This is a genomic window from Marivibrio halodurans (assembly GCF_017963645.1).
GTDB lineage: Bacteria > Pseudomonadota > Alphaproteobacteria > UBA8366 > Aestuariispiraceae > Marivibrio > Marivibrio halodurans.
In genome coordinates this window covers 169,775-284,385 of sequence record NZ_JAGMWN010000006.1, presented here as the reverse complement: position 1 = coordinate 284,385, position 114,611 = coordinate 169,775, and the positions used below count along the sequence as shown (strand labels likewise).

Below are 114,611 nucleotides of genomic sequence, written 5' to 3'. Positions count from 1 at the left end.
GGCAGGCCCAGCACGGTGAAATAATCGCCCCGCACGGATTCGAACAGCTGCGCCCCCAAACCCTCCAGCCGATAGGCCCCGACGGAGCCGAGCGCATCCTCGCCCACAGCGTCGAGATAGCGGGCGATGAAGGCATCGTCGAGCGGCCGGACCGTCAGGTCCGCGCTGTCCGTCATATGCCAGAGCACCCGGTCACCGCGCATCACGGCGACCGCCGCGTGAAGGCGGTGCGTCCGGCCGGAAAAAGCGTGCAGATGGGCCGCCGCGTGGTCGAGATCGACCGGCTTGTCGAACAGCTCACCGCCGAGCTCCAGTGTCTGGTCCGCGCCGATGACCAGTCGATCCGGGTGACGTCCCGCGATGCGGGTCGCCTTCAGTTCGGCCAGCGCCTCGGCGATCTGGGCCGGGGTCGCGCCTTCCGCCTTGAGCGAGCGCTTGGCCGCGTCCTCGTCCACATGGGCCGGAATGCATTCGACAGTCAGACCGGCATTTTCCAGCATCGTCGCGCGTGTCCGGCTGGCCGAGGCCAGGATAATCGTGGGCACCTGGTCCCCCGTCGTTATTGCCGACCCCATCATTTACGACCCGCCGCGCGACCGATATGGCGTTCATAATGTTTCATGATGGTGGCCGCCGTCTCCTCGATCGACCGGCGGGAAACATCGATCACCGGCCAGCGCCGTTCGGAACAGATGCGCCGGCAGGCCGTCACTTCCTGACGCACGGTTTCGAGATCGACGTAATCGGTCTCCTCCGTCTCGGCCAGCATGCGCATGCGATTCTTGCGGATCTGGACGAGCTGCGCCGGGTCCTTCGTGAGCCCGACCACCAGCGGTTCATGCGGTCTGTCGCCGAGGGCCAGCACCTCCCGAGGCAGACCCATCCCGGGTACGAAGGGCACGTTTGCCGCGCGAACACCCCGATTGGCGAGATAGATGCAGGTCGGTGTCTTCGAGGTGCGCGAGACGCCGATCACGACCACATCCGCGTTCGGCAGGTTCCACAGACCCTGCCCGTCATCATGGGCAAGCGCGTACTGCATCGCCTCGATCCGGGCGAAATATTCCGTGTCCATCTCATGCTGGCGGCCGGGCTGATCGCGGCTCGGCCGGCCGAGATAGGTCTCGAAGCTGGTAATGAAGGGATCGAGGACGGAAAGACAGGGAATCCGCAACTCACGGCAGGCTAGCGCCAGCTTCTCCCGCATTTCATCGTTCACCAGCGTGAACATGACGATACCCGGGGCCTTTCGGATACCCTCCAGGACCTTATCGAGTTGGGAGGGTGTTCGGATCAGGGTCCAAAGATGCTCCTCCCCCGCGACATCCTCGAACTGGACGATGCAGGCACGGGCCAGGCCGTGCACCGTCTCGCCCGTGGAATCGGATACGAGGTGAAGATGCACCACCTCCCCCTTCCTTTCGGGCTTGTTGTCTTCCGAGCCGTCGCCGAATTCCACGCTCACCGTCCCACCATCCTTGATCGCGCCGGAGGCCGGGCACGAGCGCGCGGGACCACCAGTCATCCACAGGCTTCGGGGGATATCACAGGGAGAGCCCGGTGGAAAAGCATCCGACCGATCCGCCATGCCCGCTCAGCCGTTTTTTCATGACCTGGTTTTCCCTTGGGGAGAAGAACCATCCCCCTATCCGGAGAACGCGGATAACATCCGGTGGAACGGCATTAATCCCCGACTTTCCATTTTTCCTCCAGCCCGGGGATTATGGGGTGCATCGGCGATTATACCGGATCGATCAACAAGGTTATCGACGCCATCGAAAACCATAGCCGATCCCGGGGACGGAAATGGGGAGGAAAAACAATCCCCGTTCCACCCCCATGCAACCACCACCACATCCTTTTTAATTCTTTTATAAGGGTGGTATGTAGCCGGTCGATCGGAAACGAGGAGTATCGGGAACCGTGCCGAACGACGCGAAACCGGCCAGCCAGGGCATATCCCTTGCCCCGGGGGAGAAGAAATTCCTGCATGCCTTGAAGGGTGGGCTTCAGAAGGTGCCGCCGATATGGCTGATGCGGCAGGCCGGACGCTATCTGCCGGAATATCGCGAAGTGCGGGCGACGACGGAAGGGTTCCTCGACCTCTGCTTCACCCCGGAGAAGGCGTGCGAGGTCACGTTGCAGCCGATCCGGCGCTATGGCTTCGACGCGGCGATCCTGTTCTCGGATATCCTGGTGATCCCCTGGGCGTTGGGTCAGGGATTGCGCTTCGTCGAGGGCGAGGGGCCGAAACTGGATGCCCTGGCGGACGAGAAGGCGCTGGCCGCGCTGGCCGATCCGACGAAGGCGGGCGAGGCGCTGGCGCCGATCGGCGAGACGGTGGCGAAGCTTTCCGCCAGCCTGCCAAGGGAGACCGCGCTGATCGGTTTCGCCGGCGCGCCCTGGACCGTCGCGACCTATATGATCGAGGGCGGGTCGTCCCGCGATTTCACGGCGACCAAGCGCTGGGCCCATATGGCGCCGGAGGCCTTCGGAAAGCTGATCGATATGATCGTGGAAGCCACGGTCTCCTACCTCTCCGTCCAGATCGAGGCGGGGGCGGAGGCGATCCAGCTTTTCGACAGTTGGGCCGGCGCGCTCGACGCGGCCTCCTTCACGCGCTGGGTCACCGAACCGAACCGGGCCGTGGTCGATCGCATCAAGGCGCGCCATCCGGATATCCCGATCATCGGGTTCCCGCGCGCGGCGGGAATGAATCTCTATGGCTATGTCGAGGCGGCGGGCGTGGATGCCGTCAGTCTCGACCAGATGATGCCGCTCGATCTCATCCGGCATACGGTGCAACCGAATATCCCGGTGCAGGGTAATCTGGATCCGGTGTTGCTGTTGACCGGCGGAACGGCATTGGATTCGGCGGTGGATGCGATTCTGGAAAACCTTTCGGCCGGTCCGTTCGTATTCAATCTGGGGCACGGCATCATGAAGGAAACGCCGCCCGAGCATGTGACCCGGCTGGTCGAGCGGATACGCGCCCGATAGACCCGGCGCCGGCACGCGCGGGGGGCGTCGCAAGGGAGGTTCGATCCATGAACGGGACGTCCGACGGGACGGCGACCGTCACGAAACCGGCCGATCATCCGGCGGTGACGACGGAGAATATCGGCGTCCTGCTGATCAATCTCGGCACGCCGGACGGCACCGACTATTGGTCGATGCGCCGCTATCTGAAGGAATTCTTGTCCGATCCCCGCGTGATCGAGGCGCCGAAGCTCCTCTGGTGGCCGATCCTGAACGGGCTGATCCTGACGACGCGCCCGAAACGCTCCGGCGAAGCCTATGCCAAGATCTGGATGGAGGAAGCGGACGAAAGCCCGCTGCGCTTCCACACAAGGGCGCAGGGCGAGGCGCTGGCGGATCGCCTCGGGTCCCTTGACCGGCGCGTGCACGTGGATTGGGCGATGCGCTACGGCACGCCGTCGATCGCGCGGGGGCTGGACCGGCTGACGGCACGCGGATGCCGGCGGATTCTGCTGGCCGCGCTCTATCCGCACTATTCGGCCGCGACGACGGCGACGGCCTATGACAAGGCCTTCGATCACCTGAGGACCATGCGGTGGCAGCCGTCGATCCGCACCCTGCCGCCCTATCACGACGATATGGCCTATATCGGGGCGCTGCGCGACAGCGTGCGCGCGGACCTCGACGCCGCGCGCGCGGCGGAGGGGGAGCCGGAGATGCTGCTTTGCTCCTTCCATGGTTTGCCGAAGGAGAATCTGACGAAGGGCGATCCCTATCACTGCTTCTGCCAGAAGACCGGCCGTCTGCTGCGCGAGGCGCTGGACTGGCCGGCGGATCGGTTCATGACCGTCTTCCAATCGCGCTTCGGGCCGAAGGAATGGCTGCAACCCTATGCCGACGTGACGGTCGCGGATCTGGCGCGCCGGGGGGTGAAGCGCCTCGCCATCCTCTCCCCCGGTTTCGCGGCCGACTGCGTGGAGACGCTGGAGGAAATCGATATCGGCCTGCGCGAGACCTTCCTGGAGAATGGCGGGGAGCATTTCCGCTATATCCCCTGCCTCAATGATAGCGTGGGCGGAACCGACATGCTGGAGAGCCTGATTCGGCGGGAACTGGGCGGCTGGCTTTGACCGGCCGTTGGAATTGAGCCGGGGGAACGGAAGCGATGATCTATGAATGGGTGAAGGCACTGCATGTAATTTCGATCATCGCCTGGATGGCGGGATTGCTCTATCTGCCGCGCCTTTTCGTCTATCATTGCGCGGTGGAGGCGGGCTCGCCCCAGGCCGAGACCTTCAAGGTGATGGAACGCCGCCTGCTGCGCGCCATCATGAATCCGGCGATGATCGCGAGTTGGGGATTCGGCCTCTGGCTCATGATCTTGATCGAGGCCTGGACCCAGCCCTGGTTCCACGCCAAGGCGCTGGCGGTCGTTCTTCTGACCGGCGCGCATATGGCGATGGCCCGCTGGCGCCGGGATTTCGAGGCCGATCGCAACCGGCGGTCCGAGCGGTTCTACCGCGTGGCGAACGAGGTCCCCACCCTGCTGATGAGCGCCATCGTCATCCTGGTGATCGTGAAGCCGTTCTAAGCGGTTCGGCGCGCGGGGGATAGCGCGCGCCGCCGGTCGATTTCCCGGGATCGCGGCAAAACCGCCGATTGACTTGCGGGCTACTTACCTCTATGTGTCTCGGTGAGCGTCGCCGTTACGGGGGCGATCGGCCTTCGGGACCGTCCGCCGCCGAAAACAGCGATCGACCAAACCTTCAAGCCACATCCTGAGACCTTCGCGCACGACGTTAGCGTACGGTACGAAACAGGATGGCGCCGCGCCCCACCGGGGAACGGCGCCGGGGATTTCACCGAACCCGTTTCCAGACCTTGCACCCGCCGGCATCCGCCCACGGAGCGGCTTATACGCACCAGGGGGCGCAGCAAGGGAACGGGTCGAGGCGACGCCCCACATCATCCCGACCCAGAACCATCGGCACCCGTCCCATCCGGAAACGCCCGCCCGAAAGAAAAGCCTGAAAAAAGCGCCATGCACCTGAAAGACCTCAAGCTGAAGACCCCGCAAGACCTTCTCGCCTATGCCGAGGAGCTGGAGATCGAGAACGCCAGCGCGTTGCGCAAGCAGGAGCTGATGTTCGCCTGCCTGAAGCAACTCGCCGCCAACGACGTCGCGATCTATGGCGAGGGCGTTTTGGAGGTGCTGCAGGACGGTTTCGGCTTCCTGCGCTCGCCGGAGGCGAACTACCTCGCCGGGCCCGACGACATCTATGTCAGCCCCAGCCAGGTGCGCCGCTTTTCCCTGCGCACCGGCGACACGGTGGAAGGCCAGATCCGCGCGCCGAAGGACGGGGAGCGGTATTTCGCGCTGCTTAAGGTCAACAAGGTCAATTTCGACGAGCCGGATCAGGTCCGTCACCGCGTCAATTTCGACAATCTGACGCCGCTCTACCCGGACGAGAAGATCGGGCTGGAGTTGGAGGAGCCGCTGGAGAAGAAGGGCGGGCCGAAGCGGGACATGTCCACCCGCATCATCGATCTGATCGCGCCGCTGGGTAAGGGGCAGCGCGCGCTCATCGTCGCCCCGCCGCGCACCGGAAAGACCATGCTGATGCAGAACGTGGCCCATGCCATCAGCAAGAACCATCCGGAATGCTATCTGATCGTCCTGCTGATCGACGAGCGGCCGGAGGAAGTCACGGACATGCAGCGCTCCGTCAATGGGGAGGTCGTCTCCTCCACCTTCGACGAGCCGGCGCAGCGTCACGTCCAGGTCGCCGAAATGGTGATCGAGAAGGCCAAGCGCCTGGTCGAGCATAAGAAGGACGTGGTCATCCTGCTCGATTCCATCACGCGTCTGGCGCGCGCCTACAACACGGTCGTCCCCAGTTCCGGCAAGGTGCTGACGGGCGGCGTGGACGCCAACGCCCTGCAGCGGCCGAAGCGTTTCTTCGGCGCCGCGCGCAATATCGAGGAAGGCGGCTCCCTCACCATCATCTCCACCGCGCTGATCGATACCGGCAGCCGCATGGACGAGGTGATCTTCGAGGAGTTCAAGGGCACCGGCAACTCCGAGATCATTCTGGAGCGTAAGCTCTCCGACAAACGCACCTTCCCCGCGATCGACATCACCAAGTCGGGCACGCGCAAGGAGGAGTTGCTGGTCGACAAGGGCACGCTCTCCAAGATGTGGGTGCTGCGCCGCATCCTGATGCCGATGGGCGTCGTGGACGCGATGGAATTCCTGCTGGAGAAGCTGAAGCACACGAAGAACAACAACGATTTCTTCGACAGCATGAACCAGTAGGCGCCCGCGCCCTGGCCGTCCCCGCCCGCCGCCCCCTCGTCCGGCCGGCCGGCCATGGGCGTGCGTCACCGAATCCGAAACCGGTTCCGCAAGGCCAGCCCGATCAGGAAGATCAGCACGGCGCCGGCGATTCCCTGCCCCGTGCTCAGGATCGCGACGGGCCATTCGGCATGGTGCATCGCCTCGGGAAAAACCTCCCGCCGCGTGCCCAGGATCGCCCCCAGGCTGGCGGCGCTGAAACCCATGGCCTCGTGTTCGTCCCACCGCGCGGGGTCGAGCATCGCATAGCCCAACGCCCCCGCGAACCACAGGACGAACCCGGTCCATAGCGGCCAGAACAGGCTGCGCCCATGATCGCTGACCATGCCGTAGGCCGCGATCAACCAGGCCCGGTGCCAGGGCACGCACCACCGCCGCGCCATCAGTTCGCGGGCGAAGAAATCCAACTCCGCCTCATGCCGGTTCAGCCGGTCCATCTCCAGCTTCAGCCGTTCATAGGCATCCGCCTGCCTCCGCGCGGCGGGGCCGTCCCGGCGGGGAACCTCGGGCCAGATGGCATCGTGGAAAACCGTGCCTTCATGAAGGCTGGCACCGAAATATTCGGGGACATTGGACCGGAAGAGCGCCCCCTGGAAATTCGTGAGGCCGCGGAAGCAGGTATTGGTGAAATCGGCGTGCATTACAAACGCCGCACTGTTGAATCCAACAGCGCTTTCGAATGTCGCGCTGTTGAAGCGGGCGTCGTCTTTGAATGTCGCACTGTTGAAGAAGGCGTCACCTTTGAATGTCGCGCTATAGAAGTCGGCGTCGCCTTTGAATGTCGCACTTTTGAAGAAGGCCTCGTTTTTGAATATCGCGCTGTAGAAGTCGGCGTCGCCTTTGAATGTCGCACTTTTGAAGAAGGCCTCGCCTTTGAATATCGCGCTATAGAAGTTGGCGTCGCCTTTGGATGTAGAGTCTTCAAATGTGACCGGCCCAAAAAAATAAAAATCTGAAAAAGCTGTGCTGTTACGTCTCCAGAAAGAGATGCCCCAATCGATTTCCTCATCAGGAGTTGGTAGCGCGTCGAGCCCTCTGGCCTTGGCGGCTTCCTTGATCGGATCGAGGGATCGGTCGGCGATATTTTCCGCCGCGATGGCGCCTTCGTCGATCAGGGCTTGCAGCGCGTCACCGTCGAGATGGGAGGTCGCCCATCGGTTCCACAGCGCACGGTTCCGGTCATGGAGGTCCCAGTCGATTTCGTCGGCATCGGGGTCCTGCTCCCCCGCCAGGGTGGCGAGGATATAGTGCGGGGTGGTGCGGGCGTCGCGGAGGCCGGGGGGAATTTCGTCGGACATGATGGGGACAGTCTTGGCGGGTGCCGGGGCGTTGTAAAGGCCTTGGGTTGTGTCCGGGGGCTTCATCGCGCCGCCATCGGGTCGTGCGGGGCGATCCGGCGCCGCGTCTCCCGGATTTCACGCAAGATATAGCGGTTTTGGGCACCATCCATACCGGATGAAGGGGTGGATCGGGGGTGTTTTATCCGGTCCGGCCCGTTATCGGTTAGGTCTGGCGCCTAATCCGGGCGGTCGGGATGGGGACCGGACGCTGGATGGGGCTGGATCGCGGGCGGGCGGGCGATTCCAAATACATATGCAGACAGAAATGCGCTAAATTGGGGGTCACCCGGTGGATGACCCCCAAATATTGGTGCGATGGCGTTACGGCAGCAGGATGGTGGAGCCGGTTGTCTTCCGCGCCTCCAGATCGCGATGGGCCTGGGCGGCGTCCTTGAGTGGGTAACGCTGGTTGATTTCGATCTTGAGACCTTTTCCGACCGCCTCGAACAGGGCCGTTGCGCTTTCGACAAGATCGGCGCGCTCGGCCGTGTAGGTCATCAGGGTCGGGCGGCTGATATAGAGTGAGCCCTTCTGCGCCAGGATGCCGAGATTGAAATTCTCGATCGGACCGGAGGCATTGCCGAAGCTGACCAGCATCCCGCGCGGGGCGAGGCTGTCGAGCGATCCGTCGAGCGTATCCTTCCCGACCGCGTCATAGACCACCGGCACGCCCTTGCCGTCGGTCAGGTCGTGGACGCGCTTCGCCACATCCTCGCTGTTATAGAGGATGGTGTGATCGCAGCCATGGGCCTTGGCCAGCTCCGCCTTCTCGGGCGAGCCGACGGTGCCGATGACGGTGGCCCCGATCTGCTTCAGCCATTGGCAGGCGATCAGCCCGACGCCGCCGGCGGCCGCGTGGAACAGGACGGTGTCCCCCGCCTTCACCGGATAGGTCCGGCGGATCAGATATTCCACCGTCATGCCCTGCAGCATCATGGCGCCCGCCATCTCGTCCGGGATGGATTCGGGCAGCTTCACCAGCCGGTGCCAGGGCATGATCCGCTCCGTCGCATAGGCGCCCACGGGTGGGGCGGCATAGGCGACGCGGTCGCCTTCGGCGAATTCGGTGACGCCCTCGCCGACGGCGGTGACGGTCGCGGCGGCCTCCAGCCCGATCGCGCCGGGCAGTTCCATCGGATAGAGGCCGGTGCGGTGATAGACATCGATATAGTTCAGGCCGCAGACATTCTGGGCGAGCTTCACCTCGCCGGGGCCGGGCTCGCCGACGGCGACCTCCTCCCACTGCATCTTGTCGGGGCCGCCATGCTCATGAATGCGGATCGCCATCGCCATTTTCGTCTCATGCTCCTGTTCGCTGTTCTGTTCCGGACTTTCGGGCCCGGGTCGTTAATTCGGTCCCTTGGGTGGGGCTGGGTGGGGCGGCGCCAGCCTACGGCGCGGGCGCGCCCTCCCGCAAGCGTTCGGCGAGGGCGGCCGGATCGCTGATCGGCCGCTCGCACACCGGTCCACGGCAGAGATAGGCCGCCGGCGCGCCGGCGACGAGGCCCTTGCCCGCCGCCGGATGGCCGGGCGGCAAATCCTCCGCCGGATCGATCGCCTGGAGGACAAGCGAGTCCGGCGCGTCCCGCCGCGCGGTGTCGATGAGCGCCATCGTCGCCCGGTCGCCCGGCGGCCCGACGATGGCGAGTTGCAGCCCGCCCGCGCGGTGAAGGGCGGCGGCGATCAGGCTGGGATAGGCGGCGGGCGCCGTCGCGACCTCCCCCGCGAAGCGGCGGATGATGAGATCCGCGCGCTCCGCATGCCGGGCCTCGCCCGTCAGCAGATATAGGGCGGCATGGACCTGGGCGGCGATGCCGTTGCCGGCGGGCGTGGCGCTGTCGCCGGCGCTTTTCGTGCGGGTAATCAGCGCTTCCGCGTCGTCGGCGGTTTGGAAATATGCGCCGCCCCCGTCCTCGAAAGGGCGGTCGTCCCAGAAATGCATGTCCAACACCGCCATCCAGTCCCGCGCGCGGTCGAGCGGCGCGCGCGCCCCCGTCGCCCGATGCAACGCCAGCCCGCCCCAGGCCATGAAGACGTAATCGTCGAGCGTGCCGACATGCCGGGCCCGGCCCGCGCGGTGGCTGTGCAGCAGGCGGTTCGGACCGCGCATGGTATCGGCCATCTCCGCCGTGACGAAATCGAAGGCTTCCTCGGCCGCGGCGATCCAATCCGGCCGCTCCAGACGGCACCCCGCGAGGGCCAGGCCCCGGATCGCCAGCCCGTTCCAATCGGCCAGAAGCTTGTCGTCCTTCAACGGCGCGGGCCGCCCCGTCCGGGCGTCGAGGAGGCGCGCCCGGGCGGCGGCGAGGCGCCGTTCCGCCTCCTCCTGGTCGTGCTCCTGGCTGTGTTCCTGACTGGGCTCCCGGGCGAGGCGGTTCAGGATCGTGCGCCCCTCCCAATTGCCTTCGGGCGTCACGTCATAGGCCTCGGCGAACAGGCGCGCGGTATCTTGGTCGAGAAGATGGCTAATCTCCGTATGAGACCAAGTGTAATAGGCGCCCTCCTCCCCCTCGCTATCGGCGTCGCGGGCGCTGGCGAAGGCGCGGCCTCCGGCCTTGAGGTCCGTCAGCATCCAATGGACGGTTTCCTCCGTCCGCTGGCGGAAGATGGTCCGTCCTCCCGATCGGTACGCTCCGGCCAGTAGCGGCAGCAGAAGGGCATTGTCATAGAGCATCTTCTCGAAATGCGGGACGAGCCAGCGCCGGTCGGTGGCATAGCGTGCGAAGCCACCGCCCAGATGGTCGTAGATGCCGCCGGCGCTCATCCGGCGCAGGCTTAGCAGGACGGCGTCGCGGCAGCGTGGATCGGCATTCCATCGCTCGGCCTCCCATAAAAGATCGAGGATCGCCGGCTGCGGGAATTTCGGCGCGCCGCCGATGCCGCCATTCTTCCAATCGACATGGTCGAGGATCTTGGTGGCGAGCTCGGCCGCGGTCTCCGGCGCGATGGTCTCCCCGCCGCGAGGCAGGTTCAGCTTCCGGAATCCGTCGCGCAGGGCGGTGACGTTCTTCGCCACGCGTTCCGGCGCTTCCTCATGGGTGTCGGCGATGGCGGTCAGAACGTCCTTGAAGCCGGGGCGACCATAGAGCGCCTGCTTCGGGAAATAGGTGCCGCCCCAGAAGGGCTCGCCCTCCGGCGTCAGGAACATGGTCAGCGGCCATCCCCCTTGTTCCCCCAGCATGGCCAGCGCCTGCTGATAGATCGCGTCGATATCCGGCCGCTCCTCCCGGTCGACCTTGATATTGACGAAGCGGGCGTTCATCAGCGCCGCCGTCTCCGGATCCTCGAAACTCTCATGCGCCATGACATGGCACCAATGACAGGCGGCATAGCCGACGGAGAGGAGGATCGGCCGGTTCAGCGTCCTCGCCTCGGCCAGCGCGCCCGGTCCCCAGGCGCGCCAATGGACGGGGTTGTCCGCATGCTGCAAGAGATAGGGGCTGGTCTCGCGGGCAAGCAGATTGTCGGCGGGAAGCGTGCCTGTGTTCATGGTGAGCGACCCTTCGTCTTTTTGGTCTGTCCGATAGATGGGGTCGGGTGGACAGGGCGGAAAGGGCGTAGGATAAGGCGGCGATCGCCGCGTCTTTCCCGTCGAGCCGAAGGAGATTTTCGCGATGCATGCGGAGACGATCTATGCCCCGGCGAGCGGCCTCGCCAAGGCTGGGATCGCGATTATCCGGCTTTCGGGGCCGGAGACGGGCGCGGTGGTGTCGGCATTGACCGGAAGGCCCCTGCCCGCGCCGCGCCGTGCCGTCCGCCGGCAGTTCGTGGATCCGGTGGATGGATCGGCGCTGGATGACGGGCTGCTTCTCTGGTTCCCGGGCCCCGGCAGCTATACGGGCGAGGATCTGGCGGAACTTCACATCCATGGTGGCCCGGCGGTGCGCGCGGCGGTACTGGTGGCGCTCTCCCGTCAGCCGGGGTGTCGGTTGGCGGAACCGGGGGAGTTCACCCGACGGGCCTTTCTCAACGATCGGATGGATCTGAGCCGGGCCGAGGGTGTCGTCGATCTGATCGAGGCGGAGACGGAGGCGCAGCGGCGCCAGGCATTGCGGCAGGCGGAAGGCGCGCTCTTCAAGCGCTGCGAGGCATGGTCGGAACAATTGCTGCGCCTCGCCGCCCATGCGGAGGCCGTGATCGATTTCCCGGACGAGGATCTGCCGGAGGATATCTGGGAGCGGAGCGCGGCCGACATACGGGCGCTGCGGGACGCGCTGTCCCGGGAGATCGATTCGGGACGGCGGGGTGAGCGGCTGCGCGATGGCGTGCGGGTCGCCATTGTCGGCCCGCCCAATGTCGGGAAATCCTCGCTCCTTAATCGTCTGGCGGGACGTGATGCGGCCATCGTCAATGCGCGTGCCGGGACGACGCGCGACGTGGTCGAGGTGGCGCTGGATTTCGAGGGTTATCCGGTGACGCTGTCCGATACGGCCGGTCTGCGCGATGCGGTAGAGGAGATCGAGGCGGAAGGCGTGCGGCGGGCCCTGCGCGCCGCGCGCGCGGCCGACATCGTCATTCGGATGAGCGCGCCGGACGTGTCGGAGACCGTACCCCCGGAGGCGCTGGCCGGGGAAGGCGTTGTCCTCATCGATGTTCGGAACAAGGCGGATATGAAGGGTGACGATATCGCTGGGAATCGTCCGGATATTATGGCGGGCGATCCGGCCGCGCCTCCAACCCGGGCTCCGGCCGGCGGGCCGTTGGCGCTATCCGTTCATAGCGGCGTTGGGTGGGAGGATTTCCTTCAACGTCTTCGGGAGGCCGTGGAGTCCGTCGCGGGCCTGGGGGAAGCGGCGGGCTTGACCCGCGCGCGCCACCGAGAAGCGGTGTCGGAGTCGCGGGACGCCCTGACCCGTGCGCTGGAGGCGCCGCAACCGGATCTCCGCGCGGAGGATATCCGTCTGGCGCTGCGTGCCATCGGCCGGATCACGGGGCGCGTGGATGTCGAGGATTTGCTGGATGTGGTGTTCCGGGATTTCTGCATCGGCAAATGATGGGGCGGTGCGCCGGATGCTACGGTCTCGACATGAGTGTTTCACGTGAAACAGCGGCGGTCGGATCGGTCGTAACGGCACCCCAATGTTTCACGTGAAACAGGGGAGCGAGGCTGTTCGTTTCGGCCCCGCGATGTTTCACGTGAAACACCGGGCGTCCGACCAATCACGGCGACCATAAGTGCCGTATGACCCGGTTCCCCCGCCCCGGCCTTCCGGTGTCACCCGCCCGATTGATCCGGAAAGCACGGGGGCGTATTGTCGGCGCGATTTCCGAAAGGGTCGAGAATGACGACTGAAACCATCTGGGATGTGATCGTCGTGGGCGGCGGCCATGCGGGGTGCGAGGCGGCGGCGGCCGCCGCGCGGCTCGGTGCGCGCACTCTTCTGCTGACGCATAGGCGCGCGACGATTGGCGCCATGTCCTGCAACCCGGCGATCGGGGGCCTAGGCAAGGGGCATCTGGTGCGGGAGATCGATGCGCTCGACGGCATCATGGCCCGCGCGGCCGATGCGGCCGGCATCCAGTTCCGCTTGCTCAATCGCAGCAAGGGACCGGCGGTTCAGGGGCCGCGTGCCCAGGCCGACCGCCGGCTCTATCGGGAGGCGGTGCAGGCGCTGCTGGCGGAGGAGGCGACTCTGACGATCGAGGAGGCGGCGGTCGAGGATCTGATGCTCGACGGGGCCGGCCGTTGCGTCGGGCTCGTCACCGGCACGGGCGAGGCGCGGCGCGCGGGGGCGGTGGTACTGACGACCGGCACCTTCCTGCGTGGCATGATCCATCGGGGGGAAGAGCGCATCCCGGCGGGGCGTGTGGGTGATGCGGCCGCCATGGGACTTTCCGCGACATTGGAGCGGGCGGGCTTCGCGCTCGGCCGGTTGAAGACGGGAACGCCCCCCCGGCTCGACGGCCGCAGTATCGATTATGCGGCGCTAGAGGCACAGCCGGCCGATGCGGTGCCGGAGCCCTTCTCCCTGCTGACGGAACGCATAACCGTTCCGCAGATCGCTTGCCACATCACCTATACGACCCCGGCGACCCACGCGCTGATCCGCGATAATCTCGGCCGGTCGGCGATGTATGCCGGACGGATCGATGGTGTCGGCCCCCGCTACTGCCCCTCCATCGAGGACAAGGTGGTGAAGTTCGCCGACAAGCCCCGGCATCAGATCTTCTTGGAGCCGGAGGGGTTGGACGACCCGACCGTCTATCCGAACGGCATTTCCAATTCCCTACCCGCCGATGTGCAGGATGCGATGCTGCGCACCATCCCCGGCTTGGAGGGCGTGCGGATGACGGAGCCCGGCTATGCCATCGAATATGATCATGTCGACCCGCGCGAACTGCATCCGACGTTGGAGACGCGGCGCCTTCCCGGTCTCTATCTCGCCGGACAGATCAATGGGACGACGGGTTATGAGGAGGCCGCGGCCCAGGGCTTGATGGCCGGCCTGAACGCCGCGCGCGCGGTGGGCGGCGCCGATCCCTTCCTGTTGGACCGGGCGGAAGCCTATATCGGTGTTCTGATCGACGATCTGACAAGCCGGGGCGCGGACGAGCCCTATCGCATGTTCACCTCGCGCGCCGAATATCGGCTGCGCCTGCGGGCCGATAATGCGGATCAGCGGCTGACGGATCGGGGCCTCGCGATCGGGGCCGTTCGCGCGTCCCGGGCGGATATCTGGGGGCGGAAGAAGGCGGGGCTGGATGCGGCCCGCGATCTCTGCGCGCGTCTGTCCGCCAGCCCGGCGGTGTTGGCGCGCCAGGGCTTGGCGGTCAATCAGGACGGGGTCGTGCGGAGCGCGATGGATCTCCTTGCCTATCCCGAAATCGATATGGCGCGCCTCGCCGCTATCTGGCCGGAGCTCTCGGAGATGTCCTCCGGCATTGCCCGGCAGATGGAGATCGAGGCGCTCTATGCCGGCTATCTGGCGCGACAGGATGCGGATATCCGCGCCTATCGGCGGGACGAGGATCTGGCCCTGCCCCCGGATTTGGATTTCGATGCGATCGGTGGCTTATCGACCGAGATGTGCCAGCGATTGCGCGCGGCGCGACCGGCGACGATCGGGGCCGCCGGTCGTTTGCCCGGGATAACGCCGGCGGCATTGGTCGCCCTGCTGCGCCATATCAAGCGCGCCGCCCCGAAACGGGATGGCGTGGCGGCCGACGCCGATGCCGCCTGATCGGGAAGCCCCCGGTGACAAGCCGGCGGCGCGGCGGACCACGGGCGCGGCGATGGATGGGCGCGGCTTCGCGGAATGCACAGGCGTTTCACGTGAAACATTGGACCGGCTGACGGCCTATGCGGCGCTGCTGACCAAATGGCAGCGCCGGATCAATCTGGTCGGGCCGAAGACGGTGCCGGATCTCTGGCGCCGGCATATGCTGGATTCCGCCCAGCTCCTTCCCCGCCTCCCCCCTGGCACGAAGACAGTCGTCGATCTCGGCAGCGGGGCGGGCTTCCCGGGCCTCGTGCTCGCGGCGCTTGGAACCGACCGGGGCGATGGGGGAATTGAACAGGTTCATCTCGTGGAATCGGATCAACGCAAGGCCGTCTTCCTTCGGGAGGCCGCGCGGGCAATGGCGCTTGGTAGCCGCGTGACGGTGCATGCCGCGCGGATAGAATCGCTCGACCCGATCCGGGCGGATTGCGTGACGGCCCGGGCCCTGGCGCCGGTCGGGACACTTCTGGATTACGCGGCACGCCTTGTTGGAGAAAACGTCCCTTGCGTCTTTTTAAAGGGAAAAAGGCTTGAAGATGAATTGACCGATGCGAAATCCTCATGGTATATAAAATACCGAATCGACGCCTCGCAGACCGATGCCGAGGGCGCGATCCTGACCATCGAGGATTTTGCCGATGTTCGCAGAGATTCCAGAATCGATGACCCGCCCCAAGGATAATGGGGAACCGCGGATCGTCGCCATCGCCAATCAAAAGGGTGGGGTCGGCAAGACGACCACCGCTATCAATCTCGCCACCGCGCTCGCCGCGTGCGAGAAGCGGGTGCTGATCCTCGATATCGATGCCCAGGGCAATGCGTCCACGGGCCTTGGTATCGATCGCCGCGCGCGCACGATCACTTCCTACGATCTGTTCGTCGGGCGGGCCAAGGCGGGCGACGCGGTCGTGCCGACCAGCATTCCCAACCTCTCCCTGATTTCCAGCTCGGTCGATCTGGCCGGCGCGGAGATCGAACTGGTCGACATGGACCGGCGGGAGTTCCGGTTGAAGGATGCGCTGGGTGGCCTGAAGGACCGGTTCGATTATGTCCTGATCGATTGCCCGCCGGCGCTGGGCCTTACCACGCTGAACGCGCTGGTCGCCGCCGATGCCGTGCTCGTTCCGCTACAATGCGAGTTCTATGCGCTGGAAGGGCTGAGCCATCTGGTCCGCACGATCGAGCGGGTGAAGCGCGCCTTCAATCCCCGTCTCGATATCCAGGGCCTCGTGCTCACTATGTACGACAAGCGCAATAACCTGTCCGACCAGGTGGCGGCCGATGTCCGCGCGCATTTCGGGGAGAAGGTCTATGAGACCATGATCCCGCGCAATGTCCGCATCTCAGAGGCGCCGAGTTTCGGGAAGCCCGTGTTGCTCTATGACATGCAGTGCCGGGGCTCCCAGGCTTATATCCACCTCGCCAGCGAGGTGCTGAAGCGTGAGCGGAGGGTGCCCGCGTGATGACGGCCGAGAAGCCGAAAAAGCGCGGCCTGGGACGGGGGCTCGATGCCCTCTTCGGAGAGAGCGCGTTGGAGGAAGCCCAGCCTGTCTCCCCCCCTGCCGCATCGGAAGGCGGCGGGACGCCCGCCGCCGCCTCGTCCCTGACCGGGGCTGGCGGCTATGGTGGGGCGACGCCGTTCGGCGCGGGCGATGCGTTGGATGGGGGGCCGCGTGCCTCCAAGCTCGTGCCGATCGAATTGATTCGCCCTAATCCGGATCAGCCCCGTAAACGCTTCGATGACGCGGCGATCGACGGGCTTGTCGAATCGATCAAGAGCCAGGGCGTGTTGCAGCCGCTCCTTGTCCGGCGCGATCCGGGTCAGGCGAACGGCTATCAGATCGTCGCCGGCGAGCGGCGGTGGCGCGCGGCCCAGCGCGCCCAGCTTCACGAGGTGCCGGTCCTCATCAAGGACCTGAGCGATTCCGACGCGCTCGAAATCGCCCTGATCGAGAATATCCATCGCGAGGATCTGACTGTCCTCGAGGAGGCCGAGGGCTATCAGCGGCTGATGGACGAGTTCGGCCATACCCAGGAGGCGCTTGCCAAGGGCGTCGGCAAGAGCCGCAGCCATGTTGCCAACCTGCTGCGGCTTCTCGGCCTGCCCGACGAGCTGAAGAGCATGCTGGACGACGGCCTCATCAGCGCCGGTCATGCGCGCGCCCTGCTTGGCCATTCGGACGCGGTTGCGATCGCGCACGAAGTGGTGAAGAAGGGCCTCAATGTCCGTCAAACCGAGAAGCTGGCCCAGGAGTCGAAGCCCCAATCCGGGATGAAGCGCCTGAAGAAGGCGATCGCGGAAAAGGACCCGGATACCCGCGCGCTGGAGCAGCGCCTGGGCGATAGCCTGGGCCTCAAGGTCGCGATCGATCTCAAGGACGCGGAGAGCGGTGAATCCGGAAAGGTCACCGTTCATTTCGACGATTTCGATCAGCTTGACGACGTGGCCGCACGCCTCTCGCGCGGGCCCGATGGTTCGTCCGACGACACGGAAATGTAGCTCCGGTCGCCGGCAGCGCCCGTGGTGAATACGGTCGTCAGCGGCCGCGACGCGCCCCTCGCCGCGCAAGAGCGGCCACTTGATGCAAGGCGCGGCTCGCCACCAGATGATCGGGCGCACCGGTCCGCTTGCACGCGGCTTCGGCCTCCAACAGAATTCCCAGGGCCTCGGCCAGACGGATTGCATCGAATCCACGCACTTGTTGCGCAATCCTATCCTGAAGCTTGAAGAAGATCGGTGGACGCACGGCCTTCACCGCGGCGAGTGCATCGCGGCCGGCCTCGACTTCCGCCATGAGCTGGCGCAGGCGCAGCACATGGGCGGCGGTCTGACGCAGCATCGGGATCGGCGATAGGCCGAGAGCGAGGCCCTGCTCTATCGCCCGATCGAGCGCGGGGCCGTTTCCATCCGTCGCGGCATGGATCACATCGTCGAGCGCGGTGGCCGCGCTGTCGCCGATGGCGGCACTGACATCCTCTATCGACAAGCGGCCGCCGGGTCCGGCATAGAGCGCGAGTTTGTCGATCTCCGACCGGCTGAGGGCCCTGTCCGACCCGAGATGATCGACCAGATAACGACGGGCGTCGGATTCCAGCGTGATGTCGTCGACCCGCATCCGCTCGTCGATGACGCGATTGATCGTCGCCGCGTCGTCGAGATAGCAGGGAATGGCGGCCGCGCGCTCATCCGCATCCTCGAAAAGTTTGCGAAGCTTTGATCGCGTCGGCAGCTCCCCGCCCCAGGCGATCACCAGCGCGTCACCGGGCAGATCGGAGAGGAAGGAATCGAAGGCCCCGATGGAGCGGTCCGCCGCATCGCGAACAAGCACGACCCGGCGACCGCCCGTCATCGCGATGGCGGCCGCTTCCTCGTTAAGTCGAGCGGGATCGTCGGCCAGTTGCTCGGCGGAGAGTTCGGTGACAAGGAAGGGGTCGTCGAGCGACGGAACGACGGAACGGGCGAGTTGATCGACCCGCTCGCGCACCAAGCCCGCGTCCTGTCCAAAGATCAAGGCGGCACGCAACGCCTCGGGTGGTGCCTTGACAAGACTGTCCAGCGCGCCCGCGCGTGGCTTCATGGGCCCCTATCCATGTAAGTCGGGATCAGCCTTCCTGTTGCCGCGCATTCCGGAAGAAGGCGGCGATTTGGAGGGTTAGGCGATCAGCGAGCACCTCGAGTGCTTTCTCGACCGCATCATCTTCCGCCACGACGGAGCCATAGTCGGACTCCGTGATGTTGAAGCTCGACGTCGCGCTCACCTTGAAGGTCTGCGGCTCCCCAGCGCCGGAGAGGACGGAGGTAACCGTCACCGTCGCTTGCGATCGGCTCGTCGTCGCGTCCGCCTGCACCCCGAGACCGACGATTGATACCACCAATGTGGTGTTCAGATTGTAGAGCGGATCCTGGGGCGGACCATAGGGATTCATGCGATCCAGCAGAAGGTTCCGTAGAATCTGTCCGCGCCGGTTCTGGATGATCTCGATCTTGGTGGCGTAAAGATCCGCCGTCGGGCTCATTTCCCCCGCCGCGGTTGCCTGCCGGGTATAGACCGGCTGAAATCCGCACCCGGCGAGGCCGAGCGACATGGCCAGAAATGCCCCCCCGATCCATGCGCGCCGCGTCTTGTCCCTCATGCTCCAGCCGCCTGTCGTTATTTGTCTAGATCACCACATTGACGATACGGTTCGGGACGACGATTACCTTGCGCGGCGCCTTCCCATCCAGCGCGCGCCGGACATTCTCCTCCGCAAGCGCCGCGTCCTCCGCGACCCGCTTTTCCGCATCGCGCGGCAAGTCGATGGTGGCCCGAAGCTTTCCATTGACCTGAATCGCCACGGTGACCTTGTCCTCAACCAACAACCCGGGGTCGGCCACCGGCCAGTGATGACCGACCAGCGGCTCCGTCCCGCCGAGATGCCGCCATAGCTCCTCCGTCAGGTGCGGCGTCATGGGATTGAGCAGGCGGGCAACTGTTTCCCAGCCGAAGCGACGAGCCCAGATGAAATCCTCCTCAGCACCGGATAGGTCGAGGATCGCGTTGCTCAACTCGCGGATTCGCGCGATGGCGCGATTGAAATGGAATTTCTCCAGATCTCCCGTCACCCCGTCGATCGTCTTATGGGTCTGGCGTTCCAGCGCTTCCGCCGGTGCGGACAAGGTTTTCGGGCGGGGCGCCCTGGCGACACCCAACGGACCGTCCGCCTCATCCATCACCGCGCGCCAGATGCGGTTGACGTAACGCCAAGCACCCTCGACGCCGGATTCCGTCCATTCCAGGTCGCGGTCCGGCGGGCTGTCGGAGAGCATGAACAGACGCGCGGTGTCGGCGCCGTAGGTCTCGATAATGTCGACCGGGTCAACGACGTTCTTGCGCGACTTCGACATTTTCTCCGACCGGCCGACGGTGACCGGCGTCCCGTCGCTGTCGCGGGTCGCGCCCTCGCCGGTACGGGTCACCTCGCTGGGGAACAGCCATTTCCCGTCGGGGGTCTTGAAGGTCTCGTGGCAGACCATCCCTTGCGTGAAGAGGCCGGTGAAGGGCTCGTCGATGTCGAGATAGCCGCAATCGCGCAGCGCGCGCGTGAAAAAGCGGGAATAGAGCAGATGCAGCACCGCATGCTCGACACCGCCGATATATTGATCGACGGGCAGCCAATAGCCGGCGGCATCCTGCGAGAACCCGACCTTTTCGTTCCTCGGATCGCAATAGCGGGCGAAATACCACGAACTCTCGAAGAAGGTATCGAAGGTATCCGTCTCGCGTTCCGCGGGTTCACCGCACTTCGGACAGGCGACATGCTTCCACGTCGGGTGGTGGTCGAGCGGATTGCCGGGCTTGTCGAAGCGCGGATCCTCGGGAAGTTCCACCGGCAGATCGGACTCGGGTACCGGGACGGCGCCGCAGCTGTCGCAATGAATCACCGGAATCGGGCAGCCCCAATAACGCTGGCGGGAAACCCCCCAATCGCGCAGGCGGAAGGTCGTGGTCCCCTGGCCCCGGCCGTCCGCCTCCAGTCGTTCGATCACCGTCTGCTTGCCGGTCTCGACATCGAGGCCGTCGAGGAATTCCGAATTGATCAGCCGGCCCGGCCCGACATAGGCCTCGTTCGCGACGGAGAAGTCCGATGCCGTCGCACCCTCCGGCGCGACCACGGGCACGACGCTCAGATCGTATTTCCGTGCGAAATCCAGATCGCGTTGATCATGCGCGGGGCACCCGAAGACGGCGCCCGTGCCATATTCCATCAGCACGAAATTCGCGACATAAACAGGCAAGCGCGCGCCGGTGAAGGGATGCACGGCCTCAAGTCCGGCGGCGAAACCGCGCTTCTCCGCCCGCTCGATCGTCTCCTCGCTGGTCCCCATCGCGTTGCATTCCGCGACGAAGGCGGCAAGCTCCGGATTATCCGCCGCGAGTTCCTCCGCGATCGGGTGATTCGGCGACAACGCCAGGAAGGACATGCCGAAGATCGTGTCCGGGCGGGTGGTGAAAACCTCCACCCCCTCCTCGCGCCCCGCGATATCGAAACGGATACGCGCGCCGGAGGACTTGCCGATCCAATTGCGCTGCATCAACCGGACCTTGTCGGGCCAGCGTTCCAGCCGGTCAAGCGCGGTCAGCAGGTCGTCCGCGTAATGCGTGATCTTGAGAAACCATTGCGAGAGCTGGCGTTTCTCCACGGGCGCGCCCGTGCGCCATCCCTTGCCGTCGATCACCTGTTCGTTGGCGAGAACCGTATGATCGACCGGGTCCCAATTGACCCAGGCTTCCCGCCGATAGGCGAGTCCCGCCTTCAGGAAATCCAGGAACATCTTCTGTTCGTGCCGGTAATAGTCCGGCTCGCAGGTCGAGACCTCCCGGCTCCAGTCGATGGAAAGGCCGAGGCCCTTCAATTGCTCGCGCATGGCGGCGATGTTCTGACGGGTCCAGTCCGCGGGCGGCACCTTGTTCTCGATCGCCGCGTTCTCCGCCGGTAGACCGAAGGCGTCCCATCCCATCGGATGCAGCACGTTATATCCCCGCGCGGCCTTGAAGCGCGCGACGACATCGCCCAGCGCGTAGTTGCGCACATGTCCCATATGGATGCGCCCCGACGGATAAGGGAACATCTCTAGGACGTAGTACTTCTCGCGCTTCGGGTCCTCGTGCGCGGCGAAGGCGTTCAAATCGTCCCAGACTTGGCGCCATCGGGGCTCGATGCTGCGGAAATCGTACCGGCTCATCTCAGTCACTCGTCAAAACATAAATCCGGGCGGAATGGTCACGCGCGGGTGGGCGAACGCCATCATCCATCGAGCTGCGCGCGGCTGTTGATGCGCATCTGCCGCGCGCGCGTCAGGATCGCGTTCTCCATCTTGGCGGCCGTATCCTCCGCGACCGGCGCGTCGCGCCAGGTTCCGTCGGTGCCTTGCACTTGGCGGAAGGCGGAAACACGCACCCCATCCGCCCGCAATTCACGGCCCAGGATATAGACATTGAGTTTGTAGCGTTCGTCCGGCGCCTCGGGAAGCGAATACCAGTCGGTAATGATCACACCGCCGAAGGCGTCGACCTGCGCCATTGGGAAAAAGCCGATCGTGTCCAGTGACGCCCGCCACAGATAACTGTTCACCGCGATCGCCGGCCCGTCCGTGGAAGGACCTGAATCCCCCCCCAGCGAGAGTGTTCCGCCGAAGAAGTTGCCCTGCTTGGCCCGCGCGCGCTCCAACGCATCGGGTTTCGGCTGGTTGCTGCCCGGATCGGGGGAGAGCCCCTCGCATCCGGCCAGGGTCATCGCGGACAGGATGGCGACACTCAGACCACGGAGAAGATAGGAACGGCTCATGGATCAAGCACTCGACTGTCTGTTGGGCGTCGCCTTCGGATCGCCTTCCCGGACGCGCATCCGGGATGGACCGTCGGCATCATGCTGGGTTTAACGCAGCCACGCCCTTCCGGCAATCGCTAGAGCCGTCGAAGTAAAATCAAACGGCGATACGGCCGATCGGTCGGAAAGGAAAAAAGGCAAAAAGAAAAGGGGCGGTGCCGAAGCACCGCCCCTCTCCGTATCGACTTCCAATCCGAGGATTAGAAGGTGATCCGCGAACCCAGGATCAGGACGTCGGCATCGTTCGACGTCGCGACACCGGCGCCACCACCAGCTTCGTTCTCGACCGAGAAGTTGTAGTAGTTGGCGTAGGTGGAGAGACCCTCGGCGATCGTGTAGCTCACGCCCGCGTGGAAGATCTCGGACTCGTCGGAGAAGCCGTTGCCGTCCGTGTCGTCCTCGGCTTCCTGCCACATGACCGAGACACCGGCCGGGCCGAAGCTGTAGCCGGCGCCGACGTTCCAGCCGTCACCCGCGTCGCAGTTCGGGGTCAGGTCGGGGCAGCTTGAGTCGTCGTTGTCGAGGAACGAACCGGCGACCGAGAAACCGGCGAAGCCGATCATCGCACCGAGCTGGTAGGACTTCACGTCCGCGCGATCGCCACCGACCGTCGGGATCGAGTTGTCCTGACCGATACCATAGGCGCCGTCGACCGTCAGGCTGACATCCCCGAAGGTGTTGCTGTAGCCAGCGGCAACTTCGAGGTTGTTCTGCAGCGAGCCGTTGTTGACGCCAGCGGCCTGGCCGGCATTGCCTTCCGGCGTGAACGAGACACCGGCCTGGAACCCACCGAAGGACGGGGTCGAGTAACCGATCTTGTTCGCGTCACCCGACAGAGCGGCATGCGACTGGTAGTAGTGCAGCTTCGTGTTCAGGCCGAGGAAGTTCACGTGACGCAGCGCGTTGTTGCCGTCCGTGCCCCAGGTGCCGACCTGCAGGGAGTGACCGGCAGTACCGGCGACGAGGTCGGTGATGCCGTCCTCGAAACCGACGAACGCACGACCGAAGCCGCCGCTGAAGTCCATGAAGGCTTCGTCGAAGCCGCCGGCGGCCGAGCCGCCACCGAGCCAACGCCACTGAACCTCGGCGCCGTACTCGAGACCGTTGTCGGCCACGCCCGTGGCGGACCAGATCAGCTCGGACTGCTGCTCGTTACCGGTGATGTTGAAGCCGGTACCGGCGGCCTGCATGTCGCCGTCGTGCAGAACGGCTTCGTAACCCAACGCACCCGAGAAGCTGATCTCCGGCGCCTCGGCCGCCACGGCCGGAGCCGCGGAGAGGGACGCGATGCCGACGAGGGCGGACGCACCCAGAAGAGTCTTTTTCATTCGATCCTCCAAATTCATCGGGCCGTTGCGGTGAAAGACCCTAGAGATGTGACGGCCTGCCCCCCAATTTCTTCCCTCGACAATCGTCTTTGGGTCGTCAGCAGGAGAACCGACCATCGGTTCGTTCGATCCGGGGCCTTTACGAATGCTTTCATCATGCCGTGGCATCGACAAATCGCATCGGAGAGACTGCCCCAAGAGCGTGATTGTGTTGAACCATAGCCCCGGAGCCGCGCGCAATGGCTTTCGACGTGTCGACAAGACATTGCGGCGTGTATGTGGCAAGAATGCAACAACGGGAAAAGCCGGTGTATAGCGCCCGGAAATGCCGCCGGAAAGCGGCCCCGATCCGATCAGGAGCCTGAAGCGTCCTCGCGCAGGACACCCATCTGCTGCATCTGCTGGAGCAGCCGGTCGATCTCCATCGCGCTCATCGCCGGAAAGGCGTCGAGCAGATCGCCGCGCGCGAAGCGCCCGGCCTCGACCACCCAGCGCACCGGCCCGTCGAGGCCCGGCGGAATCGGCACGATTCCCCTGGGGCTGGCCAGCCCGTGACGGCCGTCCTTCGTCACGACCCTGAAATCGCGCGCGGTCAGGGCGAAGGTCCGATCCGCGATCTCGATCGGCAGGTCGAAGCCGCCGCGCGGATAGCGATAGTCCTTCTGGAAGGTCTCGAAGGCCTCGACGAAGCGGGGGTCGCGGGCTACCTCGGCCAATCTGTCGCCCAGGCGCGCGATATGGTCGGCCAGCGCCTTCCGCCCCTCGCGCGGGTGCGGGAAGTTGAGCCGGAACGTCTCGTCCGTCACGACCGAATCGGACAGCGCGCCGATCAGGTCGAGGCCGATCACACCGGTCAGGCCGAAGGCGAGATGGATCGTCCCCCCGCTCGCCGCCAGGGCGTCATGATACCAGCCGCGCGGTATGTAGAGCAGGTCGCCCGGCGTCATCCGGACATCCCGCATGACCTTGCCCTTGCGCTCTTCCGTCTCGGCGTCCGACAGGCCCGCCCAGTTGCGGTGGCGGATCGGATGGGTCTCCCGCCCCTCATAGAGGCGCCAGAGCTTTTCCCCTTCCATGTGGAGGGCGAAGACGTCATGCGTGTCGAAATGGCTCTTGAAGGCCTGCCGCTGGCGCCAGGAGCAATAGAGGTTGCTTTGCGCCTTGCCGCAGAACCCGTCCTCCATCGCGTCGGCGACGGCGCGCAGTTCCGGGGTGAGCGTGTCGATGTCGTTGGCCACCAGGGAGGCGCCCTGGCGCAGCAGCGCCATGACCTTGCCCGCGTCCGGTTGGCGCACGGTCTGGCCGTCGCGGTTCTGTGCCTCGACGCAATAGGCGCCGGGGGGCAGGACCTCGCCGTCGAGCACCAGCATCAGCGAGGCGGACCCCCAGATCGCCGTCATGTCGAGCAGGCCGTTCAGGACCGACCAGTTCATGATCCGGCCGAACTTACCGGGGTCACCGGGGATGTGCAGCGGCTGCTTATCGTAATACTCGGTGAAGAAGGTCTCCGGCGTGATCGGTGCCAGAACCTCCTCGAAGCTGGCGGGCGCGCCGGTCATGGCCCGCGCCGCCGTCGTCGCGTCCGACTTCTTGCCCGCCATCGTCCCGTCCGCTCCATGATCGTCCCGTCACCCTCCTTTACCGGGATCGCGGCGCGAAATAAAGGCCGCCACCCACGGCGCCTGGCATCCGCAATCACCAGGCTTTAGTGATCGCGGGCCGCCAGATAGGCCTTGTAGTCCGCCAGGGGGCCGAGAGCCTCAGCCAGCGGTTTCAACCCCGTCTCGTAGCGCCGCCATTTCTCGACGGAGGTGGTGTAGATCGGTTGGCGCACCTGCAGGCGGCTGGCGGTCAGGACCTCCCGGTCGGTCTTGTGGAAGTCCAGAACCCGGTCGTCCCAGTCGAGCCCCAGCAGCGCGAGCAGCGCGCGGCTCTGCCCCGCCTGATCGGCGATCATCGCTTCGTAGACCACGCGTTGGACACGGACATCCCACCCTTCCCAGAAATCCATCACCCGGCGATAAAGGCCGTAGTAATGCCCGATATCGCCCAGATCGTGATCGTAGAGCAGATCGTTCGAGAAACGCTGGGTGAAGATCGACAGGCCCGTATCCATCGGATCGCGCACCGTGTGCAGGATCGCGGCCTTCGGGAAGAGCAGCCGGATGAAGCCGAGATACCAGAAGTTCGGCGGCAGCTTGTCGACCAGGTGCCGCTTGCCCGAGGCCGCCGCGGGCAAGGCGTCGAGATAGCGCTGGGCGAGATCGCGCCGCCGTTCCGCCGTCAGCGCCCGCGCGCAGTCCGGCCAGTCGCGTCCCGTCTCCGCCACCAGGGATTCGAGGATTTGCGGGATCGTCGCCAATTCGCCCGCGCCGAAGACATCGGCGTGGCTGGAGAGGATCTGCTCGGCCAGCGAGGTGCCGCTGCGCGGCATGCCGAGGATGAAGATGGGCCGGTCGGACGGATGGCCGTCCGGGTCGTCCGGACCGGGCGCCGGGATCGTCGCGAAGATCTCGGCCGTGCGCGCGGCCAGCGATTCCAGCCCGCCGCGATCGTAGAACTTTCCGGCGGCCGATGCCTGCGCCCGCCATCCCGACTGGGCCCTGCGCTGACAGGCGAAGGAGGCGTCATAGCGCTTCGCGACCTCCAGCGCGCGGGCGGCGCGGTGCAGTTCGATCGGTTTCATCGCGTCGAGCGCCTTGCCGTCGCTGGCGATTTCCGCCGCGCGCGCGAAGAAACCATTCGATTCCTCCTGGTCGCCCTCTCCGCCGCGCGCGCGCAGCACGTCGGCCAGATCGACCAGCGGCTCGATCGCCTCCGGGCGGCGGTCCAGGCATTGGCGCAGCACGGCGACGGCCTCGTCCATCCGGTTCTTGTTCACCAGCAGATTGGCGAGATTGCAGGCGATATCCGGGTCGCGGTCACCGCGCGGGCCGTCATGGGCGCGGCGCAGATGCGCGATCGCGGCATCCAGGTCGTTCCGGTCGGCCAGGATGTTCGCCATGCCGTTATGCAGCTCCGGCATGTCGGGATCGACGGACAGACCATGGCGGTAGGCCTGCTCCGCCGCTTCCGCGTCGCCGCCGGACAGCGCCGCGTCCCCCAGATTGAGGGCGGCCGTGGCATAGCGCGGGTCGGCGGACAGCGCCGCGCGGAAACACTCCACCGCCCGGGCCATGTCGCCCGCTCCCTTATGCGCCAACCCCAGATTGTTGAGCAGCTTGGGGTCGTTCTTCTGGCGGTCGAGCGCGCGGCGGAACAGATCGCGCGCTTCCTTGTAGCGGCGCTGGTCGAGCCGCACGATGCCAAGGCCGGACAGCGCGGCGACGCTGCGCGGATCGGCCTTGTGGCTTTTCTCGAAATGTTGGGCGGCGGCCTTCGTGTCGCCACGCTGATGAGCGAGGATGCCGAGGAGATAGAGCGCGTTCGGCTCCTTCGGCGCCATCTTCAGGATGCGCTTCGCCGCCGCCTCCGCCTCGTCGAGGCGGCCCCGCGCCTGCAGCCCGAAGGCCGCCTGAAGCTGTTGTCCGAGGGGGTTGAGCGCGCTGCGGTTCGCCATGACGCGCCGACTATGCCCATCGCCGCGCGCCCATGCAATCGGCCGGATGTCCCACCCCTCCGGGGCTTGCCGGATCATGCGACGCGCCGCACATTAGGGGCATGGAATCCGCCGCAGACCGCCTTTCCGAGGTTCGCCGAAAAATCGCCGATGCCGCGCGCGAGGCCGGCCGCGCGGCCGACGACGTGACGCTGGTCGCCGTCGGCAAGACCTTTCCGGCGGACGCGATCCGCCCCGTCCTGGCGGCGGGGCAGCGCGTCTTCGGCGAGAACAAGGTGCAGGAAGCGGTCGAGAAATGGCCGGGTCTGCGCGTCGATCATCCCGATGTGACATTGCATCTGATCGGGCCGCTGCAATCCAACAAGGTGAAGGATGCCGTCGCGACCTTCGATGTGATCGAGACCGTGGACCGCGACAAGATCGCGCGGCGCATCGCCCACGAGATGGCGGAGCAGGGGCGGACCCTCCAGCTCTTCATCCAGGTCAATACCGGGGAGGAGGCACAGAAGGCGGGCGTCGTCCCGGCCGAGGCGGATGGCTTCATCGCCCGGTGCCGGGAGGAGCACGGCCTCGCCATCGCGGGCCTCATGTGCATCCCGCCCGCGGACCAGTTGCCGGCACCGCATTTCGCCCTGCTGGCCAAGATCGCGGCGCGCAACGGCGTCGCGGGCCTCAGCATGGGGATGAGCGCGGATTACGAGACGGCCGTGCGTTTCGGCGCGACCCATGTGCGGGTCGGGTCGGCTATATTCGGCGCGCGCGACTACGGCTGACGGTCAGGAACGGCTCAGGTGAGGGGCGGTGACGTCTCGGGCCGGTCAGTCGTGCGGCGTGCTGGCCGCGCCGGCACCGATCTGCAGGGCGGAATCCGGTGCGATCTGTTCCAGCAGCATCAACAGGTCCGGCAACGCCAGCGCCACGCACCCTTCCGTCGGGCCGTAATCCGGCCGCGCCACATGCAGGAAGATGGCGCTGCCCCGCCCGGCTTCCGGTGGGTCGTCGTTATAGCCGAGGATTCCCACCAGATCGTAGAGCGCGTCCTCCCGCCACATTTCCTCGTGGCTCGCCTCGTAGGGCAGGGTGATGGGCAGGTTATAGGCGGGATCGGCCGGATCGTCGCACCAGCCGTCCCGCTCCCCGATCGTCGCGACGGGCAGTTTCGTGCGCGGCTTCGCCACGCGGTCCGGACGATAGAGCACCCGGCGGATCGGCCAGATCCCGGCGGGGGTGACGCCGTCGCCCTCCTGCTTGCGGGCACGAATTCCGCCCCGGCCGAGCGCGCAGGTCACCCGGCGCCCATCCGGCATTTCAAGCCCGTCCTCGCTCACTCTTATACGCATGATGGCGGAAGCCTACCGGCCCCGACCGCCGTCGCCAAGGCCCCGGTAGACCCGGTAAGAACCGGAATGCCGCGATTGGGTACTCTAACCCTGGCGCTTCATCGCCTCGTATTTCTCGAGTGCGCGCATCATGGCTTGCGGCACCTGTTCGGGGGCGACGGTTCCCTCCGTGCCGGCCCAAGCGTGGGTGTCCGGGGCCGGATCGGCGGCGGCGGTTTCCATCACGCCTTTGGACGCGCGCGCGGGCGCGGTGGCATTCGAGGGCCCGCCGGCGGTGCCGGCGGGCGGTTCCGTGCCGGATGGGGTGCCGGCGCTGGCCTCCGCCATGCGCATCAGGGCCTGGGCCGCCGCCGGGCTCAACGTGGTGGGGCCGCCGCCGGCCACCCGCGGACCGCTATCCGTCTCGGGTGCCCGCGCGGTTTCGGCGGGCGTCCCCTGGCTGGGGTTGGATTGAGTGGGGCTGGATTGGGCACCGGGCGCGGCGGTTCTCTGGATCGCGGCGCCGGGCGGCAAGCCGCCGGCGGATACCCCCCCGCCATTGGCGCCGATAACGCCGCTGTTGGAATCGGCCTGGATGCTGGCTGCCTTCAGCCCGGCTGACTGTCCCTCGGCGCCGCGTTTGGGAACTTCGCCGGTCTTGGGCGTCTGAAGCGCGAGGAAGAAGTTGGTCGGGCCGCTCCGCGCCGCGTCGGATACTGTTTCCTGGCTGGATTGCGGGGATGCGGTGCCCCCGGCCGCCGGCGCGACGGCGGCGAGTTGCGCGTTGGCGCCATCCTCCGCGCCCCGTAGTGAGCCCCGTATTGCGGCCGGCCCGTCGGTCGTGGACGAGGGGCCGGAGATATTCGCGCCCGCGGCTTCCGTGGCCGATGCGACGGCCGTCCCTGTCGTACCGGCGGGCGCTTCCTCGCCGAACAGGGCGGCATAGGCGCGCTGGCCCAGATCCTGGCCGCTGCTCTCGACGCTGGCGGCGTTGATCGCGGCGCCCAGCACGCCGACCGGCCCACCATAGAGCGCGCCACCGGCAAGCCGCGCGCCGCTCGATATCTCGTCGCCCGTGATCTGACGATAGATGGTCGAGACGACCGGCAAATGCTGCAGGGGGTTAAGGGTGTCGAGGATATCGTCGAAGCTGAGCCCATCCTTGCCGAAGACATTGTCGTAGCGGACGGCTTCCGGCCCCTCGGGCGGACGCATGGTGGCGTGCCGCGCGCCCGCGCCGGCCTTCGTCCCGTCGCCGCGTCCCGCGCCCCGGCTGGCGTCGCCCCGGCCGACATCGCCCCGGTTGGCATCGCCCCGGGTGGCATCAGGAGTCATCAACGACCAGGGCGGGGGGGCCGCGCCGGCCGATGCGGATGGGTTGGTGGCGGTCATGGGCGTCCTCTCCCTCGTCTCCGGGATGACAGGTAATCAAGATTCGTGCCAATTTCGGCGTCGATCCCTCGTCGCGGCCTTCCGGCCTGGTGCCGGGATGCGCGAATGCCGAACGGCGCCGGCCCAGGGACCGTGCACGGATTTTTTAATGGACAGGCCCAGGCCGGGCGGGCTTCCTTGGCGGAACAGGGAGCGGCGAGGGGCATCGGCGTTTTGCAGGAAGGTTCAGGGGATGAGCGACAAGCGGATTCTGATCGTCGACGACGATGAGGCCCTACGGGTGTCGCTGGCCGAGCAACTCGGCCTCTACGAGGAATTCGAGACGACGGAGCGCGCCAATGCCTCCGAGGCGATAGAGACCGCCAAGGCCGATCATTTCGACGCCGTGCTGCTCGATGTCGGCCTGCCCGACATGGATGGGCGGGAGGTTTGCCGCGTGCTGCGCCGTTCCGGCGTGAAATGCCCGATCATCATGCTGACGGCGCATGATTCGGACAGCGACACGATCCTCGGCCTCGACGCGGGCGCCAACGATTATATCGCCAAGCCCTTCCGCCTCAACGTGCTGCTGGCGCGCCTGCGCGCGCAATTGCGCCAGCACGAGCAGTCGGAGGATGCGGTCTTCACCATCGGCCCCTACAGCTTTCGCCCCGCCACCAAGCTGATGCTGGAGGTCGGCACGAACCGGAAGGTACGGCTGACCGAGAAGGAGACGGCGATCCTGAAATATCTTTATCGCGCCGGGGACAAGGTGATTTCCCGCGATGTGCTGCTGGGCGAGGTCTGGGGCTATAACGCCGGGGTCACCACCCATACGTTGGAGACCCATGTCTATCGTCTGCGCCAGAAGATCGAGGCCGACCCGTCCAACGCCGCGATCCTGGTCACGGAATCGGGCGGCTACAAGCTGGTGCCCTGAACGGGCCGAAGTGGGGAAATCCCCTGAGGCCCCTCAGGCCGGCGGCAGCGCGGCGAGGCGCCGGGCCAGCATGCCGGCGACCAGCGCGCTCAACCCCGTTGCCACCGCCATGCCGAGGGCGGCCGCCCCCCAGCCGCCGTCCCATCCCGCGAGCATCGGCAGCCCGATCAACCCCGCCACCATCAGGGGGTCGCACAGAACCCCCAGATTCCGGCCCGTCATCAGGATACCGAAGGCGCCGGCCCCGGTATTGGCGCCACCCAGGATCGCCGCCGGCAGGCCGTAGAGGCAGGCCGGCGTCAGCCCGGCCAGCGCGCCATAGAGCGCCAGCGCCGCGATACCCGTGGCCGGATGGCCCGGGATCGGCGTGAAGGCGACCGCCAGGAACAACACCGCCTGCGCCACCAGCACGACGGTCAGCAGGCCCGCGATCGGCACGCCGCGCCGGAGGATCGGGATCGTCACCAGATTGAAGACGGCGATCAGCCCGACCGGCAGGGCATAGAGTTGCGCCGCCGCCGCGCCGTCGAGGCCATGTCGCTCCGACAGATAGGTCGGCAGCCAGGTCAGCATCGCCATGTTCTGGGTCGACCAGAGGAAGAAGCACGCCCCCGCCAGGATCAGCCCCAATCGACGCGCCGGGTCCGGCGCGGCGGCACCCTTGTGCGCGACCGGCATCTTGAGATCGACGGCGGAGCCCGGCCGCCCGACGGCGAGCGTCGCCGCCGCGACGAGCCCGCAGAACAGAATGCCGAGCCAGAAGACGCCCGGCCAGGCCGCTGCCCCGGGGGTCAGACGGTCGGTCAGGTCGACCACCGCGCTGGCGATCAACCCACCGATCGGAATCCAGGTCGCCGCCAGCGCGCCTGCCAGCGCCAGATGCCGGGGCCCCACGTTCCGCGTCATCAGCGTCGGCCCGGCGACGGCCAGGATCGCCATCGCGATGCCTTCCAGGGCGCGGCCCGCCAGGACCAGCCAACCATTCTCCGGCGCCGCCAGGATGATCCCCGCCCCGCCCGCCGCCAGGGCCGCCGCCCCGATCAGGAAGCGCGCCGCCCCATGGGTCTGCATCATCCGGCCGAGCCCGAAGGAGAGCGTCAGCCCCGCGATGGAGAAGATCGACATGAAGCCACCGGCCAGCACCTTCGGATAGCCGTAGGCCGCCAGCATCTCCGGCAGCACGGGTGGCAGTTTCAGTTGCTGATAGGCCCCCAGCACCGCGACCGCGAGCCCGAAGAACAGACCGACCCAAATGGTTCGGCCGGATGGATGCGCCATGAAACCTCGATCCTCCCCCGGGATGGGCCGCAACCCACGCCGTGCCGCATGACGCGGCATCGTTCCCGCCGAACGCCGCGTTTGGCATTCGGGCCATGCGGCGATAGCATTCTTTCCAGAGGCATAGAGGGACGGCGGCGTTTCGGCAACGGGGTGATGTGTCGGCCATGATATCAAAGGCGGAACGAACCGGCGCGCCGGGCCCGCGACCCTTCACGGTCAAGTTCTGGGGAACCCGTGGCAGCATCGCTTGCGCCGGGCCGGAGACGCTGCGTTACGGCGGCAACACCTCCTGCATTGAGGTGACCTGCGGCGAGCGCCGGCTGATCTTCGACGCGGGCACGGGCCTGCGTAAGCTGGGCAAGGCGATCGCGGCGGAGGGACCAGGGGCTGAAGGGCGGGGGGCGATTGATCTTTACCTGACCCATACGCACCTGGATCACATCATCGGCCTGCCCTTCTTCGCGCCGTTCCATATCGAAGGGTTCAGCCCGCGCCTGTGGGCCGGGCATCTGTTGCCCGACCGCACGCTGCACGGCACCCTGAAGGACATGATGCAGGCGCCGCTCTTCCCCGTGCCGCCGGAGACTTTTCGCGCGGATGTTTCCTTCAACGACTTCCGGGCGGGGGAGACGCTGATACCCGGCCCGGGGATCACGCTGCGCACCGCGCCGCTCAACCATCCGAACGGCGCGGTCGGCTATCGGGTGGAATTCGATGGCCGGGCGATCTGCTATATCACCGATACGGAGCATTTCGCGACCGGCCGCGACCAGACGGTCGTCGACCTGGTGCGCGGCGCGGATATCATGATCTACGACGCCACCTATACGGAGGCGGAATATCCCCGCTTCGTCGGCTTCGGCCATTCCACCTGGCAGGAAGGCTGCCGCGTGGCCGATGCCGCCGATGTCGACCGCCTGGTACTGTTCCATCACGATCCCAGCCATGACGACGAGACGATGGATGAGATCGCGGAGGCCGCGGCGAACGTCCGCCCCGGCACGATCACGGCGCGCGAGGGCATGGTGCTGGAGGCATGAGCGGCCTGGACCCGCCGGATGCCCCACCCCCTTCGATCAAGGCACCGTCGCCGGATCGCCCACCGATCCGCAAGCGTCTGCGGCGGATGGCGATGGGGGCGGCGACGCTCACCGGCTTGGCGCGGCGCGGCTATTTTATCCCCTATCGCTATGCGCCGAGCGACCGGCCGGCGGGGGGATATCCGGCTCTTACCCCCCTTTTCGAGGCTGCGGCGCCCGCCATGCGCGATGTGCTGGCCGAGGCGGAGGCGCACCGTGAGCGGTTCCATGCCTTCGACGGTGCCGCGCCGCCGGAACCCCGCTGGCAGCAGGGGTGGTATCCGCGCCTCGACGGGCTGGCGGCCTATATGATGATCCAACGCCACCGGCCGCGCCGGGTGGTGGAGGTCGGCTCCGGCCACTCGACACGGTTCCTGGCGGCCGCGGCGGGGGATTTGGCGGCGCGGGAGGCGGGGACCGACAGCGCGATCACCGCGATCGACCCGGCGCCGCGCGCCGATCTTTCCCGATTGGCGGGGGTGACGCTCCACCGCGCCGTGGCGCAAGCGGCCGATCCGGCGCTGTTCCGCGCGCTCGGCCCCGGCGATGTGCTGGCGGTGGATTCCAGCCATATCGCCATGCCGGGCACGGATGTGGATTGGCTGATCGGCCATGTTCTGCCCGGCTTGCCGGCGGGGGCCTTGCTGGCGATGCATGATATCTTCCTACCCGACCCCTACCCGCCCGCCTGGGATTGGCGTGGCTATAACGAGCAAGGCGCGATCGCGGCCCTGCTGGCCGGGGGCGGTTGGCGTGTGTTGTGGAGCTCCCACTGGGTGGCCACCCGGATGGCGGCGGCGGTCGCCGCCGGGGTGGCGGGCACGCTGCCGCTTCCGGCGGGGGCGCATGAAAGCGCGCTATGGCTCGAACGGCTGGGCCGCCCGCAGGTCATACCAACTCGCGCTGATTGAGACTCACGGGGGCTTCCCATGGGGCGCAAATCTGATTCACCATGACAAACGATGGAGGTTTGTCATGGCGGCGCCGATTGCGTTTCGGACTGATTTTGACGGCGGGTCGCGGAGCGACGCAGCGAGGGCCGGCGGCATGACGCTGCAGATCACCCGGGACTGGGTCTTGCGGTTCAACGCGAGCGGACCGGAAGGGCTCATCACCCGCAAGGTGCCAGGCCGACAGAAGGCCCTCGATGAAGCGGAGCGGCGGGCTTTGGCGGAACACGTCATGGAGGGTCCCATCCCTGCGGTCCTGCGGTGCACGGCGTCGTTCGCTTCGATGAGATGGCCCGAAACGTCGCCCCTGGCGCTCACGTCCCGCTGATCCGCGACCAGGCGGGCCGGCATATGACGGAGAACCTCACCGTTCCCAGCAACATCACCATCGTCCCGCTACCGCAAAGAGCCCCGGAACCGAACCCGGTCAGAATATCTGGCAGTTCCTGCGCGAGAACGGGCTCTCCAACAGGATATTCAATTCCTACGACGACATCGTCGATATCTGCTGCCACGGTTGGCGACGGTTGCTCGACCAACCGTGGAACATCATGTTCATCGGATCTCGACGCTGGGCCCATGAGACGCTGGGCCCATCAATGGTGATCAGCGCGAAGTGGTATTAGGCGATCAGACGAGAGCGGCGTGATTCATACGAACTGGCCTCCAGCAATCCCGGGGAGGTTCAATCCGATAAACGCGAGGCTCATCAATCCTATAGGGTTGCGGACAGTGCGGGATAGCGTGAGCGGTTATATTGATCATCAGCCATGGCCATGATATCCACGCCCGAACAAGAAAACTCGAAGGGTAACGCGCCTTGCTCTCGCGTCGCATGCACGAATCCTATGATCGCGAAGATCGCACCAAGATGGGTTCGGAGCGCGCCTTCGGCTTAGTATTCGTCGTTGTTTTCACGGTCATAGCGGCAGGCAAATTTTTCGCCGGGAATGTGTCCCTGTTCTGGCCTGCATTCTGGGCGTCATTGGCTGCTATCATGCTGGGTTTGGCTGTGTTTCGCCCCCTGCTTCTGCGGCCGCTCAACCGGATTTGGTTCAAGTTCGGGATGATCCTGCATAAAATCGTCAACCCGATCGTCATGGGGCTGGTGTTTTTCCTGACGATCACGCCAATCGGCTTGGTGATGAGGATTCTCGGCCGACGACCCCTTGATCTCGAATTCGATCCCAAGGCCGATAGCTATTGGATCGACCGCACACCGCCAGGTCCCCCGCCGGGCAGTTTCGATAATCAATACTGATGAAGAGGCGTGATAATGTCGTTCATTATGGAACTTTGGGGCTTCATGAGGGCCCGGAAAAAGTTCTGGCTTCTGCCAATCATGATTATGCTGGTCACTCTCGGCGGTCTGATCGTGCTTACCAAGGGTTCAGCGGTGGCGCCCTTCATCTATACGCTTTTCTAGGGGGCTGCCGCGCCGCGCCGGTGTGATACCATGAAAATTCTTGGACTTTCGGCATTCTATCATGACTCCGCCGCAGCCCTTCTCGTGGACGGGAAACTTATCGCCGCGGCGCAGGAAGAGCGCTTCTCACGAAAGAAGCATGATGCGGAGTTTCCGACGCAGGCACTTAAATATTGCCTCGAAGAGGGAGGGCTGGCGTTAGACGATCTCGACTATATCGCTTTCTATGATAAGCCATTCCTCAAGTTTGAACGTCTTTTGGAAACCTATGTTGCTTTCGCGCCTCGGGGTTTCAATTCATTCCGCATGGCGATGCCGGTATGGCTGGGAGAGAAACTGTTCCAAAGGCATTTGATCGGTTCGCAAGTAAAGGATCAATTCGCTAGCGGTTTCGACACCAAGGAAAAACTTCTATTCAGCGAACATCACCTTAGCCATGCAGCAAGCGCCTTCTACCCTTCGCCCTTCGAAGAGGCGGTGGTGCTGACCATGGACGGGGTCGGCGAGTGGGCCACCACCTCGGTCGCTCGCGGCAGCGGCAACATGCTGGAAGTAATCAAGGAAATACACTTCCCACATTCCATCGGCTTGCTCTATTCAGCCTTCACGTATTACCTCGGATTTAAGGTTAACTCTGGTGAGTACAAGGTGATGGGGTTGGCTCCGTACGGCGAGCCGAAATACGTCCAGTCGATCCTGAACAATATTATCGATGTTAAACCAGACGGCTCCTTTCGACTGAACCAAGACTATTTCAACTACTGCACCGGCCTGACAATGACGAACGATCGGTTCGCGGCACTTTTCGGCGAAGCAGTTCGCGAGCCCGATGAACAATTGACTCAATTCCACATGGATATCGCCGCCTCGGTGCAAGCGGTCACCGAAGAGATCGTTCTCCGACTGGCGCGCAGCCTTCGCGCGGAAACCGGCATTCCCAATCTCTGCCTGGCCGGTGGTGTCGCCCTGAATTGCGTCGCGAATGGCAAGATCGTCAAGGAAGGCATATACGATAACGTTTGGATCCAACCGGCCTCGGGCGATGCAGGCGGTGCGGTAGGCGCGGCGCTTGCCACCCACTACATGAATTTTGGAAACTCGCGCACCGTGCAGAACCAACCCGATGGGATGAGCGGTGCCTATCTGGGTCCAGAATTCGACCAGCCCGATATCATACGCCGACTGACCGAGGCCGGTGCGCATTTCGAAGTGCTTGAGGACGACGATCTTTATGACAGCATCGTCGCAGCCCTGGCGGAGGGAAAAGCGGTAGGCTGGATGCAGGGGCGAATGGAATTCGGACCGCGCGCTTTAGGCGCCCGATCCATCCTGGGAGACCCACGCAGCGAAACCATGCAGAAGACGCTAAACCTCCGGGTAAAGCACCGCGAATCCTTCCGCCCGTTTGCCCCGTCCATACTGCGTGAGCATGTCTCGGACTGGTTCGATATCGACGCCGACTCGCCCTACATGCTTATTGTCGCCGATGTGGCCGACGGCAAGCGCAGGACGATGACCGATGAAGAAGCAGCACTCTTCGGTATCGAAAAACTGAACGTTCCGCGCTCTGAAATCCCAGCCGTCACCCATGTCGACTATTCCGCCCGCGTTCAGACCGTCGATAAACGTACCAACCCTCGCTATCACGCGCTGATCAGCCGCTTCAAGGAGGCAACAGGCTGCCCAGTGCTGGTCAACACTTCCTTCAATGTACGTGGCGAACCGATCGTATGCACGCCGGAGGATGCCTTCCGCTGCTTCATGGGCACGGACATCGAGGTGCTAGTGGTTGGCAACTGCTTATTGCATAAAAATGATCAGAATTCCGCTCTTAAGCTGGATTATAAAAACGCCTTCGAATTGGATTGAGCGTCTTTACCCTTATGTTACCGCAACGCTGCTGTGTTTTCGTGCAGCCACTCGCCCATGCAGCCGGCCCAATGCTCATGCACGGAAGGTATCGGATGACCATTTCCGCCGACCTGATATGCAGTCGGGTTGGTTTGCAGGCCCTCGAAGCGACAGTCGATGACATCGACGCCGACGCTGGCTAGATCCTCCTCGATTCCGAGCGTATAGCTTTCATCAAGGGTGCCCGTTCTAAAGATCGCGACGACGAACGGGATTCCCAAATCAGCCGCCTTCCGTTGAAGCTTTTTCAGGTAAAGCACCGTCAGCCGGCGTGCTTGCCCCATCGGCGTCCCCGAGACCCAGTGCGGTGCCACCCGTCTCTTGAGAGCCGAAATCGCCGCGCTCCATGTTTCCAGCGGCCAGAGACCCAGGGTCCGCGCCTCTTCGACCGCGACGCCGCCCTCCCCGTCCTCGACCAAGTATGGCGGGATGAGAACGCTACCATCCGAGGTCACCAGCGAGCTAATCCAATCAGAGGTGGCGACGTTGCGCGCCAAATGATGGCCAATAAAGCCATATATAATCGCCACGGGCGGCGCGTCGTGCGTCCCATCGATTTCCCGCAGAATTCTCAGGCCCGACTGAACCGTTCCATACCCCCCGGTGCCAAAGTTCCGCACCGCAAACTCCGGAAACCGCTCGGCTAGAACCGCGCCGACGACATTCTCATCCTTAATTCCGTAACCTTGCATGTAACTGCCGCCGGCCAGCAGCAGTACAGGCGCGTTCTCTGGCTCAGAGCCGTTCGTGTAAGTACGTCGGGCACCATTCTCAAGAAAGCTCATCGGCGCCTGCCCTTCTTCAAGCGCGAGAAAAGTACCCTCTTGGTTCGTCCAGGCGAACTCGGCATCGGGACGGCTCCAGTTCGTTCCCGAAAAATGAGGATTGGATACGACAGTTGTTGGCTCCGCTCCTTGAGCGCGTAGATAGACCTCGAACAGAAGAAAGCCGAAAAGCACTGAAACAAGAGTAACGATAAGACTAGCTCGCATCATGTGCTCCTTCGGAGTTTCGCTTTGGACACCGCGCTGGAGTTCGCTCCTGCCACGGCACTTTCAGGTGAAGGGCTCTACAAGGCAAAACGCCGCTTATACCAAATCTTGTTGATCATGCCCCATGGGGACGTCTCTCCCGGGTTCTCGGCTAGGAGCGCGTGTGCCGTGGCGATGCGGGGCATCGCGAGGCACGGGCGACGCCATCCGAGGGCCCGGGCCCCTTCGGTCGCGTTCGGCTTCTGTCGAGGGCGTCAGCGCGGCTTGACGATGCCCCGCGCCACCCTTCCTACCCGCCTCCGTTCGTTCAGAGGAAAGCCGAACGCGATCCGCATGGGGCATGATCAACAAGATTTGGTATTAGGCAAGCAACAACCTCACACCATGATCGCGATCCCGCATTAACCGGAGAACACCGCACCTGATATTACGCGGCGGTCCCGCCGTCATTCAAATCCAACGCGTCCGCCGTCATTGAGACGAACCGTGTCTTAGGGAATGCTGTTTATGAGTTTATGGCCTAGAACCCGGCAGGTTAGAACTTGGTCGAGCGATCGTGAAGCGACGGGCCGCCCGGAATTGGGCATAAGGAACGGGCGATGACGAAACTGCCGCCGTTCCTCAGCCCCTTCACCCCGGACGCGAAACGCATGGCCGGCCTGCCGGCGCGTGCGCGCGCCGCCGTGCACCGGCAGGAGGATCGCAGCGAGCAACTGATCGGCTGGATCCAACTCGGCGTGGTGGCGACCTTCGCCATACTCTATGCCGCCGCGCCGACGACCGATCTGATGACCGGCTTCGCCTCGCTGGTGCCGGCGGCCTTGGCGCTCTATTTCCTGTTCACGATCGTCCGGCTCCGGCTCAGCTATCGCATCCATCTGCCGGATTGGTATCTAGGGTTGTCGGCGGTCACCGATGTGGCGTTGCTATTGACGCTGATCTGGTCGTTCCACCTGCAATATGATCAGCCGGCGCCGTTCTATCTGAAGGCGCCGACCATGCTATACCTCTTCATCTTCATCGCCTTGCGCGCGCTGCGGTTCGATCCGCGCTACGTGCTGCGCACGGGCATCCTGGCGGCGCTCGGCTGGGGGGTGCTGGTGGTCTATGCCATGATGGCGGGCGCGGGCATGCCGGTCACCCGGGACTATGTCGAATATCTGACCTCCAACACGGTGCTGCTGGGGGGTGAGTTCGACAAGATGATCACCATTCTGATGGTGACGGTTATCCTGACGGTGGCGCTGATGCGGGGGCGGCGCCTGTTGCTCCGGGCGATGGCGGAGGAGAGCGCGCATTACGAGCTGTCCCGCTATTTCCCGCCGGAGATCGCGGCGCGCATCACGGCCGCCGACGGCACCGTCGCGGCCGGCGCCGCGGATCAGGTGCGGTGCACCGTGCTGAACGCGGATATCCGGGGCTTTACACCGCTTTCGGAGAGATTGTCGGCCGCCGCCCTGATCGGTCTTCTCAACGATTACCAGGACCGCATGGCCGGTGTGATCGAGGCCCATGGCGGTACCGTCGACCGGGTCTTCGGCGACGGGGTGCTGGCGACCTTCGGGGCCTCGAAGCGGCTGTCGGATCATGCCGCCCGGGCGATCGATTGCGCCGCCGCCATCCCGGCGATGATCGACGCCTGGAATGCGGAGCGCGCGGCGCGCGGGGAACCCCCGATCCGCGTCGGCGTCGCGCTCGCCACCGGGCCGTTGACCGTCGGGGCCATCGGGCGGGGCAAGCGGCTCGACTACACCCTGGTGGGGGAGGCCGTGAACCTCTCCGCCAAGCTGGAGAAACACACCAAGGTGGAGGGCTGCCGCGTGCTGTGCGATACGGCGACGCTGACCGACGCCCGCGCCCAGGGGTGGCGCGGGGAGCCGGCGCGCCATTGCCCGGCGGCCCGGGTCGCGGGCGTGGACCGGCCGCTCGACCTCGCGGTACTGGGATAGCGGGCCGTCCGTGAAGCCGGCGCGGTGCTCCGCCTACTTGTACGGATCGGCCGCGTCGCGCAGGCCGTCGCCCAGGAACTGGAAGGCCAGGACCACCAGGATCACCGGCACCGCCGGATAGAGCAGCCAGGGCGTGTTGACGATGGCGTTGAAGTTCTGCGCCTCGTTCAGCAGCACGCCCCAACTGGTGATCGGCGGCCGCAGGCCGAGGCCGAGGAAACTCAACGCCGTTTCCCCCAGGATCATCGCCGGGATGGTCAGCGTCGCGCTGGCGATCAGATGGCTGGAGAAGCTGGGCAGCAGATGGCGGGCGATGATGCGCCGGGGCCGGGCGCCCATCAGCTCGGCCGCGGTGACGAAATCCTCCTCCCGCAGGGCCAGCAGTTTGGAGCGCACGGCGCGCGCCAACCCGGGCCAGTCCAGCAGGCCCAGGATCACCGAAATCCCCATGAAGACGATGATCGGCGACCAGTTGACCGGCATCGCCGCGGACAAGGCCATCCACAGGGGCAGCGAGGGGAAGGAGCGCACGACCTCGATCGCGCGCTGGACGGTCGAATCGATCAGCCCACCGTAATAGCCCGCCAGCCCGCCCAGCAGGACGCCGAGCGTGAAGGAGATCGCTACCCCGATCAGCCCGACCGTGAGCGATATGCGCGCGCCCTGGATGATCCGGCTTAACATGTCGCGGCCGAGCCGGTCGGTGCCGAGCCAGTAGAAATACCCGCCCTCCGACGGGCAGACGACATGAAAGCTCGATTCCACCAGCCCCCAGAATTCGTAGCGCGCGCCCGGATAATCCCCGCCCGTGCAGAAGAAGCGCAGCGGCATCACCGTTTCGCGGTCGATCGTGTAGCGCCAGGACATGGTCTCCATATCCAGGCTGACATCGTAGCCATGGACATAGGGGCCGGTGAACGCACCGTCCCGGACCCAGTGGATTTCCTGCGGCGGAGCTTTCAGGAAGTCGGTGTTGCGGAAATCGTAGGCGACGGGCGCCAACATCTCCGAGACCAGGATCGAGCCGTAGACCAACAGCAGGAACAGGCCGCTCACCACCGCGAGGCGGTGTTTCTTGAATTTCAGCCACATCAACCGCCATTGGCCGGAGAGATAGAAGCGCTCCTGCTCCGGGCTCAGGCGGACGGCCGCCTCGGGATCGAACGGCGCCGTGTCCACATAGTGGTCGAGCGGGTCGGCCCCGCGCGCCGGAAGGCGGTTTTCGCCGGGCTCGCTTCCACTCATCGCGCGGCCTCCGCGCCGAGGCGGATACGCGGGTCGAGCGCCGCCAACGCCAGGTCGGAAAGCAGGTTCCCGACGACCGTCAGCAGCGCCAGCGCCATCAGAAACGAGCCCGCGAGGTACATGTCCTGGCTCTGCAGCGCGCCGAGCAGCATCGGCCCCGTCGTCTCCAGGCTGAGCACGACGGAGACGATGGCCGCGCCCGAGATGATCTCCGGCAGCAAATTGCCGATATCCGCGATGAAAGGATTGAGCGCCATGCGCAGCGGATATTTCATCAACAGCTTGCGCGGCGGCACGCCCTTGGCCCGGGCGGTCGTCACATATTGCTTGTGCAGCTCGTCCAGCAGATTGGCACGCAGCCGCCGGATCATGCCCGCCGTCCCGGCCGTGCCGATGACGATCACCGGAACCCAGAGATGACCCAGGATATCCAGCAGCTTCTCCAGGCTGAAGGGCGCGTCGCGCAGGGCCGGATCGACCAGCCCGCCGATCGAGATACCGAACCACTGATTGGCCAGATACATCAGGATCAACGCCAGCAGGAAGTTCGGCGTGGCGAGCCCGATGAACCCGATGAAGGTAAGCGTGTAGTCGCCGAGCGAATATTGCCGCACGGCCGAGTAGACGCCGATCGGGAAACTGACCAGATAAATGAAGAGGATGGTTGAGAAGCTGACCAGGATGGTGAGCCAGATGCGGTCGCCCACAACGTCGGCCACCGGCATCTCATATTCGAAGCTATAGCCCATATTGCCCTGGAGAAGACCCCAGAACCACACGGCGAACTGCTTCCAGATCGGCTCCCCCAGCCCGTATTCCTGGCGGTAGAAGGCGATGCGCTCCTGGCTTACCGCCTCTCCCTGGCTTTGCAGTTCGGCCACCAGGGTCTCAAGATAGTCGCCGGGCGGAAGCTGGATGATGACGAAGACCAGAACGCTGATGATGAAGAGCGTCGGGATCATCACCAACAGGCGCCGTGCGATATAGTCGATCATGATCGCCTTACCCCCGCCCTAGTCCCCGGATGGCCCGTCGGGGGCCCAATAGAACCCGTCCAGGCCGTAGAGCCCGAAGTGCGCGCCGGGGTCCCAATTCCAGATACCCGTCTCCGGCACGTTCATCAGCCCGTCGCGCACGACGATCGGCTGCAGCACGCCGGCGACGAGGCCGATGGTGAAGAGGTTGTCGGCATGGATCGACAGCATTTCCGCCCAGATTCGCCGGCGGGCCTCCTTGCCCTCGGCCGCGTACCAGTCATGCAGCAGGTCCATCAGCCGCTTGCCGACCTCCATGTCGGGCGGGCTGCCGGCATTGCCGTTGGTTTCCACATACTGACCCCAGTCGGACCATTGATATTGCACCTGGTGGGCGGGCGCGAGTTCGTCCGGCGTCATGTCCGCGGTCGCGATGCCGTTCTCCAACCCGGAGGATATCGCCATCTGCGTCTCCCCCGCATAGATGCGCCGGCGCATGCTCTCCAGGTTCAACGGCTTGATATAGAGGCGAATTCCAACCTCGTACCAGCTATCCTTGATGAGCTGAAGGACATCGGTTTCCTCCGTCGTCGAGCCGGCGGTCTCGACGATGATCTCCACCGGATCGCCGTTCGGATAGGTGCGCACCCCGTCGATCATCCGGCGCTCCAACCCCATCTCGTCGAGCAGCGCGTTGGCACGGTCCAGGTCGAAATCCGTCCATTTCTCGCGATAATCCGGGCGATAGAGCGGGCTTTCCGGCAGCAGGGTATTCTGTCCCTCGATCGCGAGGCCGTAATAGATCACCCGGTTGATCTCGTGCCGGTTGGTGGCGAGGCTGAGCGCCCGGCGGAAGCGCGGGTCGCGCACCAGCGCGCGATAGCGCGGATCGCCGTGCGTCAGATTGGGGAAGAGCGCCAGATGCGCGCCCTTCGCGATGCGCCAGAGATGGGTCTTGTAGCCGACCCGCTCCTCGTTCCGCTTAAGCAGCGTGTAGTCGTCGAAACCGAGATAACGGCCCTGAAGATCCGCGTCCCCGGTCGCGACCTTGCCGGGGATCAGGCCGGATTCCGTGATATCGAGGATAATCCGGTCGGCATAGGGCAGTTGCCGGCCGTCGAGGTCGATCTTGTGATAATAGGGGTTGCGCTCGAAGATCAGGCGGCTCGCCGTCTGCTCGGTCACCGGATGCCAGGGCTGAAGTACCGGCAGATCCGGATTGTCCATGCGATAGAGGTGGCCCATCTTGGTATGCAGGGCGCCCCAGCTTCGCTGTCCGGATGCCTCCACCTTCGCCGTCAGCGCGACGGGCTCGGCATAGTCCACATGGAACTGCTTCAGGTAATGCGCGGGTGCGTAGATATAGGACGGCGTCGCGCGCGCCAGGCTCGGCAGGAAATCCGGGTTGGGGTTGGACCAAGCGTAACGGACCGTGGTTTCGTCGATCACCGTGACCTCGGGATACTCCCCCTGCACTTTGAGGAAGATCGGCGGGCCGACGGGATAGAGATCCTCGTTATTCGCCATGTCCTCCCAGAAATACCGGAAATCCTCCGTCGTGAAGGGATGGCCGTCGGACCAGCGATGCCCCCGGCGCAGATGCAGGGTGAAGACGCGGTCGCCCTCCACCTCCACGCGCTCCAGGATATCCGGGACGATCTCCAGATCGCGGTCGTACTTCACCAGCCGCGCATAGCCGTAGACGGTAAGCTGGCGGCTGTCCTTCGCCCGGCTCATCAGCATGCGGATATCGCCGCCATGGCGTCCCGGCGTTTGGCCGCGCGCGGCGAAATCGATCAGGGCGGGGCGCCTCGGCGCGCGCTGCTCCACCGGGGGCAGGGTGCCGTCGGCCACCCGGTCGGCGAAATAGGGCACATCCTCCAGCGGCGGGGTGAAATCAACGGCCGGGGCTGGCGCCGACGATAGCCCCACTCCGATCAGCGCCACCGCGATTCCCCGGAAAGCCCTGGCCCCCCCGATCCGTCTCATGCGGCCGTGCCCTCCGTTCGGATCATCGGTGCCCGGCGCACGAAATGGCCGTCCGCCACCTCGACCAGCCTCGGCAGGTGGGCGTCATCCTCCGTGAAGGGTGCGGGCCAGGCCCCGGGGTCCGAGGCGCGCGCGCCCGCCAGGTGATCGAAATCGAGCGGCCGGTCCGGGTTCGGCTCCGGCACCGCCCGCAGAAGGGCCTGGGTATAGGGATGGCGCGGTTCGCGGAACAACGCCGCGCGCGGGGCCATCTCGACCAGCCGTCCCCGGCACATCACCGCGATCCGGTCGGCGACGTAATCCACCACCGCCAGATTGTGGCTGATGAACAGGGTGGTGAGGCCCAGCGCGCGCTGCAGGTCCTTCAGCAGGTTCAGGATCTGCGCCTGGATCGAGACGTCGAGGGCGGAGACCGGCTCGTCGCAGATCAGGATTTCCGGACGCAGCGCCAAGGCCCGCGCGATCCCGATGCGCTGGCGCTGCCCGCCGGAGAAGCTGTGCGGATAGCGGTTGAGATGACGCACGTCGAGACCGACCAGCCCCATCAATTCCTTGGCGAAGGCCTTGCGCTCCGCCGGGCTGCCGATGCCATGGATGTCGAGCGGCTCGGTAACGATGTCCAGCACCGTCATGCGCGGGTCCAGGCTGGAGAACGGGTCCTGGAAGATGAATTGCATCGTCCGGCGGAAGGCTTTCAGCCGATCCCCCTCCAGCGTCAGGACGTCTGTATCCGTCACGCCGTCGGAATAGACGACGCCGCCGCTGTCCGGCCGGATCGCGCGCATCAGCATCTTGCTGACGGTGGTCTTGCCGCACCCGCTTTCCCCGACGAGGCCGAGGCACTCCCCCCGGCGAAGCTGGAAGCTCACCCCGTCCACGGCCACCACCCGGTGCGCCGCCGGGTCGTCGGCACGCGCGAGGAAACCCCGCTTGCGGATGGTGAAGCTCTTGGTCAGGGCGCGCACGTCCAGCACCGGGCGGTTCGGATCGGCCCCCTCCGGTGGCGTCACGCGGCGCGCGGTGAGGCGGGTGGCGTCGGGCTCGATCGCGCGGATCGGCACCAGCCGCTCCCCCGGCTTCATGTCGAAGCGCGGCACCGCGCGCAGCAACGCCTTCAGATAGGGATGGCGCGGGTCGTGAAAGATGTCCGCGCGGCGCCCATGCTCCATGACCCGGCCGTGATACATCACGACCACTTCCTCCGCGACATTGGCGACGACCCCCAGATCGTGGGTGATCATCAGTACCGCCATGCCGAGTTCCGCCTGCAGGTCGCGGATCAGTTTCAGGATTTGGGCCTGTATCGTGACGTCGAGGGCCGTCGTCGGCTCGTCCGCGATCAGCAATGCCGGATGACAGACCAGCGCCATCGCGATCATCGCGCGCTGGCGCAGTCCGCCGGACAGCTCGAACGGATAGGTGCGCAGCGCGCGCGCCGGGTCGGGGAAGCCCACCATGCCCAGCATCTCGCGCGTCAGCGCCGCGATTTCCGCCGCGCTGCCGCCGCGATGGAGTTCCACCGCCTCCCCGATCTGATTGCCGATCGTGTGCAGCGGCGAGAGCGAGGTCATCGGCTCCTGGAAGATGATGGAGATGCGCCCGCCCCGGATGCCACGCATCGCCGTGCCGTCGCGCGGCAGGGCGGCGATATCGACCGGCGGGGCGTCGGGACCGTTGCCGGGATCGCGGAACAGGATATGGCCGCCCATGACCCGCGCGGCCTTCGGCAGGATGCCCATGATAGATTGGGCCACGACCGACTTGCCGGAGCCGCTTTCCCCGACGAGCGCGACGGTGCCGCCGGGCGGCACGCGGAAGCTGACGCCCCGCACCGCCTCCAGCGTCCCGTGGTCGAGCGTGAAGCCGATCCGCAGGTCGCGCACCTCCAGAAGATTGCCCGTCATGGGCCGCGATCCTCCCTTCCGGCGGCGGGTCCGCCGGTCCCCTCGGTCTCGTCCGCCTCGGTCTCGTCAGTTTCCGCGTCGTCCTCCCCGGCCCGGCCGAGTGGCCGACCGGCGGCGGCGAAATTGTGCACGCTGGTCTCGTCGACGTCGACGGTTCCCTCGCGCACCGCGCGGGCCGCGCGGGCCAGAAGATCGTCGAAGCCTTCGATCGTCGATTCAACGGAAATCTTGGTGACGCGGTTCTTTTGCTCGGCCGTGTCGTCGGAACCGGCCCGGCCCTTCAATGTCAGAACCAGCCAGCCCGCGCCCTCGCGCCCACGCTTGGTGGTGTAATAGCGCAGCTTCGCTGCGCGCAGCCCGTCCCAATCGATCGTGCCGGGCAGGAAGCCGTGCTGGCGCACGTGCCCCTCCTCCAGCACCCAGGACGCGCGATAGCGCAGGATCGTGCGCGCCAGATAAACGGCGAAGATCGCCGCGCACAATCCCAGCACGACACCGACCGCCAGCAAGGGCTCGATCATCATCAGCGGTCCCGCCGTCAGGGCGAGGCCAAGCAGCGCGCGCGCCAGATCGCCATGCAGCAGACGGCGTGGATAGCGCAGGACCAGCGGCCCGTCCGCTTGGCTCGATCCGCCGCGTGCCGCGCCGTCCATGCCGGTATCGCCGCGCTCACGCGCGATTTGTCGCAGCCTTTCGCTCATCCCGCCTCCGGTTCCTCATGATCGCGGCCCAAACCGTCGACGGGCGCGACCAGGATCGCGGCCGGATGCGCCGCGACCGTCTCCAGGAAGGCGGCGGTGAAATCCCAGGTGCCGCCGTCATGGTCCCGATGATGGGTAAGGAGGCCGGTCGGCTCCGTCGGGTCCGTTTCATCTCCCGTCTTTCCATCCGTCCCGGCGCTTGCTTCCCATCGGGCCGTCAGATGGGCGACCGCCTGATCCAGCGCCGCTTGCGTGCCGAGGAAGCCGCGCGTCCCTTTCCAGTCGATCGGATCGACATGGGTGTTGAGGCGGCGCCCCCGCTCCGCCCGCGCGCGGGCCTTGAAGGTGGAGACACCGGCCCAGCCGTCCGCGACCAGCCTGTCCGCCAAGTCCGGATTGATCCGGTTCCAGGGCGGCACGAAAAGGGGGAACAGCCGCCCCCCCAGACTCTCGGCCAGCAGGCGGCGGCCGTCCTCCACCTCCGCCCGGCGCGTCGCCAGCGGTCGGTCCGCGCCGAATTCCGCCTTTTTCCGGCCTTCCGGCGCATGGTTCGCGTGGGCGAGGCCGTGGGGCAGTACCGCCACGCCGGGCCCGGCCGCGTTGACGGCCGCCACCGTGTCGTCGTCCAGATCGCGTGGAATGACCGCCAGCCCCAACGGCCGTGCCGTGCCCGCCAGGCTCAGCAGCCGGTCGAGCGCGGGCGCGATCGCGCCCGCATCGTCGTCCCGCCACCAGAAGGTCGCGTGCGCCCCACCCTCGGCCAGCCGGTCGATGGCGGCCGTGAAACGGGCCCAGGCCGCGGCCTCCGCCCCGTCGCGCCGCCCGGAAGCGAGCGGTGCCGCCGCGGTGGGCCGCGTCGCCTGATTGTACGCTCCACCCTGGGATCGCGCCATCGATGGCCCCCCGAAAATCTTCCCTCGAAAGCCCTAGTCAAAGCCTTAGCCGAGCCCGCGCACCCCGGCAAGCGCGGCCAGGATGCGCGCGCTCTCCCCCGCGCCGTCGAGGGACGGCGGCGGGACACGGTCGCGCGGGCCGCCCGCCGCCCGGGCCAGGGCCCTCTCCACCGTCTCGGTCAGCCGTTGGGGGGTGAGCGCGCCCTCCGGCAGCACCAGCGCCTCCCCCCGCGCGGCCATCAGGCGCGCGCGCATGGGCTGCTCGCTTTCCTTGCCGTCCGGCCCGGCGAAGGGGATCAGGATCGCCGGCGGCCCGGCGCACCAGAGATCGACGGCCGTGTTATAGCCCGCCTGACTGATCGACAGCGCGGCGCCAGCCAAGGCCCGCCGGAATGCCGGCCCGTCGAGCGCGGGCTCCAGCGTGATGCCCTCGCGGGTGGCGAGCCGCGCGGTCAGACGCGCCCGCGCCGCGTCCGGCAGCTTCGGCCCGCCCAGCAACCGCCAGGGCCGCCCAGCACCCGCCGGGGCAGCGCCGTGGTGTGATCGGGCTTGGATCGCGGCTTCGACCGCCGCTTCCAGCAGCGTTTCCCCGACCGCCCCGCCGCCGACGGAAACCAGGATGGGCGCGTCCGGTCGATCGCCATGCCATGGCGGCAGATCCTCCATCGGGGCGACATAGCCGGTCGTGGCGATGCGCCCCGCCAGCGCGTCGGCCGGGGGGAAGCTCGCGGAGAGCGGCGCGAAATTCGTGTCCCCATGAACCAGGATGCGGTCGTAAAGGGCTTCGGCGCGGGCCAGCGTCTCCGCGTTGCGCGCCGGGTCGGTCTTCGCCACCAGGATATCGCGCAGGGAACAGGCGACGGCCGCCCCGGCCTGCCGCGCCTGGGCCGCCAGGGGCTCGATCTCCCGGCGCAGGCGCCGCCGGGCGAAGGGATAGCCCTCGATCAACAGGACCGCCGGGGCGCGCTCCGCGATGGCCGTTTCAAGCCGCCGCGCCCGTGCCGCCCAATGCGCGTCATCGACCGGCCGGCCCGCGCCGTCGACCAACGCGCTGAAGGACGCGTCGGCCGCGTGGATCGCCGGCAGCGGCAGGGCGGCGACGCCGTCCGGCACGGCCTCGCCCGGTGTGCCGTCCGGGTCCTCGTTCACCGTCATCTCGACCGCCAACCCAGCCTCCACGCAGGCCCGCGCGATCAATCTGGCCCGGTTCAGATGTCCGACGCCCAGCAGATGCTGGACATGGAAAAGCAGGCGTGGCGGCGCGCTCACGATGCGGGGCCCTCCGGTTTGGGGCTGTCGGTGAGGGGGATGTTCAGCCGCTCGACCGACGGCGTGCCGTCGGGGGCGAGGCGGAAGAGGTGCGCCGTCCCGTCGCGCAGCTTGGCGGGCGGCTTTCCCCGGAAGTCCCAGCCCGCCGCCCGGGCCATCACCACCCGGATGATGCCGTTATGGCAGAGGGCGAGGGTGCCGGGCTCCTGCCCCGCCCGCTCCCGCAGCCAGGGGGCGAGGCGGGCCAGCACCATCGCGGGGCTCTCCCCCTTCGGCGGGGTGAAGTCCCAGCCGCGCGCCTCGTTCGCCGTCATCGCCTCGCCCAGGCGCGCGCGCAGATCGGCCAGCCGCTGCCCCTCCCAGGCGCCATAATGCATCTCGGCCAGACGCGGATCGGTCGGCGGCGGCGCGCCCAGCAGCAGTTCGGCCGTGCGCCGCGCGCGGGCCAGCGGGCTGGCGACCGGCAGCAGGTCCGCCGCCTCCGCCGGCAGGCGCCATGTGGCGACCCACCCCTCGCCCGCCGGGTCCAGCGCGATATCGGTGCGACCCTGCAACAATCCGGCCCGGTTCCAGGGCGTCGGCGCGTGGCGGATCATCATCAGGCGGGTCATGGCTGTACCCGCCCCGATACCCGCCCCGTCAGACCGTCGAGGGCGCGGCGAAGATGGTCCGCCCCCGCCGCCATGCCGTGCCGCCGATCGGCGTGGTCGCGGGCGGCCCGGCCCATCGCGAGGCGTCGATCCGGGTTCGAAACGAGTTGCCGGAGCGCCGCCGCGAAGGCGCCCGCATCCCCTTCCGGCGCGAGCAGGGCCGTTTCTCCAGCCCGTACCAGGGAGCGTGGACCCGGCCGGTCTCCGACGATGGCCGGCAGGCCGGCGGTCTGGGCCTCGATCAGGGCGAAGCCGAATGCCTCCGACACCGCCGGCCAGACGAAGATATCCCCGGCGGCGAAGAGGTCCGCCACCGCCTCCACCCCCACCATGGATAGAAGTCGGGATTCCGGCAGGTCCGTGAACATCGCCGCCACCTCCGCCCGGGCCGGGCCGTCCCCGGCGGCGATCAGGTGCCAGCGGCCCGCATCGGGGGTGAGGGTGCGCAACGCCGCCGCCAGCACGGCGTAGGACCGGCTCTTCGCTCCCGGTCGCATCATCGCCGCCGTGACACACCAGCAGGCGGCCGGGTCCAGCCCGTGCGCCGCCGCCAGCCGCGCCCGCGCCGCCGCCCGGTCGGCGGATCGGAACGGTTCCGTGTCGATGAAGGGCGGCAGGGCTTCCTGCCGTGCGCCGGGCTTGAGAAGCGGGGCGACGGCGGGCGGGTCATCCGGATTGGGTTGCAGGATCAGGTCGGCCGCGCGGATCGCGTCTTCGGCCGCGCGGGCGAAGACGGCATGGGGGCCGTCCCGGCGTCCGGGCGCGTGGCTCGCCTCCACCAGCACATAGGGGATGCCCAGCGCGGCGGCGACACGCGGCCCCAACAGATCCGGCGCCTTGTAATAGCAGTGATAGGTGAGCCAGCAGGCCGGCGGGTCGGCGCGCAGCCGGTCGATCAGCCGCGCGGCCTCCACCTCCGCCGTTTCGATCAGGCGCGTCTGGGCGGCCGGGTCGCCGGCGCCGTCGCGGCTCTTGAAGGAACTGGCCAGGAAGGGGCTGTAGCCCGCGCGCGACAGCCCCTCCATCAGCGCGCGCGCCATGCGGCGGTCGCCGCTCGGCCTCGGGTCGTCGGGCGGTTTCATCGGGGCGTGGAAGGCGACGGGCGGTGATGTGCTGCGCGGCATTCGGATCACGCCACGCGGCGGCCGGCAGGCAGGCCGAAGCGCGCGGCCAGATCGTCGAGGCACCGGCGCGCGTCGAAATCCCGCCGCACCCGGGCCTCCCCCGCCGCGCCCAGACGGCGGCGCAGGGCCATGTCGCCGATCAACGCGGCCAACGCCGCCGAAAGCGCGTCCCGATCGCCGGGCGGGACGAGGCGGCCGGTCTCGCCGTCCGCGATCAACTCCGGTATCGCCGAGACGGCGGTGGACAGCACGGGCAGACGCTGGCTCTGCGCTTCCATCAGGACGTTCGGCATGCCGTCGCGGTCGCCGTCTTGCGCGATCCGGCTGGCCAGCACGAAAAGATCGCTTTCCCGCATGGCGGCCAGCACGGCCTCCTGGGAGCGGGCGCCGCGCCAATCGATCCGATCGGCGATGCCCGCGTCCGCCGCCTGTTCGGTCAGGCGTTCCTTCAAGGCGCCGCCCCCGATATGGACGAGTCGCCAGTCGAGTGCCTGCGGCAGGGCGGCCAGCGCCGCGATCAGATCGTCGTAACCCTTCTTCTCCACCAACCGCCCGACGGAGAGCAGGCGCACCGGGCCTCCGGCTCCGTCTTGAGTCATCGCCGCCGCCGGGGGGCGCGTCGGAGGCGGCGGAAATCGGTCGAGGTCGAGCCCGTGATAGACCAGCGCCACCCGCTCCGGCGCCGGGGCGAGGGCGCGCAGATGGGCGGCGCCGCTGGCCGTGCAGGTCGCGACCCACTCCGCCTCCGCCAGCTTTCCGGCGAGGTCCCAATCGGGCGTCGTCCAGATATCCTTGGCGTGGGCCGAGCCGCTCCACGGCAGGCCCCGCATGATGGCGGCATAGCGCGCGACGCTCGCCGGGGTGTGCAGGAAATGGAAATGCAGTCGCCGGACATCGGCCGGCAGCTCCGCCGCCAGCACGCAGGCCTGACCGAAGCGGCGCAGGCGGTTCGGTGTCGGCTCGCGGCGCAGATCGCGCAGGAAGGCGCGCCGCGCCGCCTTGTAGCCCGGCAGACGTCGTGCCCGCCACCAAGCCGCCAGCACGCGGCCCGGCGCGTCCTTCAGATATTCCGGCAGATAGGTGACGGGCGCCGCGATCTCCTCATGGATCGGATGGCGCGCCCGATCGGTCGGATGGCGCAGGGAGACGATGCGGATATCCAGCCCGCGCCGCTCCAACCCCAGGATTTCCTGGGCGATGAAGGTTTCGGACAGGCGGGGATAGCCCTTCAACACGAACGCGACCGCGCCCACCGATTTCGCGCCCATCGATTCCTCGCCCATCGAGTCCTCATTGTCTCTCGGTTCCGCGCGGGTCAGGCTCGTCGCTCGACCACGTCCAGCGCGTCGGGCTTCCGGGGCGCGTCGATCAGATGGCGGGCCAGACGGTCGACATTGTCCAGCCCGTCGAGCAGCCCGGGCACCACGCGTTCCGACGGCCTGGGCTGTTGCGGCAGGTGGCGCAAGGCGGTCGCCATGCGCGCCGGGTCGATGGCGTCGCGGTCGCGCAGCATGGCGACAAGGCCGAGTTCCTGCGCGCGGCTGGCGCGGATCAACTGTTCCCGTCTCGGTGTGGTGCGCGGGACGATCAACGCGCGTTTGTCGAAGGACAGGATCTCGCAGAAGGTATTGTAGCCGCCCATGGCCACGACCGCGTGCGCCCCGTCCATCAGCGCCTCCAGGTGCGCGTCGAAGGTCAGGCACTCCACGGCCGGCAAATGCTCCACCCGGGCGAGGAACTCGTTCTGCCGGTCGGACTGCATGAAGGGTCCGAAGACGATCAACGCCGGGTGCGGCAAGTCGCGGTCGTGCTCATAGGCGGCGATCACGCGGTCGACCATCTCCTCTCCGTCGCCGCCGCCGCCCGGCGTCACCAGGATATAGGGACGATCGAACAGGGGCGCTTGCGCCGGCGTGGCGCAGTCGCGCGACACCTCGCGCCTGAGATAGCCGGTATAGCTCAGCTTGCGCAGGATTGAGGGCGGGATGTCGAGTCCTTCCAGCGGCTCGTGAATCTGCGGCAGGCCGTAGACCCAGATGTCGTCATAAAGTTCCGCCAGCGCGGGCAGGACGTTCTTGCGCGCCCACTCCGGGGCCAGGAGGTCGGGATCGTCCATCACGTCGCGCAGGCCGAGGACGCGGGGCACGCCGCGTTCCTTCAGCATCCAAAGAGTCTCCTCCACCTCTCCGCGCAGCCCCAGCGGTTCCTTGTCCACGATGAAGAGGTCGGGATCGAAGGTTTCCGCCGTGTGGCGGATGATCGAGGCGCGCAGATCCAGCGTATCCTCGATGTCGATATGCAGCTTCAGCGAGGTGTAATCGCCGTTGCGCAGCTTTATGACCCCCGGGATGCGCACGAAATCGACCCGCGCGCGGAAATCGAAACTGCCGATGATGGGCGAACCGGAGAGGATCAGGACGGAAACGTCCTTGTTCCGCTCGACCAGCGCATGCGCGATCGCCCGGCACCGGCGCAGATGGCCCAGGCCGAATGTGTCGTGGCTGTAGAGCAGGACGCGGCTATGCGCCGCGGCGCCCTCGCGACTCGCCTCGGAGCGCGTGCGTCCAAAACGCCCGAACCGCCGGGTGCCCGGCGGCATCGCGCCTTTCACCCCGTCCGGGCCGGTGTCGTGATCGTTCCTCATGCGTCGGCGCGTGCCGCTCCCACTCCCGTCGCCCCCGTCGGCGAAGTGCGTCGGCCGGGCCCGCAAGGGGGTCCGAGCGCGGCCACTATGGCACAGCCCCGCGTCCGCGCAAATCACGGGATTGCGCGGAGCCGCTCCGCCGGGCACTGTCCGGGGAGGATTTCCCGTCTCGTCTACGAAAAAAAGAGTGCGTGTCATGTCCCGTCTCGATTCCGTGATCCGGCGCCTGACGGCGCAGCGCGCCTGCCTGGATCAGGCGGCCCGGCATATCGCGGATCGCGACGGCGTGGTGCTGGAACTGGGCCTCGGCAATGGGCGCACCTTCGATCATCTGCGCACGATCCTGCCGGACCGGGCGATCTATGTCTTCGAGCGCGAGGTGCGCGCGCATCCCGATTGCATCCCCGCCGAGGAGCGGCTGTTCCTGGGCGACGTGCTGGAGACCCTGGAGCGCGCGGCGGAGACCTTGGCCGGGCGTGCGATCCTGGTCCATAGCGATATCGGCACCGGCGATTCCGCGCGCAACGCCATGCTGGCGGGCGATATCGCCGAACGCCTGCCGCCCCTGCTGGCGCCCGGCGCGATGCTGGTCAGCGACCAGATGCTGCCGCTTGATGCCGCCGTTCCCCTCGACCCGCCGGAAGGCGTGGCGCCCGGGCGCTATCAGATGGCGGTCTGGAATGGGGCCCAGGGTCGGGTCTAGGATCGGACCCGGGACCGGGCTTAGAATCGGGCCTCGGGATCGGGCTCAAACATCCAGATCGACGATGACCGGCGCGTGGTCGGAGGGCTTCTCCCAGCCACGCGCATCCTCCAGCACGGACATGTGGCGCAGCGTGCCGTCGAGCCCGGGCGAGAGCCAGACATGGTCCAGCCGCCGGCCGCGATCGGCCTTGCGCCAGTCCTTCGCGCGATAGCTCCACCAAGTGTAGAGCCGTTCCGGCGCGGGCGTCAGGGTGCGCATCGCGTCGGTCCAGCCGAAGGCTTCCTGCGCGGCGGTCAGCCCCTCGGTCTCCACCGGGGTGTGACTGACCACCTTCAGCAGTTGCTTGTGCGACCAGACGTCCGATTCAAGCGGCGCGATATTGAGGTCGCCGGCCAGCAGGATCGGCCGTTTCGGATCGCGGTTGGCGGGGAACCAGGATTTCATTTCGTCGACGAAATCGAGCTTGTGGCGGAACTTGTCGTTGACCGCCGGGTCCGGCTCGTCGCCGCCGGCGGGGACATAGAGGGAATGAACCTCCACCCCGTTCGGCAGGGTCGCCAGCACATGACGCGCATCCTCCCGGCCGGCCCAGTGATGGCCGCCCGGTTCCGCCAGCGGATGCTTGGACAGGACGGCGACGCCGTTATAGCTCTTGATCCCCCGGAACAGGCTGTGCGTCAGCCCCAGATCCTGCAGGGCCGCGACGGGGAAATCCTTGTCCTGGACCTTGGTTTCCTGAAGCAGCACGACATCCGGGTCGGTCTCCTCCACGAGGTGGCGCAGGAGATCGATACGCAGGCGAACCGAATTGATATTCCAGGTGACGAAGCGCATTGGCGGCTTTCTCTTGTGCTGACATCCATGAAGCCCCCGCCGGTCGAGACAAAAGCCCACGGCTATCGGCGGCAGCGTGGCGGATCGGTTGGGGGAGCATGCCGATATCGGCACCGCACCTCAAGGCTTCGCGGCTCTCGGGTGGTGGTATCGCGATGCGGGGCGGTAAAAGAGGGAACGAGAGCCCTGCGCGTCGCGCGCGGTCATGCGGCCCGCGCCGTCTCCCGACGGCGGGCGTGATCGCGCGCCGCCTCGCCGAAGGCACGGAACATCGCCTGGGACAGCGGCCATTCCAGCGCCGTCGGATGTTCCGGATGCCATTGCACGCCGAGCGCGAAGCCGGGCGCGTCCTTGACGCTCACCGCCTCGATCACGCCGTCGTCGGCGACCGCCTCCACCATCAGACGGTCGGCCGGTCGGTCGATCGCCTGGGAATGCAGGCTGTTCACCATCACCTCCTCGGCGCCACCGTTGATCCGCGCGAGCAGGCCGCCTTCCGCGATCGCGATCGGATGGGCCGCGCCGTAGCGCGCGGAGATCGGCAGGTCGTAGGGTTCGCGGTGGTCACGCTTGCCCGGCAGTTCGTGGACATGCTGGTGCAACGTGCCGCCCAGCGCGACATTGAGTTCCTGATGGCCCCGGCAGACACAGAACAGCGGCAGGCCCCGCGTCAGCACCGCCTCGATCAGCGGCAGGGTCGTGGCGTCGCGGTCGGGGTCGCTCTTCACCCCTTCGCGCGCGGCCGGGCCGTCATAATGATGGGGCTCGACATTGGAGGGGCTGCCGGTCAGGAACAGCCCGTCCAGCCGGTCGAGCAGCGCGGCGACATCCGTCTCCGCCCCCAGCGGCGGCAGCATCACCGGCACCGCCCCCGAGGCGGCATGGATGGCGCGGACATATTTCTCCCCCACCTTGAAGGACCGCACGCCGTCGTCCGATTCCTGCGTACAGGCGATGATGCCGATCAGGGGTTGGGGGGTGAGGGTCGGGCGCTCGCTCATTGGGGTCGCTTTCCTAATTTGAACAATTGCATATGCACAATGGCGCATGCGGTATCGCTCGCGCGTCCTGTCGTCGCGATCACGCGGCTTTGATGGCGCGCGGGCCATCGGCGGCCGGAGGGGTGCTTGCCCAGCCCCGGACGGTCGGCCATATGCTGTCACGATATCCTCGCGGACCGATGACGGGCTAGCCCTAGCGCATGCAACAGATCGTGCAAGAGCTTTTGGCCTTCAAGGGCCTTGTGGTCGCATTCTGGCTCGCGCTCTTCTTCGTGGGGGAGCGCCTGTTCCCCGCCGACCCGGACGCGCCACGCGGATCGGCCGGGCGGGCCAGGCTGATCCGCAACGGAGGGCTTTTCCTGGTCAATATGGGCCTGTCGCTTTCCGTCGTGATTCCGGTCAGCGTGTGGGCGGCACAGACGGCGCCGGATTGGCGGGCGGCGGTCGCGCCCTGGTGGAGCGGCTGGGTGGGGCTGGTGCTCGATCTGCTGCTGCTCGATTTCCTGATCTATTGGTGGCACCGCGCGAACCACGAGATTCCCGCCCTGTGGCGCTTTCACGAGGTGCATCACCTCGACGCGCATCTCGACAGCAGTTCGGCCGTGCGCTTTCATTTCGGGGAGGTGCTGCTCTCCGCCCTGGTGCGGGCCTGCGTGATCCTGCTGCTCGACATCCCGCTCGCCAGTGTTCTGGTGTTCGAGGCGCTGGTGCTGTTGGCGGCGATCTTCCACCATTCGAATCTGCGGCTGCCGGCGGGCGTCGAGACCGCGCTCGGCCCCGTCATCATCACGCCCGCGCAGCATTGGGTGCATCACCACAAGATCCGCCGCGATACGGATTCGACCTACGGCACGGTGCTCAGCCTATGGGACCGTCTGTTCCGCACGCGCAGCGCCACGAAACGCCGGGCCGGCATGCCGATCGGCGTCGAGGGCCGGGAGGAACGCGGCTGGATTCGTCTGATCCTGACCCCCTTCATGCGCGGAGGTTAGCGATTACCCCCCTGCCCCGGGCCGTAGGGGTTTTGGAAGGTGAAGAGGGAGTCCTCGAGCGTGACGCCGAACCGTGGGTCGAGCAGCGTCACGCGGGTGCGCTGGCCCTGGGCGTCGCGGATTTCCCATTGCCGGAGCGTCATCGGATCGGCATTGAGCGTCACCGTGACGGAGCCGATATCCTCCTCTCCCGCATGGGTCAGTTCGAGGCGGACGAGACCCGCGCCGTGATCGACGCGGGCGACCGCGATCTCCCCGCCCAGCTCGAAATCCTCGCGCAGCAGCAGATAGGCGGGCGTGGTCTCCAGCGGCAGATAGGTCACCTCCTCCAGCCGGTGATCGACCAGGATGAAGAAGGTGCCGTTGGCGATCACCTCGATCGGGCTGGATTCGCCGTAATCGATATGCATGTGGCCCGGCCGCTTCATGGCGATGGTGCCGTCGAGATAGCTGCCGTCCGGGTTCGTCTGGATGAAGCGCGATTGCAGCGTGCCGATGCCGTTGAAATAGCGCTCGGCCGCCTCGATCAGGGCCTGGTCGCCTTCGCTCGCGCCTGACGCGGCGCGCGCCGTCGCGGGGATGCCGAAGGGCACCGCAGACAGGCCCGCGAACGCCAGCAGGCCCAATCCCGCCCGCCGCCGGGTCAGAACCGGGATGGCGTCTCCGCCACTATCGCGCGCCGTCTCATGCGCTGTGGTCGCCGACCAGGACCGCGCGCTTGCCCACATGGTTCGCCGCACTGACGACACCCTCCTTCTCCATTTGCTCGACGATCCGGGCCGCGCGGTTATAGCCGATCTGCAAGTGGCGCTGGATGAAGCTCGTGGAGCATTTTCCTTCGCGCGCCACCAGGGCAACGGCCTGATCGTAGAGCGACTCGTCGCCGCCGCCACCACCGCCGGACCCGCCGAAGGACTGGGAGGCGCCGCTGACGTCGGTGTCGAAACCTCCTGTCATGTCGTCCTCGTCGGTCACCGCGTCAAGATAGTCGGGCTCTCCCTGGTGCCGCAGATAGCCGCAGACGGCCTCGACCTCGCTGTCGTCGACGAAGGGGCCGTGGATGCGCGTGATCCGCCCGCCGCCGGCCATGTAGAGCATATCGCCCTTGCCGAGCAGCTGTTCCGCCCCCTGTTCGCCCAGGATCGTGCGGCTGTCGATCTTGCTGGTCACCATGAAGCTGATGCGGGTCGGGAAGTTCGCCTTGATGGTGCCGGTGATGACGTCGACCGACGGGCGCTGGGTCGCCATGATCAGATGGATGCCGGCGGCACGGGCCATCTGGGCCAGCCGTTGGATGGAGGCCTCGATCTCCTTGCCGGCGACCAGCATCAGGTCGGCCATCTCGTCCACGATCACGACGATATAGGGCATCGGGGTGAGGTCGAGCGGCTCCTCCTCGAAGATCGGCTTGCCGGTATCGGGGTCGAAGCCGGTCTGGACCGTGCGGTTGATGACCTCGCCCTTCTTGGCGGCGTCGGTCACGCGCTTGTTGTAGCCTTCGATATTGCGCACCGAGAGCTTGGACATCGCGCGGTAGCGGTCCTCCATCTCCCGCACCGTCCATTTCAGGGCGACGACGGCTTTCTTCGGGTCCGTGACGACCGGCGACAGCAGATGCGGGATGTCGTCATAGACGCTGAGTTCCAGCATCTTCGGATCGATCATGATGAAGCGGCACTGATCCGGCGTCAGCTTGTAGAGCAGCGAGAGGATCATGGCGTTGAGCCCGACCGACTTGCCCGAGCCCGTGGTGCCCGCGACCAGCAGATGCGGCATGCCGGCCAGATCCGCGATTTCCGGCGCGCCGCCGATATCCTTGCCCAGCACCATCGGCAGCTTCGCCTTCGAGCCGTCATAGGTGGTCGAGCCCAGAAGCTCCCGCAGGCCCACCATCTCGCGCCGTGCATTGGGCAATTCGATGCCGATCACGGATCGCCCGGGGACGGTCGCGATACGCACCGATATCGCGCTCATCGAGCGCGCGATATCGTCGGCCAGCCCGATCACCCGGCTGGTCTTCGTTCCGGGGGCCGGCTCCAGCTCGTAGAGCGTCACCACCGGCCCGGGGCGGACCTTCACGATCTCGCCCTTGATGCCGAAATCCTCCAGCACGCCTTCCAGCATCCGCGCGTTCTGCTCCAGCCCCTCGCGGTTCTGGCTCTGCGCGGCGGCGTCGACCTCGACATCCTCCAGCAGATCGAGCGTCGGCAGGTAGAAGGCGCCGTCCGTCGGCGGCAGGTCCAGCTTGCGCTGCCGGTCGGCGGCCGCGCGCTTGGCGGGGGCGGTCTTGGTCGGGGTCTCCACGCGGTCGGCGCGGGTTGGGCGCGCCTCCGGCGCGGGGCGTGGCGGCGTTCTTGGCCTGGCGCTCTTGGCGGGGCGGTTCAGATCGGGGCGGCTGAGGGCGGGCTCGACGCGTCCATCACCGCGCCCCACCAGACCGCGCATGGCGGGAACGAGGCCGCCCGCCTCGCGCACCGCGCCGCGCACCGCCCCATGGGTGGCGCCGACACCGCCGACCGTGCGCCGCCCCAGGCTGAGCCATTCGCCGAGCGTGATACCCATGACGAACAGCGTGAGGCCGAGGCCGAGCACGCCGAGCCCCAACGCCGTCCACCCCATCGGCAGATGTGGCAGAAGCGTCGTCCCATGTTGCACGCCAAGGGTACCGATCACTCCGCCGGCCCCCGCCGGTGTCGGTCCGGCGAGGGCGAGGGTGCCGCTCGCCCCGACCGCTTCGAGCGTGCCGAGCGCCAGGGCGGAGACGACGAGCGCCACCAGCGCGAGCACGGCGCGCCAACCGGCGCGGGCGAGCACCCGGTCCGCCACCAGCCGCCAGCCCCAGGCGGCCAGGATCGGCGCGCCAAGGGCGCTGGCCCAGCCGAGCCATTGCAACGCCAGGTCGGCGACGATCGCGCCGGGCAGGCCAAGCAGATTGCGCGCGCCGCCGCCGGAGGCGGTGTTGAGCGACGGGTCGCGCGCATCGAAGGTCAGCAGGGCCGCCAGATAGGCAAGCGCCAGCGCGATCAATAGAATCCCCGCGAGCTCGATCGCCCGGCGCTTCAGCATGTCGGCCATGCCGTCGGGGAGGAAGGTGGTGTTCCGTTCGCCGTTAACGCTCATCCGCTGACGTCCGTTCCGGTGCGCCCCTGAAAGTCATTCCGGTCCCGCATTCGGGCGTGAAGAAGGCGCCGTGGAATCCAGGATTCCACGCCACCCAGATCCGGCCCAACCAGACCCCGCCCAAGCTAGACCTTACCCATCCATGCAAGACGCGATCCGCGCGCAGGCATCGCGTGTCACCGCCGGGGCGTGGACGAGCGCGATGCGGACATGGGCATCCCCCGGGGTCGGGCCGGAGCATGCGTCTCCGCCCGCATGATTACCCGATTCGGCGCGCGCCATATAGCGTCCCGGCATCACCTTCACACCGTGCCGCTCCCACAGCGCGCGGGCCGCCGTCTCGCCGTCCGGGAAGGCGGGCCGCACGTCGAGCCACAGGAAGAAGGCCGCCTCCGGTCGCCGATAGCCCGGCAGATGGCCGAGCGCGCTCTCCGCGATATCGACAAGCTCGCCATAGCGCGCGCGGTTCGCCGCGACATGCGTCTCCTCGCCCCAGAGATGGGCGCCGGCATGCATCAGCGGCCCCGGCAGGGTGGCGCCGCCATAGCTGCGAACCCGCGCGATATCGGCGATCCGGCCCGCGTCGCCCGCGATGAAACCGCAGCGCAGCCCCGGTGCCCCCGACCGTTTCGAAAGCGAATTGAAGGTCAGCACATGGGAGAAGATGTCGGCCAGATTAGTCCCGGCCTCATCCATCCCCGCCGCGACCTCCAGCCCGCCCGGCGGGGGCCGGTCGAACCAGATCTCGGAATAGCATTCATCGACGGCCAGCGTGAAATCATGCGCGCGGGCCAGCTGGATCATCGCGGCGATCGCCCCGGCCTTGGCGACGGCGCCGGTCGGATTGCCGGGCGTGCACAGGAAACAGATGGCCGTGCGCGCCAGCACTTCCTCCGGCAGGCCGGCATAGTCCGGCGTGAAATCGTTCTCCGGCGTCGTGGCGACCGGGATCAGGTCGCAATCGGCCATATAGGCCCCGCCGGCATAGACGTGATAGAGCGGATTGGGCACGAGCACGGCCGGGCGCACGCCGTCCGGCAGGCGCGCCTGCTTGCGCGCGGCGGCGGCCAATGCCGCCTGGAACAGCGCTTCCCGGCTGCCGCTGGTGGCGATCACCTGCGTGGCCGGGTCGACCGACCCCGGTGCCAGGGCATAGCGCCGGACGAGCCAGTCGGCCACCGCGCCGCGATAGGCGTCGCTGCCCGGCGGCGGGGGGTAACGGCCGAAGAGGTCGGCTCGCGCCGCGATATCCGCCATGACATGGTCGGGGACGGCCGCCTGCGGCTCGCCGATCTGCATCGCGATGGGGACGAGGCCGTCCGGCGGCGTCACCCCGTCCACAAGGCGGTTCAGCCGCGCGAAGGGGAAATCCCCCATGGCTTCCAGCTTGTCCTGACCCATGACCGGCCCGCGTTCCCTTGTTCGAGGATCGGGGAAGCTATGCCGGGTTCGCCCCGGCCGTGCAAGCGATCGCGCGCCGGAGAGGATTGGGGCGGGATGACCGAAACCGGCATCTGAAAAGAAAAAGCCCGGAGGGACGAGCCCTCCGGGCGAAGTTTGCGGGGTGGAACCTTTACGGGGTTCCGGTTTCTCGTTGCGCGGAAGGTATTACATCCGCTGCGAACCGGTCCCGAATTCCGGATAGGCCTCCATGCCGCAATCGGCCTTGTCGAGGCCCTCCATCTCGGATTCCTCATCGACGCGCACGCCGATGATGGCCTTGATGATGAACCAGACGACGAGGCTGGCGACGAAGGTGAAGACGCCGACCGCGACGATACCGACGATCTGCGAGCCGAAGGATGCGCCGTCGTTCGACAGCGGCACCGCCAGCGTGCCCCAGATACCCGCGAACAGGTGAACCGGGATCGCGCCGACGACGTCGTCGACCTTCAGCTTGTCGAGCAGCGGCACCGCGAAGACCACGATCACGCCGCCGATCGCGCCGATGATGATGGCGAGGCCGGGCGTCGGGGCCAGCGGCTCGGCCGTGATCGAGACGAGGCCGGCCAGCGCGCCGTTGAGCGCCATGGTCAGGTCGATCTTCTTGTAGAGGATCTGCGTCAGGATGCAGGCGACGACCACGCCCCCGGCCGCGGCCAGGTTGGTGTTGATGTAGATCGTGCCGATATCGCTGACGTCGGCCATCGTGCCCATGGCGAGCTGCGAGCCGCCATTGAAGCCGAACCAACCGAACCACAGGACGAAGGTACCCAGCGTGGCCAGCGGCAGGTTCGCGCCCGGCATCGGGTTGATCTTGCCGTCGGAGCCGTACTTGCCCTTGCGCGCGCCGATCACGAGACAGCCCGCCAGCGCGGCCCAGCCACCGACCGAGTGCACGATCGTCGAGCCCGCGAAGTCGGAGAAGCCCATCTCGCTGAGCCAGCCGCCACCCCAGCTCCAGGAACCCTGGATCGGGTAGATCAGCGCGGTCAGCACGACGACGAAGAGGAAGAAGCTCCAGAGCTTCGCGCGCTCCGCCACGGCCCCGGACACGATCGAGGCGGTGGCCGCCACGAACACCATCTGGAAGAACCAGTCGGACCCGGCGGAATACTCGCCACCTTCCAGGATCTCGGCCGCGGGAACCTCGCCCGCGCTCCAGAAGAAGGTGAAGCCGCCGAAATACGGGCTCGCTCCGCCATAGAGCATGTCATAGCCGAGCACGTAGAACATGATGCCGGCGATGGAATAGAGGACGATGTTCTTCAGGCACTGCGCGGCCGTGTTCTTGGAGCGCACCAGGCCCGCCTCCAGCATCGCGAAGCCGGCGGCCATCAGCATGACCAGGAAGCCGTGCATCAGGAAGGAGAGCGTGTTGAAGATGTACTGCGATTCGAGCGACGGGGCGGCCAGCGCCGGCGTCGCCATCAGCGCGACCGAGCCCGTGCCGCCGCCAAGCAGCAGGACCCGCTTGAGCGCGGTCATGGAAAGCATGGATTTCATCTGAAGGACCCTCCTCAAAGCGCTTCGCCGTCGGTCTCGCCGGTGCGGATACGCACCGCCGAAGCCACGTCGACGACGAAAATCTTGCCGTCGCCGATGCGCCCGGTGGCGCCGGCTTTCTGAACGGCCTCGACGACCTTGTCGGCCATGCCGTCATCGACAACGACCTCGATTTTCACCTTGGGCAGGAAGTTCACCGAATACTCCGCCCCTCGATAGATTTCGGTCTGTCCCTTCTGGCGGCCGAAGCCTTTGACTTCGCTGACCGTCAGGCCCTGGACGCCAAGGCCGGTGAGGGCCTCGCGCACGTCGTCGAGCTTGAAGGGCTTGATGATCGCCATAACGAGTTTCATCGCATGGGCTCCCCTTTCGTTGCATCAACCGCGAAACATTCCGTCACGCAGCTCTCCATGTGCATGCCCGCCTCGATCGAGGCTTCGCGCAAGAGCTGGCCGACGCGCGGCTCCCCAGCGCCGCGTTCCGGCCGGAGGTCATGCTCTTGTGCAATGCACACACACCCGGGGCTGGTTAGATCAAGATGCATGCCAAGTGCCCATGAGGTAATATTATTCATGAAAATCAGCCAGTTATCCCGATTTTCTGAATCAGGGAGACAGCCCGTGCCTGATTTTTGTGCACAAAATTTCATCACAGAAGAAAGATTGATACAATTTTAGGCATCATGAGGGCGTAACGCGGCGAGAGGCCACCTACCCCCCGCGAATGGCTGGACAGTATCGCCGCGACGTCCGATCTTCCCAGATGGACGGTGGCCAACGGAGCCCTACGAGAAACGGCCGAAACGAAGGATAGGGAGGTGAGCGCGTGACGGAGGACCGGGTCGAGGTTGTGTTCGCCGGTGGCGGCATGGTGGGGCTGACGCTCGCCGTGGCGTTGGCGCGCGCCGGGCTGTCGGTCGCCGTGGTCGACCGGGAGACGCCGGCGGAGGTCGCGGCGCTGGACTATGACGGGCGCGCCTCGGCGATCGCGCTTGGCTCGAAGCGGGTGTTCGACGGAATCGGCCTGTGGCCGCGCATCGCGGCGGAGGCCTCCCCGATCCACGATATCCGGGTGGCGGACGGTCATCCGCTGCGCGGGGTCTCCCCCCTCTTCCTGCATTATGATCACCGCGCGGTCGGCGACGAGCCCTTCGGCTGGATCCTGGAGAACCGGGTCATTCGCCAGGGGCTGCATGCGCTGGCCGAGGAGGTCGCGGCGGAAACCGGACGGCTGCGTCTTATCGCGCCGGCTTCGGTGGAGCGGATCGAACGCCCCGGCGAGCGATTCGATGCCGCCCAGTCCGATGCCGGCCCAGCCAATGCCGGACGGGCCAATGCCGGTTTGGCGAGTGCCCATTTGAATGACGGGCGGCGGATCGACGCCAATCTCGCCATCGCGGCCGACGGCAAGTTCTCCCGCCAGCGCGAGGCGGCGGGCATCCGCGTCACCGGTTGGCGCTATGACCAGGTGTCGATCGTGTGCACCGTGCGCCATGCGCGCGATCATCGGGGCACGGCGGTCGAGCTGTTCCTGCCCGGCGGGCCCTTCGCCATGCTGCCGATGACCGGCAATCGCTCCAACGTCGTCTGGTCGGAACGGGCCGATCTGGCGGAACGCTATCTCGCCATGGACGAGGCGGATTTCATGGCCGAGCTATCGCGCCGCTTCGGCGATTGGCTGGGCGATATCGAGCTGGTGGGCCCGCGCTTCTCCTATCCGCTCAGCCTCGGCCATGCGGAACGCTATGTGGCGCATCGCTTCGCGCTGATCGGCGACGCGGCGCATGCGATCCACCCGATCGCGGGCCAGGGCCTCAATATGGGGCTGCGCGACGTGGCGGCGATGGCGGAAGTGCTGGTGGATGCGCGCCGCCTGGGCCTGGATATCGGGGCGTTGGACGTGCTGGCGGGTTATGAACGCTGGCGGCGTTTCGACAATGTGCTGCTGGCCGCCGTGACGGACGGGCTGACGCGCCTGTTCTCGAACGACTCCGCGCCCCTGCGCGCGGCGCGCGACCTGGGTCTCGCGGCCGTCAACCGCACGCCGCCGGCGAAGCGCTTCCTGATGCGCCATGCCATGGGGCTGGTCGGCGATCTGCCGCGGCTGGTGCGGGGCGAGGCGCTTTAGAGCATGCCGATATCATATGGCATGCTCTAGACGACCCTTCGCGCCTCCCCCGGTTCCCCCGATCAGTGCCGGAAATGCCGCATGCCGGTGAAGACCATGGCGATGCCGGCGTCGTCGGCGGCCTTGATCACCTCCTCGTCGCGCATGGAGCCGCCCGGCTGTATCGCCGCCGTGGCGCCCGCGCCGACGGCCGTCATCAGCCCGTCCGCGAAGGGGAAGAAGGCGTCGGAGGCAACGACGCTGCCGGCCGTCCCCTGCTGATCGGCGGATTTCGAGGCGGCGATGCGCGCGGAATCGACCCGGCTCATCTGGCCCGCGCCGATCCCGACGGTGGCGTTGCCCCGAGCATAGACGATGGCGTTCGACTTCACGTGCTTGGCGACCCGCCAGGCGAACAGCATGTCGCGCATCTCCTCGTCGCTCGGCGCGCGCTTGGTCACGACCTTGAGGTCGGAGTCGGCCAGCACCCCATTATCGCGCCCCTGAATCAGCAGACCGCCGGAGATCGAGCGCACGATCGTGCCCGCGTCCGCCGGGTCGGGCATGCCGCCGGTGGCCAGAACGCGCAGATTCTGCTTGGCCTTGAGGACGGCCTGCGCCTCCTCGCTTACCTCCGGGGCGACGACGACCTCCAGGAACAGCTCGGTCAGCTTCTCCGCCGTCTTGGCGTCGAGCGGCCGGTTGACCGCCACGATGCCGCCGAAGGCCGAGACCGGATCGCAGGTCAGCGCCGGCTCCCATGCCTCCACCAGCTTTTCCGCGCTGGCGACGCCGCAGGGATTGGCATGCTTGACGATGACGACGGTCGGCTCCTTGAACTCCGACACCAGTTCGAAGGCCGCGTCGGCGTCGTTCAGATTGTTGAAGCTGAGTTCCTTGCCCTGGATCTGCTCCGCCCGGGCGACACCCTTCCGGCGGTCGCCGGCGCGGTAATAGATCGCGGCCTTCTGATGCGGGTTCTCGCCATAGCGCAGCACGGATTTCCGGCGCGAGGCGACGGTGATGCGCTTCGGCCATTCCTCGCCCTGCTGCTCGGCCAGCCAATCGCTGATGGCGCTGTCATAGGCCGCCGTGCGGGCATAGGCCTCGCGCGCCAGGAAGCCGCGCAACTCGCCCGTCGTCGCGCCGCCATTTGCGTCCATCGCTTCCAGCACGGAGCCGTATTCCGCCGGGTCGGTCACAACGGTGACGTTGGCATGGTTCTTCGCCGCCGCGCGGATCAGGGCCGGGCCGCCGATATCGATATTCTCGATACAGTCGTCATAGCCCTTGCCGGAGGCGACCGTCTCCACGAACGGGTAGAGATTGACCACCACCATGTCGATCGGATCGATGCCGTGGGTCTCCATCGCCATGCGGTGCTTGTTGTCGTCGCGCTTGGCCAGCACGCCGCCATGGATGGTCGGATGTAGGGTCTTCACCCGGCCGTCCATGATTTCCGGGAACCCGGTATGGTCGGAGACCTCGGTCACCGCGATGCCGGCCTCCTTCAAGGCCTTGGCGGAACCGCCGGTCGAGAGAATCCGTACCTTGTGGCGCGCCAATCCCTTGGCGAACTCGATAAGGCCGGTCTTGTCGGAAACCGAGATCAGGGCACGCGCTATCGGCTGGTCGGCCATGGTGTCGCTTCTTCCTTCATCCTAGACGAATCCGATGCGCCCCGGTGTCGTCTCGCGTAGGTGTCGTCTCGCGTAGGTGTCGTCTCGCGTCGGTGTCGGCGACGCCGCTACTCCTACTCCGCGACCCGGGTCGTGGGCGCGTTATCGGCGATCGGACCCGCCGGGTCCAGCCCGTCGGTGGCGCCGCCCGCCGTGCCTCCGTCAGAAAGCGCCGCCGAGGCGTCCGCCCGGGCGAGCGTGCCGGGGTCGGGCTCGTACTCCGGCACCAGGGCCGTGAGATGGTCCAGCGCCGCGCGTCGGCGTCGCCCGCGCGCCAAGGTTTCCAGCCGGTCCAGCGACTCGGACAGCGCCGTCAGATCGCCCGCGCGCGGCGCGGCGAGCGTCATGCCCGGCGCCCGGGTCGGCAGGCGCGATTCCTGATCGTGCAGCAGTTCCTCATAGAGCTTCTCGCCCGGGCGCAGGCCGGTGAATTCGATCCGGATATCGCGGTCGGGCTCCAGCCCGGCCAGATGGATCATCTGACGGGCGAGATCGACGACCTTCACCGGATCGCCCATGTCGAGGACGAAGATGCGGCCCGCCGCCTCCGAATCCTCGGTGCCGACGACGGAGGCCTGGAGCACCAACTCCACCGCCTCGCGCACGGTCATGAAATAGCGCGTCACCTCCGGATGGGTGACGGTCAGCGGCCCCCCGGCGGCGAGTTGGCGCTGGAACAACGGCACCACCGAGCCGGTCGAGCCCAGCACATTGCCGAAACGCACCACGACGTAGCGCGTCTCCCCCGCCGCCCGGCTGACCGGGTCGAGGGCCTGGATATAGGCTTCCGCCAGACGTTTCGTCGCGCCCATGACATTGCTGGGATTGACCACCTTGTCGGTTGAGATCTGCACCATGCAGTCGACCCCGGCCTTGCGGCAGGCATCGGCGACGATGCGGCTGCCGACGACATTGGTCAGCAAGCCTTCCAGCGGATTGTCCTCGACCATCGGGACGTGCTTCAGGGCGGCGGCATGGAAAACGAGTTGCGGGCGGAATCGCAGCATGACGTCGTCGATCCGCCCGCGATCGCGGATATCGCCCAGGATCGCCGTGCGCTTGAGGTCCAGCGCGCGCTCGCGGATTTCCAGGTCGATCAGGTAGAGTTGGTATTCCGATGCGTCGAGCAGCACGATCTCCGCCGGACCGAAGGCGACGATCTGGCGCACCAGTTCGGAGCCGATCGTCCCCCCGGCCCCGGTCACCAGGACCCGGCGCCCCGCGACCAGCGCGCGCATCGCCGCGCGGTCGAGCGGGGTCTGCGGCCGGCCCAGCAGATCCTCCACCGCGATCGGGCGGATGGCGGAACGCTCCCGCTCCAGCCCGCTCTTAAGTTCGGACAGCTTCGGCAACCGGGAGAGAGAGAGGCCGTGCGCCTCCCCGATCTCCAGCAGCCGCCGCACGGTGGCGCCGTCCATCCGCTCGCGGGTCAGGATCAGGCGCTCCGGCGGTTCGCCCCGCCAGCGGCGCTTCTCCAGCAGGCCGTCCAGCGCGTCCACCGTGCCCAGAACCGGCACGCCGTGGATTTCCCGGCCGACACGCCCGCCCTTCTCGTCGATGATGCCGACGGCGATATAGGGCGCGCCCGCGTCGCGCTGCTGCTCGCGGATGAAAAGCTCCGCCTCGTCCGCCGCCCCGACCAGCAGCACCGGTACGCGGCGGCGCGCCTGCTTGGCCAGCACGTTCTCGAAATGCCGGTCCTTCATCACGCGATAAAGGAAACGTGGCCCCCCCAGCATGGCGATGACCAGGAACCACTGGATCACCGGGACGGAGCGCGGCACCAGCTCCAACCGCGTCAGCAGGAACAGCAGCGGCACGAACAGCAGTATCGCCAGCGTCACCGCCTTGGTGATCGCCACCAGGTCGTTCAGCGAGGCATAGCGCCAGATGCCGCGATACATCGGCACCGTGGAGAAGGCGATCGCGGCGCACAGCGCGAACAGCGCCGTTCCCTCCCACAGATAATCCGCCGCGATATAGCCCGTCGATTCGCCGAGGCGCAGATAAAGCGCCAAGGGAAAGGATATCGCCGCCATCGCCACGTCGTGCAGGAAGGCGACGCGCGCGCGGCGGACGCGGAGGAATGCGGGAAGCGCGATCCGTTTCATGCCTGCTGTTTAATCCCGCGATGAAACAGGCGCAAGCGACGGGCGGCGCGAGGCCCCGCCGCATTCAGCCCGCGACGGTGCGGCGCAGCCCCTCTTCCGTGTCGAGCGGGGGGCGCCAGCCGTCCATCTCGCCGTCGACGGTCAGGCTGTGGACCAGCCGTTCGATCTCCGGATAGCGGCCGGTGGCGAGGCCCGCCGCCTTCAATGCCCAGACCGGCATGGGGAAGAGCCGCGCCGGACGATCCATCGCCTGGGCGAGATAGTGCAGCAATTCCGGGGTCGAGAGGTCCCGTTCGTCCTTCGGATGATAGGTATCCGGCCGGCAGGCGAGCGCGTGACGCACCGCGTCGGCCAGATTCTCCACCTGGATCAGCGAACGCGCATTGTCGACCGAGGCCAGCGGCAACGGCAGGCCCCGCGCCACCAGCCGCATCAGGCGCGCGAAGTTCCCGCCGACGCCGGGCCCATGGACCAGCGGCGGACGCAGCACGACGGCATCCATGTCGGGGCCCTTCAGGTCGCGCAGCGCCAATTCCGCCTCGATCTTACTGACGGCATAGGGGTCTTCCGGCATCGGTTCGGCATGGGGGTCGAGGTTCCGCCCCCGGTCGCCCAGGACCTTGATGCTGCTCATGAAAACGAAGCGGCGGACCCCGGCTTCACGCGCTTGGGCGATGAGCCCGGCGGTGCCGTAGAGATTGACTTCCCGGAAGGCGGCGGCCGGATCGGGCGCGCGCTCGCGCATGACATGAACCCGGGCGGCCAGATGGACGACCGCCGTCACCCCCTCCAGATGCGGGCCCCAGTCGGTGCCGCGATGGATTTCCCCCACCTCGGCGCGGCCGACGGGACGCACCCGATAGCCCGCGCGCTCCAGCGCCGGCACCACGGCGCGGCCGACGAAACCGCCGGCGCCGGTCACCAGCACCGGCCCGTCCCCGACCGGCCGCCCCGCCCCTTCATGTCGGGGTTCGGGCCGGGCTTCGGGCCGGGGGCCGGATGATGGGTCGGGCGCGGGCCCGTCGCTCATGCGCGTGTCATCCACAGCACTATCCCCGCCACGATCAGCGCCGCCGCGCACAGCGCGGCGACCGGCATCAGCAGCGCCGCCCAGGCAGCCAGCACGAGCCCCAGATTGGCCAATGCGACCGCCTTCGAAACGACCGCGTGGTCGCCGCGCGCGCGCGCCGCCCGCTGATAGAAATGACTGCGGTGAGGCTGCCAGATTCGCTCTCCCCGCGCCAGCCGGCGCAGCAGGGTCAGCCCGGCGTCCGTCAGGTAATAGGCCGGCAGGATCAGCGCGCTGGCCCAGAAGCCGGCGGCGGCCAGCATCAGCAGCAGCCCCCCCAGCAGGAAGCCCAGCGGCACGCTGCCGACATCTCCCAGGAAGATGCGCGCCGGGTGCCAGTTCCACAGCAGGAACCCGGCCGCCGCCCCCGCCAGCACCATGCCCGGCCCGAACCATGCCCACAGGCCGGTGGCGACGCCGACGCCCGCGATGCCGAGGCCGATCGCCACGGTCTCGACCCCGGCGATGCCGTCGATCCCGTCCATGAAATTGAAGAAATTGATGAAGGCGACCCAGGCCAGCACCGCGACGGTCGCGTCGAGCCATACCGGCAGCCAGCCCTGCGTCACCGGGCCGATCGCCAGGATCGGCGGCAGGGCCGCCAGCGCCGCCACGATCTGCACCCCGAAACGGAGCCCCGCCGGCAGGGGTCGCACATCGTCGCGAAAAGAGACGATGGCCAGCACCAGCGCGGCCGCCATCCAGATGGCCGGCGTCACCGGCGGCGCGAGGCCGAATGCCGCCGCGCCCGTCATCGCCGCGAGCAGCATCAGCACGACCGAAACCACCGCGAGCCCGCCGCCGCGCGGTGTCGGAACCTCATGGCTGGAACGTGCGTTCGGCCGGTCCAGGACCCCGGAGCCCAGCAAAAGCCGCCGCGCGATGCCGGTTCCGGCCCAGGCGGCGAATGCGGCCAACGTCGCGGCGAGCACGCCCCAGGGGACGAGAAGCGCGGGGATATGGATCAGGGCGTCGAACGACAGGTCAGGAAGGCGCACGACCCCGCCCTTCCGCCTGGACGCGCCGGCCCGTCGTCGCGCGCGCCGGTGCGCGCATCAGCGCCCCTCCGCCACCGTGGCGGCCGGGCGGAAGGGGGATGCACCGCTGGGAACGGTCCGGCCCATATCGGCCCGGCCCATATCGACGGACCGGTCGTCGGCGGTTCGGTGGTCCGTGGATTGACCTTGGGGCCGACCGAAGGATACCGCCTGCCCGGCGGATGCCGGGGGGGTCACGGTCGGGGCGGGGGCATGGACGACCATGCGGTGGTTGGGGTCCGATACATGCAGCATGGGGGGCGCGAAAACCCGATTGGCGCCGTAGCGCGCGACCAGTCGCTCATGTACTTGCTGCGCGCGCTTGATGTCGGTCACCAGCAAGGCGTCGTGTTTCGGCAGGCCGGCCGCATCGGGCACGACCTGCAGACCCGCGAACATGCGCGGGCGCATCGACGGCTCCAGAATGCCGACGAACTCGATCCGCGCCTCGTGTTGGGCGAGGACGGCGATCTCCGTCAATTCACTGACACCGACCAGCGCCATGCGGCGGTAGCCGCGCTCGATCGCGCGGCGCAATTCGGCCACGCATTGCGCGCGGGCGAGGCGGAAGAAGGAAAAGGAACCGCTCAGATATTCGGCCGTGAGGCGGGCCTTCTCGGCCGCGCCATGGGCGGTCAGATAATAGCTGTATCGGTTTGGCGGCGCCTGATCGACGCGGATCAAGCCCTTGCGCACACAACGCTTGAGATAGGAATTCGCCAATCCGAGCGCGATTCCGAGTTCGTTCGCCAAGCCGCGTTGGGTGATATGATCGCCCCGTTCGACCGCGCTCAACAGTCCGAGCGTGATCGCCGTCTCCGAATTCACCGAATCCTCGTCCTTGCCGTCGCCGGCCATGATACCCCTCCCCTATGGGGGCGGCACCGACCGCCCCACAACATCCCGTTCAGCCAGCGAACACTAAGACGTTCAGAGTGTGAACGTCAAGTGAAACAATGAATTCAATTAAAATGCTGGAGAAATACGCGAGGTATGGGAAGAGAGTGACTCAAGGCGCCGCCAGGAGCAACTCCAGGAAATCCCCCAAATCCTCGGTGACATGATGGACATAGGCGGCGGGCGCCGCGCCTTCGTCCGCCACGCCGGGATGGGACCAGGCGTGATCCGTGCGTACCCAGACCGTCCGCATGCCCAGTTGGGCCGGAATTTCGAGGTTCTGGGCGATATCCTCCACCATGACCGCGCGCTCCGGCGCGATCCCTTCGCGCGCGAGAAGGGCGTGGTAAGGCTCGGGGCGTGGCTTGGGCACATAGCCGGCGGCTTCTATATCGAAAATCGCGTCGAAATGTCGCGCGATGCCCAAACGCTCCACAACCGCCTCGGCATGGGCCACGGTGCCGTTGGTGAGGATCACCTTGCGCGCGGCGATGCGGTCCAAAGCCCCGGCCAATCGGGGGTCGCCGGTGATCGGTGAATAGTCGATATCATGCACGAAGCCGAGGAACTCCGCGGGATTCACGCCGTGACGATCCATCAAGCCGGAGAGTGTGGTGCCGTACTCTCGGAAGTATTTCTTCTGTATCGCGCGGGCTTCCACCTGAGGAATATCCAGCGTACGCGAGATGAACGCGCTCATCCGCCGGTCGACCTGATCGAACAGATTGCACCGGGCGGGATAGAGCGTGTTGTCGAGATCGAAAATCCAGGTCTCCGCCGAGCGGAGCGCCGACGGATGCGCCCTCTCGATGTCGGACGTCGTCATCGTCGTCCCGTTCGAGGCGGTATCGCGTCTTGGCAAGGTGGATGGATCGGACATGGAGCACGCTTCGACTTATCGGGATCAACGGAGCAAGACCGGAATTCCGGGAGGATCGCGAGGGGAGGCATCGCTCCACCGCCCTTCACGTCATCGCCCCAAGGTTTGGTCGCCCCAAGGTTTGGTCGCCCCAAGGTTTGGTCGCCCCAAGGGTTCGTCGCCATGGGTGGCGCCCGGCGGGATACGAACCCGCCCGATCGCCCCGGACAATGCGCCGGAACCTATCGGGCGACGTCCCCTCCATCGCGCCTTGCCGGTGAGGATGGCCGAGGGCCGCCGTCACGGCAAGTCCTGTCGGACATTCGGCCGGGTGGCGCGTCGCAATTCCGGGTAAATCCCCGCGTGTCCACACGGAGTGCATTTTCCGATATGCGGGTTTCCGGGATGTTTAGAGGGGATTAAGGTGCCTGTGCGAGACTTTTCATTCGTGATGGAAGGCGGGCCCGCGAATGCTCGTACAGAAAGGGATCGCGGGGATGGAGATCCGGGATGAGAACGGGTTCGAGCAAGGTCGACGATACGCCTACCGACTCCCCCGCCCAGGAAGATAGGGCCACGGAACCCGGCCCCCGCGATGGTGAATCCCATGAGGGCGGGGTATCCGGCGCGGATGCTTCGCGGACGGTCGCGCTGGCCGGCGGCGAGGCGCTGACCGGCGTCTTCGCGGGCTATCCCGGTCCCGCCCTGCTGCTCGACCGGTCCGCCAATCCTCTAGGATTGAACCCGGCCGGCAAGACGTTGGCGCGCCATCTCGGCGGGGATGGCGGCGTGACGGTCATGCCTCAACTCGTCCAACTCGCCGTGAAGGCGCGGATCGCCCGGGAGGGGCTGACCCGGGAGCTTCCGGCGCCGAACGGGCGGGGGCGGCTCGAAATCACCATCCTGCCGCAGGCCGACGGGACAATGCTGGTGCTGGGCCGGGATTTCACGTTGGATGCGAGCATCCGCACCGCGCTCGCGGAATCGCGAACGCGCTTCAAGGATTTGGTCGATCTGGCGGCGGATTTCGCCTGGGAGACCGATATCGACGGCTGCTTCACCTTCGTCTCCGCGCGCGGGGCTCTCGGCTACCCGCCGGAAAACCTGGCCGGTCAGCCCGCGCGCGACCTGATCATCGACCCGGATAGCGCGCCGGCGATGCTGCCTTTCGAGGCCCGCGAAGCCGTCCGCAATGTCGAGCTTTGGATGCGCGCGGGCAATGGCGAGGCGCGGTGCCTGGCGATCTCGGCCGCGCCGATGCGCGATGGCGTGGGTGTGCGGGCCGGGGCGCGGGGCATCGCCATCGATATAACGCGCGAGCGTCGGCAGCAGGCGGAACTCGCCGAGATGAAATCGCGCGAGCGATTGGTTCAATACATACTCTCGGCCCTGCGCGGCGCGGTCGAGCCGGAACAGATGCTGGCGGCGGCCGCCGCCGCCGTCGCCCGCGCGGCGAGTGCGCCCGGGGCGGCCTTGCGCATCTTCGACCACGACCAGGTCCTGCTCGAGGCAAGCTATGGCGCGGCGCCGGAAGCGGAGACCCTGGAAGCCGCCGGCGCGCGCATCATCGCCGCCGACAAGGTGGTGGAAGGGTCGACGCGGACCCATCGATGGATCGGTATCGCGGGCCGCCACAGCGGCGAGACGGTCGGGATCATCTCGCTCTGGCGCGAAAGCCTCGCCGGTGATTGGAGCGGCGAGGAGAGACGGCTGCTGGAGGCGGTCGAGCAACATTTCGCGATCGCCTTTCGGCAGATCGCCGATCAGATTCAGTTGGAGAAGCTGTCGCGGACGGACGACCTGACGGGGCTGTTGAACCGCCGCGCCTTCTTCGAGGATCTGGCGATCGGGCTCCAGCGGTGCTGGCGGCGCGGCGAGGGCGGGGCGTTGCTCTATATCGATTTGGACAATTTCAAACCGATCAACGACCGCCATGGGCACGAGACCGGCGACCGGGTCCTATGTTCCCTGGGTGAATGTCTGCGAAAGGGTACGCGCGGATACGATTTGACGGCGCGTCTCGGCGGTGACGAGTTCGCGATATGGCTCGAAGGGGCGGCCGCGGATATCGCCCGCCACCGGGCGGAAGCCTTCATCGCGGAGATCACCGCCCTCGACACGGGGATGGCCGCGGATGGCGGCGGTCTCGGCGCGTCGGTTGGAATCGTCATGGTCTCCCCCGACCCCTCGCTCTCCGAGGCGATCGGCGGGGTGGAGCCGCCGAACGTGGCGACGATCCTGGCTGCCGCGGATTCCGCCATGTATAGGGCCAAGGAAGAAGGCAAGCGCGGTACCCGGTTCGCCGATGGGACCATCTCTCGGGGCGCGCGGGACGGAAGTCGGCGGGACAGGGATCGAGCCGGCGGGGCAAACAAGCACAAGGAACCGGACGAGGGGGAAGGATGAGCAAAAAGGATGCGACGGTGCCGGCCGGACTCGATCCCACCCGTCCGATCATATTGCCCGACCGCTTGAGCTACGAACAGATGCGTGAACTCGCCGGCAACGAGAACGCCGCCGTGCGGGTCGCGCTCGCGCGGCACCCGGACACCCAGCCCGAGGTCCTGTATTTCCTGGCCGAGGACACCGATCCCGATGTACGGCGCGCCGTCGCGCGGAACGATCGGACGCCCCGCCAGGCCGATTTGGTCCTGACCAAGGATCACGAGGTCGGGGTGCGCGGCGATCTGGCCGCGAAGATCGCACGCCTAACGCCCGACATGGCGGAGGACCAGCGGTCCACCCTTTACCGTTTGACGGTCGAGGCGTTGGAGGTCCTGGCGGAGGATCAACTGGTCCAGGTGCGACGTATCCTGGCCGACGCGCTCAAGGACGTCGCGAACGCGCCGGCCAGCGTCATTCGCTTGCTGGCGCATGATTCCGAGCTGTCCGTCGCGCAGCCGGTGCTCGAATTCTCGCCGGTATTGAGCGACGACGATCTCCTCTCGATTATCCGATCCAGTCCGATCCAGGGCGCGCTCGCGGCGATCTCCCGGCGGGGGGGTGTCGCGCCCGGTCTCTCGGAAGCGATCGTGCAGAGTGGTGACGAGCAGGCGATCTCGGCCTTGCTCGCCAACCCCTCCGCGCAGCTTCGCGAGGAAACGTTGGACATCATCCTCGATAAGGCGCCCGGAGTGGAGAGTTGGCACGAGCCCCTGGTCGTGCGGCCCAAGCTCTCGCCCAAGGCGGCGCGCCGGATCGCGAGCTTCGTCGCGATGCATCTGCTTGACCGGCTGCAGAAGCGGGTAGACCTCGATGACGAGACCCTGATCGCCGTGGCCCAGGCGGTGGAGCGCCGGATCGAGTCCGAGAACAAGGAGCGGCCGGAGCCTGAATGGGCCGATCAGGACGATGTCGAGGATCGGGTCGATCAACTCGCCAAGGCTGGAAAGCTGGACGCCAAGGCGATCGAGATGGCGCTCGCCAAGGGCGAGAAGCGCTTCGTCGTGCTGGCGCTCGCCATGCTTGCCGACCTGCCGAGCGAGATGGTCGGAGAGATTGTCGCACGCCGCGTGCCCAAGGCGCTCGTCGCCTTGACCTGGCGGGCGTCGCTCCGCCCTCATCTGGCCAATCAGCTTCAGATTCAATTGGCGGGCATTCCCCCGGAGACGATGATTCGCGTGGATGGCCCGGACTGGCCGATGAAACCCGAGGACATGGCCTGGCAGATCGATTTCTACCGGGAACCGCTCGTTAAGCGGGATTAGCGCATGATGATTTCATATCGACCTGGCGGGAGCGGGAATCCTTTCCCCCCGTCTGATTCCCCGGTCTGATTTCCCGGTCTTGGTCCGGTCTGGGGTATCCGGTTCGGGGGTCGGTAAGGACGGTTGAAGGGGGCGTTCGGGCCGGCTTCATATGAAGCCATCATTGCGCCAGGGATCAGGCGTGGGGTGCGCGATTCACCATCACGACGCGCCACATGCGCCGGTCGCGGTGGCCGTCCGGTGCCGAGCCGCGTTCCACGATGCGGTCCAGGCGCGTGACCGACAGATTATCGATGGTGAAGGCGAGCGCCCCTTCCGCATCCAGGCCGAGCGCCAGCGCGAGCGCCGCGCGGATGGTGCCGCCATGGCCGACGGCCACGATATCGCCGTCCGGGTGGTCGTCCGACAACCGTTCGATCGCTGGCGCCGTCCGCGCGATCAGATCGGCGAAGCTTTCCCCGCCCGGCGGCCGGAAATGACCGGGGCAGAGCCAGAAATGATGGCCGGTAAAGGCCTCCTCGGTTTGCAGTTCCGCATGATGCTTGCCCTGCCAGTCGCCGAAGCTCTGCTCGCCGATATCGGGTTCGACCAGCGGTTCCGGCAGGGCAAGGCCGGCGGCCCGGATCGCGTCCGCCGTCTGCCGGGTGCGCTTCAGATGGCTGGTCACCAGCCGCGCCTTCTCCGGCAGTAGGTCCGCGAGACCCGAGAAGGCGGCCGCGTCGTCGGTCACGCAATTCAGATCGGCCGCGCCATAGATCCGGCCCTCATTCTCCGTCACGGGGGCATGACGTACCCACCACCATCGGGTCACGATCGCCGTCATTCACCGTCCTCCCGTTTATCCTATTCTTTTCAAACCGGATCGATCGCCGCGGCCGCGCACAGCAGCACCGTGATTTCCACCGCCTGCTCGATCGCGCCCAGCACGTCGCCCGTCTGCCCGCCCAGCTTCCACCGCGCCACGAACGCCAGCTTCGCCGCGACGAGCGCCGCCAGCAATCCGGCCACGACGCCCGCGCCGGGGCCAAGCAGCAGCGGCAGCGCGATGATGCCGATCGCGGCGGCGATCCCCGTCCGCCGCGCGTCGGGACGGCCGGCCATGGCGGCCAACCCCGTCTCCCGCGCGTGACCAAGGCCGTGCATCACCGCGGGCAGCGCCCCCCGCCCCACCATGGCCGCCGCGATCAAGGCCAGCCATGCGGCTTCCGCGCCCGCCCCGCCGATCAGATGGGCAAGGCAGGCGGCCTTGATCCCGGTCGCGATCACCAGGCCCAGCGCGCCATAGCCGCCGATCCGGCTGTCGCGCATGATCGCCAGCCGCCGTGCGCGGTCCATTCCGCCCCACGCCCCGTCCAGCATGTCGGCCAGACCGTCCTCATGCAGCGCGCCGGTCACGAAGGCGGAAAGCGCGAGCCCAAGAAGCGCCGCCGCCAGCGCCGGAACCCCCAATGCGTCGGCCAGCGCCATCGCGGCGCCCGCCGCCAGCCCCACCGGCAGCCCGACCAGCGGAAAGGCCCAGGCCGCGCCGGAAAGCGGACGGGCATGCGCCGCCGAGCCCGCCGGAACCGGCAGGCGGGTCAGGAAGGCGATGGCACAGAGCAGATCGGCCGTCGCCGTGCCGAGGTGGCTCGACGCGAAGGCCCGTGCGCGGTCTTGTCGCTTGCCCGTCATGGTGGGAGTCTCTAAGCCTCGGGCGCGGCGGGTGCAATTGATTTGGCGCCTCGCCCGCCCGGCCGGGACGGAATTCCGGGAATCGTTTCCAGGATCGACCCGGGGCCAACCCGGGGCCAAAAAGGAAGAGACGAACCATGAGCGCGGAGAGCCAGCCCGATCGTGACCCGGCGGCTGAAACCGGACCCGAAGCCAGTCTCGACGAGATTCGGGGGCTGATGCGCGGCCTGCCGGGCCCGGACGAGGCGGCGGCGGAGAAGGCCCGCGCGCGTGAAGCGGAACTGACCAAGCCGGCGGGCGCGCTCGGCCGGTTGGAGACGCTCGCGGAATGGGCCGCCGCCTGGCAGGGCCGCCACCCGGCCCGGGCCGAGCGTCCCCGCGTCGCCGTCTTCGCCGCCAATCACGGCATCGCCGCGCGCGGCGTCTCCGCCTATCCGTCGACCGTGACGGCCCAGATGGTCGCGAATTTCCAGCGCGGCGGCGCGGCGGTCAATCAGCTCTGCCTTACCCATGACGCGGAATTGCGTGTCTATGAGATGGCGCTGGACCATCCGACCAACGATTTCACGACCGAACCGGCGATGGGCGAGGCGGATGTCGCCACCGCGCTGGCCTATGGCATGATGGCGGTGGAGGAAGGGGTCGATATCCTCTGTCTCGGCGAGATGGGGATCGGCAATTCGACCAGCGCGGCCGCCCTCGCCCAGGCGTTGTTCGGTGGGGAGGCCCGGGATTGGACCGGCCCCGGCACCGGCGTCGAGGGCGCGGCCATGGCCGCCAAGATCGCGGCGGTGGAGGCCGGCGTCGCCCTGCACGGCCCCGCCATCGCCGATCCGTTCGATGCGCTGCGCCGGTTGGGCGGGCTGGAACTCGCCGCCATCACGGGCGCGGTCATCGCGGCGCGCATGGGGCGGGTGCCGGTGATCCTGGACGGCTATGCGGCGACGGTCGCCGCCGCCGTCCTGCATGCGGTGGACGCGCGCGCGCTCGACCATTGCGTCGTCGCCCACCGCTCGGCCGAGCCGGGCCATGCCCGCCTCCTCGAGGTGTTGGACAAGCAACCGCTGCTGGATCTCGGCATGCGGCTCGGCGAAGGGTCGGGCGCGGCGGTCGCGCTCGGCATCGTCAAATCCGCGCTCGCCTGCCATGCCGGCATGGCGACCTTCGCGGAAGCGTCGGTAAGCGGGCCGGCGGGCTGACCCGCCCTTCCCTCGGGCCGCCCCGACCGGCCATCCAGGAGACGTCATGGCCGAAACCGCCGCCTTCGTCACCGAGGACCAGTCGCGCCAGCTCGCCCTGCTGGCCGCCCCCGCGACGCACGGCCTCGGCCCGGACGGCACGGTGGATCGGATCGATACCCATGCCAGCGCCGTTTTCCTCGGGCCCGATCGGGTGTTGAAGCTGAAGCGCGCGGTCCGGTTCGATTTCATGGACCTCTCCACCGTCGGGAAACGCCGCGCCGCCGTCGCGGCGGAAGTGACGCTCAACCGCCGAACGGCGCCCGACCTCTATCTCGGCATGGCACCGATCGAGGCTGTAAACGGGACCCTGACCCTTGGCCCCGTGATCGAGGACCCGGCCGACATCGACCACGCCGCGCCGGGGAATGTGGTCGATTGGGTCACGGTAATGCGCCGTTTCGATACCGATACATTATTCGACCGGCAGGCGGAAGCCGGGTCGCTGGATGACGGCAAGCTCGCCGATCTGGCGGGCATCATCGCGGCCTTCCATGCGGCCGCGGCGCCGGTCGCCGATATCGATTGGCCGGCCGCGGCCGCCGGGATCGCGCGTGGCAATGTCTCGGACATGGTGGGACGGGATGGATTGCCGCCGGAAAGGGTCGAGGCGCTGGAAGTGGCGACGGAGGCGCGGCTGGCGGCGGATACGGCCGCGCTCGCCGCGCGGGGGGGCGCGGTAAGGCGCTGTCACGGCGATCTGCATCTGCGCAATATCTGCGAAATCGACGGGCGCCCGACGCTTTTCGACTGCATCGACTTCAACGAGGCGTTCTCGGCGATCGACCCGCTCTACGATCTCGCCTTCCTGTTGATGGATCTGGAGCATCGGGGCCTGCGCGCCTCGGCCGCTCTGGTCCGCGACCGCTATCTTGAGGCGGCGGACGAGGTGGCCGGTACTATTGTGGGCCAGGGGTTGATGCCGCTTTATCTTTCCATGCGCGCGGCGGTGCGCGCGAAGGTGACGGCCGCCGGCGCGGCGGTGCAGGACGATCCCGACCGCGCCGAGGCGATGCGCGCGGAGGCGCGCGGCTATCTGGAGGCGGCGATCGCCTATCCGGCGCCGCCCGCTCCGCGATTGATCGCCGTCGGCGGTTTCTCCGGAACGGGGAAATCGACGCTGGCCCGCGCGATCGCGCCCGCGCTCGGCGGGGCGCCCGGCGCGGCGGTGCTGCGCAGCGACCGGCTGCGCAAGGCGCGCTTCGGCGTGGATGAGGCGGAACGCCTGCCGGGCGCGGCCTATGCCACGGCGGTCAGCCGGGCGGTCTATGCCGATATGGAGGCGCGGGCCCGCGACCTCCTCGACCAGGGGGTTTCGGTCATCGCGGATGCGACCTTCACCCATCCGGACAGCCGCGCGCGGATCGCGGCGGTGGCGGCGGACGCGGGCGTCCCCTTCGCGGGTTTGTGGCTGGAGGCGCCGGCGTCGGTGCTGGAAGCGCGCGTCGCCGCCCGGCGCGGCGATGCCTCCGACGCCGATGCCGCCGTGGTGCGCGCGCAGCGCGCGGCGGGCGCGGGCGACGTCGCCTGGCCGACGCTCGCCACCGGCGAACCGGTCGAGGTTCTGGCGCGGCGCGCCTTGGAAAGGCTCGGCGGTGCCGATGGGGCGGAGGAATCGCGATGATTCCGCCCTTCCGTAACCGCCGCCGTCGGGTTGCCCTGTCGGAGGACGAGGAGGACCCGGTTCCGCCCCGGCGGCTGCCCGGCCGGGGCGGCGCGGCGGTGCCGCAGGATTCCGCGGCCACCGGCGCCGCGCGCCGGGTCGCGATTCATCCCCGCACCCTGCTGCTGATCCGCTGGATCGCGGTGGTGGGACAGGTGGTGGCGGTATTGACCGTCCACGACGCCCTGGATTTCCCGGTGGCCCTGATCGAATGTTTCGCGACCATCGGGGCGCTGGCGCTGGCCAATATCTGGCTGTGGGTCACGGCGCCGGCGGGGCCGGGGCGGATTTCGGAGGCGCGCGCCGCCCGCATCATGGCTTTCGATCTGGTGCAGCTCGGCACGTTGCTGGCCTTCACGGGCGGGCTCGCCAACCCGTTCTCGATCCTGATCCTGGGGCCGGTGACGGTGGCGGCGACGATCCTCAGCCGCCGCGCGGCCGCCGGCATCATCCTGTTGGCGCTCGTCATCGCGGCGCTGCTGGCGCTGTGGCATTACCCCCTGCCGTGGAGCGCGGGCGGCGTCACCCTGCCGCGCACCTATCTGTTGGGGCTGTGGACGGCGGGGTCGGTCGCGCTGGTCTTCATCGGCATCTATGTCTGGTCGGTGACCGACGATACGCGGCGCCTGACGGCGGCGCTGGCGGAGAGCGAGGCGGCGCTGGCCAAGGAGCGGGAAATGTCCTCTGTCGGCGCGCTGGCGGCGGCGGCGGCGCATGAGCTGGGCTCGCCGCTCGCCACCATCGCGGTGGTGACCAGGGAGCTGCAGGCCGAGGTGCATCCCGACGACCCGCTGCGCGAGGATATCGACCTGCTGCACGAGCAGAGCCAGCGCTGCCGCGACATCCTGGTCGGCCTGGAGCGGCGGCCGGTGTCGTCGACCGGGGGTGGTCCCGGCGGGGCGGGCGCGGTCCGGCCGGGCGAGAGCGACCCCTATGAGCGTCTCAGCCTGACGGCGCTGGTCGAGGCGGCGGCGGCAAACCACGTTCCCGACGGCATCGCGCTCACGATCGAGGAGGCGCCGCCGACCGAGGGACCGCAACCCGACCTGATGCGCCGGCCGGAGGTTCTGCATGGTCTCGGCAATCTGATCGCCAATGCGGGACAGTTCGCGCGCGCGCGCGTCACCATCCGCCTGTCCTGGCGAGCGGATCACGTGACGGTGCGGATCAAGGACGACGGACCCGGTTTCGCCCCGCATATCCTCCAACTGCTGGGGGAACCCTATATATCGAGCCGGGCCGGACGCCAGGGTCATCTCGGGCTCGGCGTCTTCATCGCCTCCACCCTGCTGGAATCGATCGGTGGTCAGCTCACCTTCCGGAACCGGCGTGGCGCGGAGGTCGAGGTAACCTTGCCGCGCGCGGTGCTGGAAGGGCCGGCATAATGCGTTAGATTGCCGAGTGGACGGCGCATTTTCAAAAGATGAGGTCGATCGTCATGACACCCGAAGGATTGCCGAACCCGGTGCGCGAGCGCACGCTGCTCATCGTCGACGACGACGCGCCGCTGCGCCGCCGTTTGGCCCGCGCCATGGAAGGGCGCGGTTTCACGGTAAGCGAGGCGGAGAGCGTCGCGCACGGGCTGGAGATCGCGGCCGATCATCCGCCCGCCTTCGCGCTGGTCGACATGCGGCTCGCCGACGGCAACGGGCTGGAGGTGGTGGATGCGCTGCGCCAGGCGCGGGGCGACATGCGCATCGTCATGCTGACCGGCTATGGCAACATCGCCAGCGCGGTGACGGCCATCAAGCGCGGCGCCGTCGATTATCTGGCGAAACCGGCGGACGCGGATCAGATCGCCTCGGCACTGCTGGGCGAGGGGCAGGGCGACCTGCCGCCCCCGCCGGCGGAGCCGATGTCCGCCGACCGCGTGCGCTGGGAGCATATCCAGCGGGTCTTCGAGCAGTGCGAGCGCAATGTTTCCGAGACCGCGCGGCGCCTGAAGATGCACCGCCGCACCCTGCAACGCATCCTGAACAAGCACGCGCCGCGCCCCTGAGGGGTTCGCCTTTCCGGCACCTACATGGTCGATCGTCGCACGGTCGCCAGGAAACGCACGCCCGCCGCGCCGCCGCGTTCGATATGGTCGGTGCCGCCAGGCACCTCGATCGTATCGCCGGGACCGCACCAGGTGGGCTCGGCCTTCGCGCCGCCCGCCATGCCGCCCTCCAGGATCAGCAGAAACAAATCCTCGTCATGAGTGTGGCTGTCATTCAGATGACCCGGCGCCCAATGTTTCTCCAACGGTGCGTCATATCCCTTTTCCGCCGCCATTCTCAGGTAATCCCGCAGGTGCATGGGCCGTGTCTCCTCGCCATGATAATGACAACCTAATCGAGCGCTTGAAATAAGGTAACCGTTATAGGATAGGTTTCAGCCGGGTGGGGCGCTCAACAGCGCGCGCGGCGCGATCCATGGAGGCATGCCATGGCGACCGAAGCCGATTCCGTGTCGAGTATCTTCTCAACCTCACCTTTCTACGCGCATGGCTATTGCCTTAGCTGGGACCCGCGACTGCTCGGCCTGCATGTTTTCTCCGATGCGATCATCGCTTTTTCCTACTATTCGATTCCCTTCGCCATCGCCTATTTTGCCGTCAAGCGCCTGGATCTCAAGCATCGCTGGCTCGTTTGGCTGGGGGCCGCCTTCATCCTGCTCTGCGGTACGACGCATCTGATCGGGGCGATCACGATCTGGGAGCCGATCTATCTGACCGAAGGGTGGGTCAAGGCAGCCACGGCCGGGGTGTCCTTCGTGACGGCGGTGGCGCTCTGGCCCATGCTGCCGCGCGCGCTGGCGCTGCCGAGCCCGACGGCGCTGGCGGCGGCGAACGCGGAGATCAACGCCCTCAACGCCGATCTGGAGGATCGGGTGGCGGCCCGCACGGCCGAACTCGAAAAGGCCAATGCGCGCTTGCGAGAGGAGATCGCCCGGCGCGAGCGGGTGCAGGGAGAGTTGATCGAGGCCCGGACGCAAGCCGAGCACGCCTCGCGCGCGAAGTCCGATTTCCTGGCCCATATGAGTCACGAGCTGCGCACCCCCCTCAATGTCATCCTGGCCTATTCCGAGATCATTTCGGAGGAAACGCTGGGTCCCGGGATGCGTGCCCGCTATCGCGATTACGCACGGGACATTCACACCAGCGGGACCCATCTGCTCGGCATTATCGGCGATGTGCTGGATCTGAGCCGGATCGAGGCCGGCGTCTTCGAATTGCGGGAGGAGGATATCGATCCGGCGGACCTCGCCGAGAAGGCGGTTCGAATGGTGAAGTCCCGCCCCGACGGCCAGAGCGCGCGCATCGAGAATGATCTGCCGGATGCGCGGCCGGTCCTGCGTGCCGACCCCAGGGTGGTGACCCAGGCGTTGATCAATCTGCTTACCAACGCGATGAAGTACGGTGGAACGAATAGCCCGCTTACCATGAGCCTCGCACGGTCGCCGGAAGGGGGAATCGATATCGCGGTGACCGATTACGGACCCGGCATGTCGGCGCGGCAGGTCGAGGAGGCGCTGACGCCCTTCCACCGGCTGGATGGCCATGCCGGCGGCGCCCAGGACGGAGTCGGCCTCGGCTTGCCGCTCTGCGCCCGTTTCATGGAGAAGCACGGTGGCCGGTTGATTCTGGAAAGCGCGCCGGGCGAGGGGACGTGCGCGATCCTGCGCTTCCCGCCCGAACGGTTGATGGCCTGATCGAGGTCGAAACCCTATACCGATCCCGGTTCTTGCGCGCGCCGGGGATGGATTTCCGCGCCCGGGGCCTCCGGTTCGTCGTCGACCATCTGGTCGGGGAAGCCGGGCGCGCGCACGTCGGCGCCCGTCGCCTCCTCCAGCCGGCGGATAATGCTGGGCGACCAGGCCCGCGCGCCGTAGCGCGCCGCGCCGTCGGTGAAGATGCGCGACAGCAGCGGGGCGATTTCCAGCGGTACGCCGGCGCGCTTCGCCACCCCCTCGAACAGGCCGAGATCCTTTAGCACCAGATCCATGGTGAAATTGATATCCCGGCTGCCGTTCAGGATGACCTGGCTTTCGGTTTCGTGGACGAAGGAGTTTCCGGAGGAAATTCGGATACCCTCATAGGCGGTGGCGAGGTCGAGGCCCGCGCGTTCCGAGGTGACCAGCGCCTCGCAGAGCGAAAGCAGATTGGCCGTCGCCAGATAGTTGGTGACGACCTTCAGCACGGATGCGCTGCCGAGTGGCCCGGTGTGAAGCAATTGCCGGCCCATGGCGGAGAGCGCGGGCAACGCGCGATCGAACGCCTCGCGCTCGCACCCGGCGAAGATGGCGATATTCCCCGTCGCCGCGCGATGGCATCCGCCGGAGACCGGGCAGTCGATCGGCAGCCCGCCCCTGGCCGTGACCGCCGCGCCCAGGCGCTGGACCTCGGCGGCGTCGGTGGTGCTCATCTCCGCCCAGAGCGTTCCGGGAGTCAGCCCCTCCAGCAGGCCGCCCGGCCCCTCGACCACGGCCGCGCTGGCGGCGGGCGATGGCAGGCAGGTGATCACCATCTCGCAATCGCGGGCGAGCGCCGCAGCACCTTCCCCGACCCGCGCGCCGGCCGCCACCAGCCGCGCGACGGCGGCCGGGTCGAGATCGAGCACCGTCACCTCGAACCCGTTCCGCGCGAGGCTGCCGGCGAGTTTCCCACCGACATTGCCGAGCCCGATGAAACCGATCGTCCGCATGAAGCCCATCCCGGTCCCTGAGACTATCCTGGCGAGAACGCTACCGTCGAAATCTGGCGCGGTTCCAGGGAAAGCGCTTGGGCCAGGGCGCCGCGCGCCGGCCGTGACCCCCGGCATCGGCCCCTTGCCCCTTGCGATTGCCGGGATTCCTGGCTATGTGCAACGCAACGAAAGCCGGGCGCGTCCGGCGGTGCCGTGCGCGGGGGTTTCACCCCGCGACCCAACCCGGCACCGATCCCCCCAGCGGGACGCGCGGAACAAACCAGTGCGGCGGCGCCCGCCCTTCCCAAGCCGGGCCGGAACGCCGCGCACGATTGCTTGAGAGGGGTTCCTAGATCGCCATGACACAGGTAGGCCAGGACACGCTGAAGACCCGCAAGACACTCGATGTCGAGGGTGAGTCTTACGAATATTTCTCCATCGCCGAGGCCGAGAAGCATATCGGTTCCGTCGCCAAGCTGCCCTTCTCGCTGAAGGTGCTGCTGGAAAACCTGCTGCGCTTCGAGGACGGCCGCTCGGTCACGACCGAGGATATCCAGGCGATGGCGGATTGGCTGAAGGAGAAGAAGTCCACCCGCGAGATCGCCTATCGGCCCGCGCGGGTGTTGATGCAGGACTTCACCGGCGTGCCGGCGGTGGTCGATCTGGCCGCCATGCGCGACGCCATGGTCGACCTCAAGGGCGATCCGCAGAAGATCAACCCGCTCTCGCCGGTCGATCTGGTCATCGACCACTCCGTCATGGTGGATTATTTCGGCGGTCCGGACGCCTTCAAGAAGAATGTCGAGAAGGAGTTCGAGCGCAACCGAGAGCGCTATGAGTTCCTGCGCTGGGGTCAGACCGCCTTCGACAATTTCCGTGTCGTGCCGCCGGGCACCGGCATCTGCCACCAGGTCAATCTGGAATATCTCGCCAAGACCGTGTGGGCGAGCGAGGACAAGCGCGACGGCACGCGCTACGCCTATCCCGACACGTTGGTCGGCACCGACAGTCACACCACGATGATCAACGGCTTGGGCGTTCTCGGCTGGGGCGTCGGCGGTATCGAGGCGGAGGCCGCCATGCTGGGCCAGCCTGTCTCGATGCTGATTCCCGAGGTGGTCGGCTTCAAGTTGACCGGCCGGCTGGCCGAGGGCATGACCGCGACCGATCTGGTGCTGACCGTCACCCAGATGCTTCGCAATAAGGGCGTGGTCGGCAAGTTCGTCGAATTCTTCGGCGACGGTCTCGCCCATCTGACGCTCGCCGACCGGGCCACGATCGCCAACATGGCGCCTGAATACGGCGCGACCTGCGGCATCTTCCCGATCGATGCGGAGACGATCGACTATCTGCGCTTCTCCGGCCGCGAGGAAGCCGACATCAAGCGCGCCGAGGCCTATGCCAAGGCGCAGGGCATGTGGCGCGAGGCCGGTGATCCCGATCCGGAATATACCGACACGCTGGAACTCGATCTCGGCTCCGTCGAGCCCTCGCTCGCCGGGCCGAAGCGCCCGCAGGACCGGATCGGCCTCAGTCAGGCGGCCGTCGCCTTCGACCGGCTGCTCGCGGACAGCCTCGGCCAGCCGGCGACCGAGGAGGAAAGCCGCCTCGCCTCCGAAGGCGGGCCGGTCAAGGCCTCGCCCAAGGGCTATTCCACCCAGGTCCAGGTCGAGGGCGAGGATTACACCCTCGGCCATGGCGATGTGGTGATCGCGGCGATCACTTCCTGCACCAACACCTCGAACCCCAGCGTTCTGATCGGCGCCGGCCTCGTCGCCCGCAAGGCGCGCGAGAAGGGCATCGCGGTCAAGCCGTGGGTGAAGACCTCGCTGGCGCCGGGCTCGCAGGTCGTGACCGACTATCTGGAGGCCGCGGGCCTGCAGGAGGATCTCGACGCGCTCGGCTTCAACCTCGTCGGCTATGGCTGCACCACCTGTATCGGTAATTCGGGACCGCTGCCGGAAAATATCTCCAAGGCGGTGGACGAGGGCGAGCTGGTCGTCACCTCGGTGCTTTCGGGCAACCGTAATTTCGAGGGCCGGGTGAACCCGCAGACCCGGGGCAACTATCTCGCCTCGCCGCCGCTGGTGGTGGCCTATGCGCTCGCCGGCAATATGTGCATCGACATCACCAAGGACCCGCTCGGCCACGACAAGGACGGCAATGATGTCTATCTCAAGGACGTCTGGCCGACCGCGCACGAGATCGAGCAGGTGATGCGCGAGAGCCTGAACCGCGAAATGTATCAATCGCGCTACGCCAACGTCTTCGAGGGGCCGGAAGCCTGGCGCGAGATCAAGGTCGAGGGCGGCGAAACCTACAAGTGGAATTCCGGTTCCACTTACGTCCAGAACCCGCCCTATTTCGAGGAGATGAGCCTGGAGCCGGGCGAGGTAACGGACGTCGAGGGCGCCCGCCCGCTGCTGATCCTGGGCGACTCGGTCACCACCGACCACATCTCGCCCGCCGGTGCCTTCAAGCCGGAAACGCCGGCCGGCCAGTATCTGATGGAGCGTCAGGTGCGGCCCGCCGATTTCAACTCCTACGGCTCGCGCCGCGGCAACCACGAGGTGATGATGCGGGGCACCTTCGCCAATATCCGCATCCGCAACGAGATGGTGCCGGGCGTCGAGGGCGGCTTCACCAAGCATCAGCCCTCCGGCGAGCAGATGCCGGTCTATGACGCGGCCATGAAGTACCAGTCCGAGGGCGTGCCCCTGGTCGTCATCGGCGGCAAGGAATACGGCACGGGTTCCTCGCGCGATTGGGCGGCGAAGGGCACCAAGCTGCTCGGCGTGAAGGCGGTGATCGCGGAGAGCTTCGAGCGTATCCACCGCTCCAACCTGGTCGGCATGGGCGTGCTGCCGCTTCAGTTCAAGGAAGGCGTGAACCGCGAGAGCCTGAAGCTCGACGGCACGGAAGTCTTCGATCTGAGCGGTATCGCGGGCGACCCGAAGCCGGGCCAGGACGTGGCGCTCAAGATCACGCGCGCCGACGGCTCGGTCGAGGAGATCACGCTGAAAAGCCGCATCGACACGCTGACCGAGGTGGATTACTACCGCCATGGGGGCGTCCTGAACTACGTGCTGCGCGACCTCGCCAAGGGCAAGGCGGCGTAAGTCGACGGGACAGGCCGGGGCACTTCGGCCCCGGTGATACTGGAGAACGGCCCCCGGCCCGCGCAGGCGGCGGGGGCCGTTTTCTTGGACCCGACCGCGAAAGGATGAGCGAGGAATGAGCGAGGATCGGTTCTCGACCCAGGCCTGGCCGACGGAGATCACCTTGCGCAAGGCGGACAAGCGCCTGATCGTCGCCTTCGACGACGGCAAGCGCTTCGAGTTGCCGGCGGAATATCTACGCGTCGAAAGCCCTTCGGCCGAGGTTCAGGGTCACAGCCCCGATCAGAAGAAGCTGGTGCCCGGTCGCCGGCATGTCGGCATCATGGAATTGGAGCCGGTCGGTAATTACGCCGTCCGGATCACCTTCGACGACCTGCACGATACCGGCATCTATAGTTGGAAGTATTTGCACCAACTTGGCCTCGAATATGAGGAGCGCTGGGCGAAATATCTCTCGGAGCTGGAGGCGCGGGGCCTGAGCCGGGAGCCGTGACGCCCATCGGATAAGGGCGCACGAGAAAACCCCCGGCGGTCTCACCGCGCCGGGGGTTTCCACGAACCGATGGATTTCCGGGCGCTTTCGCGCCCGCGCAGCCGCTAAAGCTGGCTGCGCACCCATTCATTCAGCGCGCCCTTCGGGACCGCGCCGATCTTGGTGGCGACAACCTGGCCGTCCTTGAACAGCATCAGCGTCGGGATGCCGCGCACGCCATATTTCGACGGCGTCTGCGGATTCTCGTCGATATTGAGCTTGGCGACGGTCAAATCCTCATGCTCGCTCGCCAGCTCCTCCAGAGCCGGGGCGATCATCTTGCAGGGCCCGCACCATTCGGCCCAGTAGTCGACAAGCACCGGCTTGTCAGACTTCAACACCGACTCCTCGAAGTCCGAATCAGAGATCGCTACAGTGCTCATCGTGGTCACCTCTCTCGTCCCGTCCGGCCGGATCGCCGGGCGCGGAGTCTGGGGTTGCTTGTCGGAAACGCCGTTCCGGGCCGGTTTCGCCAGCCTACCGTTACCCGAATCTAGGAAGCACCCGGTTGAGGGTCAAGCAAGACCGACCAGCATCGCACTTTTGCCGGGCAGGACAAACCGGGTGGACGGGTGGCATGCAATACCATTCGCACCATGGTGGCGGCCGGTCGCGGGGTGTAGCATCGGCCCGCGCGGCCACCCGGCGCGTCCCCTTATCAGCACGGATCGAACGTCTTGACTGCTTCCCGATCCCCCACGGCGGACAAGCCCCTGGCGAAGGGCTGGACCACCGGCGCCTGCGCCGCCGCGGCGGCGAAGGCGGCCTTCACGGCGCTGCTGGGCGGGGGGTTCCCCGACCCGGTGCGCATTCGTTTGCCCAAGGGGGAGTTGCCGGATTTCCCGCTCGCCGAGACGCATCTGGAAGGGGGCGTCGCGACGGCGGCCGTGATCAAGGATGCGGGCGACGATCCGGACATCACGCACGGCGCGACGATCCGGGCGATGGTCCGCGCGCTGGCCCCCGGGGCGGGGCTGCGCTTCGTCGCGGGCGAGGGGGTGGGCACCGTCACCCGCCCCGGCCTGCCCGTGCCGGTGGGCGAGCCCGCGATCAATCCCAAGCCGAGAGAGATCATCCGCGACAATCTGGCGGAGGTGGCGGAGGGGTTCGAGGTGCCGCTCGACCTGGAGGTCCGCCTGTCGATCCCGGGCGGTGAGGCGCTGGCCGCCAAGACCTGGAATCCGCGCCTCGGCATCGTCGGGGGGCTCTCGGTGCTGGGAACCACGGGAATCGTGCATCCCTTTTCCTGCAGCGCCTGGATTCATTCGATCCATCGCGGCATCGACGTCGCGCGCGCCAACGGCTTCGCGCATATCGCGGGCTCGACCGGCAGCACGTCGGAGGACGCGGTGCAACGACACTACGACCTGCCGCTGGAGGCGTTGATCGACATGGGCGATTTCGCCGGGGGAATGCTGAAATATCTGCGCCGCCATCCGGTCCCGCACGTCACCGTCGCGGGCGGTTTCGCCAAGATGGTGAAGCTTTCCCAGGGGAATCTGGACCTGCACAGCGCGCGCAGTCAGGTCGATCTGGCGCGTCTTGCCCGGCGGGCCGCGCGGCTCGGCGCGGCGGCGGATCTGGCGGAGCGGATCGCCGCGTCGAACACGGCGGCCGAGGCGCTCGGCCATGCCCGGGACGCCGGCTTGCCGCTGGCCGAGGCCGTCGCGGCGCAGGCGCGGGACGTGGCGCTCGCCACCCTGGCGGGCGCGGCCGTGGCGCCGGAGGTGATGATCGTCGATCGTGCCGGGGCGATTCTGGCCGTCGCCGACGGGGGGGCGCCGTCATGAGCGGACCCGGAGGCGTGCTTCGGATAGTGATCCTCGGCGGCACGGGCGAGGCACGGTCCTTCGTGGAGACGGCCTTGGCCCGGCACGGCCCGGCGATCGATCCGATCACCTCGCTCGCCGGGCGGACGCAGGCACCCGCCGCCCTGCCGGGGCGGGTGCGGATCGGCGGTTTCGGCGGGCCGGCGGGCCTCGCCGGCTATCTGCGGGCGGAGGCGGTCGATCTGCTGGTCGACGCGACCCACCCCTTCGCGCGCCACATGCCTCACCACGCGGCCGAGGCGGCGGCGGAGAGCGGGATTCCGCGCTTGCGGCTGGAGCGCGCGCCCTGGCGCCCCGGGATCGGGGATCGCTGGCATTCGCTCAAGTCGGTCGAGGCCGCGGCGGAATGCTTGCCGGACCACGGCCGCCGCGCGCTCGTCACCGTCGGCGCGCAGGAAGCCACGCGTTTCGCCGCGATCGAGGGTGCTCAGATCTATCTGCGGGCGATCGACGCGGCCGGCCTGCCGCCGGAGCGGGCGGATCTGCGCCATATCCTGGCGCGCGGGCCGTTCGACCTGGAGGCCGAACGCGCGCTCCTCGCCCAGTACCGTATCGACCTGCTGGTCACGAAGAACAGTGGCGGCGCGGCGACGGTGGCGAAGCTGGAGGCGGCGCGCGCGGTGGGGATTCCGGTCCTGATGGTGGATCGGCCCACGCCGCCCGTGCCCGGCCCCCGGGTCGAAACGGTGGCGGCGGCGCTGGACTGGCTCGCGAAGCGGTTGGAAGAACGCCGCCGAGACGTTATGAATTGAATGGTAGACCAAGATCGGCGGGAGGTCGGCCGCCGGCCTCAAGCCCTGTTCGAGGATATCCATGCGCGAGCGTTCCTATCCGCTTCTTCTTGCCGGCTTGCTGGCGATCGCGACGCTGCTGCCGGCGACGGCCGGGGCGCAAACCGTCCTGGGCGCCGCCCCACCGTTGATCCAGGCCGTGGAGGCGGGAGACCTCGAAGCCGCGCGCGGCGAGCTGTTGCGGGGCGAGAATCCCAACATGACGGATACGGATGGCCAGAACCCGGTCATCATCGCCGCGCGGAACGGCGATGTGGAGATGATCGAGACGCTGATCCAGCGGGGCTCCAGCCCGAATTGGCAGGATGAGATCGGCAACAGCCCGCTGCATTGGGCGGTCGAGACGGGCGATTGGGTCGTGCTCGACATTCTGCTCAAGAACGGGGCGAACCCGAACCTGACGAACCGCCAGGGACTGACCCCGGTGATGACCGCGACACGCGACGGCTATCGTGATCTGGTGGAGCGTCTGCTGGAAGCGGAGCCCGATCTCGGCATTCGCGACTATACCGGACGCGACGTGCTCGACTATGCCCGCACGAGCCGGGCGCCCGGGCTGGAGCAGACCCTGATGGACGCCGGGGCGCGGTAGCGCCGACACGGGCCTCAGGCGGATGCGCTCCGCCCCGATCGTTTCGATGAGAAAAGCCGGTCGTTTCGGTTCGGCAACTATGCGCGGCCCTGCCAAACGGGCCGCTTTCGGCCGCCGGCCGCCTCGAAGGTTCCGACATTGATCGGCAGGTTCGGCGGCGGTACGTCATAGGGACCGCCGAGCACCGAACCGGTCATCAGGGCGAAGCCGGCATAGCTCCATTGCAGCGCTCGGTTCATGCGCTCGACGCGCGAAATGCCGGGCATGATTCCGATATCCGCGCATAGCCGCGTGAACCGTCCACCATAGGCGAGCGGGTCGTTGCTTACCTCGCCCGGGTCACGCAGGAAGGCGACCCGGATGCGCGCGGCGCGAAGCCGGCGCAATTGGCGCGCCTGCACCTGCATCGGCTCGACATATTCGACGATGGAGGTCAGGGTCTCGATCCGGGGAGCGAGTTGCGCGGTCAATTCCGCCAGACGTCCTTCGGGCGCGCCGGGCGGGATATCGCTGATGCGGCAGGACAGCCGGTCGCGCAGGGCCTTCGGTGTTTCGTTCAAAAGGGACATCAGGCCCTCCCGCCCCGGGGCGGAGGCCAAGGTCTCGAAATGAAGATTGATCGATAGACGCATGCGCGGCTGCTTGCGCACGCCCCCTGCCAGCGCCAACAAGCTGTGCTCCATCGCAGCCAGATCGAGTTCGATGATGCGACGGCGGGGCGGGTTCTGACCGAGCACATCATAGGATTTGGCCGGGGGCGCGCCCAGGGTGCCGTCGCGCATCGGCATGCAGTGGAAATAGGTCGCATCCGGCTTCCCGACGCGCCAGATGGGGATGAACTTGAAGGTGATGGGCGCGCTGTCGAAGCCATGCATGGCGGCGATCAACTGGTCCCGGCAATGCGGTATCGGATCGGGGTCGATATCGGCCTTCTTGCCGGAGCCGGCGATCGTCTCCGGCGCGGGCGCTTCCTCGTTCCCGGCCTTCACCGTGCGCTTGGTGACCGTCTCGGCCTTCTCGAGTTCCGGCGCGGTGACGCGTTCCGGCATCAATTCCCGACGCGCCGCGCGTTCGGTCATCTCCGTCAGGACCTCGGCGGCGCTGCGCCCTTGATCGACGCTGTATCCGTCCGCCGTTTCCACCGCGCTATGGATCGTCACGCCATCCATATGCTCCATGCCGAAAAGCGCCTGATTGACGATTTCCGCGATCTTGACCGAGCGCGCCTTGGCGATCGTCTCGTTGCAACTGGCGAAGACGATCACGAAGGAGCCGTCGCTGCAGCGCAGATAGGTGTCGGCGGGCGCGCAGACCCTCTGAATCGCCTTACGAACCAATTGCGCGACGAGATTCTCGGTATGTGCCCAGTTGGCCTCGCCGATGCGCCGGCGAACCGCTTCCAGGCCGAGACAGACCACCTCGCCCATGGCGATCCGCTTACGTTCCGGCGCATCGGCCAGACTCGTCAGCAAGTCGTCCAGGTTCGGGGCTTCACGACACTGAGTCACGAGTCCGGGCCTCCTACGCGTCGCATTTTACGAGATCGTCGCGCCGGCTCAAACCTCGCGCCCAATTTTTTAGCGAACCGATCCAGGTGTCGAAATACGTTTCTGTACGTAACGCAATCTTGACGATTTGTTAATATGTTTGTTTCATAAAACATTTAAGTAAAATTTAATTATAATAGTGTTTTTAACAACTTCGGATGTCCGGATGGCGAGAGCGACTCTACGTTGAATCGGTTCCGTTCCTTTCGATACGTATCATTACGCAGCACTTTCTTGACAATTTGTTAACGAGAAACCCCTTATCCATAAAAGGATTGAGAAAATTGTCCGTGTCCGGTTGGGACCACAATTCTTTCATGGGGGCAGGTGTGCTTGTGAATATGGAGCGACCGATCGTCGCCGAGGCGAATGCCTCGCCGGCGTTCGACACAGATACATGGCGTGAAACCATTCGCGCCTTTCGTCAGCCGGTGCTGATCATTCGGTTTCCGGACCGAACGGTTTTGGGGGCCAACATGGCTGCCTGCCGTGCACTGGGTTATCGTGAATCCGAACTCGTGGGCCAGGATGCGGCGATCCTACATACGGATTATGGGCGCTTCCTGCGTTTCGGTCAGAGTGGCCAGACCTTCGGCGAGGTGGGAGAGCCGTTCTCCTCCTGTGGCTGGGTCAAGAGACGGGATGGCGGCATCCTGTCCAGCGAGCATCTGGTGACGCCCGTCGCGACCAGCGACGACAGCGGAATCCATCTTTCCTTCCTGAAGCTCGACGATTGTCCGGAATGGGTGGCGCTCTATCATAAGATGCGCTCCCTGACGGCGCGGGAGGAGGAGATTCTGCGGCATACGCTGCGCGGCCAGGGCGCCAAGACGATCGCGATCGAACTCGATATCAGCTATCGCACGGTCGAAAGCCACAGGGCCAATCTGCTTCGGAAGCTCGGTGTGCGGACGACGACGGCGCTATTCTCTCTCTTCACCCGACCGGAACTGCGGCATTAACCGAGGTCATCGGTCGCGGTTTCGGTCCGGGCGCCCGTGTTGCGTCGTCCTCCGCTTCGCCCCCTGCTCCGCTCCTGGGGCACCCTTTGGCGTGGCACCCTTCGGCATGGTGCCCGCCGGGGGCGGGTCAGTTCCCGTTCTCGGTCCTGGGAAGGGACGTCGTGGGCGCGGCTGCCGGGCGCGTGGTGTTGTTCCCGGAGGGGTCCTTCGGTCCGTTCTCCTCATCGACCTCCTCCAGGGCCTGCCGGGCGGAAAGCAGCAGCTTTCCGATCGGCCCTTGTTCCTCGTTCGCCGGTACCGGCGGGCTGGGAAGGGGCTGCGCCGGAACGCCGTCCAAGGCGCGGGTCATGAAGGCTTTCCACAACATCGCCGGATAAAGCCCGCCGAACAGGTCGTCCATCGGCGCATTGTCGTCATTGCCCATCCAGATGCCGGCGGTCAGTTGACGCGTCGCGCCCATGAACCAGGCATCCCTGTAATCCTGCGTCGTGCCGGTCTTGCCGACCGCCTCCCGGCCGGGCAGGGCCGCGCGTTTCGACGTGCCCCAGGCCATGCTGGCGCGCAGCACGTCCTTCATGCCGGCGAGAGCGCGCGGCGGCACCACCTGTGGCGGCCAGGTAACGGGCCGTTCGTAGAGCACCGATCCGTCGTCGCTGACGATACGACTGATGGCGAAGGGGGTGACCGCGCGTCCGCCGTTGGACAGCGCGGCATAGGCCGCCGTCAGTTCGAGCGGGCTGACCTCGTAGGCGCCGAGCGCCAGCGCCGGTTCCGGCGCCAGGTCGGCGGTGATACCGAGGCGCCGCGCCATCTCGATCACCCGTTCGCGCCCGGCGCGTTCGGCGACAGCCACCGCGACGGTGTTGATGGAGCGCGCCACGCCCTCGCGCACCGTCACCGGCCCGCGATGACCCTGCCCCGCATTGCGTGGGGTCCAGCCCTCGACCGTGATGGCGCGGTCGTCGATCATGTCGTCCGGCGACAACCCTTGTGCGAAACCGGCCAGATAGACGAAGAGCTTGAAGGTCGATCCCGGTTGGCGCCGGGCCTGGACGGCGCGGTTGAAGGCGCTTTCCCGCCGGTCGTACCCGCCGAGCAGCGCGGCCACCGACCCGTCGGGCCGCAGCGCGACGAGCGCCATCTGGCCCGCCCCCTTGGCCCGCGCCGCGGGGCCGATCTCCGCCGCGGCTGCTTCGGCCGCGCGCTGGGCGGCGGGCTCCAGCGTGGTGATGACCCGGATATCCCGGTCGATCCCCCCCAGCAGGTCGCCGGCGCGGTCCATGGCCCATTCGGAGAACCAGCGGCTGTTCCGGCCGGCGTCGTCGGTGCGCCGCGTTTCCACGCTGGGCCGCGCGGCGGCCTCGGCCTCCGCCGGGGCGAGCCAGCCGGCCTGGACCATGTTCTCCAACACCTCCCGGCCCCGCGCGGCCGCGCGTTCGGGCGCGACGAAGGGGTTGAGGGCGGAAGGCGCCTTCGGCAGACCGGCGATTACCGCCGATTGCCAAAGCGTCAGGTTCCGCGCGTCGATCCCGAAATAACGCCGTGCCGCGGCGTCCACGCCATAGGTTCCGGCGCCGAGATAGACGCGATTCAGGTAGGTTTCCAGAATCTGCCGCTTGGTGAAGACATGTTCCAACCAGAAGGCGAGCATGACTTCCTGTACCTTGCGCCGGATCGTGCGTTCGCGAGACAGGAACAGGTTCTTGGCGAGCTGCTGGGTGATCGTGCTGCCGCCCTGGCGGATGCCGCCGGCCGTGATGTTGGCCCAAAGCGCGCGCGCCAGCCCGATCGGATCGATCCCCGGATGGTCGTAGAAGCGCCGATCCTCGGTCGCCAGCAGGGCCTTGGGCAGATGCGGCGAGACCTCGGCGAGCGTCAGCGCCTCGCCATAGATCTGGCCCTGGCGCAGCAGCGGCGTGCCGTCGGCGGCCTCCACGGTCACGATCGGCGTCCGCTCGGTCCGGGCGGCCAGCTTCTCCGGGTCGGGCAAGTCCCAACCGAACCAGACGAGGGCGCCGACGGCGAACAGGACGAGCCAGATCGAGGCCGCGACGGCCGCGCGCATCCAATGCCAACGCCGCGTGCCGGCCGGCCTCCCGCCTCCACCACCATTGCCGATGCCGCCCCGGCCCCGAGGGCGCCGGCCCGGGGGATGGTCCCCGGCCGAACGTGCCTTGCCGGCGCCGTTCCGGCGGGAAGCCGGTTTCGAGGCAGCTTTCGGAGAAGATCTCTTCGCGGTCATTGGTGACGGGCTTTCTGCCGGTCGCGGGAAACGAGTGTGAGGGACGAACTATGCCACAATATCTTGCGGTTAGCAGCCGGAACTTAATCTAAATAGCCGATCGCGCAATCATGCCGTTTCGGGCTTCCGGGATGGCTTCGTTGCTTCAACCGTTTCTAAAGTATGGGCTATCGGACTGAAAAGACCCTTTAATTTTTGCATTGGCGTGGCTATATAGGCGATTGGGATGATGGAAGAAGACCGTGACGGATCGTCCCGGCGATGCGGCGGGATTGCCCCGGAAGCGCAGAAGACGCCGACGGCCCCGCGCGGTACAGGCAAGAAAGCAGGCGATCTATATGACCGCGAGCACCGAGAAGCCCTATGCCGACGCCCTGGCCCGCCTAAAGACGGTGGGGCTGCGGCCGACCCGTCAGCGTCTGTCGCTGGCGAAACTGCTGTTCGACAAGGGCGACCACCATGTGACGGCCGAGCAGTTGCATGCCGGCGCGCGCGAGGCGGGGGTGAAGGTTTCGCTGGCGACCGTCTACAACACCCTGCATCAGTTCAAGGAGGCCGGACTGCTGCGCGAGGTCGTGGTCGAGCCGGGCCGGTCCTATTTTGATACCAATACGCGTCCGCACCATCATTTCTTCCATGAGGAGCGCGCGCATCTCGTCGATATTCCCGGCGAGGAATTCGATCTGCGCGGCCTGCCGAGCCCGCCCGAAGGGACCGAAATCTCGCAAGTGGACGTGATCATCCGTCTCGGCGACGCGAAGCGCTGACAAGCTCTTCCAAGAGCTAGTTGCGAACGATTTTCGCTCGCGATTGCAAAGCCTTCTGGCTTTGTTTAGAACCTTTATAAACAATTGACAGCGATAGCGGCCCGGGGCATAGTTCCCTTGTTCCGGGCCGGTCGTGCTGTTCGCGCCGCAGGGCCGAATTCGGACACCCGTTCGTGGCGGTCGAGCCGCCGCGTACCACGAAATACCATCGGGCTTCGCCAAGGAAGCCGTGTCACAGAACGGATGGAGAGACCCCAATGTCGCTGAAGGGCAGCAAGACCGAGCAGAATCTGAAGGACGCCTTCTCCGGCGAGAGCCAGGCGAACCGCCGCTACCTCTATTTCGCCCAGAAGGCGGACGTCGAGGGCTATAACGACGTCGCCGCCGTGTTCCGCTCGACCGCGGAAGGCGAGACGGGCCACGCGCATGGCCACCTGGAGTTCCTGGAAGAGGTCGGCGACCCCGCCACGGGCGAGCCGATCGGCGAGACCGGCGCCAATCTGAAGGCGGCGATCGCGGGCGAGACCCATGAGTACACGGACATGTATCCGGGCATGGCCCGTACGGCCCGTGACGAAGGCTTCGACGAGATCGCCGACTGGTTCGAGACGCTGGCGAAGGCCGAGAAGAGCCACGCCGGCCGTTTCCAAAAGGCTCTCGACAGCCTGGACGGCTAAGGCGCGACCGCGCCGATCGGCGCGGCCGGCTTCCCGCGCGGCGGACGAGGCCCGGTTGATTCCGGCCGGCCCGTTCACCGCGCGTCGCCGCCCCATCGGCCAACCGTCCGGCCAGGGCCCATAGTCGAGAGTCCCGACCGCCCCCATGCCTGCCCGCCTTCCAATGGGGCCGGCGCGAAGGGGTGCGCCACCGCCCCGCGCGACGACCACCCGGGAACGGGCATGTCGCGAAGCGGGATGGCGGGAGACGCCGATGCTCCTCGGTGTCTTTACGCCGGGTTGGAAGCGATCCGACCCGGTCGCGGCGATCCGATTGAATTGGCCCTGACCGGTCCGTGCGAGAATGCCGGCGACGGCCGGTCAGCCATGAAGGATGTCGTTCCATGAGCGAAGGCAGTCTCGAGGCGCCGGTGCGCCACCCGATCGACTGGCGGAACCCCGAATTTTTCGACGAGGCGAAGCTCGACGAGGAATTGCGGCGCGTCTTCGACATCTGTCACGGATGCCGCCGCTGCTTCAATCTGTGCGACAGCTTCCCGCGCCTCTTCGATCTGATCGACGAGAGCGAGTCGGGCGAGCTGGATACCGTCGACAGCAAGGATTTCAAGCCGGTCGTGGATGCCTGCACGCTCTGCGACATGTGCTTCATGGTGAAGTGCCCCTACGTGCCGCCGCACGAGTTCAACCTGGACTTCCCGCATCTGATGCTGCGCTATCGCGCGGTGGAGCATGCCAAGAAGGGCAGCGGTTTCGCGGAGAAGCAGCTCACCGATACCGACCGCAACGGTAAGCTCGCCACCGGCGCCCTTTCCGGCATCGCCAATTGGGCGACGCGGCGCGGCAACGCCGTGACCCGGCCGATGATGGAGAAGATCGCCGACGTCCATCGCGACGCCGTCCTGCCGCCCTATACCGGCAAGACACTGGTCGCGCGAGCCAAGGCGAACCCGCCGGTGGTGAACGAGTCCGCCCCGGCCGCGGGCAAGCGCAAGGCGGTGGTCTATGCCACCTGCTATGGCAACTACAACACGCCGGAGGTCGGGGAGGCGCTGCTCGGCGTGCTGGCCAAGAACGGCATCGCGGCCGAGGTGGTCTATCCCGAATGCTGCGGCATGCCCCAGATGGAACAGGGCGCCGTCCAGGATGTGGCCGAGAAGGCGAAGCGCGTCGCCGCCTTCATGGAGAAGTATGTCGATGACGGCTACGAGGTGATCGCGCTGGTCCCCTCCTGCGCGCTGATGCTGAAATTCGAATGGCCGCTGGTCGTGCCGGACGACGATAAGATCAGGAAGCTCTCCGCCGCGACGCGCGATGCCAGCGAATATATCGTCGCTCTCGCCAAGTCGGAGGGGTTGGCCGAGGGGCTGAAGCCCCTCGACGGGCCGGTCGCCATCCATATCGCCTGCCACGCCCGCGCCCAGAACATGGGCCAGAAGGCGAGCGAGATGATGCGCCTGATCCCCGAGATCGATTTGACCGTGGTCGAGCGTTGCTCCGGCCATGGCGGAAGCTGGGGCGTGATGAAGGAGAATTTCGAGGTCGGGATGAAGGTCGGCCGCCCCGTCTTCCGTCAGGCCAAGGCGAACGGCAAGGCGAAATATGTCGCCTCCGAATGCCCGCTGGCGGGGCTGCACATCGCGCAGGGGATGGAGGCTTCCGCCAAGGACGAGGCGGAGAAAGCCGCCCTGCCGGAAACCTCGCCCCATCCGATCACGATCTTCGCCAAGGCCTATGGCCTTTGACCCGACCAAAGCCTATGGCCTTTGATCCGACCAAAGCCTATGGCCTTTGATCCGACCAAGGCCTATGGCCTTTGATCTGGCAAAGACCTATGGCCTTTAGCCCGACCAAGGCCCCTATGGCCCTTGAGTCCGATCGGACGGCGACCGAGTAGGAAAGAGACGACGTCATGGAAGTCACCCAACCGCAGCGATCCGCCAAGCGCAGCCTGGACCGCGGGGACCTGACCCTGCCCGACGCCTATGCGCCGGTTCGCAAGGAGAAGCGCGCGCAACTGCTCGCCATCAAGCGGCCCCGCCGTGTCGAGGTCGGCCCCGTCGCCACCTGCTATTTCGAATGCTTCGAGACGATGGTGCATCAGATCAACGAGATGCTCTATATCGAGCGGGGCGGCGAGGAGCAGATCGAGGATGAGTTGCGTGCCTATGCCGGCATGGTGCCGAACGGCCGCGAACTGGTCGTCACCGTGATGTTCGAGATCGACGACCCTGTCCGCCGTCATGCCTTCCTGGCCAAGCTGGGCGGGATCGAGGAGACGATGTTCCTGCGTTTCGGCGATCACGAGATCGTCGGCAAGCCGGAGGAGGATGTCGACCGTACGACCGCCGACGGCAAGGCCTCCAGCGTGCAATTCATCCATTTCCCCTTCACCGACGCGCAGGCCGCAGCGCTCAAGACACCGGACCAGGATCTGGTGATCGGCTTCAGCCACCCGCAATATGGCCATATGGTCAAGGTGCAGGAGGCGACGCGGGCTTCCCTGGCGGCCGATTTGGATTGAGGGCGCGCGGCGCGGCGGGGCGCCTCAGCTCATCGTCTTCTTGTCGAGGGCGGCATTGCCGCGCCGACGCAGCAAATCCGCCTCGTCCGAATTGGTGATCAGTTCGATCAGCCGCACCGCGCAGGCCAGGTGCGCGCGCGCGTTGCCGCGTTCATGGTCCTCCGTCTTCGGCAGGCGGGCGATAATGCGCGCGGCGTAGTTATTGAGGTCCTTGCGCAATTCGTTGACGGTGCTGGCACAGGCCGATTGCAGGCCGATCTCCTCCGCGATGCCCATCGCCTCGCCGATGGCGCGCGCGCGGCGCTCGGAGCGTTCGAAGCGGTTCTCGTCCGGTTCCTTGCTGAAATCGGCGGTCGCGCGGGTGCCGCTCTTCGGCAGCACGGACAGGACGACCTGGGTGGCATCGGACAGGATCATATGTTCCACCGCCTCGGAGACCATGGTGCGGCAGGCATACATCCGCTTGCCCCAATCCCCATCCCGGCGAATGCCGATATCCGTCGTTATCCCCTTGAAGGCGGCGGCGAAGCGCCGGGTACGGCTCATCAGTTCTTCCTCGGTGCTGTCGGTCTCCTCGGCGACCCGGGCGACCTTCTCCGCGTCCTCCTCCAGCGCGCGGATCACCTTATTGCCGACGGTCGCCAGATCGGACCGGCTGGCGAGCGTGTCGTCGAGTTTGCGCGTGATGGCGCGCACCAGCTTCAGGATCGGGAAGGGTTGCAGCAGCCGGCCCATGATCGCCAACATGAAATAAAGCTCGCGGCCCGGATTCTGCTCGACCACCTGATCGTAATACCGCTTCAGGATCACGACTTGCTCCTGACTCAGGTTCAGGATCGGCTTGCGCGGGAGCCCCGCCTTGGCCGCCTCGAGCGTGTCGGCGATCTCCAGGGTATAGGCCATCTCCTTGATGTCCTCGATCACGCGGGTACCGCCCAGCTTCTTGATCGCCCGGCGCAGGACCTCCGGATCGGCCTCCTGTTCCGCGACCCACGCGCCGAGTGCCTCGGCGGCCGAATGCCAGATCGCGGATGCGGATGCGTCGCGCCGGTCCTCCTGGTCCGCCTTCTGGGATTCCGCGAATTCCTCCGCCAGCGCCGGCCAATCCTCGGGAATCAGTTCCTCGGTCAGCAGGCTCCACATCGGCATGATCGAGGCGCGCAGGATGTGGCCCGTCTCCTTGTATCCCTCGTCCTTGATGACCAGCATGTCCTCGAAGGGCACGCATAGGATACGCTGCGGGGTGAAGATGCGCGGCGCGCGGATCTCCGCCAGGCGGGGGCGCAGGATTCGCATGATCGCGTCATGCGGCAGGCCGTAGCGGTTCTCGCCCCGGTCGAGTTCGATCGTCGCCGCGAGCTTCTTGAGCGAGGCTTCGGGCAAATCCCTTACGAACTGGGTCAACTGCGCGGCGGCGTCGACGCTCATACCGCCTCCGTGCGGAAATTGCCGAGCTTCTCGCGCACGGTGTCGTCGATCTCGGAATCGAGCCGGTTGCGGCTGGTCTTGACCCAGCGCGCCTGGCTGCGGCGCAATTCGATCCAGCCCGTATCGGCGCCCACCGCCTCGACCGGCAGGATCGGGATATGCTGGGCGAAGGTTTCCAGGACGTCGCGCTGCTGGTGGCGGTCGGCGCGCTGGGCGGCGTCCCACATATCCAGGATACGCTGCCACCCGTCGAGCAGATAGCTGATCCGCTCCACCCGTCGATTGATCTGAACCCGCGCCTTGTCCCAACCCTGCAACGGCTCGCTCATGGCGTTCGCGCTGCCGACGAGCCGGTCGAGCACGGCACGGGCCTCCTTCGCCACCATCCGGGCGGCCATGGCGGTGCGTTGGGCCATTTCGGCGGTATCCGGCGGTTCGGGCCCCAGCCATTGGGCCAGCGCCTCGGCCAGCGCCTCGATCTGCTCGATCATGGCGGTAAGCGGACCCTTCATCGGCGCGCCGCTCGGTGGGCCGATGACGACGGTCAGATCGGCCCAGATCTCCAGTCGCTGAATAATTTCCCCGGCGCTGACCTGTGCTTGACTGGCGAAGCCCTTGAGGGCGTTGCGCGCCGCGCTCAATCCTTCCGGGGTCATCATGGTGCGCTCGTCCATCGCATGCGCGGCCGCGTCCTTGCCGCCGAGTTGCGCGACGGCCGATTTGATGAGTTCGAACAGGATCTTGTTGCGCAGGGCCTCCTGTTCATCGCGCCATTGCCGGGCGCGACGCATCGGGCGGGGACCGCCCAGGCCGGTCTCCGCCACCTGCAAGGCCACCTTGCGCATGGTAAGCGGGGTGACGACATGAATCGCGGTCAGTTGCTCATGCACCGCGCGATCATAGACCGTCATCGAGAAGACCGACGGCAGCGCCTTGAAGGGAATGACATAAACGGCCGTCCCGCCGCCGAGACCAGGCACCAGGACATCGGCCGCGCCATGCGCACGCCGATACCGCGCGAAACTCAGCACGCGCGTGGTGAAGGGCGCCGCGATGCCGCGTTGCTGGAAGGTTTCCGGCAAGGCGCTCACGCCAGATTGCTGCTCCCCGTCGGCCATCGCCGCCGCGTCCGCCTCCATTGGACAACAGAAAACCGCCCTGGCCCCCAAAGACCCGGGTGTTTCCCTTGTTTCCGCCCGCCCCCACGGATCAATCTCTCGGGCACGATACTGCCCGAAGGGGGCACGCGCCACGATAACTTCCTCCGGGCGGAAAATCGCATTGGATCACGCCCCGGTCGACTATTCGAAAGAAAATTCAAATGTAAGAAAAAATTATGATATACATTACGAATGGAATGTATTCTCGATGAAATGGATCATATGATAGCGCGTGCCTTGCGGGAGGATGCGCGGCAAAGCTTCCGGGCGCTTGGCCGGAATGTCGGGCTCTCCACGCCGGCGGCGGCGGAACGGGTGCGGCGGCTGGAGCGTATGGGCGTGCTGCGCGGCTACCGCGCGCAGGTGGATCGCGCGGCCCTCGGCCGGCCGGTGACGGCCTATCTGACGCTGACCTGTCCGGGGGACCGGGCGGCCGCCGCGCTCTCCGCCGCGCGCGCTTCGCCCGATATCCTGGAATATCATCGCGTCGCGGGCACCGCCTCGGTGATGATGAAGGCGGCGGTACGCGACCTCGCGGCGCTCGACGCGCTGGCGGAGCGCTTCCGGCTGATCGCGCCGACCGAGGTGAGCGTGGTGCTTTCCAGTGCCTTCGAGCAGGAGGACCGGCCGTGACCTCCGGCGTCGGGACGGCGGACGACAGCCTGCCCGACGGCTATGTCATCCGCCCGGCCGATCCGGCGGAGGCGGAGGCGCTGCGGCGGTTCGGCGCGCAACTTCTGGGGGAGACGGAATTCTTCCTGCGCGAACCGGCGGAGCGCGCCCGTGACGCGGCGGAAATGGCGGGGGTTATCCGTACCTTCGCGCGAACCGACGGCGCCTTGATGGTGAACGGTTGGTATCGTGCCCCGGCGGATGGGGACGGCCGCGATGCGGACGAGGTGCCGGTGGCGGAGGCGGTGATGATCCCCGGCCGCCTGCGCCGGACCCGCGCGGTCGCGACCGTCGGGGTCGGGGTGTTGCGGGCCCATTGGGGACGTGGCCTCGCCCGGGCCCTGATGCGGCGGATCGAGGCGGCGGCGCGCGCGGCCGGGCACCGGCGCCTGGAACTCAGCGTCTTCGCGCCGAACATGCGGGCGCGCCGGCTCTATGAGGGGCTCGGCTATGATCATGAGGGAATCAAGCGCCGTTCCGTCGATCTGCCCGGCCACGGGCCCGTGGATGAATGGTTGATGGCGAAGTTGCTGTGATGGAAAGCGGTACGAAAGCGCTATAGACTGGATCGCATGATCGGGAAGCTGCTGCGTTTCGCTCTGATGGAAAAGGATGCCCGCCGGAAATGGGAGGCGGAGCAGGCGGCCAAGGCCGACCGGCGCCCGGGCCGCGTGGCGCCCAAGACGGATGCCCCCAAAGCGGGCGCACCCGATAAGGGGGGCCGTCGCGGGGCCGCGCCCGCCGCTGCCCCCAAAACGGTGGCGGAGGCCGACGAGGACCCGGCCGAGACCGTGCGCGCGGCGATCGCGGCGGCCGAACGCGAGATGCTGGAGGATGTCGGCCCGGCCCCGTCTTCGTCATCGACAGCGCCCCGATCCGTGACCTCGGCGTCCACCGCCACCAGCGACGCGGATCGCGAGCGGTTGATCCGAAGCGCGCTCGCGGTGCATAAGCTGAAGCAATCGGCCTTCGCGGATCTCGATGCCGAGACCCGCGCGCGCCTGCGCGTCGTGGCGGAACGCATGTTGGGGGTCGATAAACCCCGCTGAGGATCGCCGCCCGCCGCTTTATCGTCCCGCCTTCCGTCAGACAGTCCGGATCATCCCCGCCCGTGCCCCGCCCGCTTCCCACCGCCGATGCCCTCGCCGACCGCCTGCTGGCGGGCGACCGCCGCACGCTGGCCCGCGCGATCACGCTGGTGGAAAGCACGCGCGCCGACCATCGGGCGGTGGCGGAGACGCTGTTGGAAAAGGTGATGCCGGAGACCGGGCGGTCCCTGCGCGTCGGGCTTTCCGGCGTGCCGGGCGTGGGGAAATCCACCTTCATCGAGGCGTTCGGCCGCCATGTGACGGAGGCCGCGCACAATCTCGCCGTGCTGGCGGTCGATCCGTCCTCCAAGCGTTCCGGCGGTTCGATCCTGGGCGACAAGACACGGATGGAGGAACTGGCCCGCAACCCCCGCGCCTTCATCCGCCCTTCGCCCGCGGGCGAGACGCTGGGCGGCGTGGCGCGGCGCACGCGCGAGACGCTGCTGCTGTGCGAGGCGGCGGGCTTCGACGTCATCCTGGTGGAGACCGTCGGCGTCGGGCAGAGCGAGACGGCGGTCGCCGACATGACGGACCTGTTCGTCCTGATGCTGCTGCCCGGCGGCGGGGACGAGCTTCAGGGGCTGAAGAAAGGGATCGTCGAACTCGCCGACATGATCCTGGTGAACAAGGCGGATGGTGAGTTGGAGCGCGCGGCCCGCCGCTCGGCCGCCGAATATCATGGCGCGCTCAATCTCCTGTCGCACGGGCCGGGGGATGGCTGGCGGGTGCCGGTCAAGACCTGCTCCGCCGCCACCGGCGCGGGCATTCCGGAGGCCTGGTCGCTGATGGAGCGGTTCCGGGAACAGGCGGTGGAAAGCGGCACCTTCGACCGCCGCCGCGCGGAACAGGCGCGAAGCTGGCTGCGCGAGGAACTGGCCGCCGGCCTGATCCAGGCGCTGCGCGAGGACCCGGAACTGGGCCGCGACCTGCCCGATATCGAACGTCAGGTGATGGCGCGCGAGCGCCCGGCGACGGTGGCGGCGCGCGATTTGGTCGACGCCTTCCTGCGCCGTCGGCGGGGCGCCTGAGCCGCCGTCGCGCATCAGGTGCCGGCTTCCTCCGCCTCGCGCAGATCCTCCAGGCGCAGCCATTCCTCCTCGGCGGCGGCCAGTGCCTCCTCGGCCTTGGCCAATGCCTCGCTCGCCTTGGCGAAGGCCCGTGGATCGCGGGCATAGAGGTTGGGATCGGCGATGGTCTCGCGCAACGGGGCGATCTTGGCCTCCAGCGCCTCGATCTCGCCCGGCAGGGCCTCCAGCCGATGCCGCTCGGTGAAGCTGAGGCGCGCTTGCTTCGTCTTCGCCTTCGGTTTCTCCGCCGCGCCGCCATTGGCGGCTTTCGGTTTCGCGGCCGGTTTGGGCGTCTCCGCCGCGCCTTCGCGTGTCAGCAGGATGCCGCCCTGCGCGCGCATGTCGGCGAAACCGCCGGCATAGACCCGCCAATGCCCCTCGCCTTCCGCGTTGACGGTCGCCGTCACCGTCCGGTCGAGGAAATCGCGGTCGTGACTGACCAGCAGCACGGTGCCCGGATGGTCGGCGATCATCTCCTGCAGGAGGTCGAGCGTCTCCAGATCCAGATCGTTCGTCGGCTCGTCCAGCACCAGCAGGTTCGCGGGCTGGGCCAGCGCGCGGGCCAGCATCAGGCGCCCGCGCTCCCCGCCCGACAGCTTGCCGATCGGCGTGCCGGCCTGGTTCGGCTGGAACAGGAAATCCTGCATGTAGCTGCGAACATGCTTGCGCTCGCCGCCGATCTCGACCCATTCCCCCTCCCCGGCGAGCGCTTCCTGAAGCGTTACTGTGGGTTTCAGGCTGGCCCGCATCTGGTCGAGCGTCGCGATGGACAGCTTGCTGCCATGGGTCACCCGGCCCGAATCGGGGGCGAGCGCGCCGGTCAGCATGTTGAGCAGCGTCGTCTTCCCCGCCCCGTTCGGCCCGACGATGCCGATCCGGTCGCCGCGCAGGATGCGGATCGAGAAATCCGCGACCACCGCGCGGCCGTCATAGCGCTTGGCGAGGCCCTCCGCCTCGATCACCCGCTTGCCGGAGCTTTGCGTCTCGCCGACCGTCAGGGTGACGGTTCCGCTCGGCCCGATGGCCTCGCGCCGTTGCGCGCGCAGCGCCTGGAGATTGCGCAGCCGGCCCATATTGCGCTTGCGCCGGGCGGTGACGCCCTTGTGCAGCCATTCCGTCTCGCGCTCGATCTTCTTGGCGAGGCGGCGGCGCTCCTCCTCCTCCTCGGCGATGATGAGCTCGCGCCAATCCTCGAACCCGGCGAAGCCGCCCTCCATCCGGCGCGCCCGCCCCCGGTCGAGCCAGACGACGGCGCGCGCCAATCCATCCAGGAAGCGCCGGTCGTGGCTGACCACCACCAGCGCGCCGTCCAGCCGCTTCAACTCCCCTTCCAGCCATTCGATGGTCGGGAGGTCGAGATGGTTCGTCGGCTCGTCCAGCAACAGGATATCCGGGCGCGGCGCCAAGGCACGGGCCAGTGCCGCGCGCCGCGTCTCCCCGCCGGAAAGCGGCGCGGGATCGGCCTCCGGGTCGAGGCCCAGTTTCTCCAGCAGGCGCCGCGCGCGGTGCGGCCCGTCGGTCGGGTCCAGCCCCTCGGCGACGAAGTCGATCAGGCTCTCGTGCCCGCTCAAATCCGGTTCCTGCGCCAGATAGCGCACGGTCTTGCCCGGCTGGACGAAACGCTCGCCGCGGTCGGCCTCGATCGCGCCCGCGGCGATCTTGAGCAGCGTCGACTTGCCCGAGCCGTTGCGTCCCACGAGGCACAGCCGGTCGCCCGGGCCGACGGACAGCTCCGCCCCGTCGAGCAACGGCGCGCCGCCGAGGCTGAGGTGAATATCGGAAAGGGTCAGGACCGGCGTCGCCATGGTGCCCCGATCTACTGCCTGCGCGGGCGCGCGGCAAGGGGCGGTTGGCGTCACGGGTCTTTACGATAACGGCCGGCGAATGGACATCGCCGTGACATCATCCCGTCATGGAACGGGGGTAGGAAGCGCGCCAGGGAACCGGGGGGCGGTGTTGCAGGGAGAACGATCCATATGTCGGCAATCCATCCCATCCGTTTCGATTTCGGCCCCGCATCGGGTGTCGCCGGTTCCGAGCCGGAGGTCGATCTCCCCACGATCGCTCGCCGGGCGCTATGGCGGGCGGCGCGTCTCGGACGCGGGCCGGCCGATCGGCGCCGGCACGCGGTCCTGGCCCTGATCGCCGCGCGCCCTCGTCTCGCGCCCGCCGTCGCCCTGCGTCTCGTGAAACGGGTCGAGGGCGTGGCGATGGACGGTGGTCTTCCCCGCACCGCCTGAGGCCCAGTGCCGAGGCTTGTTGCATGGCGGGCCGCCGGATAGGGTCCGCGCCATGCCTGTCACCGCGCGATACCGGCCCGACCCCCGGCACCTCGATCTCGGCGAAAGCTTCTACGATCCCGTGGAGGCGGCCGCCTTTCCGAAACATGTCCTGCGGTTTCGCAACGACCGCTGGGCCGCGTCCGTCGGTCTGGATGGGTTGGGCGAGGCGGAATGGATCGATCATTTCGGCCGTTTCGCCCCCCTGCCCGACAATCTTCCGCAGCCACTGGCCCTGCGCTATCACGGCCATCAGTTCCGGGTCTACAACCCCGACCTCGGCGACGGGCGCGGGTTCCTTTTCGCCCAGATGCGCGAAGGGGGGGAGCCGGAGGGTCGGCTTCTCGACCTCGGCACCAAGGGGTCGGGGCAAACGCCCTGGTCGCGCGGGGCGGACGGGCGCCTGACGCTGAAGGGCGGGGTGCGGGAGATTCTGGCGACGGAGATGCTGGAGGCGCGCGGCGTCCCCACCTCGAAGAGCTTCAGCCTGATCGAGACGGGCGAGAATCTGATGCGGGGGGACGAGCCCTCGCCGACCCGCTCCGCCGTGCTGGTCCGGTTGAGCCACGGCCATATCCGCATCGGCAGCTTCCAGCGCCTGATCGCGCTGGAAGACGCGGCGGGGCTGCGCCGCCTCGCCGATTACGTGATCGAGACCTATTGGCCCGGGGCGTTGGAGGAAGCGGACCCGATCGCCGGGCTCTACCGCCGGGTGGTGGAGGCGGTGGCGGAGACCGGGGCTGCCTGGCATGCCGCCGGCTTCGTCCATGGCGTGCTCAATACCGACAATATCGCGATCACGGGCGAGAGTTTCGATTACGGCCCCTGGCGCTTTCTTGAGCGGTACGACCTGAATCGCGTGGCCGCCTATTTCGATCATGGCGGCCTCTATGCCTATGGCCGGCAGGCGGAAAGCCTGCATTGGAACCTGGCGCGGCTGGCGGAATGCCTGGTCCCGCTCTCCGATCTGGAACGGCTGGAGCCGATCTTCCGCGATTTTCCCCGCATCTTCGACCGGGCGCTCGCCCGGCGGACGGCGTTCCGCCTGGGCCTCGCCATGTCCGACTCCGGCCACGACCCAGGGCGCGAGCCGGGGGGCGATGACGAGGCGGCGGTGCGCCTCGCCGGCGATTTCTGGACCGCCATGGCCGCCGACACGCCGTCCTTCGAGCAGGTGTTCCACGACCTGCTGGCCGGCGCGCCGGCGGATCGCGTGGCGGCCAGCCCGCAAGCCGACATCTACGCCACCGGCGCCTGGCCCGATATCCTGGCGCGCCTGCGCGCGGCGGATCTGCGCCTCGATTCCGAAGCGGCCCGGCCCGGAAGCCCGCCCGAAAGCCCCCCCGAAAGCCCGGTGGATATGCCGATCGGGCGGGTGGAGGACATCTGGTCCGCCATCGACGGGGCGGACGACTGGTCCATGCTGGAAGACGCGGTGGCGGATATCCGCGCGGCGGGGCGGCGCCTTCGGTCCGGGGGCTGATCGTCGCCGTCCTCGCGATCAGCCACCCCCTCGCAAAAGGTTCGACGGCGCGCTACATTCCCCGGCATGGCGGAAAGCGATCAGATGACGAGCGAACGACCGGCGGCGCGGACCCGTGCGACTCCCGCCGCTTCCGGGTCCGCCCTTGGCACGGCCCCGGGGAAGTCCTCTGGGGCGGCGCAGGGCCAATTGCCCAACCGGCGGCGCATCATAAACCGCTTGGCCCTGACCCAGGCGCTGGACGCGGCGGTGGAGAGCGCGGCCTCCGCCGACGCGCGGCGCACGGCATGGCTCGGCATTCTGAAGGACGCGTTGAGCGCCGGCCGGGGCGAGGTCGAGCGGCGCTTCTTCGAGGACCAGGACGGCGCCGCCGCCGTCGCCGGCAATTGCTTCCTGATCGATCAACTGCTGCGCGTTCTCTATGACGCGACCGCCCAGCATCTCTATCCCGCCGCCAACCCGACCGAGGCGGAGAAGATCTGCCTCGTCGCCGTCGGCGGCTATGGGCGGGGGGAACTCGCGCCCTATTCCGATGTCGATATCCTGTTCCTTCACCATTACAAGCCCTCGGCGCGGATCGAGCAGATGGTGGAGGAAATCCTCTACATGCTCTGGGATCTCGGGCTGACGGTTGGGCAATCCACGCGCTCGATCGACGAATGCCTGCGTCAGGCGAAGTCCGACTGGACCATCGCGACGGCCCTGCTGGAAGCGCGCTATGTCTGGGGCGAGAAGGGCTTCTTCGGTGAATTGAAGCGCCGCTTCCGCCGTCAGTTCATGGAGACGAGCGGCCCGGATTTCCTCGACGCCAAGCTGACGGAGCGGGACGAGCGGCATGCCCGGCTCGGCGATTCGCGCTATGTCATGGAGCCGAACATCAAGGACGGCAAGGGGGGCTTGCGCGATCTCCACACCCTCTTCTGGGCGGCGAAGTTCCTCTACAAGACGGAAACGATCGAGGAGTTGGCGCCGCTCGGCGTGCTGACCTCGGCCGAGATCGAGCGGTTCCGAAAGGCGCAGCAGTTCCTCTGGACCCTGCGCTGCCATCTGCACTATCTCGCCCGCCGGGCGGAGGAGCGCCTGACCTTCGATGTGCAGCCGGAACTCGCGCGCCGCATGCTCTATACCGACCATGCCGGCGCGTCGGGAGTCGAGCGCTTCATGAAGCATTACTTCCTGATCGCCAAGGAAGTGGGCGACCTGACCCGCATCTTTCTCGCCGCCTTCGAGGCGCAGCACAAGCGGCGCGGCCTCTTCCGCCTGCCGGCCAACCTGTTCAAGCGCGAGATCGAGGGGTTCCCGCTGGAGAGTGGCCGGCTCTCCATCACCGGGCGGCAGCATTTCGCGGAGCGGCCGGTCGATATGCTGCGCCTCTTCCTGGTCGCGCACGAACATGATGTGGCGATTCATCCCGACGCGCTGGCCCAGGTGACGCGGTCGCTGCGCCGGGTGGCGAAGCTGCGCGACGATCCAGAGGCGAACCGGATCTTCCTCGATATCCTGGCGCATCGGCGCGATCCCGAGGCGACGCTTCGCCTGATGAACGAGTGCGATCTGTTCGGGAAGTTCCTGCCGGATTTCGGGCGCGTCGTGGCCCAGATGCAGTACGATATGTACCATGTCTACACCACGGACGAGCATACGATCCGCGCCATCGGCATCCTGAACCGGATCGAGAACGGTGTCCTCAAGGAGGATCATCCGCTCTCCAGCGAGGTGATCCACCAGTTGAGCGCCCGCCGGGTGCTTTATGTCGCGCTGCTGCTGCACGATATCGCCAAGGGGCGCGGCGGCGACCATTCGGAACTGGGCGCCAAGGTGGCCAAGCGCGTCTGTCCCCGCCTCGGCCTGGACGCGGCGGAGACGGAGACGGTCGCCTGGTTGGTTCTCCACCATCTCGCCATGTCGATGACGGCCTTCAAGCGCGATCTGGAAGACCCGAAGACGGTGCGCGACTTCGTCGATCTGGTGAAGTCGCCGGAACGGCTGCGCCTGCTGCTGTGTCTCACGGTCTGCGACATCCGCGCGGTGGGGCCCAGTGTGTGGAACAATTGGAAGGCGACGCTGCTGCGCGAGCTCTATTACCGCGTGGAGGAGATGATGACCGGCTCCTCCTATCAGGAGGGACGGCGCAAGCGCGCGGGTGTCGCGCGCGCCAAGCTGGCCGACGCGTTGGAGGAGGCCGGCTGGCCCCAGGCGGACATCGAAAGCCATCTGGACCGTGGACCGGACAGCTATTTCCTCTCCCTCGACCCCGACACGCTGGTGCGCCATGCGCGCATCGTGCGCGATGCGGTCGGCCGCGACGCGGAACTGACGCTGGAGACGCGGGTGGACGAGGACCGCGCGGTGACGGAACTCACCATCTATTGCGTCGATCATCCTGGGCTTTTCTCGCGCCTGACCGGGGCCATGGCGGTGGCCGGGGCCAGCGTCGTGGACGCCAAGATCGCGACGCTCACCAACGGCATGGCGCTCGACACCTTCCTGATCCAGGACGCGGAGGGTGGTGCCTTCTCGCGGCCCGACCGGTTGGCCAAGCTCTCCGTCCATGTGGATCGCGCGCTCAGCGGCAAGATGAAGCCGGTGGAGGAGTTGCGGAACCGCACCATCCGGGGCTTCGCCAAGCGCGCGCGGGTGTTGAGCGTCCCGCCGCGCGTCATCGTCGATAACAAGGCCTCCAATACCCACACGGTGGTGGAGGTGAACGGCCGCGACCGGCCGGGATTGCTGCACCGGCTGGCCTATGCGCTGACCGGCCTCGGTCTGCAGATTTCGACCGCCAAGATTTCGACCTATGGCGAGCAGGTGGTGGACGTCTTCTATGTGAAGGACGTCTTCGGCATGAAGGTCGATCATCGCGGCAAGCTGGAAAGCCTGCGCACCACCCTGATGGGTGTGCTGATCGATCCGGAGGAGAAGGACGGCGCCCCGTCCGGCCCGGCGACGCCGATAACCGGGCGCGCGCCGAAGCTCGCCACCGGCAAGGCGCGGCGCTCCGCCTCCAAAGCGCGGGCCGCGAAGGCGGGCGCCGCCGCGCCGGCCGCCAAGAATTCCGATTCCGCGTCACCCAAGACCGGCAAGGCCGGCCGTGCGCCCGCCAAGGCCGCCGGCGCGAAGAAAACCGCGACCAAGCGCGCACGCCGCACCGACTGATAACCTTCGGCCGGGGGCGTTTCCCATCACGCCCGCCCGTGCAGCTTGACGCGGCGCGCGCGAGACGGCTCAACTGCCCACCATCATGGGACCCGGCATCATGGAAACGGAGACGGATATCGCGCTGGAAGCGCGCGCGCTGACCTGCCTGCGCGGCCGGCGCCTCGTCTTCGAGGGGGTGGACCTCGCGCTCGGGGCCGGGGGCGCGCTCGTGCTGACCGGGCCGAACGGCGCGGGGAAGTCCAGCCTGCTGCGCGTGCTGGCCGGGTTGATCGAGCCCCTGGCCGGTGAAATCCGCTGGCGCGGCACGCCGGTCGCTGGGGATCGGGAGGCCTACCGCGCGCGGCTCGCCTTCCTCGGCCATCTCGACGCCGTGAAACCGGCGGCCACCGTGCGGGAGAGCTTGCGTTTCTGGGCCGACCTCTCCGGCGGCGCGGCGGCACGGGTGGCGGATGCGTTGGCCGCGCTGGCGCTGGAGCCGCTGGCGGAGGTACGCGGCGCGGAATTGTCGGCCGGGCAGAAGCGGCGCGTGGCGCTCGCCCGGCTGCTGGTCGCGGATCGTCCGCTCTGGCTGCTGGATGAACCGGTGACGGGCCTCGACGCGGCCTCCGTCGCGCGGTTGGAGGCGATGATCGC

General features: G+C 67.1%; 96 protein-coding genes and 1 pseudogene (2 of these 97 running past the window's edge). 47 read left to right on the top strand and 50 right to left on the bottom strand.

The window, feature by feature from the left end:
- Nucleotides 1–545, bottom strand: the 5' portion of a protein-coding gene (locus tag KAJ83_RS14180) for a Maf family nucleotide pyrophosphatase (protein WP_343222012.1). 52 nt of this gene lie to the left of the window's left edge; the window shows 545 of its 597 coding nt (coding positions 1–545); its start codon is at nt 543–545; its stop codon lies off the left edge, out of view.
- A gap of 29 nt (nt 546–574) precedes the next feature.
- Entirely contained in the window at nt 575–1,465 is an 891-nt protein-coding gene (locus KAJ83_RS14175) for a pyruvate, water dikinase regulatory protein (RefSeq protein ID WP_343222011.1), read from the bottom strand.
- A gap of 458 nt (nt 1,466–1,923) precedes the next feature.
- Between KAJ83_RS14175 and hemE the strand changes: the two genes are divergently transcribed.
- From hemE to rho, 4 genes are all read left to right on the top strand, one after another.
- Nucleotides 1,924–3,000, top strand: a complete 1,077-nt coding sequence (gene hemE / locus KAJ83_RS14170) for a uroporphyrinogen decarboxylase (protein ID WP_379786763.1) — start codon at nt 1,924–1,926, stop codon at nt 2,998–3,000.
- 47 nt (nt 3,001–3,047) lie between these two features.
- Complete coding sequence (gene hemH, locus KAJ83_RS14165; protein WP_210682732.1) at nt 3,048–4,109, top strand: ferrochelatase; 1,062 nt, start codon at nt 3,048–3,050, stop codon at nt 4,107–4,109.
- Between the two features lie 35 nt (nt 4,110–4,144).
- On the top strand, nt 4,145–4,570 hold the full coding sequence (gene hemJ, locus KAJ83_RS14160; protein WP_210682731.1) for a protoporphyrinogen oxidase HemJ: 426 nt from the start codon (nt 4,145–4,147) through the stop codon (nt 4,568–4,570).
- A 450-nt stretch (nt 4,571–5,020) separates the two neighbouring features.
- Nucleotides 5,021–6,295 (top strand): transcription termination factor Rho, encoded by a 1,275-nt coding sequence (rho, locus tag KAJ83_RS14155; protein WP_210682730.1) that lies wholly within the window; start codon nt 5,021–5,023, stop codon nt 6,293–6,295.
- A 65-nt stretch (nt 6,296–6,360) separates the two neighbouring features.
- Here the strand turns inward: rho and KAJ83_RS14150 are convergent, their stop codons facing one another.
- The 3 genes from KAJ83_RS14150 to KAJ83_RS14140 form a co-directional block, all read right to left on the bottom strand.
- Nucleotides 6,361–7,632 carry a pentapeptide repeat-containing protein gene (locus KAJ83_RS14150; RefSeq protein ID WP_210682729.1) on the bottom strand — a complete coding sequence of 424 codons (1,272 nt, stop codon included), beginning with the start codon at nt 7,630–7,632 and terminating at the stop codon, nt 6,361–6,363.
- A gap of 363 nt (nt 7,633–7,995) precedes the next feature.
- The gene (locus KAJ83_RS14145) at nt 7,996–8,967 is read right to left on the bottom strand and encodes a quinone oxidoreductase family protein (RefSeq protein WP_210682728.1); all 972 of its coding nucleotides are present in this window, start codon (nt 8,965–8,967) and stop codon (nt 7,996–7,998) included.
- A gap of 97 nt (nt 8,968–9,064) precedes the next feature.
- Nucleotides 9,065–11,164, bottom strand: coding sequence for a thioredoxin domain-containing protein (locus KAJ83_RS14140; protein WP_210682727.1), 2,100 nt, complete (start codon nt 11,162–11,164; stop codon nt 9,065–9,067).
- 124 nt (nt 11,165–11,288) lie between these two features.
- On the opposite strand from KAJ83_RS14140, the gene mnmE reads away from it, so the two are divergent.
- The 5 genes from mnmE (at nt 11,289) to KAJ83_RS14115 (ending at nt 17,394) form a co-directional block, all read left to right on the top strand.
- Complete coding sequence (mnmE, locus tag KAJ83_RS14135; protein WP_210682726.1) at nt 11,289–12,668, top strand: tRNA uridine-5-carboxymethylaminomethyl(34) synthesis GTPase MnmE; 1,380 nt, start codon at nt 11,289–11,291, stop codon at nt 12,666–12,668.
- 288 nt (nt 12,669–12,956) lie between these two features.
- Entirely contained in the window at nt 12,957–14,855 is a 1,899-nt protein-coding gene (mnmG, locus tag KAJ83_RS14130; RefSeq protein WP_210682725.1) for a tRNA uridine-5-carboxymethylaminomethyl(34) synthesis enzyme MnmG, read from the top strand.
- A 52-nt stretch (nt 14,856–14,907) separates the two neighbouring features.
- Nucleotides 14,908–15,576: a 16S rRNA (guanine(527)-N(7))-methyltransferase RsmG gene (rsmG, locus tag KAJ83_RS14125; RefSeq protein ID WP_210682826.1), complete on the top strand. Its 669-nt coding sequence runs from the start codon at nt 14,908–14,910 to the stop codon at nt 15,574–15,576.
- Complete coding sequence (locus KAJ83_RS14120) at nt 15,557–16,357, top strand: ParA family protein (protein ID WP_210682724.1); 801 nt, start codon at nt 15,557–15,559, stop codon at nt 16,355–16,357. The genes rsmG and KAJ83_RS14120 overlap by 20 nt, the downstream gene beginning before the upstream one ends.
- Nucleotides 16,357–17,394, top strand: a complete 1,038-nt coding sequence (locus KAJ83_RS14115) for a ParB/RepB/Spo0J family partition protein (RefSeq protein WP_210682723.1) — start codon at nt 16,357–16,359, stop codon at nt 17,392–17,394. The genes KAJ83_RS14120 and KAJ83_RS14115 overlap by 1 nt, the downstream gene beginning before the upstream one ends.
- Before the next feature lie 37 nt (nt 17,395–17,431).
- Here the strand turns inward: KAJ83_RS14115 and holA are convergent, their stop codons facing one another.
- The 7 genes from holA to KAJ83_RS14080 form a co-directional block, all read right to left on the bottom strand.
- A complete protein-coding gene (holA, locus tag KAJ83_RS14110) occupies nt 17,432–18,472 on the bottom strand; it encodes a DNA polymerase III subunit delta (RefSeq protein WP_210682722.1) in 1,041 nt (346 codons plus the stop codon).
- Nucleotides 18,473–18,497: 25 nt separating this feature from the next.
- Nucleotides 18,498–19,028, bottom strand: coding sequence for an LPS assembly lipoprotein LptE (lptE, locus tag KAJ83_RS14105; protein WP_210682721.1), 531 nt, complete (start codon nt 19,026–19,028; stop codon nt 18,498–18,500).
- Nucleotides 19,029–19,053: 25 nt separating this feature from the next.
- Nucleotides 19,054–21,618 carry a leucine--tRNA ligase gene (gene leuS / locus KAJ83_RS14100; RefSeq protein WP_210682720.1) on the bottom strand — a complete coding sequence of 855 codons (2,565 nt, stop codon included), beginning with the start codon at nt 21,616–21,618 and terminating at the stop codon, nt 19,054–19,056.
- A 62-nt stretch (nt 21,619–21,680) separates the two neighbouring features.
- Nucleotides 21,681–22,220, bottom strand: coding sequence for a DUF3576 domain-containing protein (locus tag KAJ83_RS14095; protein ID WP_246484567.1), 540 nt, complete (start codon nt 22,218–22,220; stop codon nt 21,681–21,683).
- Nucleotides 22,221–22,462: 242 nt separating this feature from the next.
- The gene (locus KAJ83_RS14090) at nt 22,463–23,590 is read right to left on the bottom strand and encodes a porin (RefSeq protein ID WP_210682719.1); all 1,128 of its coding nucleotides are present in this window, start codon (nt 23,588–23,590) and stop codon (nt 22,463–22,465) included.
- Between the two features lie 353 nt (nt 23,591–23,943).
- Entirely contained in the window at nt 23,944–25,191 is a 1,248-nt protein-coding gene (locus KAJ83_RS14085; protein ID WP_210682718.1) for a cupin domain-containing protein, read from the bottom strand.
- A gap of 104 nt (nt 25,192–25,295) precedes the next feature.
- Nucleotides 25,296–27,149: a tetratricopeptide repeat-containing sulfotransferase family protein gene (locus KAJ83_RS14080; RefSeq protein ID WP_210682717.1), complete on the bottom strand. Its 1,854-nt coding sequence runs from the start codon at nt 27,147–27,149 to the stop codon at nt 25,296–25,298.
- A gap of 101 nt (nt 27,150–27,250) precedes the next feature.
- Between KAJ83_RS14080 and KAJ83_RS14075 the strand changes: the two genes are divergently transcribed.
- Nucleotides 27,251–27,922: a YggS family pyridoxal phosphate-dependent enzyme gene (locus KAJ83_RS14075; RefSeq protein ID WP_210682716.1), complete on the top strand. Its 672-nt coding sequence runs from the start codon at nt 27,251–27,253 to the stop codon at nt 27,920–27,922.
- A 45-nt stretch (nt 27,923–27,967) separates the two neighbouring features.
- Here KAJ83_RS14075 and KAJ83_RS14070 read toward each other — a convergent pair whose 3' ends face one another.
- Both KAJ83_RS14070 and KAJ83_RS14065 read right to left on the bottom strand, forming a co-directional pair.
- On the bottom strand, nt 27,968–28,489 hold the full coding sequence (locus KAJ83_RS14070) for a L,D-transpeptidase family protein (RefSeq protein WP_210682715.1): 522 nt from the start codon (nt 28,487–28,489) through the stop codon (nt 27,968–27,970).
- A gap of 84 nt (nt 28,490–28,573) precedes the next feature.
- Nucleotides 28,574–29,860, bottom strand: coding sequence for a hypothetical protein (locus tag KAJ83_RS14065; RefSeq protein WP_210682714.1), 1,287 nt, complete (start codon nt 29,858–29,860; stop codon nt 28,574–28,576).
- 232 nt (nt 29,861–30,092) lie between these two features.
- Between KAJ83_RS14065 and KAJ83_RS14060 the strand changes: the two genes are divergently transcribed.
- Nucleotides 30,093–30,779 (top strand): response regulator transcription factor, encoded by a 687-nt coding sequence (locus KAJ83_RS14060; RefSeq protein WP_210682713.1) that lies wholly within the window; start codon nt 30,093–30,095, stop codon nt 30,777–30,779.
- Nucleotides 30,780–30,812: 33 nt separating this feature from the next.
- On the opposite strand, the gene KAJ83_RS14055 is transcribed toward KAJ83_RS14060, so the two are convergent.
- A complete protein-coding gene (locus KAJ83_RS14055) occupies nt 30,813–32,057 on the bottom strand; it encodes an MFS transporter (RefSeq protein ID WP_210682712.1) in 1,245 nt (414 codons plus the stop codon).
- 167 nt (nt 32,058–32,224) lie between these two features.
- On the opposite strand from KAJ83_RS14055, the gene KAJ83_RS14050 reads away from it, so the two are divergent.
- The 7 genes and pseudogenes from KAJ83_RS14050 (at nt 32,225) to KAJ83_RS14030 (ending at nt 37,384) form a co-directional block, all read left to right on the top strand.
- Complete coding sequence (locus tag KAJ83_RS14050) at nt 32,225–33,100, top strand: MBL fold metallo-hydrolase (protein ID WP_210682711.1); 876 nt, start codon at nt 32,225–32,227, stop codon at nt 33,098–33,100.
- Nucleotides 33,097–34,050 (top strand): class I SAM-dependent methyltransferase, encoded by a 954-nt coding sequence (locus tag KAJ83_RS14045; protein ID WP_246484566.1) that lies wholly within the window; start codon nt 33,097–33,099, stop codon nt 34,048–34,050. Before KAJ83_RS14050 ends, KAJ83_RS14045 begins: the two co-directional genes overlap by 4 nt.
- Nucleotides 33,986–34,417 carry a helix-turn-helix domain-containing protein gene (locus KAJ83_RS19775; protein ID WP_425515479.1) on the top strand — a complete coding sequence of 144 codons (432 nt, stop codon included), beginning with the start codon at nt 33,986–33,988 and terminating at the stop codon, nt 34,415–34,417. The genes KAJ83_RS14045 and KAJ83_RS19775 overlap by 65 nt, the downstream gene beginning before the upstream one ends.
- A pseudogene (locus KAJ83_RS19770) lies at nt 34,372–34,715 on the top strand (hypothetical protein); the annotation flags it as partial. The gene KAJ83_RS19775 and the pseudogene KAJ83_RS19770, both read left to right, overlap by 46 nt.
- Nucleotides 34,716–34,924: 209 nt before the next feature.
- Nucleotides 34,925–35,350, top strand: a complete 426-nt coding sequence (locus tag KAJ83_RS14035; RefSeq protein WP_210682709.1) for an SxtJ family membrane protein — start codon at nt 34,925–34,927, stop codon at nt 35,348–35,350.
- A 15-nt stretch (nt 35,351–35,365) separates the two neighbouring features.
- The gene (locus KAJ83_RS19380) at nt 35,366–35,515 is read left to right on the top strand and encodes a DUF5989 family protein (RefSeq protein WP_343222010.1); all 150 of its coding nucleotides are present in this window, start codon (nt 35,366–35,368) and stop codon (nt 35,513–35,515) included.
- Between the two features lie 30 nt (nt 35,516–35,545).
- The gene (locus KAJ83_RS14030) at nt 35,546–37,384 is read left to right on the top strand and encodes a carbamoyltransferase family protein (protein ID WP_210682708.1); all 1,839 of its coding nucleotides are present in this window, start codon (nt 35,546–35,548) and stop codon (nt 37,382–37,384) included.
- Nucleotides 37,385–37,401: 17 nt separating this feature from the next.
- Here the strand turns inward: KAJ83_RS14030 and KAJ83_RS14025 are convergent, their stop codons facing one another.
- Nucleotides 37,402–38,421, bottom strand: a complete 1,020-nt coding sequence (locus KAJ83_RS14025) for an SGNH/GDSL hydrolase family protein (protein ID WP_210682707.1) — start codon at nt 38,419–38,421, stop codon at nt 37,402–37,404.
- A gap of 596 nt (nt 38,422–39,017) precedes the next feature.
- On the opposite strand from KAJ83_RS14025, the gene KAJ83_RS14020 reads away from it, so the two are divergent.
- Entirely contained in the window at nt 39,018–40,367 is a 1,350-nt protein-coding gene (locus KAJ83_RS14020; RefSeq protein WP_210682706.1) for an adenylate/guanylate cyclase domain-containing protein, read from the top strand.
- Between the two features lie 33 nt (nt 40,368–40,400).
- Here KAJ83_RS14020 and KAJ83_RS14015 read toward each other — a convergent pair whose 3' ends face one another.
- The 11 genes from KAJ83_RS14015 to KAJ83_RS13965 are packed head-to-tail and all read right to left on the bottom strand — an operon-like array spanning nt 40,401 to nt 53,760.
- Nucleotides 40,401–41,612, bottom strand: a complete 1,212-nt coding sequence (locus KAJ83_RS14015) for an ABC transporter permease (protein ID WP_210682705.1) — start codon at nt 41,610–41,612, stop codon at nt 40,401–40,403.
- Nucleotides 41,609–42,607, bottom strand: a complete 999-nt coding sequence (locus KAJ83_RS14010; RefSeq protein ID WP_210682704.1) for an ABC transporter permease — start codon at nt 42,605–42,607, stop codon at nt 41,609–41,611. The genes KAJ83_RS14015 and KAJ83_RS14010 overlap by 4 nt, the downstream gene beginning before the upstream one ends.
- Nucleotides 42,608–42,625: 18 nt before the next feature.
- On the bottom strand, nt 42,626–44,575 hold the full coding sequence (locus KAJ83_RS14005) for an ABC transporter substrate-binding protein (protein WP_210682703.1): 1,950 nt from the start codon (nt 44,573–44,575) through the stop codon (nt 42,626–42,628).
- Complete coding sequence (locus KAJ83_RS14000; protein WP_210682702.1) at nt 44,572–46,479, bottom strand: ABC transporter ATP-binding protein; 1,908 nt, start codon at nt 46,477–46,479, stop codon at nt 44,572–44,574. Before KAJ83_RS14000 ends, KAJ83_RS14005 begins: the two co-directional genes overlap by 4 nt.
- Entirely contained in the window at nt 46,476–47,180 is a 705-nt protein-coding gene (locus KAJ83_RS13995) for a hypothetical protein (protein ID WP_210682701.1), read from the bottom strand. The genes KAJ83_RS14000 and KAJ83_RS13995 overlap by 4 nt, the downstream gene beginning before the upstream one ends.
- The gene (locus tag KAJ83_RS13990; RefSeq protein WP_210682700.1) at nt 47,177–48,073 is read right to left on the bottom strand and encodes a polysaccharide deacetylase family protein; all 897 of its coding nucleotides are present in this window, start codon (nt 48,071–48,073) and stop codon (nt 47,177–47,179) included. Before KAJ83_RS13990 ends, KAJ83_RS13995 begins: the two co-directional genes overlap by 4 nt.
- A gap of 45 nt (nt 48,074–48,118) precedes the next feature.
- Nucleotides 48,119–49,342: a glycosyltransferase family protein gene (locus tag KAJ83_RS19675; RefSeq protein WP_210682699.1), complete on the bottom strand. Its 1,224-nt coding sequence runs from the start codon at nt 49,340–49,342 to the stop codon at nt 48,119–48,121.
- Nucleotides 49,339–49,953: a histidine phosphatase family protein gene (locus KAJ83_RS13980; RefSeq protein WP_210682698.1), complete on the bottom strand. Its 615-nt coding sequence runs from the start codon at nt 49,951–49,953 to the stop codon at nt 49,339–49,341. The genes KAJ83_RS19675 and KAJ83_RS13980 overlap by 4 nt, the downstream gene beginning before the upstream one ends.
- Nucleotides 49,950–51,116, bottom strand: a complete 1,167-nt coding sequence (locus KAJ83_RS13975; RefSeq protein WP_210682697.1) for a glycosyltransferase family 4 protein — start codon at nt 51,114–51,116, stop codon at nt 49,950–49,952. The genes KAJ83_RS13980 and KAJ83_RS13975 overlap by 4 nt, the downstream gene beginning before the upstream one ends.
- Nucleotides 51,117–51,121: 5 nt before the next feature.
- A complete protein-coding gene (locus KAJ83_RS13970) occupies nt 51,122–52,399 on the bottom strand; it encodes a glycosyltransferase (RefSeq protein WP_210682696.1) in 1,278 nt (425 codons plus the stop codon).
- Nucleotides 52,400–52,431: 32 nt separating this feature from the next.
- Nucleotides 52,432–53,760: a glycosyltransferase family protein gene (locus tag KAJ83_RS13965; RefSeq protein WP_246484564.1), complete on the bottom strand. Its 1,329-nt coding sequence runs from the start codon at nt 53,758–53,760 to the stop codon at nt 52,432–52,434.
- 196 nt (nt 53,761–53,956) lie between these two features.
- Between KAJ83_RS13965 and KAJ83_RS13960 the strand changes: the two genes are divergently transcribed.
- Entirely contained in the window at nt 53,957–54,463 is a 507-nt protein-coding gene (locus KAJ83_RS13960) for a class I SAM-dependent methyltransferase (RefSeq protein WP_210682695.1), read from the top strand.
- A 45-nt stretch (nt 54,464–54,508) separates the two neighbouring features.
- Here KAJ83_RS13960 and xth read toward each other — a convergent pair whose 3' ends face one another.
- Nucleotides 54,509–55,300, bottom strand: coding sequence for an exodeoxyribonuclease III (gene xth, locus KAJ83_RS13955; protein ID WP_210682694.1), 792 nt, complete (start codon nt 55,298–55,300; stop codon nt 54,509–54,511).
- 203 nt (nt 55,301–55,503) lie between these two features.
- A complete protein-coding gene (locus tag KAJ83_RS13950) occupies nt 55,504–56,301 on the bottom strand; it encodes a gamma-glutamyl-gamma-aminobutyrate hydrolase family protein (protein ID WP_210682693.1) in 798 nt (265 codons plus the stop codon).
- Between the two features lie 200 nt (nt 56,302–56,501).
- On the opposite strand from KAJ83_RS13950, the gene KAJ83_RS13945 reads away from it, so the two are divergent.
- The gene (locus KAJ83_RS13945; protein WP_210682692.1) at nt 56,502–57,293 is read left to right on the top strand and encodes a sterol desaturase family protein; all 792 of its coding nucleotides are present in this window, start codon (nt 56,502–56,504) and stop codon (nt 57,291–57,293) included.
- Here the strand turns inward: KAJ83_RS13945 and KAJ83_RS13940 are convergent.
- The 5 genes from KAJ83_RS13940 to KAJ83_RS13920 form a co-directional block, all read right to left on the bottom strand.
- Entirely contained in the window at nt 57,290–58,033 is a 744-nt protein-coding gene (locus KAJ83_RS13940) for a LolA family protein (RefSeq protein ID WP_210682691.1), read from the bottom strand. The two genes, KAJ83_RS13945 and KAJ83_RS13940, sit on opposite strands and share 4 nt — an antisense overlap.
- Nucleotides 57,978–60,413 carry an FtsK/SpoIIIE family DNA translocase gene (locus KAJ83_RS13935; protein ID WP_210682690.1) on the bottom strand — a complete coding sequence of 812 codons (2,436 nt, stop codon included), beginning with the start codon at nt 60,411–60,413 and terminating at the stop codon, nt 57,978–57,980. The genes KAJ83_RS13940 and KAJ83_RS13935 overlap by 56 nt, the downstream gene beginning before the upstream one ends.
- Before the next feature lie 132 nt (nt 60,414–60,545).
- A complete protein-coding gene (locus KAJ83_RS13930; RefSeq protein WP_210682689.1) occupies nt 60,546–61,814 on the bottom strand; it encodes an aminotransferase class I/II-fold pyridoxal phosphate-dependent enzyme in 1,269 nt (422 codons plus the stop codon).
- Between the two features lie 207 nt (nt 61,815–62,021).
- Nucleotides 62,022–63,359: an ammonium transporter gene (locus KAJ83_RS13925; RefSeq protein WP_343222009.1), complete on the bottom strand. Its 1,338-nt coding sequence runs from the start codon at nt 63,357–63,359 to the stop codon at nt 62,022–62,024.
- Nucleotides 63,360–63,373: 14 nt separating this feature from the next.
- The gene (locus KAJ83_RS13920) at nt 63,374–63,712 is read right to left on the bottom strand and encodes a P-II family nitrogen regulator (RefSeq protein WP_210682688.1); all 339 of its coding nucleotides are present in this window, start codon (nt 63,710–63,712) and stop codon (nt 63,374–63,376) included.
- A gap of 472 nt (nt 63,713–64,184) precedes the next feature.
- Between KAJ83_RS13920 and KAJ83_RS13915 the strand changes: the two genes are divergently transcribed.
- Nucleotides 64,185–65,486, top strand: coding sequence for a UbiH/UbiF/VisC/COQ6 family ubiquinone biosynthesis hydroxylase (locus KAJ83_RS13915; protein ID WP_343222008.1), 1,302 nt, complete (start codon nt 64,185–64,187; stop codon nt 65,484–65,486).
- A 62-nt stretch (nt 65,487–65,548) separates the two neighbouring features.
- Here KAJ83_RS13915 and purH read toward each other — a convergent pair whose 3' ends face one another.
- From purH to KAJ83_RS13885, 6 genes are all read right to left on the bottom strand, one after another.
- Nucleotides 65,549–67,105, bottom strand: a complete 1,557-nt coding sequence (gene purH / locus KAJ83_RS13910) for a bifunctional phosphoribosylaminoimidazolecarboxamide formyltransferase/IMP cyclohydrolase (RefSeq protein WP_210682687.1) — start codon at nt 67,103–67,105, stop codon at nt 65,549–65,551.
- A 113-nt stretch (nt 67,106–67,218) separates the two neighbouring features.
- Nucleotides 67,219–69,255 (bottom strand): polysaccharide biosynthesis protein, encoded by a 2,037-nt coding sequence (locus KAJ83_RS13905; protein ID WP_210682686.1) that lies wholly within the window; start codon nt 69,253–69,255, stop codon nt 67,219–67,221.
- Nucleotides 69,256–69,319: 64 nt separating this feature from the next.
- On the bottom strand, nt 69,320–70,285 hold the full coding sequence (locus KAJ83_RS13900; protein ID WP_210682685.1) for an NAD-dependent epimerase/dehydratase family protein: 966 nt from the start codon (nt 70,283–70,285) through the stop codon (nt 69,320–69,322).
- On the bottom strand, nt 70,282–71,322 hold the full coding sequence (locus KAJ83_RS13895; RefSeq protein ID WP_343222007.1) for an MraY family glycosyltransferase: 1,041 nt from the start codon (nt 71,320–71,322) through the stop codon (nt 70,282–70,284). Before KAJ83_RS13895 ends, KAJ83_RS13900 begins: the two co-directional genes overlap by 4 nt.
- A 57-nt stretch (nt 71,323–71,379) precedes the next feature.
- The gene (locus KAJ83_RS13890; RefSeq protein WP_210682684.1) at nt 71,380–72,219 is read right to left on the bottom strand and encodes a winged helix-turn-helix transcriptional regulator; all 840 of its coding nucleotides are present in this window, start codon (nt 72,217–72,219) and stop codon (nt 71,380–71,382) included.
- Nucleotides 72,220–72,370: 151 nt separating this feature from the next.
- A complete protein-coding gene (locus tag KAJ83_RS13885; protein WP_210682683.1) occupies nt 72,371–73,084 on the bottom strand; it encodes a pyrimidine 5'-nucleotidase in 714 nt (237 codons plus the stop codon).
- A gap of 543 nt (nt 73,085–73,627) precedes the next feature.
- On the opposite strand from KAJ83_RS13885, the gene KAJ83_RS13880 reads away from it, so the two are divergent.
- Together KAJ83_RS13880 and KAJ83_RS13875 are read left to right on the top strand one after the other, a co-directional pair.
- Nucleotides 73,628–75,523, top strand: coding sequence for a sensor domain-containing diguanylate cyclase (locus tag KAJ83_RS13880; RefSeq protein ID WP_210682682.1), 1,896 nt, complete (start codon nt 73,628–73,630; stop codon nt 75,521–75,523).
- On the top strand, nt 75,520–76,824 hold the full coding sequence (locus KAJ83_RS13875; RefSeq protein WP_210682681.1) for a DUF2336 domain-containing protein: 1,305 nt from the start codon (nt 75,520–75,522) through the stop codon (nt 76,822–76,824). The genes KAJ83_RS13880 and KAJ83_RS13875 overlap by 4 nt, the downstream gene beginning before the upstream one ends.
- A gap of 175 nt (nt 76,825–76,999) precedes the next feature.
- On the opposite strand, the gene KAJ83_RS13870 is transcribed toward KAJ83_RS13875, so the two are convergent.
- On the bottom strand, nt 77,000–77,647 hold the full coding sequence (locus KAJ83_RS13870) for a histidine phosphatase family protein (RefSeq protein ID WP_210682680.1): 648 nt from the start codon (nt 77,645–77,647) through the stop codon (nt 77,000–77,002).
- A 29-nt stretch (nt 77,648–77,676) separates the two neighbouring features.
- Nucleotides 77,677–78,495, bottom strand: coding sequence for an adenosylcobinamide-GDP ribazoletransferase (locus KAJ83_RS13865; protein ID WP_210682679.1), 819 nt, complete (start codon nt 78,493–78,495; stop codon nt 77,677–77,679).
- A gap of 137 nt (nt 78,496–78,632) precedes the next feature.
- Between KAJ83_RS13865 and cobT the strand changes: the two genes are divergently transcribed.
- From cobT to KAJ83_RS13845, 4 genes are read left to right on the top strand one after another with little or no spacing between them, the layout of a single operon-like run.
- Nucleotides 78,633–79,694, top strand: a complete 1,062-nt coding sequence (cobT, locus tag KAJ83_RS13860; RefSeq protein WP_210682678.1) for a nicotinate-nucleotide--dimethylbenzimidazole phosphoribosyltransferase — start codon at nt 78,633–78,635, stop codon at nt 79,692–79,694.
- Nucleotides 79,695–79,740: 46 nt separating this feature from the next.
- Nucleotides 79,741–81,357 (top strand): bifunctional aminoglycoside phosphotransferase/ATP-binding protein, encoded by a 1,617-nt coding sequence (locus KAJ83_RS13855; RefSeq protein WP_210682677.1) that lies wholly within the window; start codon nt 79,741–79,743, stop codon nt 81,355–81,357.
- Nucleotides 81,354–82,781 (top strand): ActS/PrrB/RegB family redox-sensitive histidine kinase, encoded by a 1,428-nt coding sequence (locus KAJ83_RS13850; RefSeq protein WP_210682676.1) that lies wholly within the window; start codon nt 81,354–81,356, stop codon nt 82,779–82,781. Before KAJ83_RS13855 ends, KAJ83_RS13850 begins: the two co-directional genes overlap by 4 nt.
- Before the next feature lie 53 nt (nt 82,782–82,834).
- A complete protein-coding gene (locus KAJ83_RS13845; protein ID WP_210682675.1) occupies nt 82,835–83,395 on the top strand; it encodes an ActR/PrrA/RegA family redox response regulator transcription factor in 561 nt (186 codons plus the stop codon).
- Between the two features lie 20 nt (nt 83,396–83,415).
- On the opposite strand, the gene KAJ83_RS13840 is transcribed toward KAJ83_RS13845, so the two are convergent.
- Entirely contained in the window at nt 83,416–83,694 is a 279-nt protein-coding gene (locus KAJ83_RS13840; RefSeq protein WP_210682674.1) for a cupin domain-containing protein, read from the bottom strand.
- A 129-nt stretch (nt 83,695–83,823) separates the two neighbouring features.
- Between KAJ83_RS13840 and KAJ83_RS13835 the strand changes: the two genes are divergently transcribed.
- A complete protein-coding gene (locus KAJ83_RS13835; RefSeq protein ID WP_210682673.1) occupies nt 83,824–85,089 on the top strand; it encodes a sensor histidine kinase in 1,266 nt (421 codons plus the stop codon).
- 14 nt (nt 85,090–85,103) lie between these two features.
- On the opposite strand, the gene KAJ83_RS13830 is transcribed toward KAJ83_RS13835, so the two are convergent.
- Nucleotides 85,104–86,081, bottom strand: coding sequence for an NAD(P)-dependent oxidoreductase (locus KAJ83_RS13830; RefSeq protein WP_210682672.1), 978 nt, complete (start codon nt 86,079–86,081; stop codon nt 85,104–85,106).
- A gap of 341 nt (nt 86,082–86,422) precedes the next feature.
- Here KAJ83_RS13830 and acnA point away from each other — a divergent pair, with 341 nt between their 5' ends.
- The gene (acnA, locus tag KAJ83_RS13825; RefSeq protein WP_210682671.1) at nt 86,423–89,182 is read left to right on the top strand and encodes an aconitate hydratase AcnA; all 2,760 of its coding nucleotides are present in this window, start codon (nt 86,423–86,425) and stop codon (nt 89,180–89,182) included.
- 115 nt (nt 89,183–89,297) lie between these two features.
- On the top strand, nt 89,298–89,675 hold the full coding sequence (locus KAJ83_RS13820; RefSeq protein ID WP_210682670.1) for a gamma-butyrobetaine hydroxylase family protein: 378 nt from the start codon (nt 89,298–89,300) through the stop codon (nt 89,673–89,675).
- A gap of 104 nt (nt 89,676–89,779) precedes the next feature.
- Here the strand turns inward: KAJ83_RS13820 and trxA are convergent, their stop codons facing one another.
- Nucleotides 89,780–90,097: a thioredoxin TrxA gene (trxA, locus tag KAJ83_RS13815; RefSeq protein ID WP_210682669.1), complete on the bottom strand. Its 318-nt coding sequence runs from the start codon at nt 90,095–90,097 to the stop codon at nt 89,780–89,782.
- A gap of 294 nt (nt 90,098–90,391) precedes the next feature.
- Here trxA and KAJ83_RS13810 point away from each other — a divergent pair, with 294 nt between their 5' ends.
- The 3 genes from KAJ83_RS13810 to KAJ83_RS13800 all read left to right on the top strand — a co-directional run bounded on the left by KAJ83_RS13810 (nt 90,392) and on the right by KAJ83_RS13800 (nt 92,926).
- Nucleotides 90,392–91,504, top strand: a complete 1,113-nt coding sequence (locus KAJ83_RS13810; RefSeq protein ID WP_210682668.1) for a cobalt-precorrin-5B (C(1))-methyltransferase — start codon at nt 90,392–90,394, stop codon at nt 91,502–91,504.
- Nucleotides 91,501–92,295 carry a cobalt-precorrin-6A reductase gene (locus KAJ83_RS13805; protein WP_210682667.1) on the top strand — a complete coding sequence of 265 codons (795 nt, stop codon included), beginning with the start codon at nt 91,501–91,503 and terminating at the stop codon, nt 92,293–92,295. Before KAJ83_RS13810 ends, KAJ83_RS13805 begins: the two co-directional genes overlap by 4 nt.
- Nucleotides 92,296–92,356: 61 nt before the next feature.
- Nucleotides 92,357–92,926 (top strand): ankyrin repeat domain-containing protein, encoded by a 570-nt coding sequence (locus tag KAJ83_RS13800; protein ID WP_210682666.1) that lies wholly within the window; start codon nt 92,357–92,359, stop codon nt 92,924–92,926.
- 77 nt (nt 92,927–93,003) lie between these two features.
- On the opposite strand, the gene KAJ83_RS13795 is transcribed toward KAJ83_RS13800, so the two are convergent.
- Nucleotides 93,004–94,434, bottom strand: coding sequence for a hypothetical protein (locus KAJ83_RS13795; RefSeq protein WP_210682665.1), 1,431 nt, complete (start codon nt 94,432–94,434; stop codon nt 93,004–93,006).
- Nucleotides 94,435–94,949: 515 nt separating this feature from the next.
- On the opposite strand from KAJ83_RS13795, the gene KAJ83_RS13790 reads away from it, so the two are divergent.
- Nucleotides 94,950–95,435 carry a helix-turn-helix domain-containing protein gene (locus KAJ83_RS13790; protein WP_210682664.1) on the top strand — a complete coding sequence of 162 codons (486 nt, stop codon included), beginning with the start codon at nt 94,950–94,952 and terminating at the stop codon, nt 95,433–95,435.
- Between the two features lie 127 nt (nt 95,436–95,562).
- Here KAJ83_RS13790 and KAJ83_RS13785 read toward each other — a convergent pair whose 3' ends face one another.
- Nucleotides 95,563–97,500, bottom strand: a complete 1,938-nt coding sequence (locus KAJ83_RS13785) for a transglycosylase domain-containing protein (RefSeq protein ID WP_210682663.1) — start codon at nt 97,498–97,500, stop codon at nt 95,563–95,565.
- A gap of 515 nt (nt 97,501–98,015) precedes the next feature.
- On the opposite strand from KAJ83_RS13785, the gene irrA reads away from it, so the two are divergent.
- The 4 genes from irrA to KAJ83_RS13765 all read left to right on the top strand — a co-directional run bounded on the left by irrA (nt 98,016) and on the right by KAJ83_RS13765 (nt 101,642).
- Entirely contained in the window at nt 98,016–98,444 is a 429-nt protein-coding gene (irrA, locus tag KAJ83_RS13780; RefSeq protein WP_210682662.1) for an iron response transcriptional regulator IrrA, read from the top strand.
- Nucleotides 98,445–98,701: 257 nt separating this feature from the next.
- Nucleotides 98,702–99,121: a rubrerythrin family protein gene (locus KAJ83_RS13775; RefSeq protein ID WP_210682661.1), complete on the top strand. Its 420-nt coding sequence runs from the start codon at nt 98,702–98,704 to the stop codon at nt 99,119–99,121.
- Between the two features lie 383 nt (nt 99,122–99,504).
- Nucleotides 99,505–100,863, top strand: a complete 1,359-nt coding sequence (locus KAJ83_RS13770; RefSeq protein WP_210682660.1) for a heterodisulfide reductase-related iron-sulfur binding cluster — start codon at nt 99,505–99,507, stop codon at nt 100,861–100,863.
- Nucleotides 100,864–101,030: 167 nt separating this feature from the next.
- Complete coding sequence (locus tag KAJ83_RS13765) at nt 101,031–101,642, top strand: DUF3501 family protein (RefSeq protein ID WP_210682659.1); 612 nt, start codon at nt 101,031–101,033, stop codon at nt 101,640–101,642.
- 24 nt (nt 101,643–101,666) lie between these two features.
- Here the strand turns inward: KAJ83_RS13765 and KAJ83_RS13760 are convergent, their stop codons facing one another.
- Together KAJ83_RS13760 and KAJ83_RS13755 are read right to left on the bottom strand one after the other, a co-directional pair.
- Nucleotides 101,667–103,070: a hypothetical protein gene (locus KAJ83_RS13760; RefSeq protein WP_210682658.1), complete on the bottom strand. Its 1,404-nt coding sequence runs from the start codon at nt 103,068–103,070 to the stop codon at nt 101,667–101,669.
- On the bottom strand, nt 103,067–104,188 hold the full coding sequence (locus tag KAJ83_RS13755) for a hypothetical protein (RefSeq protein WP_210682657.1): 1,122 nt from the start codon (nt 104,186–104,188) through the stop codon (nt 103,067–103,069). The genes KAJ83_RS13760 and KAJ83_RS13755 overlap by 4 nt, the downstream gene beginning before the upstream one ends.
- Before the next feature lie 255 nt (nt 104,189–104,443).
- Here KAJ83_RS13755 and KAJ83_RS13750 point away from each other — a divergent pair, with 255 nt between their 5' ends.
- The 4 genes from KAJ83_RS13750 to meaB all read left to right on the top strand — a co-directional run bounded on the left by KAJ83_RS13750 (nt 104,444) and on the right by meaB (nt 107,018).
- Complete coding sequence (locus KAJ83_RS13750) at nt 104,444–104,863, top strand: Lrp/AsnC family transcriptional regulator (protein WP_210682656.1); 420 nt, start codon at nt 104,444–104,446, stop codon at nt 104,861–104,863.
- On the top strand, nt 104,860–105,438 hold the full coding sequence (locus KAJ83_RS19670) for a GNAT family N-acetyltransferase (RefSeq protein WP_210682655.1): 579 nt from the start codon (nt 104,860–104,862) through the stop codon (nt 105,436–105,438). Before KAJ83_RS13750 ends, KAJ83_RS19670 begins: the two co-directional genes overlap by 4 nt.
- Nucleotides 105,439–105,474: 36 nt before the next feature.
- Nucleotides 105,475–105,951 carry a hypothetical protein gene (locus tag KAJ83_RS13740; RefSeq protein ID WP_210682654.1) on the top strand — a complete coding sequence of 159 codons (477 nt, stop codon included), beginning with the start codon at nt 105,475–105,477 and terminating at the stop codon, nt 105,949–105,951.
- A gap of 62 nt (nt 105,952–106,013) precedes the next feature.
- Entirely contained in the window at nt 106,014–107,018 is a 1,005-nt protein-coding gene (gene meaB / locus KAJ83_RS13735; RefSeq protein ID WP_210682653.1) for a methylmalonyl Co-A mutase-associated GTPase MeaB, read from the top strand.
- Between the two features lie 14 nt (nt 107,019–107,032).
- Here meaB and KAJ83_RS13730 read toward each other — a convergent pair whose 3' ends face one another.
- Entirely contained in the window at nt 107,033–108,862 is a 1,830-nt protein-coding gene (locus KAJ83_RS13730; RefSeq protein ID WP_210682652.1) for an ABC-F family ATP-binding cassette domain-containing protein, read from the bottom strand.
- 171 nt (nt 108,863–109,033) lie between these two features.
- On the opposite strand from KAJ83_RS13730, the gene KAJ83_RS13725 reads away from it, so the two are divergent.
- The 4 genes from KAJ83_RS13725 to ccmA form a co-directional block, all read left to right on the top strand.
- On the top strand, nt 109,034–109,297 hold the full coding sequence (locus tag KAJ83_RS13725) for a hypothetical protein (protein ID WP_210682651.1): 264 nt from the start codon (nt 109,034–109,036) through the stop codon (nt 109,295–109,297).
- Nucleotides 109,298–109,349: 52 nt separating this feature from the next.
- Nucleotides 109,350–110,819, top strand: coding sequence for a protein adenylyltransferase SelO family protein (locus KAJ83_RS13720; RefSeq protein WP_210682650.1), 1,470 nt, complete (start codon nt 109,350–109,352; stop codon nt 110,817–110,819).
- A gap of 84 nt (nt 110,820–110,903) precedes the next feature.
- Nucleotides 110,904–113,975, top strand: a complete 3,072-nt coding sequence (locus KAJ83_RS13715) for a [protein-PII] uridylyltransferase (protein WP_210682649.1) — start codon at nt 110,904–110,906, stop codon at nt 113,973–113,975.
- Between the two features lie 85 nt (nt 113,976–114,060).
- Nucleotides 114,061–114,611, top strand: the 5' portion of a protein-coding gene (gene ccmA / locus KAJ83_RS13710; protein ID WP_425515476.1) for a heme ABC exporter ATP-binding protein CcmA. Its footprint extends 112 nt past the window's final position; the window shows 551 of its 663 coding nt (coding positions 1–551); its start codon is at nt 114,061–114,063; its stop codon lies beyond the right edge, outside the window.

Excerpts from the sequence above, each read along its gene's own strand:
- hemH (WP_210682732.1), top strand. The coding sequence starts at position 3,048 with ATGAACGGGACGTCCGACGGGACGGCGACCGTCACGAAACCGGCCGAT.
- hemJ (WP_210682731.1), top strand. The coding sequence starts at position 4,145 with ATGATCTATGAATGGGTGAAGGCACTGCATGTAATTTCGATCATCGCC.
- rho (WP_210682730.1), top strand. The coding sequence starts at position 5,021 with ATGCACCTGAAAGACCTCAAGCTGAAGACCCCGCAAGACCTTCTCGCC.
- KAJ83_RS14150 (WP_210682729.1), bottom strand. The coding sequence starts at position 7,632 with ATGTCCGACGAAATTCCCCCCGGCCTCCGCGACGCCCGCACCACCCCG.
- KAJ83_RS14145 (WP_210682728.1), bottom strand. The coding sequence starts at position 8,967 with ATGGCGATGGCGATCCGCATTCATGAGCATGGCGGCCCCGACAAGATG.
- KAJ83_RS14140 (WP_210682727.1), bottom strand. The coding sequence starts at position 11,164 with ATGAACACAGGCACGCTTCCCGCCGACAATCTGCTTGCCCGCGAGACC.
- mnmE (WP_210682726.1), top strand. The coding sequence starts at position 11,289 with ATGCATGCGGAGACGATCTATGCCCCGGCGAGCGGCCTCGCCAAGGCT.
- mnmG (WP_210682725.1), top strand. The coding sequence starts at position 12,957 with ATGACGACTGAAACCATCTGGGATGTGATCGTCGTGGGCGGCGGCCAT.
- rsmG (WP_210682826.1), top strand. The coding sequence starts at position 14,908 with ATGGATGGGCGCGGCTTCGCGGAATGCACAGGCGTTTCACGTGAAACA.
- KAJ83_RS14120 (WP_210682724.1), top strand. The coding sequence starts at position 15,557 with ATGACCCGCCCCAAGGATAATGGGGAACCGCGGATCGTCGCCATCGCC.
- KAJ83_RS14115 (WP_210682723.1), top strand. The coding sequence starts at position 16,357 with ATGACGGCCGAGAAGCCGAAAAAGCGCGGCCTGGGACGGGGGCTCGAT.
- holA (WP_210682722.1), bottom strand. The coding sequence starts at position 18,472 with ATGAAGCCACGCGCGGGCGCGCTGGACAGTCTTGTCAAGGCACCACCC.
- lptE (WP_210682721.1), bottom strand. The coding sequence starts at position 19,028 with ATGAGGGACAAGACGCGGCGCGCATGGATCGGGGGGGCATTTCTGGCC.
- leuS (WP_210682720.1), bottom strand. The coding sequence starts at position 21,618 with ATGAGCCGGTACGATTTCCGCAGCATCGAGCCCCGATGGCGCCAAGTC.
- KAJ83_RS14095 (WP_246484567.1), bottom strand. The coding sequence starts at position 22,220 with ATGAGCCGTTCCTATCTTCTCCGTGGTCTGAGTGTCGCCATCCTGTCC.
- KAJ83_RS14090 (WP_210682719.1), bottom strand. The coding sequence starts at position 23,590 with ATGAAAAAGACTCTTCTGGGTGCGTCCGCCCTCGTCGGCATCGCGTCC.
- KAJ83_RS14085 (WP_210682718.1), bottom strand. The coding sequence starts at position 25,191 with ATGGCGGGCAAGAAGTCGGACGCGACGACGGCGGCGCGGGCCATGACC.
- KAJ83_RS14080 (WP_210682717.1), bottom strand. The coding sequence starts at position 27,149 with ATGGCGAACCGCAGCGCGCTCAACCCCCTCGGACAACAGCTTCAGGCG.
- KAJ83_RS14075 (WP_210682716.1), top strand. The coding sequence starts at position 27,251 with ATGGAATCCGCCGCAGACCGCCTTTCCGAGGTTCGCCGAAAAATCGCC.
- KAJ83_RS14070 (WP_210682715.1), bottom strand. The coding sequence starts at position 28,489 with ATGCGTATAAGAGTGAGCGAGGACGGGCTTGAAATGCCGGATGGGCGC.
- KAJ83_RS14065 (WP_210682714.1), bottom strand. The coding sequence starts at position 29,860 with ATGACCGCCACCAACCCATCCGCATCGGCCGGCGCGGCCCCCCCGCCC.
- KAJ83_RS14060 (WP_210682713.1), top strand. The coding sequence starts at position 30,093 with ATGAGCGACAAGCGGATTCTGATCGTCGACGACGATGAGGCCCTACGG.
- KAJ83_RS14055 (WP_210682712.1), bottom strand. The coding sequence starts at position 32,057 with ATGGCGCATCCATCCGGCCGAACCATTTGGGTCGGTCTGTTCTTCGGG.
- KAJ83_RS14050 (WP_210682711.1), top strand. The coding sequence starts at position 32,225 with ATGATATCAAAGGCGGAACGAACCGGCGCGCCGGGCCCGCGACCCTTC.
- KAJ83_RS14045 (WP_246484566.1), top strand. The coding sequence starts at position 33,097 with ATGAGCGGCCTGGACCCGCCGGATGCCCCACCCCCTTCGATCAAGGCA.
- KAJ83_RS19775 (WP_425515479.1), top strand. The coding sequence starts at position 33,986 with ATGAAAGCGCGCTATGGCTCGAACGGCTGGGCCGCCCGCAGGTCATAC.
- KAJ83_RS14035 (WP_210682709.1), top strand. The coding sequence starts at position 34,925 with ATGCACGAATCCTATGATCGCGAAGATCGCACCAAGATGGGTTCGGAG.
- KAJ83_RS19380 (WP_343222010.1), top strand. The coding sequence starts at position 35,366 with ATGTCGTTCATTATGGAACTTTGGGGCTTCATGAGGGCCCGGAAAAAG.
- KAJ83_RS14030 (WP_210682708.1), top strand. The coding sequence starts at position 35,546 with ATGAAAATTCTTGGACTTTCGGCATTCTATCATGACTCCGCCGCAGCC.
- KAJ83_RS14025 (WP_210682707.1), bottom strand. The coding sequence starts at position 38,421 with ATGATGCGAGCTAGTCTTATCGTTACTCTTGTTTCAGTGCTTTTCGGC.
- KAJ83_RS14020 (WP_210682706.1), top strand. The coding sequence starts at position 39,018 with ATGACGAAACTGCCGCCGTTCCTCAGCCCCTTCACCCCGGACGCGAAA.
- KAJ83_RS14015 (WP_210682705.1), bottom strand. The coding sequence starts at position 41,612 with ATGAGTGGAAGCGAGCCCGGCGAAAACCGCCTTCCGGCGCGCGGGGCC.
- KAJ83_RS14010 (WP_210682704.1), bottom strand. The coding sequence starts at position 42,607 with ATGATCGACTATATCGCACGGCGCCTGTTGGTGATGATCCCGACGCTC.
- KAJ83_RS14005 (WP_210682703.1), bottom strand. The coding sequence starts at position 44,575 with ATGAGACGGATCGGGGGGGCCAGGGCTTTCCGGGGAATCGCGGTGGCG.
- KAJ83_RS14000 (WP_210682702.1), bottom strand. The coding sequence starts at position 46,479 with ATGACGGGCAATCTTCTGGAGGTGCGCGACCTGCGGATCGGCTTCACG.
- KAJ83_RS13995 (WP_210682701.1), bottom strand. The coding sequence starts at position 47,180 with ATGAGCGAAAGGCTGCGACAAATCGCGCGTGAGCGCGGCGATACCGGC.
- KAJ83_RS13990 (WP_210682700.1), bottom strand. The coding sequence starts at position 48,073 with ATGGCGCGATCCCAGGGTGGAGCGTACAATCAGGCGACGCGGCCCACC.
- KAJ83_RS13980 (WP_210682698.1), bottom strand. The coding sequence starts at position 49,953 with ATGACCCGCCTGATGATGATCCGCCACGCGCCGACGCCCTGGAACCGG.
- KAJ83_RS13975 (WP_210682697.1), bottom strand. The coding sequence starts at position 51,116 with ATGCCGCGCAGCACATCACCGCCCGTCGCCTTCCACGCCCCGATGAAA.
- KAJ83_RS13970 (WP_210682696.1), bottom strand. The coding sequence starts at position 52,399 with ATGGGCGAGGAATCGATGGGCGCGAAATCGGTGGGCGCGGTCGCGTTC.
- KAJ83_RS13965 (WP_246484564.1), bottom strand. The coding sequence starts at position 53,760 with ATGAGGAACGATCACGACACCGGCCCGGACGGGGTGAAAGGCGCGATG.
- KAJ83_RS13960 (WP_210682695.1), top strand. The coding sequence starts at position 53,957 with ATGTCCCGTCTCGATTCCGTGATCCGGCGCCTGACGGCGCAGCGCGCC.
- xth (WP_210682694.1), bottom strand. The coding sequence starts at position 55,300 with ATGCGCTTCGTCACCTGGAATATCAATTCGGTTCGCCTGCGTATCGAT.
- KAJ83_RS13950 (WP_210682693.1), bottom strand. The coding sequence starts at position 56,301 with ATGAGCGAGCGCCCGACCCTCACCCCCCAACCCCTGATCGGCATCATC.
- KAJ83_RS13945 (WP_210682692.1), top strand. The coding sequence starts at position 56,502 with ATGCAACAGATCGTGCAAGAGCTTTTGGCCTTCAAGGGCCTTGTGGTC.
- KAJ83_RS13935 (WP_210682690.1), bottom strand. The coding sequence starts at position 60,413 with ATGAGCGTTAACGGCGAACGGAACACCACCTTCCTCCCCGACGGCATG.
- KAJ83_RS13930 (WP_210682689.1), bottom strand. The coding sequence starts at position 61,814 with ATGGGTCAGGACAAGCTGGAAGCCATGGGGGATTTCCCCTTCGCGCGG.
- KAJ83_RS13925 (WP_343222009.1), bottom strand. The coding sequence starts at position 63,359 with ATGAAATCCATGCTTTCCATGACCGCGCTCAAGCGGGTCCTGCTGCTT.
- KAJ83_RS13920 (WP_210682688.1), bottom strand. The coding sequence starts at position 63,712 with ATGAAACTCGTTATGGCGATCATCAAGCCCTTCAAGCTCGACGACGTG.
- purH (WP_210682687.1), bottom strand. The coding sequence starts at position 67,105 with ATGGCCGACCAGCCGATAGCGCGTGCCCTGATCTCGGTTTCCGACAAG.
- KAJ83_RS13905 (WP_210682686.1), bottom strand. The coding sequence starts at position 69,255 with ATGAAACGGATCGCGCTTCCCGCATTCCTCCGCGTCCGCCGCGCGCGC.
- KAJ83_RS13900 (WP_210682685.1), bottom strand. The coding sequence starts at position 70,285 with ATGAGCGACGGGCCCGCGCCCGACCCATCATCCGGCCCCCGGCCCGAA.
- KAJ83_RS13890 (WP_210682684.1), bottom strand. The coding sequence starts at position 72,219 with ATGGCCGGCGACGGCAAGGACGAGGATTCGGTGAATTCGGAGACGGCG.
- KAJ83_RS13885 (WP_210682683.1), bottom strand. The coding sequence starts at position 73,084 with ATGACGACGTCCGACATCGAGAGGGCGCATCCGTCGGCGCTCCGCTCG.
- KAJ83_RS13880 (WP_210682682.1), top strand. The coding sequence starts at position 73,628 with ATGAGAACGGGTTCGAGCAAGGTCGACGATACGCCTACCGACTCCCCC.
- KAJ83_RS13875 (WP_210682681.1), top strand. The coding sequence starts at position 75,520 with ATGAGCAAAAAGGATGCGACGGTGCCGGCCGGACTCGATCCCACCCGT.
- KAJ83_RS13870 (WP_210682680.1), bottom strand. The coding sequence starts at position 77,647 with ATGACGGCGATCGTGACCCGATGGTGGTGGGTACGTCATGCCCCCGTG.
- KAJ83_RS13865 (WP_210682679.1), bottom strand. The coding sequence starts at position 78,495 with ATGACGGGCAAGCGACAAGACCGCGCACGGGCCTTCGCGTCGAGCCAC.
- cobT (WP_210682678.1), top strand. The coding sequence starts at position 78,633 with ATGAGCGCGGAGAGCCAGCCCGATCGTGACCCGGCGGCTGAAACCGGA.
- KAJ83_RS13855 (WP_210682677.1), top strand. The coding sequence starts at position 79,741 with ATGGCCGAAACCGCCGCCTTCGTCACCGAGGACCAGTCGCGCCAGCTC.
- KAJ83_RS13850 (WP_210682676.1), top strand. The coding sequence starts at position 81,354 with ATGATTCCGCCCTTCCGTAACCGCCGCCGTCGGGTTGCCCTGTCGGAG.
- KAJ83_RS13845 (WP_210682675.1), top strand. The coding sequence starts at position 82,835 with ATGACACCCGAAGGATTGCCGAACCCGGTGCGCGAGCGCACGCTGCTC.
- KAJ83_RS13840 (WP_210682674.1), bottom strand. The coding sequence starts at position 83,694 with ATGCACCTGCGGGATTACCTGAGAATGGCGGCGGAAAAGGGATATGAC.
- KAJ83_RS13835 (WP_210682673.1), top strand. The coding sequence starts at position 83,824 with ATGGCGACCGAAGCCGATTCCGTGTCGAGTATCTTCTCAACCTCACCT.
- KAJ83_RS13830 (WP_210682672.1), bottom strand. The coding sequence starts at position 86,081 with ATGCGGACGATCGGTTTCATCGGGCTCGGCAATGTCGGTGGGAAACTC.
- acnA (WP_210682671.1), top strand. The coding sequence starts at position 86,423 with ATGACACAGGTAGGCCAGGACACGCTGAAGACCCGCAAGACACTCGAT.
- KAJ83_RS13820 (WP_210682670.1), top strand. The coding sequence starts at position 89,298 with ATGAGCGAGGATCGGTTCTCGACCCAGGCCTGGCCGACGGAGATCACC.
- trxA (WP_210682669.1), bottom strand. The coding sequence starts at position 90,097 with ATGAGCACTGTAGCGATCTCTGATTCGGACTTCGAGGAGTCGGTGTTG.
- KAJ83_RS13805 (WP_210682667.1), top strand. The coding sequence starts at position 91,501 with ATGAGCGGACCCGGAGGCGTGCTTCGGATAGTGATCCTCGGCGGCACG.
- KAJ83_RS13800 (WP_210682666.1), top strand. The coding sequence starts at position 92,357 with ATGCGCGAGCGTTCCTATCCGCTTCTTCTTGCCGGCTTGCTGGCGATC.
- KAJ83_RS13790 (WP_210682664.1), top strand. The coding sequence starts at position 94,950 with ATGGCTGCCTGCCGTGCACTGGGTTATCGTGAATCCGAACTCGTGGGC.
- KAJ83_RS13785 (WP_210682663.1), bottom strand. The coding sequence starts at position 97,500 with ATGCGCGCGGCCGTCGCGGCCTCGATCTGGCTCGTCCTGTTCGCCGTC.
- irrA (WP_210682662.1), top strand. The coding sequence starts at position 98,016 with ATGACCGCGAGCACCGAGAAGCCCTATGCCGACGCCCTGGCCCGCCTA.
- KAJ83_RS13775 (WP_210682661.1), top strand. The coding sequence starts at position 98,702 with ATGTCGCTGAAGGGCAGCAAGACCGAGCAGAATCTGAAGGACGCCTTC.
- KAJ83_RS13770 (WP_210682660.1), top strand. The coding sequence starts at position 99,505 with ATGAGCGAAGGCAGTCTCGAGGCGCCGGTGCGCCACCCGATCGACTGG.
- KAJ83_RS13765 (WP_210682659.1), top strand. The coding sequence starts at position 101,031 with ATGGAAGTCACCCAACCGCAGCGATCCGCCAAGCGCAGCCTGGACCGC.
- KAJ83_RS13760 (WP_210682658.1), bottom strand. The coding sequence starts at position 103,070 with ATGAGCGTCGACGCCGCCGCGCAGTTGACCCAGTTCGTAAGGGATTTG.
- KAJ83_RS13755 (WP_210682657.1), bottom strand. The coding sequence starts at position 104,188 with ATGGCCGACGGGGAGCAGCAATCTGGCGTGAGCGCCTTGCCGGAAACC.
- KAJ83_RS13750 (WP_210682656.1), top strand. The coding sequence starts at position 104,444 with ATGGATCATATGATAGCGCGTGCCTTGCGGGAGGATGCGCGGCAAAGC.
- KAJ83_RS13740 (WP_210682654.1), top strand. The coding sequence starts at position 105,475 with ATGATCGGGAAGCTGCTGCGTTTCGCTCTGATGGAAAAGGATGCCCGC.
- KAJ83_RS13730 (WP_210682652.1), bottom strand. The coding sequence starts at position 108,862 with ATGGCGACGCCGGTCCTGACCCTTTCCGATATTCACCTCAGCCTCGGC.
- KAJ83_RS13725 (WP_210682651.1), top strand. The coding sequence starts at position 109,034 with ATGTCGGCAATCCATCCCATCCGTTTCGATTTCGGCCCCGCATCGGGT.
- KAJ83_RS13720 (WP_210682650.1), top strand. The coding sequence starts at position 109,350 with ATGCCTGTCACCGCGCGATACCGGCCCGACCCCCGGCACCTCGATCTC.
- KAJ83_RS13715 (WP_210682649.1), top strand. The coding sequence starts at position 110,904 with ATGACGAGCGAACGACCGGCGGCGCGGACCCGTGCGACTCCCGCCGCT.